Source organism: Burkholderia seminalis DSM 23518 (assembly GCF_902832885.1).
Taxonomy (GTDB): Bacteria; Pseudomonadota; Gammaproteobacteria; order Burkholderiales; family Burkholderiaceae; genus Burkholderia; species Burkholderia seminalis.
Genome location: NZ_CADFDK010000001.1, coordinates 795,453 through 908,875, shown reverse-complemented (window position 1 = coordinate 908,875; position 113,423 = coordinate 795,453). Strand labels below are relative to the sequence as shown.

103 protein-coding genes, 7 tRNA genes and 2 pseudogenes (2 of these 112 cut by a window edge) are annotated in these 113,423 nt (G+C 65.5%); 72 read left to right on the top strand and 40 right to left on the bottom strand.

All coding sequences use genetic code 11. From position 1 onward, the window contains the following. The 13 genes from HWX00_RS04285 to HWX00_RS04225 form a co-directional block, all read left to right on the top strand. A protein-coding gene (locus tag HWX00_RS04285) for a LysR family transcriptional regulator (RefSeq protein ID WP_175027015.1) crosses the window boundary here: on the top strand, positions 1-509 show its 3' portion. Its footprint begins 397 nt before the window's first position; the window shows 509 of its 906 coding nt (coding positions 398-906); the start codon falls outside the window, past its left edge; the stop codon is at positions 507-509. 124 nt (positions 510-633) lie between these two features. Continuing rightward, positions 634-1,530: an alpha/beta fold hydrolase gene (locus HWX00_RS04280; protein ID WP_034190162.1), complete on the top strand. Its 897-nt coding sequence runs from the start codon at positions 634-636 to the stop codon at positions 1,528-1,530. An 80-nt stretch (positions 1,531-1,610) separates the two neighbouring features. Next, positions 1,611-1,964, top strand: coding sequence for a RidA family protein (locus tag HWX00_RS04275; protein WP_034190161.1), 354 nt, complete (start codon positions 1,611-1,613; stop codon positions 1,962-1,964). Between the two features lie 44 nt (positions 1,965-2,008). Beyond that, positions 2,009-4,243, top strand: coding sequence for a RelA/SpoT family protein (locus HWX00_RS04270; RefSeq protein WP_034190160.1), 2,235 nt, complete (start codon positions 2,009-2,011; stop codon positions 4,241-4,243). A gap of 86 nt (positions 4,244-4,329) precedes the next feature. Beyond that, a tRNA-Val gene (locus tag HWX00_RS04265) sits at positions 4,330-4,406 on the top strand. A 272-nt stretch (positions 4,407-4,678) separates the two neighbouring features. Next, positions 4,679-6,586 (top strand): threonine--tRNA ligase, encoded by a 1,908-nt coding sequence (thrS, locus tag HWX00_RS04260; RefSeq protein ID WP_059557842.1) that lies wholly within the window; start codon positions 4,679-4,681, stop codon positions 6,584-6,586. 49 nt (positions 6,587-6,635) lie between these two features. Next, a complete protein-coding gene (gene infC / locus HWX00_RS04255) occupies positions 6,636-7,160 on the top strand; it encodes a translation initiation factor IF-3 (RefSeq protein WP_071734130.1) in 525 nt (174 codons plus the stop codon). 190 nt (positions 7,161-7,350) lie between these two features. Beyond that, positions 7,351-7,548, top strand: coding sequence for a 50S ribosomal protein L35 (rpmI, locus tag HWX00_RS04250; RefSeq protein WP_004191477.1), 198 nt, complete (start codon positions 7,351-7,353; stop codon positions 7,546-7,548). Positions 7,549-7,578: 30 nt separating this feature from the next. Further along, on the top strand, positions 7,579-7,938 hold the full coding sequence (gene rplT, locus HWX00_RS04245; RefSeq protein WP_004192938.1) for a 50S ribosomal protein L20: 360 nt from the start codon (positions 7,579-7,581) through the stop codon (positions 7,936-7,938). Positions 7,939-8,087: 149 nt separating this feature from the next. Further along, positions 8,088-9,101, top strand: coding sequence for a phenylalanine--tRNA ligase subunit alpha (pheS, locus tag HWX00_RS04240; RefSeq protein WP_034190158.1), 1,014 nt, complete (start codon positions 8,088-8,090; stop codon positions 9,099-9,101). 96 nt (positions 9,102-9,197) lie between these two features. Beyond that, complete coding sequence (pheT, locus tag HWX00_RS04235) at positions 9,198-11,627, top strand: phenylalanine--tRNA ligase subunit beta (protein ID WP_034190157.1); 2,430 nt, start codon at positions 9,198-9,200, stop codon at positions 11,625-11,627. A 72-nt stretch (positions 11,628-11,699) separates the two neighbouring features. Beyond that, positions 11,700-12,086: an integration host factor subunit alpha gene (locus HWX00_RS04230; protein ID WP_034190156.1), complete on the top strand. Its 387-nt coding sequence runs from the start codon at positions 11,700-11,702 to the stop codon at positions 12,084-12,086. Between the two features lie 60 nt (positions 12,087-12,146). Continuing rightward, a complete protein-coding gene (locus HWX00_RS04225) occupies positions 12,147-12,560 on the top strand; it encodes a MerR family transcriptional regulator (protein ID WP_049033775.1) in 414 nt (137 codons plus the stop codon). Between the two features lie 84 nt (positions 12,561-12,644). On the opposite strand, the gene HWX00_RS04220 is transcribed toward HWX00_RS04225, so the two are convergent. Continuing rightward, a complete protein-coding gene (locus HWX00_RS04220) occupies positions 12,645-14,855 on the bottom strand; it encodes a lipoprotein (protein WP_034190176.1) in 2,211 nt (736 codons plus the stop codon). A 676-nt stretch (positions 14,856-15,531) separates the two neighbouring features. Here HWX00_RS04220 and HWX00_RS04215 point away from each other — a divergent pair. The 3 genes from HWX00_RS04215 to bamC all read left to right on the top strand — a co-directional run bounded on the left by HWX00_RS04215 (position 15,532) and on the right by bamC (position 17,831). After that, complete coding sequence (locus HWX00_RS04215; RefSeq protein ID WP_175027003.1) at positions 15,532-16,245, top strand: class I SAM-dependent methyltransferase; 714 nt, start codon at positions 15,532-15,534, stop codon at positions 16,243-16,245. 159 nt (positions 16,246-16,404) lie between these two features. Further along, positions 16,405-16,481: transfer RNA gene (locus tag HWX00_RS04210), tRNA-Pro, on the top strand. A gap of 141 nt (positions 16,482-16,622) precedes the next feature. After that, a complete protein-coding gene (bamC, locus tag HWX00_RS04205; protein ID WP_034190153.1) occupies positions 16,623-17,831 on the top strand; it encodes an outer membrane protein assembly factor BamC in 1,209 nt (402 codons plus the stop codon). 148 nt (positions 17,832-17,979) lie between these two features. Here bamC and HWX00_RS04200 read toward each other — a convergent pair whose 3' ends face one another. After that, complete coding sequence (locus HWX00_RS04200) at positions 17,980-18,195, bottom strand: hypothetical protein (RefSeq protein WP_141727431.1); 216 nt, start codon at positions 18,193-18,195, stop codon at positions 17,980-17,982. 174 nt (positions 18,196-18,369) lie between these two features. Between HWX00_RS04200 and HWX00_RS04195 the strand changes: the two genes are divergently transcribed. Further along, positions 18,370-18,660 carry a putative quinol monooxygenase gene (locus HWX00_RS04195; protein ID WP_034190152.1) on the top strand — a complete coding sequence of 97 codons (291 nt, stop codon included), beginning with the start codon at positions 18,370-18,372 and terminating at the stop codon, positions 18,658-18,660. Positions 18,661-18,701: 41 nt separating this feature from the next. Here HWX00_RS04195 and HWX00_RS04190 read toward each other — a convergent pair whose 3' ends face one another. The 3 genes from HWX00_RS04190 to HWX00_RS04180 all read right to left on the bottom strand — a co-directional run bounded on the left by HWX00_RS04190 (position 18,702) and on the right by HWX00_RS04180 (position 20,313). Next, entirely contained in the window at positions 18,702-18,959 is a 258-nt protein-coding gene (locus HWX00_RS04190) for a hypothetical protein (protein ID WP_011884572.1), read from the bottom strand. Positions 18,960-19,095: 136 nt separating this feature from the next. Continuing rightward, entirely contained in the window at positions 19,096-19,374 is a 279-nt protein-coding gene (locus HWX00_RS04185; protein ID WP_011351789.1) for a hypothetical protein, read from the bottom strand. Between the two features lie 222 nt (positions 19,375-19,596). Then, positions 19,597-20,313 (bottom strand): YdcF family protein, encoded by a 717-nt coding sequence (locus HWX00_RS04180; RefSeq protein WP_034190151.1) that lies wholly within the window; start codon positions 20,311-20,313, stop codon positions 19,597-19,599. A gap of 157 nt (positions 20,314-20,470) precedes the next feature. Between HWX00_RS04180 and HWX00_RS04175 the strand changes: the two genes are divergently transcribed. Then, on the top strand, positions 20,471-20,788 hold the full coding sequence (locus tag HWX00_RS04175; protein ID WP_034190150.1) for a hypothetical protein: 318 nt from the start codon (positions 20,471-20,473) through the stop codon (positions 20,786-20,788). Between the two features lie 194 nt (positions 20,789-20,982). Here HWX00_RS04175 and HWX00_RS36700 read toward each other — a convergent pair whose 3' ends face one another. Together HWX00_RS36700 and HWX00_RS04165 are read right to left on the bottom strand one after the other, a co-directional pair. Further along, on the bottom strand, positions 20,983-21,234 hold the full coding sequence (locus tag HWX00_RS36700; protein WP_226194081.1) for a hypothetical protein: 252 nt from the start codon (positions 21,232-21,234) through the stop codon (positions 20,983-20,985). Positions 21,235-21,436: 202 nt separating this feature from the next. Next, positions 21,437-21,832 (bottom strand): annotated as a pseudogene (locus tag HWX00_RS04165) (transposase); the annotation flags it as partial. A 431-nt stretch (positions 21,833-22,263) separates the two neighbouring features. Between HWX00_RS04165 and HWX00_RS04160 the strand changes: the two are divergent. From HWX00_RS04160 to truB, 9 genes are all read left to right on the top strand, one after another. Then, positions 22,264-23,166: a LysR family transcriptional regulator gene (locus tag HWX00_RS04160; RefSeq protein WP_034190148.1), complete on the top strand. Its 903-nt coding sequence runs from the start codon at positions 22,264-22,266 to the stop codon at positions 23,164-23,166. A 75-nt stretch (positions 23,167-23,241) separates the two neighbouring features. Beyond that, complete coding sequence (locus tag HWX00_RS04155; protein ID WP_175027001.1) at positions 23,242-24,444, top strand: pyridoxal phosphate-dependent aminotransferase; 1,203 nt, start codon at positions 23,242-23,244, stop codon at positions 24,442-24,444. A 272-nt stretch (positions 24,445-24,716) separates the two neighbouring features. Next, on the top strand, positions 24,717-25,748 hold the full coding sequence (gene scpB, locus HWX00_RS04150) for an SMC-Scp complex subunit ScpB (RefSeq protein ID WP_124608016.1): 1,032 nt from the start codon (positions 24,717-24,719) through the stop codon (positions 25,746-25,748). Between the two features lie 60 nt (positions 25,749-25,808). Next, the gene (gene rluB, locus HWX00_RS04145; protein ID WP_034190145.1) at positions 25,809-27,560 is read left to right on the top strand and encodes a 23S rRNA pseudouridine(2605) synthase RluB; all 1,752 of its coding nucleotides are present in this window, start codon (positions 25,809-25,811) and stop codon (positions 27,558-27,560) included. A 456-nt stretch (positions 27,561-28,016) separates the two neighbouring features. Then, entirely contained in the window at positions 28,017-28,475 is a 459-nt protein-coding gene (rimP, locus tag HWX00_RS04140; protein ID WP_011351796.1) for a ribosome maturation factor RimP, read from the top strand. After that, complete coding sequence (nusA, locus tag HWX00_RS04135; RefSeq protein WP_034190144.1) at positions 28,475-29,950, top strand: transcription termination factor NusA; 1,476 nt, start codon at positions 28,475-28,477, stop codon at positions 29,948-29,950. Before rimP ends, nusA begins: the two co-directional genes overlap by 1 nt. 91 nt (positions 29,951-30,041) lie before the next feature. Further along, positions 30,042-32,981 carry a translation initiation factor IF-2 gene (gene infB, locus HWX00_RS04130; RefSeq protein ID WP_034190143.1) on the top strand — a complete coding sequence of 980 codons (2,940 nt, stop codon included), beginning with the start codon at positions 30,042-30,044 and terminating at the stop codon, positions 32,979-32,981. A 114-nt stretch (positions 32,982-33,095) separates the two neighbouring features. Beyond that, positions 33,096-33,494, top strand: coding sequence for a 30S ribosome-binding factor RbfA (gene rbfA, locus HWX00_RS04125; RefSeq protein WP_034190142.1), 399 nt, complete (start codon positions 33,096-33,098; stop codon positions 33,492-33,494). A gap of 13 nt (positions 33,495-33,507) precedes the next feature. After that, entirely contained in the window at positions 33,508-34,440 is a 933-nt protein-coding gene (gene truB / locus HWX00_RS04120) for a tRNA pseudouridine(55) synthase TruB (protein WP_049032357.1), read from the top strand. Between the two features lie 102 nt (positions 34,441-34,542). On the opposite strand, the gene HWX00_RS04115 is transcribed toward truB, so the two are convergent. The 4 genes from HWX00_RS04115 to HWX00_RS04100 all read right to left on the bottom strand — a co-directional run bounded on the left by HWX00_RS04115 (position 34,543) and on the right by HWX00_RS04100 (position 39,473). Beyond that, complete coding sequence (locus HWX00_RS04115) at positions 34,543-36,102, bottom strand: DHA2 family efflux MFS transporter permease subunit (RefSeq protein ID WP_034190140.1); 1,560 nt, start codon at positions 36,100-36,102, stop codon at positions 34,543-34,545. Between the two features lie 28 nt (positions 36,103-36,130). Beyond that, a complete protein-coding gene (locus HWX00_RS04110) occupies positions 36,131-37,345 on the bottom strand; it encodes an HlyD/EmrA/EmrK family protein (protein ID WP_059557830.1) in 1,215 nt (404 codons plus the stop codon). A gap of 52 nt (positions 37,346-37,397) precedes the next feature. Then, positions 37,398-38,894, bottom strand: coding sequence for an efflux transporter outer membrane subunit (locus tag HWX00_RS04105; RefSeq protein WP_175027000.1), 1,497 nt, complete (start codon positions 38,892-38,894; stop codon positions 37,398-37,400). Between the two features lie 87 nt (positions 38,895-38,981). Beyond that, on the bottom strand, positions 38,982-39,473 hold the full coding sequence (locus HWX00_RS04100; protein WP_034190137.1) for a MarR family winged helix-turn-helix transcriptional regulator: 492 nt from the start codon (positions 39,471-39,473) through the stop codon (positions 38,982-38,984). A 329-nt stretch (positions 39,474-39,802) separates the two neighbouring features. Here HWX00_RS04100 and typA point away from each other — a divergent pair, with 329 nt between their 5' ends. The 6 genes from typA (at position 39,803) to HWX00_RS04070 (ending at position 49,488) form a co-directional block, all read left to right on the top strand. Then, positions 39,803-41,629 carry a translational GTPase TypA gene (gene typA, locus HWX00_RS04095; protein ID WP_006490690.1) on the top strand — a complete coding sequence of 609 codons (1,827 nt, stop codon included), beginning with the start codon at positions 39,803-39,805 and terminating at the stop codon, positions 41,627-41,629. Positions 41,630-41,946: 317 nt separating this feature from the next. Beyond that, on the top strand, positions 41,947-44,811 hold the full coding sequence (locus HWX00_RS04090) for a 2-oxoglutarate dehydrogenase E1 component (RefSeq protein ID WP_034190136.1): 2,865 nt from the start codon (positions 41,947-41,949) through the stop codon (positions 44,809-44,811). Between the two features lie 135 nt (positions 44,812-44,946). After that, entirely contained in the window at positions 44,947-46,224 is a 1,278-nt protein-coding gene (gene odhB / locus HWX00_RS04085; protein WP_034190135.1) for a 2-oxoglutarate dehydrogenase complex dihydrolipoyllysine-residue succinyltransferase, read from the top strand. Positions 46,225-46,305: 81 nt separating this feature from the next. Next, entirely contained in the window at positions 46,306-47,736 is a 1,431-nt protein-coding gene (gene lpdA / locus HWX00_RS04080) for a dihydrolipoyl dehydrogenase (protein WP_124608014.1), read from the top strand. A gap of 98 nt (positions 47,737-47,834) precedes the next feature. After that, on the top strand, positions 47,835-48,932 hold the full coding sequence (zapE, locus tag HWX00_RS04075) for a cell division protein ZapE (RefSeq protein ID WP_034190133.1): 1,098 nt from the start codon (positions 47,835-47,837) through the stop codon (positions 48,930-48,932). Positions 48,933-49,077: 145 nt separating this feature from the next. Continuing rightward, positions 49,078-49,488 (top strand): transposase, encoded by a 411-nt coding sequence (locus HWX00_RS04070; protein ID WP_175026999.1) that lies wholly within the window; start codon positions 49,078-49,080, stop codon positions 49,486-49,488. Positions 49,489-49,591: 103 nt separating this feature from the next. On the opposite strand, the gene HWX00_RS04065 is transcribed toward HWX00_RS04070, so the two are convergent. From HWX00_RS04065 to HWX00_RS04050, 4 genes are all read right to left on the bottom strand, one after another. Beyond that, positions 49,592-50,053: a DUF2147 domain-containing protein gene (locus HWX00_RS04065; protein WP_034190131.1), complete on the bottom strand. Its 462-nt coding sequence runs from the start codon at positions 50,051-50,053 to the stop codon at positions 49,592-49,594. Positions 50,054-50,218: 165 nt separating this feature from the next. After that, on the bottom strand, positions 50,219-51,907 hold the full coding sequence (locus tag HWX00_RS04060) for a ShlB/FhaC/HecB family hemolysin secretion/activation protein (protein ID WP_175026998.1): 1,689 nt from the start codon (positions 51,905-51,907) through the stop codon (positions 50,219-50,221). 144 nt (positions 51,908-52,051) lie between these two features. Continuing rightward, positions 52,052-53,476 carry a collagen-like triple helix repeat-containing protein gene (locus HWX00_RS04055; protein WP_175026997.1) on the bottom strand — a complete coding sequence of 475 codons (1,425 nt, stop codon included), beginning with the start codon at positions 53,474-53,476 and terminating at the stop codon, positions 52,052-52,054. 40 nt (positions 53,477-53,516) lie between these two features. Then, positions 53,517-55,208 carry a collagen-like triple helix repeat-containing protein gene (locus HWX00_RS04050; RefSeq protein ID WP_175868089.1) on the bottom strand — a complete coding sequence of 564 codons (1,692 nt, stop codon included), beginning with the start codon at positions 55,206-55,208 and terminating at the stop codon, positions 53,517-53,519. Positions 55,209-55,885: 677 nt separating this feature from the next. On the opposite strand from HWX00_RS04050, the gene HWX00_RS04045 reads away from it, so the two are divergent. The 14 genes from HWX00_RS04045 (at position 55,886) to HWX00_RS03980 (ending at position 69,337) form a co-directional block, all read left to right on the top strand. Continuing rightward, on the top strand, positions 55,886-56,056 hold the full coding sequence (locus tag HWX00_RS04045; protein ID WP_049032155.1) for a Flp family type IVb pilin: 171 nt from the start codon (positions 55,886-55,888) through the stop codon (positions 56,054-56,056). 88 nt (positions 56,057-56,144) lie between these two features. Then, positions 56,145-56,639 carry an A24 family peptidase gene (locus HWX00_RS04040; protein ID WP_049032156.1) on the top strand — a complete coding sequence of 165 codons (495 nt, stop codon included), beginning with the start codon at positions 56,145-56,147 and terminating at the stop codon, positions 56,637-56,639. Next, positions 56,636-57,130: a TadE/TadG family type IV pilus assembly protein gene (locus HWX00_RS04035; RefSeq protein WP_049032157.1), complete on the top strand. Its 495-nt coding sequence runs from the start codon at positions 56,636-56,638 to the stop codon at positions 57,128-57,130. Before HWX00_RS04040 ends, HWX00_RS04035 begins: the two co-directional genes overlap by 4 nt. Before the next feature lie 90 nt (positions 57,131-57,220). Further along, positions 57,221-58,120, top strand: a complete 900-nt coding sequence (gene cpaB, locus HWX00_RS04030) for a Flp pilus assembly protein CpaB (RefSeq protein WP_049032158.1) — start codon at positions 57,221-57,223, stop codon at positions 58,118-58,120. A gap of 53 nt (positions 58,121-58,173) precedes the next feature. Beyond that, a complete protein-coding gene (locus HWX00_RS04025) occupies positions 58,174-59,505 on the top strand; it encodes a type II and III secretion system protein family protein (RefSeq protein WP_124669120.1) in 1,332 nt (443 codons plus the stop codon). A 75-nt stretch (positions 59,506-59,580) separates the two neighbouring features. Beyond that, positions 59,581-60,819 (top strand): fimbrial protein, encoded by a 1,239-nt coding sequence (locus HWX00_RS04020; RefSeq protein ID WP_175026995.1) that lies wholly within the window; start codon positions 59,581-59,583, stop codon positions 60,817-60,819. A 3-nt stretch (positions 60,820-60,822) separates the two neighbouring features. Beyond that, entirely contained in the window at positions 60,823-62,166 is a 1,344-nt protein-coding gene (locus HWX00_RS04015) for a TadA family conjugal transfer-associated ATPase (protein ID WP_049029455.1), read from the top strand. After that, positions 62,159-63,139: a type II secretion system F family protein gene (locus HWX00_RS04010; RefSeq protein WP_124669118.1), complete on the top strand. Its 981-nt coding sequence runs from the start codon at positions 62,159-62,161 to the stop codon at positions 63,137-63,139. The genes HWX00_RS04015 and HWX00_RS04010 overlap by 8 nt, the downstream gene beginning before the upstream one ends. 4 nt (positions 63,140-63,143) lie before the next feature. Beyond that, positions 63,144-64,142 carry a type II secretion system F family protein gene (locus tag HWX00_RS04005; protein WP_049032170.1) on the top strand — a complete coding sequence of 333 codons (999 nt, stop codon included), beginning with the start codon at positions 63,144-63,146 and terminating at the stop codon, positions 64,140-64,142. A 29-nt stretch (positions 64,143-64,171) separates the two neighbouring features. Next, entirely contained in the window at positions 64,172-64,999 is an 828-nt protein-coding gene (locus HWX00_RS04000; RefSeq protein ID WP_049032172.1) for a tetratricopeptide repeat protein, read from the top strand. A 23-nt stretch (positions 65,000-65,022) separates the two neighbouring features. Further along, positions 65,023-65,346 carry a DUF3613 domain-containing protein gene (locus HWX00_RS03995; RefSeq protein WP_049032173.1) on the top strand — a complete coding sequence of 108 codons (324 nt, stop codon included), beginning with the start codon at positions 65,023-65,025 and terminating at the stop codon, positions 65,344-65,346. 12 nt (positions 65,347-65,358) lie between these two features. Continuing rightward, the gene (locus HWX00_RS03990) at positions 65,359-67,170 is read left to right on the top strand and encodes a TadG family pilus assembly protein (RefSeq protein ID WP_175026994.1); all 1,812 of its coding nucleotides are present in this window, start codon (positions 65,359-65,361) and stop codon (positions 67,168-67,170) included. Between the two features lie 13 nt (positions 67,171-67,183). Further along, positions 67,184-68,575: a sigma 54-interacting transcriptional regulator gene (locus tag HWX00_RS03985; RefSeq protein ID WP_124669117.1), complete on the top strand. Its 1,392-nt coding sequence runs from the start codon at positions 67,184-67,186 to the stop codon at positions 68,573-68,575. Between the two features lie 54 nt (positions 68,576-68,629). Then, positions 68,630-69,337 (top strand): DUF2968 domain-containing protein, encoded by a 708-nt coding sequence (locus tag HWX00_RS03980; protein ID WP_034190116.1) that lies wholly within the window; start codon positions 68,630-68,632, stop codon positions 69,335-69,337. A gap of 77 nt (positions 69,338-69,414) precedes the next feature. Here HWX00_RS03980 and hfq read toward each other — a convergent pair whose 3' ends face one another. After that, positions 69,415-69,969, bottom strand: coding sequence for an RNA chaperone Hfq (hfq, locus tag HWX00_RS03975; RefSeq protein ID WP_034190115.1), 555 nt, complete (start codon positions 69,967-69,969; stop codon positions 69,415-69,417). 295 nt (positions 69,970-70,264) lie between these two features. On the opposite strand from hfq, the gene HWX00_RS03970 reads away from it, so the two are divergent. Next, a complete protein-coding gene (locus HWX00_RS03970; protein ID WP_059557871.1) occupies positions 70,265-70,540 on the top strand; it encodes a PXPV repeat protein in 276 nt (91 codons plus the stop codon). 27 nt (positions 70,541-70,567) lie between these two features. On the opposite strand, the gene HWX00_RS03965 is transcribed toward HWX00_RS03970, so the two are convergent. The 4 genes from HWX00_RS03965 to HWX00_RS03950 form a co-directional block, all read right to left on the bottom strand. Beyond that, positions 70,568-71,485, bottom strand: coding sequence for a DUF1571 domain-containing protein (locus HWX00_RS03965; protein WP_175026993.1), 918 nt, complete (start codon positions 71,483-71,485; stop codon positions 70,568-70,570). 29 nt (positions 71,486-71,514) lie between these two features. Further along, on the bottom strand, positions 71,515-73,269 hold the full coding sequence (locus HWX00_RS03960; RefSeq protein WP_124608008.1) for an AMP-binding protein: 1,755 nt from the start codon (positions 73,267-73,269) through the stop codon (positions 71,515-71,517). A 157-nt stretch (positions 73,270-73,426) separates the two neighbouring features. Then, positions 73,427-74,248, bottom strand: a complete 822-nt coding sequence (locus HWX00_RS03955; RefSeq protein ID WP_175026992.1) for a TetR/AcrR family transcriptional regulator — start codon at positions 74,246-74,248, stop codon at positions 73,427-73,429. 214 nt (positions 74,249-74,462) lie between these two features. After that, entirely contained in the window at positions 74,463-75,683 is a 1,221-nt protein-coding gene (locus tag HWX00_RS03950) for an MFS transporter (RefSeq protein ID WP_049031897.1), read from the bottom strand. Positions 75,684-75,965: 282 nt separating this feature from the next. On the opposite strand from HWX00_RS03950, the gene HWX00_RS03945 reads away from it, so the two are divergent. From HWX00_RS03945 to HWX00_RS03935, 3 genes are all read left to right on the top strand, one after another. Then, complete coding sequence (locus HWX00_RS03945; RefSeq protein ID WP_175026991.1) at positions 75,966-76,508, top strand: GNAT family N-acetyltransferase; 543 nt, start codon at positions 75,966-75,968, stop codon at positions 76,506-76,508. Positions 76,509-76,628: 120 nt separating this feature from the next. Next, entirely contained in the window at positions 76,629-77,255 is a 627-nt protein-coding gene (locus HWX00_RS03940; protein WP_034190110.1) for a ParB-like protein, read from the top strand. A 24-nt stretch (positions 77,256-77,279) separates the two neighbouring features. Then, the gene (locus HWX00_RS03935) at positions 77,280-79,010 is read left to right on the top strand and encodes a SulP family inorganic anion transporter (protein ID WP_175026990.1); all 1,731 of its coding nucleotides are present in this window, start codon (positions 77,280-77,282) and stop codon (positions 79,008-79,010) included. Between the two features lie 22 nt (positions 79,011-79,032). Here HWX00_RS03935 and HWX00_RS03930 read toward each other — a convergent pair whose 3' ends face one another. From HWX00_RS03930 to HWX00_RS03910, 5 genes and pseudogenes are all read right to left on the bottom strand, one after another. After that, complete coding sequence (locus HWX00_RS03930) at positions 79,033-79,968, bottom strand: carbohydrate kinase family protein (RefSeq protein WP_059557869.1); 936 nt, start codon at positions 79,966-79,968, stop codon at positions 79,033-79,035. Positions 79,969-80,098: 130 nt separating this feature from the next. Further along, positions 80,099-81,043 (bottom strand): ABC transporter substrate-binding protein, encoded by a 945-nt coding sequence (locus HWX00_RS03925; protein ID WP_034190108.1) that lies wholly within the window; start codon positions 81,041-81,043, stop codon positions 80,099-80,101. A gap of 83 nt (positions 81,044-81,126) precedes the next feature. Continuing rightward, on the bottom strand, positions 81,127-82,164 hold the full coding sequence (locus HWX00_RS03920; protein ID WP_034190107.1) for an ABC transporter permease subunit: 1,038 nt from the start codon (positions 82,162-82,164) through the stop codon (positions 81,127-81,129). A 40-nt stretch (positions 82,165-82,204) separates the two neighbouring features. Beyond that, positions 82,205-83,758, bottom strand: a complete 1,554-nt coding sequence (locus tag HWX00_RS03915) for a sugar ABC transporter ATP-binding protein (protein WP_034190106.1) — start codon at positions 83,756-83,758, stop codon at positions 82,205-82,207. Continuing rightward, positions 83,745-84,993 (bottom strand): annotated as a pseudogene (locus tag HWX00_RS03910) (ROK family protein). The gene HWX00_RS03915 and the pseudogene HWX00_RS03910 overlap by 14 nt, the downstream one beginning before the upstream one ends. Before the next feature lie 341 nt (positions 84,994-85,334). Here HWX00_RS03910 and HWX00_RS03905 point away from each other — a divergent pair. After that, the gene (locus HWX00_RS03905; protein WP_175026989.1) at positions 85,335-85,838 is read left to right on the top strand and encodes an Ohr family peroxiredoxin; all 504 of its coding nucleotides are present in this window, start codon (positions 85,335-85,337) and stop codon (positions 85,836-85,838) included. Between the two features lie 219 nt (positions 85,839-86,057). Here the strand turns inward: HWX00_RS03905 and HWX00_RS03900 are convergent. Next, positions 86,058-86,144: transfer RNA gene (locus HWX00_RS03900), tRNA-Leu, on the bottom strand. Between the two features lie 237 nt (positions 86,145-86,381). Here HWX00_RS03900 and HWX00_RS03895 point away from each other — a divergent pair. Further along, positions 86,382-86,945, top strand: a complete 564-nt coding sequence (locus tag HWX00_RS03895) for a flavodoxin family protein (protein ID WP_049033213.1) — start codon at positions 86,382-86,384, stop codon at positions 86,943-86,945. Positions 86,946-87,106: 161 nt separating this feature from the next. On the opposite strand, the gene HWX00_RS03890 is transcribed toward HWX00_RS03895, so the two are convergent. The 3 genes from HWX00_RS03890 to HWX00_RS03880 all read right to left on the bottom strand — a co-directional run bounded on the left by HWX00_RS03890 (position 87,107) and on the right by HWX00_RS03880 (position 88,874). Continuing rightward, positions 87,107-87,193, bottom strand: a tRNA-Leu gene (locus HWX00_RS03890). Positions 87,194-87,302: 109 nt separating this feature from the next. Then, positions 87,303-88,292: an aliphatic sulfonate ABC transporter substrate-binding protein gene (locus HWX00_RS03885; RefSeq protein WP_175026988.1), complete on the bottom strand. Its 990-nt coding sequence runs from the start codon at positions 88,290-88,292 to the stop codon at positions 87,303-87,305. 495 nt (positions 88,293-88,787) lie between these two features. Further along, a tRNA-Leu gene (locus HWX00_RS03880) sits at positions 88,788-88,874 on the bottom strand. Between the two features lie 250 nt (positions 88,875-89,124). On the opposite strand from HWX00_RS03880, the gene rnr reads away from it, so the two are divergent. The 6 genes from rnr (at position 89,125) to HWX00_RS03850 (ending at position 96,338) form a co-directional block, all read left to right on the top strand. Continuing rightward, positions 89,125-91,602, top strand: coding sequence for a ribonuclease R (gene rnr / locus HWX00_RS03875; RefSeq protein WP_175026987.1), 2,478 nt, complete (start codon positions 89,125-89,127; stop codon positions 91,600-91,602). Between the two features lie 148 nt (positions 91,603-91,750). Further along, positions 91,751-92,494 (top strand): 23S rRNA (guanosine(2251)-2'-O)-methyltransferase RlmB, encoded by a 744-nt coding sequence (gene rlmB / locus HWX00_RS03870; RefSeq protein WP_059557800.1) that lies wholly within the window; start codon positions 91,751-91,753, stop codon positions 92,492-92,494. A 99-nt stretch (positions 92,495-92,593) separates the two neighbouring features. Next, positions 92,594-93,466, top strand: coding sequence for an N-acetylmuramoyl-L-alanine amidase (locus HWX00_RS03865; protein WP_175026986.1), 873 nt, complete (start codon positions 92,594-92,596; stop codon positions 93,464-93,466). A 91-nt stretch (positions 93,467-93,557) separates the two neighbouring features. Continuing rightward, positions 93,558-94,253: a ribose-5-phosphate isomerase RpiA gene (gene rpiA, locus HWX00_RS03860; RefSeq protein ID WP_175026985.1), complete on the top strand. Its 696-nt coding sequence runs from the start codon at positions 93,558-93,560 to the stop codon at positions 94,251-94,253. Positions 94,254-94,533: 280 nt separating this feature from the next. Then, a complete protein-coding gene (locus HWX00_RS03855) occupies positions 94,534-95,250 on the top strand; it encodes a FadR/GntR family transcriptional regulator (protein WP_034186997.1) in 717 nt (238 codons plus the stop codon). A gap of 101 nt (positions 95,251-95,351) precedes the next feature. Further along, positions 95,352-96,338 (top strand): Gfo/Idh/MocA family protein, encoded by a 987-nt coding sequence (locus HWX00_RS03850; RefSeq protein ID WP_175026984.1) that lies wholly within the window; start codon positions 95,352-95,354, stop codon positions 96,336-96,338. Between the two features lie 55 nt (positions 96,339-96,393). Here HWX00_RS03850 and HWX00_RS03845 read toward each other — a convergent pair whose 3' ends face one another. The 7 genes from HWX00_RS03845 to HWX00_RS03815 form a co-directional block, all read right to left on the bottom strand. Continuing rightward, positions 96,394-97,086 (bottom strand): amino acid ABC transporter permease, encoded by a 693-nt coding sequence (locus tag HWX00_RS03845; protein ID WP_034186995.1) that lies wholly within the window; start codon positions 97,084-97,086, stop codon positions 96,394-96,396. A 122-nt stretch (positions 97,087-97,208) separates the two neighbouring features. Then, positions 97,209-98,003, bottom strand: coding sequence for a cystine ABC transporter substrate-binding protein (locus HWX00_RS03840; RefSeq protein WP_034186994.1), 795 nt, complete (start codon positions 98,001-98,003; stop codon positions 97,209-97,211). A gap of 100 nt (positions 98,004-98,103) precedes the next feature. Then, positions 98,104-99,141: a quinone-dependent dihydroorotate dehydrogenase gene (locus HWX00_RS03835; protein WP_059234588.1), complete on the bottom strand. Its 1,038-nt coding sequence runs from the start codon at positions 99,139-99,141 to the stop codon at positions 98,104-98,106. A gap of 98 nt (positions 99,142-99,239) precedes the next feature. Then, positions 99,240-100,070, bottom strand: coding sequence for an arginyltransferase (locus HWX00_RS03830; protein WP_034186992.1), 831 nt, complete (start codon positions 100,068-100,070; stop codon positions 99,240-99,242). A gap of 33 nt (positions 100,071-100,103) precedes the next feature. Beyond that, positions 100,104-100,868 carry a leucyl/phenylalanyl-tRNA--protein transferase gene (gene aat, locus HWX00_RS03825; protein WP_034186991.1) on the bottom strand — a complete coding sequence of 255 codons (765 nt, stop codon included), beginning with the start codon at positions 100,866-100,868 and terminating at the stop codon, positions 100,104-100,106. 11 nt (positions 100,869-100,879) lie between these two features. Further along, positions 100,880-101,425 carry an NUDIX hydrolase gene (locus tag HWX00_RS03820; RefSeq protein WP_021161562.1) on the bottom strand — a complete coding sequence of 182 codons (546 nt, stop codon included), beginning with the start codon at positions 101,423-101,425 and terminating at the stop codon, positions 100,880-100,882. A 186-nt stretch (positions 101,426-101,611) separates the two neighbouring features. Beyond that, positions 101,612-101,688: transfer RNA gene (locus HWX00_RS03815), tRNA-Met, on the bottom strand. Between the two features lie 197 nt (positions 101,689-101,885). Here HWX00_RS03815 and HWX00_RS03810 point away from each other — a divergent pair. The 3 genes from HWX00_RS03810 to HWX00_RS03800 are packed head-to-tail and all read left to right on the top strand — an operon-like array spanning position 101,886 to position 103,911. Next, a complete protein-coding gene (locus HWX00_RS03810) occupies positions 101,886-102,383 on the top strand; it encodes a heme-degrading domain-containing protein (protein WP_034186990.1) in 498 nt (165 codons plus the stop codon). A gap of 9 nt (positions 102,384-102,392) precedes the next feature. Then, a complete protein-coding gene (locus HWX00_RS03805; RefSeq protein ID WP_376698763.1) occupies positions 102,393-102,725 on the top strand; it encodes a DMT family transporter in 333 nt (110 codons plus the stop codon). 31 nt (positions 102,726-102,756) lie between these two features. Beyond that, positions 102,757-103,911, top strand: a complete 1,155-nt coding sequence (locus HWX00_RS03800; protein ID WP_175026983.1) for an enoyl-CoA hydratase/isomerase family protein — start codon at positions 102,757-102,759, stop codon at positions 103,909-103,911. A 108-nt stretch (positions 103,912-104,019) separates the two neighbouring features. Here the strand turns inward: HWX00_RS03800 and HWX00_RS03795 are convergent, their stop codons facing one another. Continuing rightward, positions 104,020-104,448, bottom strand: a complete 429-nt coding sequence (locus HWX00_RS03795; RefSeq protein WP_034186987.1) for a hypothetical protein — start codon at positions 104,446-104,448, stop codon at positions 104,020-104,022. 341 nt (positions 104,449-104,789) lie between these two features. On the opposite strand from HWX00_RS03795, the gene ssuD reads away from it, so the two are divergent. From ssuD to HWX00_RS03745, 10 genes are all read left to right on the top strand, one after another. Further along, positions 104,790-105,947 (top strand): FMNH2-dependent alkanesulfonate monooxygenase, encoded by a 1,158-nt coding sequence (gene ssuD, locus HWX00_RS03790; protein WP_034186986.1) that lies wholly within the window; start codon positions 104,790-104,792, stop codon positions 105,945-105,947. 17 nt (positions 105,948-105,964) lie between these two features. Further along, the gene (gene ssuC / locus HWX00_RS03785) at positions 105,965-106,777 is read left to right on the top strand and encodes an aliphatic sulfonate ABC transporter permease SsuC (protein WP_049036196.1); all 813 of its coding nucleotides are present in this window, start codon (positions 105,965-105,967) and stop codon (positions 106,775-106,777) included. Then, entirely contained in the window at positions 106,774-107,733 is a 960-nt protein-coding gene (locus tag HWX00_RS03780) for an ATP-binding cassette domain-containing protein (RefSeq protein WP_049036195.1), read from the top strand. Before ssuC ends, HWX00_RS03780 begins: the two co-directional genes overlap by 4 nt. A gap of 57 nt (positions 107,734-107,790) precedes the next feature. Next, positions 107,791-108,006, top strand: a complete 216-nt coding sequence (locus HWX00_RS03775) for a TOBE domain-containing protein (RefSeq protein WP_006476104.1) — start codon at positions 107,791-107,793, stop codon at positions 108,004-108,006. Positions 108,007-108,151: 145 nt separating this feature from the next. Further along, positions 108,152-108,349 (top strand): hypothetical protein, encoded by a 198-nt coding sequence (locus HWX00_RS03770; RefSeq protein ID WP_034187036.1) that lies wholly within the window; start codon positions 108,152-108,154, stop codon positions 108,347-108,349. A gap of 55 nt (positions 108,350-108,404) precedes the next feature. Next, positions 108,405-108,653 carry a hypothetical protein gene (locus HWX00_RS03765; RefSeq protein ID WP_034186983.1) on the top strand — a complete coding sequence of 83 codons (249 nt, stop codon included), beginning with the start codon at positions 108,405-108,407 and terminating at the stop codon, positions 108,651-108,653. A gap of 128 nt (positions 108,654-108,781) precedes the next feature. Then, a complete protein-coding gene (gene dusA, locus HWX00_RS03760; protein WP_244131154.1) occupies positions 108,782-109,768 on the top strand; it encodes a tRNA dihydrouridine(20/20a) synthase DusA in 987 nt (328 codons plus the stop codon). A gap of 54 nt (positions 109,769-109,822) precedes the next feature. Continuing rightward, a tRNA-His gene (locus tag HWX00_RS03755) sits at positions 109,823-109,898 on the top strand. Between the two features lie 146 nt (positions 109,899-110,044). After that, entirely contained in the window at positions 110,045-110,635 is a 591-nt protein-coding gene (locus HWX00_RS36615; RefSeq protein WP_208456734.1) for a phosphoribosyltransferase family protein, read from the top strand. After that, positions 110,632-111,576 carry a DNA-processing protein DprA gene (locus HWX00_RS03745; RefSeq protein ID WP_175026982.1) on the top strand — a complete coding sequence of 315 codons (945 nt, stop codon included), beginning with the start codon at positions 110,632-110,634 and terminating at the stop codon, positions 111,574-111,576. Before HWX00_RS36615 ends, HWX00_RS03745 begins: the two co-directional genes overlap by 4 nt. Positions 111,577-111,619: 43 nt before the next feature. Here the strand turns inward: HWX00_RS03745 and HWX00_RS03740 are convergent, their stop codons facing one another. The 3 genes in view from HWX00_RS03740 to HWX00_RS03730 are tightly spaced (at most 2 nt apart) and all read right to left on the bottom strand, a layout consistent with a single transcriptional unit that may run on beyond the window. Continuing rightward, positions 111,620-112,741, bottom strand: coding sequence for a site-specific integrase (locus HWX00_RS03740; protein ID WP_175026981.1), 1,122 nt, complete (start codon positions 112,739-112,741; stop codon positions 111,620-111,622). 2 nt (positions 112,742-112,743) lie between these two features. After that, positions 112,744-112,986 (bottom strand): DUF4224 domain-containing protein, encoded by a 243-nt coding sequence (locus tag HWX00_RS03735; RefSeq protein ID WP_175026980.1) that lies wholly within the window; start codon positions 112,984-112,986, stop codon positions 112,744-112,746. Further along, positions 112,983-113,423, bottom strand: partial view of a hypothetical protein gene (locus tag HWX00_RS03730; protein WP_175027014.1) — the 3' portion only. Its footprint extends 249 nt past the window's final position; 441 of the gene's 690 nt are visible here — the last part of the coding sequence; its start codon lies off the right edge, out of view; the stop codon is at positions 112,983-112,985. The genes HWX00_RS03735 and HWX00_RS03730 overlap by 4 nt, the downstream gene beginning before the upstream one ends.

The following is a 113,423-nucleotide window of genomic DNA, read 5'->3' as shown; positions in this document are numbered from 1 at the left end:
TCGTCGACCTGCTCGCCCATGACATCGACGTCGCCGTGCGGATCGGCAATCTCGCCGATTCGACGATGATCGCGCGCGAGCTGGCGCCGAATCATCGCGTGCTGTGCGCGTCGCCGGGCTATCTCGCGGCGCACGGGGCGCCGGCCCATCCGGCCGAGTTGCGCGAACATCGATGCATCGTGATGGGCGACCAGCCGCGTGCCGAATGGCGGTTCGACGGCGCCCAGGGCGGGGTCGCCGTCGAGGTGGCGGCCGCGCTGCTGACGAACGACGGCGGTGCGGCGCGTACGCTGGCGCTGGAAGGCGCGGGTATTGCGCTGAAGTCGATCTGGGACGTCGGCGCCGATCTCGATGCCGGCCGGCTCGTGCGCGTGCTGCCGGCTTTCGCGGCGTCCGCGGCGCCGCTGCATGCGGTCTATCCCGGCGGCCGCCACGTGCCGCTGCGCGTGCGCACCTTCGTCGAGTTCCTGCGCGAGCAGTTGCGCGCGGCGTGGCGTCGAGCCGGTTGAGCCTCCGTCCCGTGCGGTGCGCCGCGGGCGCGGCGCCCGTTGTTCGGAAGCGGTTTACAATCGTTCGCATCGGGCGTCGCAAGCGTTGCCCCGCGCGTCGCCCCCGTTCGACAGGATGCCAACGATGCCAACGACCCCAGCGAATCCTCCGGTTCCCCGCCAGCGGCGCGTGCAGTGTGCGAGTGCCGCCGGCCTTCACCACGTCGCCTATACCGAGTGGGGCGATCCCGCCAATCCGCGCGTGCTCGTCTGCGTGCACGGCCTGACGCGTTCCGGGCGCGATTTCGACCGGCTCGCCGCCGCGCTGTCCGATACGTATCGCGTCGTCTGCCCCGACATCGTCGGGCGCGGCCGGTCGGACCGTCTGGCCGACCCGCGGCTCTATGCGATTCCGCAGTACGTGGCCGACATGGTGACGCTGATCGCGCGGCTCGACGTCGAATCGGTCGACTGGTTCGGCACGTCGATGGGCGGCCTGATCGGCATGGCGCTTGCGGGGCTGCCCGGTTCGCCGTTGCGCCGGATGATCGTCAACGACGTCGGGCCGCGCATCGAGCCCGATTCGCTGACACGCATCGGCGAATACCTCGGCGTGCAGCCGCGCTTCGACACCGAGCAGGAGGGGATCGACTACCTGACGTCGCTGTCGCTGCCGTTCGGCGCGCTGAGTGCCGACGAGTGGCGCGAGATCAACGGGCCGCTGCTGCGCGAGCTGCCCGAGGGCGGCTGGACGATGCGCTACGATCCGCGCATCGCCGAGCCGTTCAAGGCGACGACGCCCGAACTGGCCGCGCTCGGCGAGGCCGCGCTGTGGCGTGCGATCGAGACGACGGACGCATCGCTGCTCGTCGTGCGCGGCGAGACCTCCGACCTGCTGTCGCGCGAGACGGTGGCCGACATGGTGCGTCGCGGCCGACATGTGACGCACGTCGAGATTCCGGGGGCGGGCCACGCGCCGGCGTTCGTCAGTGCCGACCAGATTGCACTTGCGCGGCGGTTTTTCGTCGAAGGCCGCGCATAAACGCGTCATAATATGCGGTTCGGCGGCACGTGGGCCGTGCCGCCGTCCGATTCTCCCTTCACTCACGACCGGAACATTCCATGGCAGTCATTCGTCACCACGTCGGGGCCCGTCTCTCCGAAACCGCGATTCACAACGGTACCGTGTATCTGGCCGGCCAGATCGCCGAAGACACCACGCAGGACATCAGGGGCCAGACGCGCGAAGTGCTCGGCCACATCGACCGCCTGCTCGCCGAAGCGAACAGCGACAAGGCGCATCTGCTGTCGGTGCAGATCTACATCTCGGATCTGGCGAACTTCGACGGCATGAATGCGGAGTGGGACGCGTGGGTCGCGCAGGGCAACACGCCGCCGCGCGCCACCGTCGAGGCGAAGCTCGCGGATCCCGCGCTGCTCGTCGAGATCGTGGTCGTTGCCGCGCAGCGGAGCTGAGCTGGGCCACACCCGACGATGACCGCATTCCGCCAGGCCGTGCAATGACCGAATCCGTTTCCGCTTCCCCTGTCGCGGCACCGTCGTTCGACGACGTGCTGGCGTTCGTGCGCGAGCGGGCCGGCGACGCGCGCCTGTCGTCGGGCGAACTGCTCGCCGATCACTCGGCCGGCACGGCGGCGATCATGCGCACGCTGAACGTCGATCCGTCCGCGATGCAGGCCGCCGCGCTGTTCGTGCTGACGCCGCACTTGAGCGACCCCGAGCGCGAGCTCACCGAGCGTTTCGGCGAAGAGGTGGCGCGGCTCGTGTCCGACGTGCGCAAGCTGTTGCGGCTCGGCACCGTGAGCCTGCGCGCCGCGCAGAACGCGAAGCCCGACACGGGGCGCGACGCGGCGGAAGAGCGGCGCACGCAGATCGAGGCGCTGCGCAAGATGCTGCTCGCGTTCGCGCAGGACATCCGCGTCGTGCTGATCCGGCTCGCGTCGCGGTTGCAGTCGCTGCGCTATTACGCGGCCGCGAAGATCGAGCCGCCGCCCGACGTCGCGCGCGAGACGCTCGAGATCTATGCGCCGCTCGCGAACCGCCTCGGTATCTGGCAACTGAAGTGGGAGCTCGAGGATCTCGCGTTCCGCTTCGAGGATCCCGTCACCTACAAGCGGATCGCGAAGCTGCTCGACGAGAAGCGCATCGAACGCGAGGCATACGTCACGCAGGCGATCGGGCGGCTGCAGCACGAGCTCGCGGAAGCGAACATCCAGGCCGACGTGAGCGGCCGGCCGAAACATATCTACAGCATCTGGCGCAAGATGCGCGGCAAGGAACTCGATTTCTCCGAGCTGTACGACGTGCGCGCGTTTCGCGTGATCGTGCCGGACATCAAGGATTGCTACGCGGTGCTCGGCATCGTGCATCACCTGTGGCAGCCGGTGCCGAAGGAATTCGACGACTACATCTCGCGACCGAAGCCGAACGGCTACAAGTCGCTGCATACGGTCGTGATCGGCGACGACGGCCGCGCGTTCGAAGTGCAGATCCGCACGCAGGAGATGCACCGCTTCGCCGAGTACGGCGTGGCCGCGCACTGGCGCTACAAGGAGGCCGGCGCGCGCGGTTACGGCGGCCAGTTCTCGGCGAGCGACAAGTACGACGAGAAGATCGCATGGCTGCGCCAGTTGCTGGCGTGGAAGGACGACGTCGAGGACGGCGCCGAGGTGTCGGGCGACCAGGCGTGGGCGCAATTGCGCGAGACGTCGCTCGATGACGACCACATCTACGTGCTGACGCCGCAGGCGCGCGTGATCGCGTTGCCGCAGGGGGCGACGCCGGTCGATTTCGCGTACCACCTGCACAGCGAACTCGGCCATCGCTGCCGCGGCGCGCGCGTGGACGGCGTGATGGTCCCGCTGAACACGTCGCTCGCGAACGGCCAGACGGTCGAGATCGTCGCGGTGAAGGAGGGCGGGCCGTCGCGCGACTGGCTGAACGCGCAGCTCGGCTACCTGAAGAGCCCGCGTGCGCGGCAGAAGGTGCGTGCGTGGTTCAACTCGATCGAGCAGGAGGAAAACGTCGCGCATGGCCGGGCGCTCGTCGAAAAGACGCTGCAGCGCGAAGGCAAGACCTCGGTCAACCTGGACAACCTCGCGGCGAAGCTCGGCTTCAAGTCGCCCGAGGAGCTGTTCTCGGTCGTCGGCAAGGAAGAATTCAGCCTGCGCAATGTCGAGCACGCGCTGTCCGATGCGCCGCCGCCGGAGCCGGCGCCCGAGGCGCCCGCCGATTTCGAGAAGCGCAGCAGCGGCGCGAGCGTCGCGCACGGCGCGTCGACCGGCGTGCTGGTGGTGGGCGTCGATGCGCTGCTGACCCAGCTCGCGCGTTGCTGCCGTCCCGCGCCGCCCGATCCGATCAGCGGGTTCGTCACGCGCGGCAAGGGCATGTCGATCCATCGCACCGACTGCCCGACGTTCCGCCGGATGGTCGAGCGCGCGCCGGAGCGCGTGCTGCAGACGACCTGGTCGGCTGACGTGCTCGGCGGGCGCGGCGCGTCCGTTTATCCGGTCGACCTGATGATCGAGGCGAGCGACCGGCAAGGGTTGCTGCGCGACATCTCCGAAGTGTTCGCGCGCGAGAAGATCAACGTGGTGGGCGTGAAGACGCAGAGTCGCCGCAATGCGGCATTCATGCAGTTCACGGTCGAGGTGTCGAACTCGGCGCAGGTGCAGCGCGCATGCACGCTGCTCGGCGAGGTGCAGGGCGTCGTGCGGGCGGGTCGCAAGGCGTGATGTGGGGTTGAAACACGGTTGTTTTGCTGCGACTGCATAAAACACTTGCCAAGCCGGTAGCCGCTCCATATAATCTTAGCTTCTCTAGGCTCGTAGCTCAGCTGGTTAGAGCACCACCTTGACATGGTGGGGGTCGTTGGTTCGAGTCCAATCGAGCCTACCAACGAATTGAGAATGCCTGGTCTCCGGGCGTTCGATGCAGTAAAGAACTCAACGCGAACAAGGCGAATACGGTTATGACACCGCGAACGTTGACCGAAACGACTTCGGAGCGACGCTAGTCGAGGAACGTTTTCGCCCTTTCAGTTTGAGTGAAGTATCGAATGCGGCCCCTCGAAAGCGGGGCCGCATTTTTTTTGTCGCGAAATTTTCACGCGTGATTTCTGATCTCGCGTTCCTGGTCTGCCGCCCACTGTCGGCATCACGGAGATTGCCATGGTTTCGATACGCTTGCCTGACGGCTCAGTTCGACAATACGAGCATCCGGTGACAGTTGCCGAGGTCGCGGCCTCGATCGGTCCCGGTCTTGCGAAGGCTGCGCTTGGCGGCAAGCTCGATGGCGAGCTCGTTGATACGTCCACGGTGATCGACCGCGACGCGTCGCTCGCGATCATCACGGACAAGGATGCCGACGGTCTCGACATCATCCGTCACTCGACCGCGCACTTGCTCGCGTATGCGGTGAAGGATCTGTATCCGGACGCGCAGGTGACGATCGGCCCGGTGATCGACAACGGCTTCTATTACGACTTCTCGTACAACCGGCCGTTCACGCCGGAAGATCTGGAAAAGATCGAAAAGCGCATGCAGGAGCTCGCGAAGAAGGACGAGCCGGTGACGCGCCGCGTCGTGTCGCGCGACGAGGCGGCCGGTTACTTCCGCAGCATCGGCGAGAAGTACAAGGCCGAGATCATCGAGTCGATTCCGCAAAGCGACGAAATCAAGCTGTACTCGCACGGCGGCTTCACCGATCTGTGCCGCGGCCCGCACGTGCCGTCCACCGGCAAGATGAAGGTCTTCAAGCTGATGAAGGTCGCGGGCGCGTACTGGCGCGGCGATTCGAAGAACGAGCAGCTGCAGCGCATCTACGGTACGGCCTGGACGAAGAAGGAAGATCAGGACCAGTACCTGCACATGCTCGAGGAAGCGGAAAAGCGCGATCACCGCAAGCTGGGCAAGCAGCTCGACCTGTTCCACATGCAGGAAGAGTCGCCGGGCATGGTGTTCTGGCATCCGAAGGGCTGGGCGCTGTGGCAGCAGGTCGAGCAGTACATGCGCCGCCGCGTGAACGACGCCGGCTATCTCGAGATCAAGACGCCGATGATCATGGACCGCTCGCTGTGGGAGGCGTCGGGCCACTGGCAGAACTACCGCGAGAACATGTTCACGACGGAGTCGGAGAAGCGCGACTACGCGATCAAGCCGATGAACTGCCCGGGCCACGTCCAGGTGTTCAAGCACGGCCTGCGCTCGTACCGCGACCTGCCGCTGCGTTACGCGGAATTCGGTTCGTGCCACCGCAACGAGGCATCGGGCGCGCTGCACGGCCTGATGCGCGTGCGCGGCTTCGTGCAGGACGATGCGCACATCTTCTGTACGGAAGACCAGTTCATTTCGGAATCGATCGCCTTCAACACGCTGGCCATGAGCGTGTACAAGGACTTCGGTTTCGAGCACATCGACATCAAGCTGTCGCTGCGTCCCGATCAGCGCGCGGGCACGGACGAGACGTGGGATCGCGCCGAGCAGGGCCTGCGCGACGCGCTGACGGCCTGCGGCCTCACGTGGGAAGAATTGCCGGGCGAAGGCGCGTTCTACGGCCCGAAGATCGAGTACCACATCAAGGACGCGCTCGGCCGCTCGTGGCAGTGCGGCACGCTGCAGCTCGACATGGTGCTGCCGGAGCGCCTCGGCGCCGAGTACGTGGCGGAAGACAACAGCCGCCGCCGGCCGGTGATGCTGCACCGCGCGATCGTCGGGTCGATGGAGCGTTTCCTGGGCATTTTGATCGAGCACCATGCTGGTGCAATGCCGGTTTGGCTCGCGCCGTTCCAGGCAATTGTGCTCAATATTGCCGAAAGTCAGGCCGAATATGCGCAGTCCCTGGCCCAAACGTTGCAAAAACAAGGGGTTAGAGTGGCGGCCGATTTGCGCAACGAGAAGATTAGCTATAAAATACGCGAGCACACGCTGGAAAAGGTGCCTTATCTCCTCGTCGTGGGCGATAAGGAGCGTGATGCGCAAACGGTAGCCGTGCGTGCCCGTGGCGGCGTCGATCTTGGCGTAATGCCGGTCGAAGCCTTCGTTGAGCGTCTGCAGGAAGACCTGCGCTCGTTCAAGTAACCGCCCTGGCAGCGCGGCTCGTTTTTTTAATTTTTAGAGGAAACGTAACATCGCTACTGATAAGTCGTCGCACCGCATCAACGGTGAAATCACTGCGCCGGAAGTGCGTCTGGTCGGGATCGAGAACGAACCGCTCGGTATCGTAAAACTCGCTGATGCTTTCCGTAAATCGGAAGAACTGGATGTTGACCTGGTGGAAATCGCGCCGCAAGCGGTTCCCCCGGTTTGCCGTCTGATGGATTACGGCAAGTTCAAGTACCAGGAATCGAAGAAGCAGCACGAGGCGAAGCTCAAGCAGAAGGTCATCCAGGTCAAGGAAGTCAAGTTCCGCCCGGGTACCGATGACGGTGACTACAACGTCAAGCTCCGCAATCTCGTGCGCTTCCTCGAAGAGGGCGACAAGACGAAGATCACGTTGCGTTTCCGCGGCCGTGAAATGGCTCACCAGGAAATCGGTATGCGGATGCTTGAGCGTCTGCGCACGGATCTCGAGGAAGTCGGTCAGGTCGAGCAGATGCCGAAGATGGAAGGGCGCCAGATGATCATGGTGCTCTCGCCGAAGAAAAAGAAGTAACGGGCCCGCGCGCGTTGCGCGCGAGTTCGGCAGTGGTTCGGCGCGTGGCCCGGTCAGGGCGGCGCGCCAACAATGACGGTGGCTGCGCAAGCGGTCCGCCGTACACAAGTGGACTGGGTTTCGAAGGGCGGGTCAAGGGCGCAAGCCAACCGCACACCCATCGCCATCTAATAAACTGGAGTTGTTCGTCATGCCTAAGATGAAGACCAAGAAGAGCGCTGCAAAGCGCTTCGTGGTGCGTCCGGGCGGTACCGTCAAGCGCGGTCAAGCCTTCAAGCGCCACATCCTGACCAAGAAAACCACGAAGAACAAGCGTCACCTGCGCGGCGCAACGGCAGTTCATGATTCCGATCTGAACTCCGTCCGCGCAATGCTGCCGTTCGCGTAACCCCTCAACTGATACTCTAAGGAGAGAAACATGCCTCGAGTCAAACGTGGGGTAACCGCACGGGCCCGCCACAAGAAGATCATCAACCTGGCCAAGGGTTATCGCGGCCGCCGCAATAACGTCTACCGCATCGCCAAGCAGGCGGTGATGCGCGCTGGTCAGTACGCGTACCGCGATCGCCGCAACAAGAAGCGTGTGTTCCGCGCACTGTGGATCACGCGTATCAACGCGGCAGTTCGTCAGCACGACATGACCTACAGCGTGTTCATCAACGGCCTGAAGAAGGCGTCGATCGAACTCGACCGTAAGGTGCTGGCTGACATGGCGGTGTTCGACAAGGCTGCTTTTGCTGCGATCGTCAAGCAGGTGAAAGCCGCCGTTGCAGCCTAATTGCGAAATTAGCACTGCGTGGTTAGTTGCAGCGATGTTCCGGTAGTTTCGGCCGCTGCAGCGAAAACGGGGCTCTTCCGAGCCCCTTTTTTGTTTGGTGGGGCAGTTTCGCTCGCCAAGACCGAATGACGTTGGAAATGATGGGATCTATGGATCTGGACCAGATTGTCGCCGACGCGCAGCAGTCCTTCGAACAGGCTGCCGACATCACCACGCTCGAAAACGAGAAAGCACGATTTCTCGGCAAGTCGGGTGCGCTGACCGAGTTGCTGAAGGGCCTCGGCAAGCTCGATCCCGAAGCACGCAAGACCGAAGGCGCACGCATCAACGTCGCGAAGCAGCAGGTTGAAGCCGCGCTGACCGCCCGTCGCCAGGCACTGGCCGACGCGCTGCTGAATCAGCGCCTCACTGCCGAAGCGATCGACGTGACGCTGCCCGGCCGCGGCGCCGGTGCCGGCAGCCTGCACCCCGTGATGCGCACGTGGGAGCGGGTCGAACGGATTTTCGGCTCGATCGGTTTCGATGTGGCCGACGGCCCCGAAATCGAGACCGACTGGTACAACTTCACGTCGCTGAACAGCCCGGAGAACCATCCGGCGCGTTCGATGCAGGACACCTTCTACGTCGAAGGCAAGGATGCCGACGGCCGCCAGTTGCTGCTGCGCACGCACACGAGCCCGATGCAGGTGCGTTATGCGCGCATGAACCGTCCGCCGATCAAGGTGATCGCGCCGGGCCGCACGTATCGCGTCGACAGCGATGCGACCCACTCGCCGATGTTCAATCAGGTCGAGGGGCTGTGGATCGACGAAAACATCAGCTTTGCCGACCTCAAGGGCGTCTATACCGACTTCCTGAAAAAATTCTTCGAGCGCGACGACATCCTCGTGCGCTTCCGTCCATCGTATTTCCCGTTCACGGAACCGTCGGCCGAGATCGACATGATGTTCGAGCAAGGCAAGAACGCCGGCAAGTGGCTCGAGATTTCCGGTTCGGGGCAAGTGCATCCGACCGTGATTCGCAACATGGGCCTCGATCCCGAGCGCTACATCGGCTTCGCGTTCGGCAGCGGCCTCGAGCGCCTGACGATGCTGCGCTACGGCGTCCAGGATCTGCGGCTGTTCTTCGAGAACGACCTGCGTTTCCTGCGCCAGTTCGCATAACGCCGCCCGCCGCGCCGACCTGTGCCCGCGCACGCCCCGACGGACGATCCGACGGGGCCCGGGCGTCGATCTAACCTGTTTCGAACGTAGACATCCATGCAATTCCCTGAATCCTGGTTGAGAACCTTTGTCGACCCGCAGCTGACGACCGACGAACTGTCGCACGCGCTGACGATGGCGGGGCTCGAAGTCGAATCGCTGAGCAAGGCTGCGCCGCCGACGTCGAAGATCGTCGTCGGCCGCGTGCTCGAAGTCGTCAAGCATCCGGATGCGGACAAGCTCAATGTCTGCCAGGTCGACGCCGGCACCGGCGCGACGCTGAACATCGTCTGCGGCGCGCCGAACGTCGCGCCCGGCATCAAGGTGCCGGTTGCATTGGTCGGCGCCGAACTGCCGCCGGCGGAAGAGGGCGGCAAGCCGTTCGCGATCAAGCTGTCGAAGCTGCGCGGCGTGGAGAGCCAGGGGATGCTGTGCTCGGCACGCGAGCTGAAGCTGTCCGAGGACCACAGCGGCCTGCTGGTCCTGCCGGAAGATACGCCGGTCGGCCAGGATATCCGCGAGACGCTCAATCTCGACGACACGATCTTCGAAATCAAGCTGACGCCGAACAAGGCCGACTGCCTGTCCGTGTTCGGTATCGCGCGCGAGACGGCCGCGATCACCGGCGCGCCGCTGACGCCGGTCGACATCCGTCCGGTGCGCGTCGAGCTCGACGAGACGCTGCCGGTGCGCATCGCCGCGCCCGATCTGTGCGGCCGCTTCTCGGGTCGCGTGATCCGCGGCGTGAACGCGCGCGCGAAGACGCCGCAATGGATGGTCGAGCGTCTCGAGCGCTCGGGCCAGCGCAGCGTGTCCGCGCTCGTCGACATCTCGAACTACGTGATGTTCGAACTCGGCCGCCCGTCGCACGTGTTCGATCTCGACAAGATCCACGGCGGCATCGAGGTGCGCTGGGGCAAGCGCGGCGAATCGCTGAAGCTGCTCAACGGCAATACCGTCGAACTCGACGAAACGGTCGGTGTGATTTCGGATGCCGCCCAGGTCGAAAGCCTGGCCGGCATCATGGGCGGCGACAGCACGGCCGTCACGCTCGACACGACCAACATCTATCTCGAAGCCGCGTTCTGGTGGCCGGACAGCATCCGCGGCCGTGCGCGCAAGTACAACTTCTCGACCGATGCGGCGCATCGCTTCGAGCGCGGCGTCGATTACGCGACGACCGTCGAGCACGTCGAGCGCATCACGCAGCTGATTCTCGAGATCTGCGGCGGCAAGGCGGGCCCGGTCGACGATCAGTCGGTGAACCTGCCGCAGCGCGCACCGGTGAAGATGCGCGTGTCGCGTGCGAACCGCATCATCGGCGTGAAGATCGGCGCCGACGAGATCGCCAGCATCTTCACGCGCCTCGGCCTGTCGTTCGAGCGTGAAGACGACGCGTTCCTCGTCACGCCGCCGTCGCACCGCTTCGACATCGAGATCGAGGAAGACCTGATCGAGGAAGTGGCGCGCATCTACGGTTTCGAAAAGATTCCGGCGCGCCCGCCGGTCGCGACGAGCGAAATGCGCGCGACCAACGAGACGCGGCGCTCGATCCACGACATCCGTCACGCGCTCGCTGCGCGCGACTACGCGGAAACCGTCAACTTCAGCTTCGTCGATGCGGAGTGGGAGCACGATTTCGCCGGCAACGACAACCCGATCAAGCTGCTGAACCCGATCGCGAGCCAGCTTTCGGTGATGCGCACGACGCTGTTCGGCAGCCTGGTCGCCGTGCTGCGCCACAACCTCAACCGTCGCGCCGATCGCGTGCGCGTGTTCGAGTCGGGCCGCGTGTTCCTCGCCGATCCGTCGGTGAAGGCCGGCGAACTGGCGGTCGAGGGCCATGCGCAGCCGAAGCGTGTCGGCGCGCTGGCATACGGTCCGGCTGTCGACGAGCAGTGGGGCGTCGCCACCCGCGCGGTCGATTTCTTCGACGTGAAGGGCGATCTCGAGGCGCTGCTGGCGCCGTCGGCCGGGCGCTTCGTGAAGGCCGAGCATCCGGCCCTCCACCCGGGCCGCAGCGCGCGCATCGAAGTCGATGGCCGTGCGGTCGGCTGGATCGGCGAGCTGCACCCGCGCCTGATGCAGAAGTACGAGTTGCCGCACGCGCCGGTGATGTTCGAGATCGACGCGGACGCGCTGATTGCGCGTGCGCTGCCGGCGCCGACCGAGGTGTCGAAATTCCCGCCGGTACGACGCGATATCGCCGTTGTCGTCGATCAGGCGGTCGAGGTTCAGGCACTTTTCGACGAAATGAAGAAGGCACTTGCCGAAGAGGCCTGCCGATTCGTTCAGAAGGTTGTACTCTTCGACGAATTTCGTGCAAAATCAAATACTTCCGGTGGCCTTGCCGCGCACGAGAAGAGCCTTGCCTTCCGCGTGACGCTGCAGGACGCGGCTGGCACGCTACAGGACGAGGTCGTCGACCAGGCGATCCAGACGCTGGTCGAGCGGATGGCTCGCGCCGGTGCGCGCCTGCGCGGCTAAGGAGAGGGCCCGCCCGTTCGCGGGCGGCTCTTTTCCATCGTAAGTTTTGATTCAACGCGCTGTATGGCAGATATGAACGACATGACCTCGAGTGAATTCGAAGCCCTCCTGACGGCGCAACGCAGCGCCATGAACCGCGACGCCTCGGCGCCGGCGTCCCCCGAGACGCCCACGCTGACGAAGGCGGAGCTGGCGGAGCTGCTGTTCGACAGCGTCGGGCTGAACAAGCGTGAAGCGAAGGACATGGTCGAGGCGTTTTTCGAGGTGATCCGCGACGCGCTCGAAAACGGCGAAAGCGTCAAGCTGTCGGGATTCGGCAATTTCCAGTTGCGCGACAAGCCGCAGCGTCCGGGCCGCAATCCGAAGACGGGCGAGGCGATTCCGATCGCGGCGCGCCGGGTGGTAACCTTCCACGCGAGCCAGAAGCTGAAGGCGCTGGTCGAAAACGGCGCGGAGTAAGCGCCGCACGCAGCAGTCTCCGCGCGGCCGCCGCGCACCCTTACCGACGGTTAACCGACGATGACCACCACGGTTGAGAAAGTCGTTTTGCCTCCGATTCCCGCGAAGCGCTACTTCACGATCGGTGAAGTCAGCGAACTGTGCGGGGTCAAGCCGCATGTGCTGCGTTATTGGGAACAGGAATTCACCCAGCTGCGGCCGGTGAAGCGGCGCGGCAATCGTCGGTATTACCAGCATCACGAAGTGCTGCTGATCCGGCGGATTCGCGAGTTGCTGTACGAGCAGGGATTCACGATCAACGGTGCGCGCAACCGGCTCGATTCGCCGGGTAGCCCGCGGGGCGCGGCGGAACCGGTCGAACCCGAGCTGCAGGCCGCCGATGCGCGCGCATCGGGCAAGCCGGGCGTAACGGTCGACGTCATCGCGCTGCGGCAGGCGCTGCTCGACGTGATCGACGGACTGAAGCACGACTGAGCGCGACGCGCGAACGAGATCGAGGGAAAAGCCCGGTTGGCGATACGCCAACCGGGCTTTTTTCATCGGTGCCGCATACGCGCATCAGCGCGACGCGAGCGGATTCTTCCGGCCCATGTCGACGACCAGCGTACCGTCCGGCAGCATCCGCACCGAGCCCTGCGCGACCTGGCTGCGATAACCGTACAGGTCGAAGCGCATCGGGCCGGCCTCGGCCGAATTGCGGATCAACGCGCGTACGTTCAGTTCGAGCACGTTGAACATCTTCATGTCGCCGCCTTCCATCCACATGTAGCTCGGCGCATCGATCTGCGGCCGCTTCGGCGCCGGAGCGCCGGCCGCGCGCCGGAACGTGAGCCGCAGCCCGTCGCGCTCGACCGTGGCTTGCCCGAGCTTGCCGTTCAGCACCGGCGGCGGGAACACGGTGTACTGGTCGAGCACGAGTGTGTCGCCGCGCAGCGCCGCGCCGCGCCGCTGCAGCGGCGTCAGCGACGCAAGCTCGATGCCGAGCGAGCGCAGGAGCTTCGCCTGCGGAATGCCGAGCACCGACACCTGCGTCGGCCTGAACGCGAGGTGCCGGTCGTCGAGCACCGTCAGCGAGCCTTTCATGTCGGTCGGCAGCCAGACGCCCGGCACGTGATTCCACAGCTTGATGCCGCCCTGGACACGCAGGTCCTGGCCGTCCGCGCTCAATTGCAGGTCGTTCAGCGAACGCGGCGAGTAGTCGAGCAGGTAGTTGTTGAACAGCGCCGACATCGCCTTCCACGACTCGACGACCGTGCCGCCGAGAATGCGGATGTCGTACTGGTTCGGATCGTCGAGATCGACGGGCTCGCCGGGGCGCTTCGATACGAGTTCGACGTCGAGATCCTCGACATGGAAGCCGATGTCGCCGGACAGATTGAAGTCGACGTTGCGCAGATGGATCGTCGGGTTGCGGTTCGACACGTGCCGTTCGTTGAATGGCGTGGTCGACGTGCGCCGCATCGCGACCTTCTGCATGCCCGGGCGCGCCGCGTCCGCGGCGAGCGCATAGGCTTCCCAGTGCTGGCGCACGTCGCGCAGCGCAGTCTGCTGCGCGGCAAGGAAACTGTCGTTCAGGCGCGCGGTCGCGTTGCCGAGCAGCGCGCCGCTGGCCGGGCCCGTGTACGAAGGCATCCGGATCGCCATCGCACCGCTTTCGTCGAAATTGAAATAGCCGGCCGACACCTGGTCGCGATAGTGATACAGGTCGAACACGAACGTCTGGTCGCGCTTCGACGGATCGACCGGGCCGATCAGGATGTCCGCGTTCATCGGCATCGAGCGCATGAACTTCACGTCGCCGCCGCGGATGTACATCGCCTGTTGCGGCGCATTCGCGGGCATTGCGAAGCCGGCATGCGTGCCGTCGTCGAGCGTCAGGTCGAGGCCGGCCGGCGTCACGCGCAGTGCGGTGAGGGTGATCTTCAGGCGCGGCGGCGGCATCAGCTTGTCGACCGCCATCACGAGATCGTCGCCGGCAAGCTGCGCGATCGGCGTCTGGACCTTCAGCAGGTCGGCCATTTTCACGTTGGCCGCGCGCATGACCGGTTGCGCGTTGATCCCCGACACGCGCACGCCGGTCGGGTGGAAGACGAGCTGGCTGCCGTCGCGGATCGCGAGCGTGCCGGTCAGCGAGAACGGCACCCAGCCGTCGCGCTGCATCTCGCCTTGCAGATGGATCACGCCGTCGCCGGCCGATACGGCCAGCTTGCGCAGCGGCGCGTTGCGGTAGCCGAAGATGTAGGTGTTGAAGAGGGCGGTCAGCTTGGCGTTGTCGAGCGTGACCGTGCCTTCGTGCACGTCGATCTCGAAGCTCGTCGGATCGTCGAACACGATCGGCGCGCCGGCCTGCGTCGGCACGAGCGTGGCTGACAACTGATGGATGAAGAAGCCGAGGTTGTTGACGATGCGGAAATCGACGTCGCGCAGGAACGTCATCGCGCCGTTCTGGCCCGAGTCGCGCAGCGTGAACGGGCGCGGCTGGGTGAGGCTGATCGATGCGAGCGACGGCACCGTGCGCGCGATCTGCTGCTCGTGCGCGAGGCGTTCGGCTTTGGTGCGTTCGATCTTCGTTGCCGCGATCGACGTGTTGCTGTCGCGCTGCGCAGCCGATTCCGCGCAGCCGGCGCACAGCAGGGCGAGCGCCAGCGCACCGCAGCCGAACACACGGGCGGGCGTGCGCGACGCCGGGCCGGCCGCGCGTGGCAGGCCGGAAAACCAGTCGAAAATTGCCAAAGGCGAGCGATGGCCGCGCCGGACCGGATTCCGCATCGTCTGTCTCCATGTCTTGTCGTGATCGACGGCGGCGCGCGCCACCGGACGGCGCGAGCGTCGATGCCGTGCAGTGTGTCATAGCGCGCTAGAGCGGCGTTACCAAACAACGGGCGCGCGGGCGCGGGGCGCCGGCGCGCTGCGGGACAATGGATTCGCGGTGGTCGGGCGGCCGGATCAAACGGTCGTTTGGTTTTTGCCGGGCGCCCGTCGGCGTCTTTTGCGCGACCGGGCAAATCCGTCGCGAGCCTTGGCTGGCGCGGGTTTGCCCGGATGGGCGACACGGCCGCCGGTCAGACCAGCCACTGCTGCCGGATCGTGCTCTGCGCGGCCGGGTCGAGTTGCAGGCCGTGCTCGATATACGACGCCATCGAGTCGTACGAAGCCGTGACCTGATCGAATGCCACCTCCTGTCTCGCGCAACGCGGCAAAGCCGGGCGGGCCGGATCGACCGGCGTGCAGTCGGACGGTTCGCCGGGCGCGTCGATCTCGCGCCGGCCAGCCGCACGGTGGCGATGGGCGACGCATCGGCCATCGTCCCTTTCGATGAGGGCCGCATGCGGGAAGGGGCGGCCCGGGCCGTGCATCAACGGATACGCTCGGTGTTGACGGCGGGGTAAGATCGGCATCAGTGGCGGGTTCGATCACAACACGTTGGTCATCACGGGGAAGCGCCATGGACCTGAAGGAAGTCGACGTACTGGGTGCGGGGGCAGGCGATCACTGGTACTACGCGTCGAAGGCGAGCGCGATCCGACGGTTCCTCGGCGGGGCGGGCGCGCACCGGATCCTCGACGTCGGGGCAGGGTCCGGCTTTTTCTCGAAGCACCTGCTGGAACGCACGCAGGCATCGGAAGCGTGGTGTGTCGATACGAGCTACGCCGACGATACCGACGAGGAGACGGCCGGCAAGCCCATCCACTTTCGGCGGTCCGTCGAACGGTTCGATGCCGATCTCGTATTGCTGATGGACGTGCTCGAGCACGTCGACGACGATGTCGGCCTGCTGACGCAGTACGTGAGGGGCGCGCCTTCCGGCAGCCGGTTCCTGATCACGGTGCCTGCGTTCCAGTTCCTCTGGAGCGGCCATGACGATTTTCTCGAGCACAAGCGCCGGTATGCGCTCGGCGGTCTCGAGGCCGTGGTGCGTCGCGCGGGGCTCGACGTCGAGCACGGCGCCTATTACTTCGGCCTCACGTTTCCGCTGGCGGCGGCGTTGCGGCTCGGCGAGCGGGTGCGTCGACAGCCGCGCGAGCCGGCATCGCAACTGCGCCGTCACCATCCGCTCGTCAACGGCCTGCTCAAGACGATCTGTCGTATCGAGTTGCCGATGTTCCGCTTCAACCGCGTCGCCGGATTGACGGTCATCTGTGTCGCGCGCAAGCGGTGAGTGCGATGCGAGGACCGCGTGGTCGGCGCGCGGCGCGTGCCGTTATGCGTGGGGGCGTGGCATCAGTGCCGTCAAGCTAGGAAATTTCACAAGAACATTCACAAAATGCATGCGACCCGATTCTAAATCGGAGAAGTGTCTGTTATACTTTTCTTCTTTCGGGGCGTAGCGCAGCCTGGTAGCGTACCTGCATGGGGTGCAGGTGGTCGGAGGTTCAAATCCTCTCGCCCCGACCAGACAAAGAACCCGCGTCAGTTCAGGCTGACGCGGGTTTTTTCTTGCCGGTCGCTTTTTTGCACATCGCGGCGCGGCCCCGGTAAAATGCAAGGTTGATCCACGGAAAGCGCCGTGATTTAGCGGAAGAGGATTCCCCGAACATGACTGATCTTCGTCTTACCATGCGGTTCGCTGCAGTGCTTGCCACCGGCGCGCTCGTTGCCGGTTGCGGTACGTCGTCGCCCACGAAAGTGGACTACAAGAGCGATTCGAAATCGAAGGAAGCGTCGCTCGCAGTGCCGCCCAACATGCTCGACGAGACGGCCGATCAGCGTTCGCTGCCGCCCCAGGGCGGCGCGACTTCCCTGTCTGCGCTTCAACAGGTCCAGCAGGCTGCGCCTGCGCTGGACACCGTCGCGCCGGCCGTGGCCGGCATGCATATCCAGCGCGACGGCACCGAGAGCTGGCTCGTGATCGACGGCAAGCAGCCGGCCGACATCTGGCCGCAGGTCCGCCGGTTCTGGCAGGAGCAGGGCTTCCTGCTCGTGGTCGACCAGCGCGACAAGGGCGTGATGGAAACCGACTGGAACGAAACCCATCCGCAGATCAACGACGGGCTGATCCGCAGCGTGATCTCGAAGGCGATGGGCAACTCGTACGTGACGGCCGAGCGCAACAAGTACCGCACGCGTCTCGACTCGGCGCCGAACGGCGGCACCTACGTGTTCATCAGCCAGAAGGGCATGCGTGAGGCGATCACCGGTGCGAACAACGATTCGAGCAAGTGGGAACCGAAGCCGAACGATCCGGCGCTCGAGACCGAATACCTGAAGCGGCTGATGGCCGTGCTCGCGCAGAATGCGCAGCGTGCGAAGAACGGCGAGCCGCCGATCGCGAACATCAAGGACAACACGGTACCGATCGAGAAGAAGGCCGACGCCGACGCATCATCGAAGGCCGCGGCAGCGATCGCCGCGCAGAACGTCTCGCGCACGTCGGCACAGGGCAATGACGCGGCCGATGCGGCCGTGCCGTCGGAAGTCACGCTCGGCGAACCGTACGACCGGTCGTGGCTGCACGTCGGCCTCGCGCTCGATCGCGCGAACTTCACGGTCGACGATCGCGATCGCACGAAGGGTCTGTATTTCGTGCGCTACGTCGATCCGAAGGATCTGACCTCGGCCGAGCAAGGCTTCTGGAGCCAGCTGTTCCACGGCAAGAAGGAAAAGCAGGCGAAGCAGTACCGCGTCAACGTGAAGGCGCTCACGGCCGACCAGACGCGCGTTGCAATCGTTGACGATACGGGCGCGATCGACACGTCGTCGCCGGCACGCCAGATCATGGGGCTGCTGGTGAATCAGCTTCGCTGATCCCGGCGCGTCCCTGCATCACTGAAAAGCCCGCCGTTCGGCGGGCTTTTTTTATAGCCGCTCGCGCTTGCGTATGCATGTGCGAGCGGTTCGGTCCCTCCCTCGTGACGTTACGTAACATCCGCGCGTTACGGCGGCAGAACACGTGTCACATTGTCGCCATCGTCAAAAAATGTTCTTTTAAATCAACGAAGTGATCGGTTTTCAATGGCTGGCATGCAACCTGCTTTATATGTTGGAATTGTTGAAACAGGGAGGATGACGTCAGATGCCGGGCGGGCGCCGCGAGCGCCGGATCAACGGTATCGGCGTCTTCGAATGTCGGCGCGGCATGCGCCGGTGCAACCGATGACGATCCGCGCACGCGTGCGGATCTCGATGGCCCCGTCGCCTATCCTCGTAGGGCGACGGTTTCGCCCGCGCTTCTCTGAAGCGCGGGCTATTTTTTTGGAGCCGTCGGGCCATGTCGCATCGGCGTGGCCGATGCGCGACGCGTGATTCGCGTATTCTCGGACTTTTATCGATGAAGGAGTCGGGAATGGCGGAAATTGCAGTCGTGGCGCTGATCGTGGCGAAGCCGGGTGCCGAGGAAAAACTGCGCACCGTGCTCGAAGGGATCGTCGAGCCGACCCGTAACGAAGCCGGTGCCTTGCAGTACGACCTGCACCGGGATCTGAAGGAACCCTTGCGATTCGTATTCGTCGAGCGTTGGGAGAGCGAGGCGGCGCTGGCTGCGCATGCGCGCTCCGCGCACATTCTCGCTTATCGCGAAGCGGCCGCGGACTGGATCGAAAGTTCCGAAATCCGCGTGCTGTCGAAGCTCGTCTGAGCCGGGCGGGGCGACCGGACGTGTCCGGTCGCGGCGGCGCGTCAGTGCGACGCGCTGGGGACGTCGAGGATCAGGATGATCGTCCAGTCGGCGTCGCCGTCATGGTGATACTGGCGCTCGGCCACGATGAACGGCTGCTGCTTGCCTTGCGGGCCGAGGAACAGCACGTCGCCCTCCATCGGCAGGCACTCGATCGGCGGCAACGCGAGGAACGCGTCGGCCGAGCCGCGGGGCATCAGTTGCTTGATCTGGCGAGTGGCGGCTTCGGTCCACTCGATGTCGAGTTGAATGTTGCTCATGCTGTCCTCCGCACCGGGGTGCGCACGGGTGGAAAATTTCGGTGCGCGACTTTAGCACAGCGCGCAGGCGCCGCAACCAAAAAAGCCGAACCCGGTTGCCCGGATTCGGCTTTTTACTTGTGCGATGCCGCCGAACTTACTGGCTGGCAGCGTCTGCAGCCTTGGCCGCCTTCTTGCCGGCCTTCTTCGCTGCGGCCTTGTGATGAGCAGCCTTCTTGCCGTGGTGATGCTCTTCCTGCATCGCCGGCTGAGCGGCTTCGGCCGCTTGCTGCTGTTGCAGCGCCTGTGCGCGTTGCTCGATCTCGGAGATCTTGGCCGGATCGGTAATCGTCTTGATTTCCGTGCTCTCTTGCGCATACGCTGCGCCAGTCAGCGCCGACATCGCTACCAGGATAGCCAGGGACGTCTTCTTCATTGCTTTACCTCCGCTAAGTGGTGATGAACCCGAGTGTTGCCGTTTTGTCTGGCGACTGCAATCGAGTGCGTGTCGAGTGTAACAAAAGTGACGGATCAATGTGCACCGGATCGCGGCGCGACGCAAGGCCCCGTTGAAGTCGCGCAACACTTCGTGTACTTCGTCATGCGCATGCCATTCTGGGCGGATTCACTCCGTCCGTGCCCGTTTCCCCGCAAACTTTCAAAACCAGCCGAGCCACCGGTACACGTGGAATTGCGCAATGCCGACCAGTTCGTGCAGCGCCTGCTCGGCATTGGCCAGGTTGCGCCAGCGCGGCAGCCAGCCTGTTTGCGCAAGCCGGCGGTTCGCATAGACGGGCTGCGGATCGATGCCGAACCGGCGGAAATCGAGCAATGCACGGCGCATCTGGTACGACGACGTGACGAGAATGCGTGCGTCGTCATACTGTGAGCGTAGTATAGATGCAGTGAATTTCGCGTTTTCGTAGGTCGTGCGGCTGTCCGGTTCGAGAACGAGGTCGGTGGGAGCAACGCCTTCCGCGACGAGCTGGCGCCCGTATACGGCTGCTTCGGCTTCGCCGTGATGCTGCGGGTCGCCGCCCGACATCACGACGGTGCAACGCTCGGCCTGCTGTCGACACGTGCGATAGAGCGCCGCAACCTTGTGGATGCGCGCGGCGCCGTCGGGCGGCGCGCGCAGCCCGTTGTCGGTGCGGCGCGTGCCGGAGCCGAGGAGAATCAGTGTGGTCCGCCCGTGCATGACCGGGTGCTCGACCGGTGTGACGCCGGCCTCGGTCCAGGCGATCAGCGGCGCGGCGAGCCAACCCGTTGCGAGCAGCCAGAACAGCGCAATCGCGGCGATCGAGATGATTCTCCGCCGCTTGCGGCAGAGCATGAAACCGATGAAGAGAAGTACAAATGAATCGAACAGAATCAATTTGATTGGGGTATGGTGTCTTTTTATGGACGGCTGACGATCCGGCCCTGAAGCGACGCCGAACGTCGGCCTCCAGAATCGGTGGCGGTGTCGGCGGGCGGAGACCCCGCCCGGCGCGCCGCTTCGCATTGTCGCTGCACTTTAAGAAAGAATCGAGATGGCCACGTATTCCAACGAAGCGGTGCTCGACGCATTGAGACGAGTGCAGTACCGCCAGGTACCGTGGGCACGCCGCCCGGGCGTGTTCGAGTATCTCCGTTCGCTCGGGCTGATGGACACGGTCAGGCAGAAGACCGTCGCGCCCGCGCCGGGCTTTCATGCCCCGGTCGACATCGCCGTACTGACCGAAACCGGTCGAGCCGAATTCTCGCGCCTCGAGCGCGACGAGAAATTACTTTCCTGGACCGATCGCCGCATGGACGACTACGCATTGAGCGAAGCGAGCGCCGTGGCGATTCTCGAAAGCCGCTTGTAGCGGCGGAGCCTCCCGGCGCGTGCGTCGCCGCGCGAGCGGTCATGTCAAAAAAAAGCCCGTATCGCGAGGATACGGGCGTACCGGATACTTTTGCTGTTGCCACGCTGTGCTCATGGCAACGATGTGACTCGTCGCTTGCGGCGCAGTTCCCGAAAGCGGGTACTTTCTTTGGCGAATGCCTGAAATCGGCAGGACTACGGATGACGCGGCACGTCGGACGGCTGCGAGCCGATGCGCGCCCGCGCGTTGCTGGCGATATCGCCGCGCAGGTCGCCGCGCGGCACGGTCTGCCGGCCGGGCGCGTTGGCGGACGGCGGTTGGCGCGGCGTATTCCGGTGATCCTGCTGGCGGTGAGGCGGCTTCGTGCGATCGTCGGCATGGGATGGAGCGGTCAGCGCCATGGACATGACAATGCCGCATGCAACGAGCAGTGACATTGGTCTCATGGCGGGGGCTCCCTTCAAGCCGTCGATGCGGCCTGTTGATATGTCGCTAAGGTAAGCGCGGGAGTGCAGGCTTGCTGTAAATATTGGTAAATAGTTGTATCGCGGCACGACAACGGTAATCGACGGCAAGGCAGGCGTCGCGAAAAGATCGCGCCGCAGAAAGAAACCGGGCGGCCGAAGCCGCCCGATCGAGCATGCGTTACGCCATCTTGACGGGCGCGCGCCAGGATTCCGGGTTGGTCCAGAAGGCGCCCCGCAGCCGGTCGCGGCTCGGCGGTGCAGGCGGCTTCGCGGCGCTCGCGCCGATGCGCCCGCGCAGCGAGATCTGCCGGCCGCTCGTGCCGAGTCGCTTCACGATTTCGGCGAGCGTACCGTCCGCCTGCCATTCGTCGAAGCGGCGACGGCAGGTCGGCGGCGACGGGTAGCGGCCCGGCAGCTTCGACCAGCCTTCACCCGTCGACAGCACCCACAGCACGGCGTTGACCACCGAGCGGGCTTCCACGCGGGGACGGCCGCGCCGTTCACTCCGTGCGGGTTCCGAGCAAAACAGACCCTCGACCAGCGCCCACTCGTTATCTCTCAAATCGTCGAACAGCATCATGTCCTCACCTCAGCGAAGCTAACTCCGGTGCGCTGCCCTGCGCCGCGCACTCTTCAAGCACTCGATCGTCGAGTGCCGGGTGGGGGCGTCCGGTTGGCCGGCAGCGGCGTTTCTACTCTTCCGTCCGACGAAACCTGCGCCCTGTGCGCAAGGTAATGCACGAAGCGTGCCATGTCAGAGGTGATTCCCTTGAGAGCCGCTTGGCAGCGAGCTAACGGCTAAGTCAGCTAGGGGCGTATAAGACGCCAAAATAACCCGCCAGCAAATCGGGACAATCACCAATCTTGTGCAGTTCGCCCGTACCACGTGCGTTTGCGAATGTATTGCACCGCAGCGAAACATGCGCGATGAGGGTCGGATTCGCCCATCGAGCCCGGATTCGTGCATTAAAATCGTGCATCGATATCGACGATTGATGAGGGCGGGAAATGAACGTCACGCTGCGCCAGCTTCGCGTATTCATCGAGGTCGCGCGGCTCAAGAGCTTCAGCCGTGCGGGCGACGAGATCGGGCTCACGCAATCCGCGGTCAGCCGCTGCGTGCGCGAGCTCGAGGCCGAACTCGGGCTGAAGCTGATCGACCGCACGACGCGCGACGTGCAATTGACCGATGTCGGTGCGAACCTGATCGCGAGCGTGTCGCGCCTGCTCGACGATCTCGACGACACGCTGCGCGAGATTCGCGAGATCGGCGAGCAGCGTCGCGGGCGCGTGATCGTCGCGGCGAGCCCGACGATCGCCTGCCGTCTGATGCCGCGGGTGGTCGCATCGTGCGAGCGCCAGTTCCCGTTCGTGACGCTGGGCCTGCGCGACGACGTGCAAAGCGACGTCCTGCGCAAGGTGAAGTCGAGCGAAGTCGACTTCGGCGTCGTGATCGGTCCGCTGACGGTCGCCGATCTCGTGTGCGAACCGTTGATGACCGATTCGTTCTGCCTCGTCGCGCGGGCCGATCATCCGCTCGCGGCACGGGCCGAGGTGCCGTGGACGGCGCTGGACGGCGAGCGCCTCGTGCTGCTCGACCATGCGTCGGGCAGCCGGCCGCTGATCGACGCCGCGCTGGCCGCCCATCACGTCAATGCGACGGTCATGCAGGAGCTCGGGCATTCGGCGACGGTGTTCGGGCTGGTCGAGGCGGGCGTCGGCGTGAGCGTGCAGCCGTGGCTGTCGCTGCCGCTGCCGGCCGGCTCCACACTGGTCGCGCGGCCGCTCACGCCGCGCACCGAGCGGACGGTCGAGCTGGTGCGCCGTCGCGACCGGTCGCTGTCGCCCGCGGCCCAGGCGATCTGGGAACTCGTGCGGCAGATGCCGGCGCGGGCAGAGGATCTCGACTGACGCGCGCCGACTTGCACCGGCCGGGTGTGCGGGCCGGTACACTACGCGGATCGTGTTCCTCGGCGGTGGTTCTCGATGGTGCATTCCGATGATTTCCTTGCGGTGACCGGCGAGCCGGCGGCACGCGCCGCGGTGCAGGCGCTGCGTCCGTCGCTGATCCGGGAAGTGGCGAACGCCGGCTTCGGCGTGCCGGACATGCTGCCGTTCTGGTTCGGCGAATCCGATCGCGTGACGCCGGATTTCATCCGCGACGCCGCGGCGGCCGCGTTGCGCGACGGCGCGACCTTCTACACGCACAACCTCGGTACCGCGCCGTTGCGCGCGGCGATCGCGGCCTACGTCGGCGCGCGCCACGGCGCGACGGCGGCCGACGCGGTGGCCGTGACGAGTTCCGGCGTGAGCGCGCTGATGCTGGCCGCGCAGATGCTGGTCGGTCCCGGGGACCGTGTCGTCGCGGTCACGCCGCTATGGCCGAACCTCGTCGAAATTCCGAAGATTCTCGGCGCGCAGGTCGAATGCGTGCCGCTCGGGTATGGCGACGCGGGCTGGCGGCTGGATGTCGGGCGGCTGCTGGCCGCGCTGACGCCCGAGACGCGAATGTTGCTGATCAATTCGCCGAACAACCCGACCGGCTGGACGATGTCGCGTGACGACCAGCAGGCCGTGCTCGCCCATTGTCGCCGGCACGGCATCTGGCTGGTCGCCGATGAAGTGTACGAACGGCTCGCGTTCGATGCGGGCGGCGCGCCGTCGTTTCTCGATATCGCCACGCGCGACGAACGGGTCGTCGTCGTGAATTCGTTCTCGAAGGCGTGGGCGATGACGGGCTGGCGGCTTGGATGGCTCGTCGCGCCGGCGTCGGTGATGGGCGACCTGTCGAAGCTCGTCGAATACAACACGTCGTGCGCGCCGGGCTTCGTCCAGGCCGCGGGCGAGGTTGCGCTGCGCGACGGCGAGCCGTTCGTGCGGTCGTTCGTCGCGTCACTGCGCGACGCGCGCGATCACCTGGTCGCCGCGCTGCGGACGTTGCCGGACGTCGAGGTGCCGCCGCCGCCGGGTGCGATGTACCTGTTCCTGCGGCTGCCCGGCGCGGCCGACAGTCTCGCGTTCTGCAAGACGCTGGTGCGCGAGGCGGGCATCGGCCTGGCGCCCGGGCGGGCGTTCGGCCCGGAGGGCGAGGGCTTCGTACGGTGGTGCTATGCATGCGATCCGGCCCGGCTCGACGCGGGCGTCGAGCGGCTGCGCCGGTTCCTCGCGCACGGTTCGGCGGCCCGCTGAAGCAGGGCCGGAGCGCGCGCGCCGTACTGGCGGCGGCCCGCTCGGCTCATCTTTACGCACCGGGCAATTTTGCGTAATATGGCGCTCAGTCACGCGGTTCCGTCGTTGAGCCGTGCTGTTCCGTCCGGTTTGGGCCTGGCCTGAAGTTGGTTCGCCGCCCCCGGTTCGTGCTCCCATCAATATGACCGATCAGAATCGGGCGAGCGCGTCTTCCGTTCCTTTCGTCTGTTTGTTGATCCGGTTCGTTTGACCACAGGGTCTGGCCTAGCTGCATGAATACCCAAGAGGCGAAGATCGTCCTCGAGACTGCTTTGATCTGCGCGCAGGAACCGCTGAAGCTCGGCGATTTGCGCAAGCTCTTTGCCGACGGCGTGTCGGCTGACACGGTCCGCACGTTGCTCGAAGATCTGAAACAGGATTGGTCCGGCCGCGGCGTCGAGCTGGTGGCGCTGGCGACCGGATGGCGCTTTCAGAGCAAGCCGGCGATGCGTCATTATCTGGATCGCCTGCATCCCGAGAAGCCGCCGAAGTATTCGCGCGCGGTGCTCGAAACGCTCGCGATCATCGCGTACCGGCAACCCGTCACGCGCGGCGACATCGAAGAGATTCGCGGCGTGACGGTCAACACGCAGGTGGTCAAGCAACTCGAGGATCGCGGCTGGATCGAGGTGATCGGCCATCGTGACGTGCCGGGGCGCCCGGCGCTGTACGCGACGACCAAGCAGTTTCTCGACGATCTCGGCCTGAAGGCGCTCGACGATCTGCCTGCGCTCGAAGAGCCGGCCGCGAACATCGAGGCCGCGCTGCTCGCGCAGCAGGCGATGGATTTCGACGGGGATGTGCCGGTCGCCGACGACGCGGCGGACGATCCGTCGCAGGCGCTGGCGGATGAAACATCGGTCGAATTGCCGGACGATGCCGCGACTGCGGCCGACGGTGCGTCGACGCAGGAAATTCCGGGTCGCGATACGCTCGAGGCTGATCGCGGGCACACGGAACAAACGGAACAGGTGGGCGCCCAAGCAGTGCCGACCGGTGTGCAGTCCGAGCCGCCGCGTGCGGATCGGGGTGAGGAAGATCGCAAGCCGGCCGCCGAAGCGGCTGCCGGAGACGGAGCGGAAGCGGCCGGCGTCACGCCCGGCGAGGCTGACCAGGCCAACGCGTCCCGTTCCCGTTCCGCGGACGACGAGATGCTGGACGACACGTCCGACAGTCTCGCGGATGCCGTACGAAGCGCCAGCGCGCCCATCGGCGCCGACGCGTTGCCGGACGACGAAGCAGAACCCGAACAGCGTCGCGCCTGATCGCGGCCAACATCTTGCCGCGCCCGCGCCGGGCGCGAGACCTGACATTTTGAGGTTGTTTTGACTGATATCCACGATATTGAATCGTCCGCGCCTGCCGTGCAGGCGGCGCGCGCCGACGATGCGCCGGAGCAGGATGCTTCGGCCGGTGGCGACGAGCGTCCCCGCCGCGGTTTGCGGCGCGGCCCGCGCAGCCTGATCGCGCGGCGTCGCGCGGCAGCCAAGTCGAAGGGCGCCGAAGGCGAGCAGCCGGGCGGCGAAGGCGCGGATGCGCAGCCGGCCGAGACGGCCGAAGCGCAGCCGGCGCGTGCGCCGCGCAACAAGGACGGTGCGGCCAAGGGTGGGCGCAAGCCGGCCGGCAAACGCGAAGGCGCGGCCAAGGCTGGCCAGGGCGGTCAGGGCCGGCGCGGTGCGCCGAAGGCTGAGGGCGGCCCGGTGAAGGCGGAGGGCGATGCGTCCCAGGACGAGCTGTTCGCCTACGTGACGTCGCCTGCATTCGACGCGGACAACTCCGCGGGCGGCAGCGGCGTGCGTGCGCCGATGCTGCGCCGCGGCCGCAACCAGCCGGCGAACAAGCGCGTGCTGTCGCCGGACGACGACGCGCCGAAGCTTCACAAGGTGCTGGCGGAGGCGGGCATGGGCTCGCGCCGCGAAATGGAAGAATTGATCGTCGCCGGCCGCGTGTCGGTGAACGGCGAGCCCGCGCACATCGGGCAGCGCATCATGCCGACCGACCAGGTGCGGATCAACGGCAAGCCGGTCAAGCGCAAGCTGCCGAACAAGCCGCCGCGCGTGCTGCTGTACCACAAGCCGACGGGCGAGATCGTCAGCCACGCGGATCCGGAAGGCCGTCCGTCGGTGTTCGATCGCCTGCCGCCGATGAAGACGGCGAAATGGCTTGCGGTGGGTCGCCTCGACTTCAATACCGAAGGTCTGCTGATGCTGACGACTTCGGGCGATCTCGCGAACCGCTTCATGCACCCGCGCTACAGCGTCGAGCGCGAGTATGCGGTGCGCGTCGTCGGCGAGCTGGCCGAAGGGATGCGGCAGAAGCTGCTGCACGGCGTCGAGCTCGATGACGGTCCGGCGAATTTCCTGCGTATCCGCGACGGCGGCGGCGAAGGGACGAACCACTGGTATCACGTCGCGCTGGCCGAAGGCCGCAACCGCGAAGTGCGCCGGATGTTCGAGGCCGTCGGCCTGATGGTGAGCCGCCTGATCCGTACGCGTCACGGCCCGATCCCGCTGCCGCGCGGCCTGAAGCGCGGTCGTTGGGAAGAGCTCGACGACGCGCAGGTGCGCAAGCTGATGGCGACGGTCGGCCTGAAGGCGCCGACCGAGGAGAAGGGCAAGCGCGGCGGGGCTGGCCAGGCCGAACGCCGTCAGCCCGATCCGATGGAGACGTCGATGGGTTTCATCAGCCGTGAGCCGGTGCTGACGACGCATGGGCAACTCGACCAGCCGCGCCGCGGTGGCGGCAGGCGCGGCGTGCCGGGGCTGCCCGGCCTGAGCGGCTACGGCAGTCTGCCGGTTTCGCCGTCGGGCTACGGTAACCGTACCGGCGGTGGCCGTGACGGCAACCGTGGTGGCATGGGCGGTCGCGACGGCAACCGAGCCGGCGGCCGCGATGTCGACGGCAATCGCGCGTCGTACGGCGCGGGCCCCAAGCGCGAAGGCGCGGGCGGCAAGCGCGGCGGCGGCAAGGGCGGCGGTAATCGCAATCCGAACGGCAATCGGGCGGATGGCGCCGGCAACGGCGGCGGTCAGCGCGGCGGCCAGCGTCCGCAGCGCAGCCGTACGCGCAGCCGCTGAACGCATGTCGGCGCGCGGCGGCGCACAGCCGCCGGCGTGCCGGCCCGATCGGCATTCCGCCGATTTTGCCGGCACCGCGCATTGCGCCGATCGCTTTCGACCATAGATATGTCGCGTGCCGCTGCCTCGCAGTCGGCAACCGGTCGCCGGTCTGACAGGATCGTGCCGGCGGATCGGGTAACCCGATTTCGCATTTTTGGTCCGTAAAAGCGCGCGACGCGCTGCTTTTACCGGCTGGCTTGGCGTTTGCGCCAAAAATCGCTATAATCGCGGAGTCGCTGGGCGTACGGATTCAATGTGCGGCTCAGGTGCGACCACCAGTAAGAAAGATGGGCGTTCCGCCCATTTTTTTTTGCTGAAACGGTTAGGCATCTCGGGTAGCGCTTCCTGCGCCGGCTAAGGCGCGCGCCCGCGGGTGAATCGCGAGCGGCGGGCGCGAACACCTGAGAGGACACTGTGCAACTGACGGAACTGATAGAAACCACGGTCACCGGGCTCGGCTACGAGCTGGTGGATCTCGAGCGCACCGGGCGCGGCATGCTTTGCATCTATATCGATCAGCCTGCCGGCATCTCGCTCGAAGATTGCGAAAAGGTCACGCGTCAGCTCCAGCACGTCTTGACGGTCGAAAACATCGATTACGAACGGCTCGAAGTCTCGTCCCCGGGGCTCGACCGCCCGTTGAAGAAGCTGGCCGACTTCGAGCGCTTCGCCGGCAGCGAAGTTTCCGTGACCTTGAAAAAGCCGCTGGACGGGCGCAAGACGTACCGGGGCATTCTGCACGCGCCGAATGGCGAAACGATCGGTTTGGAATTTGAGGGGAAGAAGGGCGAGGCAGCCATGCTGGATTTCACGCTGGCCGATATCGACAAAGCCCGCCTGATTCCGCAAGTTGACTTTAGGAGCCGCAAATAATGAGTCGCGAAGTGTTGATGCTGGTGGATGCGCTGGCGCGCGAGAAAAACGTCGACAAGGATGTGGTGCTGGGCGCCCTCGAGGCCGCGCTCGCTTCCGCTTCCAAGAAGCTGTTCGACGAAGGCGCCGAAATCCGCGTCCATATCGATCGCGAAAGCGGCGAGCACGAAACCTTCCGTCGCTGGCTCGTCGTGCCCGACGAGGCAGGCTTGCAGGAGCCGGATCGCGAGATCCTGCTGTTCGAGGCACGTGAGCAGAATCCCGACGTCGAAGTCGGCGAATATGTCGAGGAACCCGTTCCGTCGATCGAGTTCGGTCGTATCGGCGCGCAGGCCGCGAAGCAGGTGATCCTGCAGAAGGTGCGCGACGCGGAGCGCGAGCAGATCCTGAACGACTACCTCGAGCGGGGCGAAAAGATCATGACGGGTACGGTGAAGCGCCTCGACAAGGGCAACTTCATCGTCGAATCGGGCCGTGTCGAAGCGCTGCTGCGCCGCGATCAGCTGATCCCGAAGGAAAACCTGCGCGTGGGCGACCGCGTGCGCGCGTACATCGCGAAGGTCGACCGCACCGCGCGCGGCCCGCAGATCGAGCTGTCGCGTACGGCGCCCGAGTTCCTGATGAAGCTGTTCGAGATGGAAGTGCCGGAAATCGAGCAGGGCCTGCTCGAGATCAAGGCGGCTGCCCGCGACCCGGGCGTGCGCGCGAAGATCGGCGTGATCGCCTACGACAAGCGGATCGATCCGATCGGCACCTGCGTCGGCATCCGCGGCTCGCGCGTGCAGGCCGTGCGCAACGAGCTCGGTGGCGAAAACATCGACATCGTGCTATGGTCGGAGGATCCCGCCCAGTTCGTGATCGGCGCGCTCGCGCCGGCAGCTGTCCAGTCGATCGTCGTCGATGAAGAAAAGCATTCGATGGACGTCGTCGTCGACGAGAACGAACTGGCTGTCGCGATCGGCCGCAGCGGTCAGAACGTTCGCCTCGCCGGTGAACTGACCGGCTGGCAGATCAACATCATGACGCCGGACGAATCCGCCCTGAAGCAGGGTGAAGAGCGCGACCGGCTGCGTGCACTGTTCATGGCGCGTCTCGATGTCGACGAGGAAGTTGCCGACATCCTGATCGACGAAGGCTTCACGAGCCTCGAAGAGATCGCCTACGTGCCGCTCAACGAAATGCTCGAGATCGAAGCGTTCGACGAGGACACCGTGCACGAGCTGCGCAACCGCGCACGCGATGCGCTGCTGACGATGGCCATCGCGAACGAAGAAAAGGTCGAGAACGCAGCGCTGGATCTCAAGAGCCTCGACGGCATCACGCCGGAGTTGCTCGCGAAGCTGGCCGAACACGGTGTGCAGACGCGGGACGATCTCGCCGAGCTTGCAGTGGATGAACTGGTCGACCTGACCGGAATGGAAGAGGATGCCGCTAAGGCGTTGATCATGAAAGCACGTGAACATTGGTTCCAGTGAGAAATGACCATGGCGCACTGATTTGATGGCGGCCGTATGGCCTGACCCGATGCTAACCGCAAGGAATCGGTCCTTGCACTAAGAGGAATGAATGGCGAGTAACAACGTAGCCCAATTTGCCGCGGAACTGAAAATGCCTGCTGGTGTGCTGCTCGAACAGCTGCAGGCAGCGGGCGTCCAGAAAGCGAGTGAAGACGATGCGCTGTCCGAAGCGGACAAGGCGCGTCTGCTCGATCATTTGCGCAAGTCGCACGGCGCAACCGACGGCGACAAGCGCAAGATCACGCTGACCCGCAAGCATACGTCGGAGATCAAGCAATCTGACGCGACGGGCAAGGCTCGCACCATTCAGGTCGAGGTCCGCAAGAAGCGCACGTTCGTCAAGCGCGACGACGTGAACGAGGGTGCGGAACAGGGTCAGGCGCAGGTCGCCGAAGCGGACGACGATGCGGAACTGAAGCGTCGCGAGGAAGAAGCGCGCCGCGAGGCCGAGCTGCTCGAGAAGCAGGCGCAGGAACTGCGCGAGCGCCAGGAACGCCTGGAGCGTGAAGAGGCGGAACGCCGCGCCCGCGAGGAAGCGGCTGAAGCCGAGCGCCGTCGCGCCGAGGAAGAAGCTGCGGCGAAGCGTGCCGCGGCCGAAGCCGCTGCGGCGCAGCAGCAGGTGGCAGCGCAGCAGGCCGCCGCGGCCGAGCAGAAAACGGCCAGCGTGGAGTCCGCGCAATCCGAGCAGTCCGCGCAGGACGAAGCGCGCGCGGCCGCCGAACGTGCGGCCCAGCGCGAAGCGGCCAAGAAGGCCGAGGACGCAGCCCGCGAGGCGGCGGACAAGGCGCGCGCCGAGCAGGAAGAGATCAGCAAGCGTCGCGCGGCGGCAGAAGCCGAGGCACGCGCGATCCGCGAAATGATGAACACGCCGCGCAAGGCCGTGGTCAAGGCAGTCGAGCCGCCGAAGCCGGTCGAGCCGCCGAAGCCGGCCGAAGCGAAGGGCACGCTGCACAAGCCGGCGAAGCCGGAAGGTGCGCAGGCACGTCCGGCCGTGAAGAAGCCGGCCGGTGCCGCGGCCCCGGCCACGACGCAGGCGCCGGCAGGCGCGGGCGACCGCAACAAGAAGCCGGGCGCAGGCAAGGGCGGCTGGCAGGACGACGCGGCGAAGCGTCGCGGCATCAAGACGCGCGGCGATTCGAGCGGCGGCGTCGACCGCGGCTGGCGCGGCGGCCCGAAGGGGCGCGGCCGTCACCAGGACAGCGCATCGTCGTTCCAGGCGCCGACCGAACCGATCGTTCGCGAAGTGCACGTGCCGGAAACCGTGTCGGTTGCCGATCTCGCGCACAAGATGTCGATCAAGGCCTCCGAAGTCATCAAGGTGATGATGAAGATGGGCCAGATGGTCACGATCAACCAGGTGCTGGACCAGGAAACGGCGATGATCATCGTCGAGGAACTGGGCCACCGCGCGGTTGCCGCGAAGCTGGACGATCCGGAAGCGCTGCTGGTCGAAGGCGAAACCGGTACCGATGCGGAGCAACTGCCGCGTCCGCCGGTCGTCACGGTCATGGGTCACGTCGACCACGGCAAGACCTCGCTGCTCGACCACATTCGCCGCGCGAAGGTTGCCGCTGGCGAAGCGGGCGGCATTACGCAGCACATCGGCGCGTATCACGTCGATACGCCGCGCGGCGTCATCACGTTCCTCGATACGCCGGGTCACGAAGCGTTCACGGCAATGCGTGCACGCGGCGCGAAGGCGACCGACATCGTGGTGCTGGTGGTGGCGGCCGACGACGGCGTGATGCCGCAGACGAAGGAAGCAATCGCCCACGCGAAGGCGGGTGGCGTGCCGATCGTCGTCGCGATCAACAAGATCGACAAGCCGGAAGCGAACCCCGATCGCGTCAAGCAGGAACTGGTCGCGGAAGGCGTCGTGCCGGAAGAGTACGGTGGCGACTCGCCGTTCGTGCCGGTGTCGGCCAAGACGGGCGCGGGCATCGACGATCTGCTCGAGAACGTGCTGCTGCAGGCCGAAGTGCTGGAACTGAAGGCACCGGTCGAAGCACCGGCCAAGGGCATCGTGATCGAAGCGAAGCTCGACAAGGGTAAAGGCCCGGTCGCGACGATCCTCGTGCAGTCCGGTACGCTGAACCGCGGCGACATCGTGCTGGCCGGTACGGCTTACGGCCGGGTTCGCGCGATGCTCGACGAGAACGGCAAGCCGACGAAGGAAGCCGGTCCGTCGATCCCGGTCGAAATCCAGGGTCTGTCGGAAGTGCCGGGCGCGGGCGAGGAAGTGATCGTGCTGCCGGACGAGCGCAAGGCGCGTGAAATCGCGCTGTTCCGTCAGGGCAAGTTCCGCGACGTGAAGCTTGCGAAGCAGCAGGCCGCGAAGCTGGAAAGCATGCTCGAGCAGATGGGCGAAGGCGAAGTGCAGAACCTGCCGCTCATCATCAAGGCAGACGTGCAGGGTTCGCAGGAAGCGCTCGTGCAGTCGCTGCTCAAGCTGTCGACCGACGAAGTGCGCGTGCAGATCGTGCACAGCGCGGTGGGCGGCATCAGCGAAAACGACGTCAACCTCGCGACGGCATCGAAGGCGGTCATCATCGGCTTCAACACGCGTGCGGATGCACAAGCGCGCAAGCTGGCCGAGGCGAACGGCATCGACATCCGCTACTACAACATCATCTACGACGCAGTGGATGAGGTGAAGGCGGCGATGTCGGGCATGCTGGCACCGGAGAAGCGCGAAGTCATCACCGGCATGGTCGAGGTCCGTCAGGTCTTCAAGGTGCCGAAGGTCGGTACGGTTGCTGGCTGTATGGTCACGGACGGTATCGTCAAGCGCTCGTCGTCGGTACGCGTGCTGCGCAACAACGTCGTGATCTTCACGGGCGAACTCGAATCGCTGAAGCGCTTCAAGGACGACGTGAAGGAAGTGAAGCAGGGCTTCGAGTGCGGTATGTCGGTGAAGAACTTCAACGACGTCATCGAAGGCGACCAGTTCGAAGTCTTCGAAGTGACCGAAGTCGCGCGTACGCTGTAATCGTCGCGCATCGGCTCATGGGCGGGGCAGGCTTGGGCCTGTCCCGCCCATTTTCATGGTGGCGTGCCGACAAGGGCCGCCACTTCATCCTGAAAAACGGATCACGGATCGATCATGTCCAGGAAACGCACTTCCCCCAATCGCAACGTTCAGATCGCCGACCAGATTCAGCGCGATCTGTCCGAACTCATCATGCGCGAGGTCAAAGACCCGCGTATCGGCATCGTGACCATCCAGAGCGTGGAGCTCACGCCGGACTACGCGCACGCGAAGGTCTACTTCACCGCGCTCACCGGCGATCCGGAAAAGACGCAGGAGGCGCTGAATCACGCGTCGGGTCACCTGCACAACCTGCTGTTCAAGCGCCTGCACATTCATACGGTGCCGACGCTGCATTTCCATTACGACCAGACGATCGAGAAGGCCGTCGAAATGTCGCGCCTGATCAAGGAAGCGAACTCGACGCGCGCGAAGGACGACGACGAGGCCGACGCACCCGCGAAGGACGACTGAGTTCGACCGGCCTATGACGAATGCAGCACCCCAACGTCCGCGCGTGCCCCGGCGCGTGCTGGATGGCGTCCTCCTGCTCGACAAGCCGGTCGGCCTGTCGAGCAACGATGCGCTGATTCGCGCGAAGCGCCTGCTCCTCGCGAAGAAAGCCGGCCACACCGGCACGCTCGATCCGCTGGCTTCGGGCCTGCTGCCGCTGTGTTTCGGCGAGGCGACCAAGTTTTCGCAGGACTTGCTCGAGGCCGACAAGACCTACGAAGCGACGATGCGTCTTGGCCAGCGCACGGCTACCGGCGATGCGGAAGGCGACGTGATCGACACGCGGCCGGTCGAATGCGACCGGGCGGCGGTGGAAGCCGCGCTCGTGCGCTTCACCGGCGAGATCGTGCAGGTGCCGCCGATGTATTCGGCGCTCAAGCGCGACGGCAAGCCGCTGTACGAATACGCGCGTGCGGGCCAGACCGTCGAGCGGGAAGGCCGTAACGTGACGATTCATGCGCTCGAACTGCTCGCTTGCGAGCTGCCCGACGTGACGTTTCGCGTGACCTGCAGCAAGGGCACGTATGTGCGTACGCTCGCGGAAGACATCGGCGAGGCGCTCGGTTGCGGGGCGCATCTGACGATGCTGCGTCGTACGGGCGTCGGTGCGTTGACGCTCGAACATGCGGTGACGCTCGATGCGCTGTCAGATGCAGCCGAAGCGGCACGCGATGCCTGGCTCCAGCCGGTCGATGCGTTGCTGTCGACGTTTCCGGCGGTTCGTCTCGACGATGCGTCCGCGAAGCGGTTCCTGCACGGCCAGCGCCTGCCGTTGTCGGCGCTCGGGCCGATCGAGGCGGCCGACGGCGAGCGCGTGCGTGTATACGACGCCACGCGGCTGCTCGGCGTGGCGCGCAAGGCGAATGGTGTACTTGCACCGGAACGGCTCGTCGTGACGGCTGCATGACGCTACGGCGCGCGTGCGCCGCAGTCGGCGTCCGAACAAGAAAAAGCCCGGTCGAAACGACCGGGCTTTTTGTTTGGTGCGTCGGTATTCCCGCTTGGGCGTTCAGTGCGCCGCCGATGCGGCCGCCCCGGCATCGCCGCCGCCCGCGCGTTCGGGCTTCGTGATCCAGATCAGTCCGATCAGCAGCACGAAGATCGCGGCCGAAATGTAGAACAGATCATTCACGCCGAGCTGCGCAGCCTGCTGCGTGGCCATGTTGTTGATCAGGCCGTGTGCCTGCTCGGGCGTGAGCCCGAGATTGCCCATCTGAGTGACGGCCTGGTTGAACGTCGGGTTGTACGGATTCGCCTGCTCGACCAGTTGCGCGTGGTGGAAGTTGTTCCGATGATCCCACGCGGTCTGGAAGATCGACGTACCGATGCCGCCGCACATGATCCGCACGAAGTTCGACAGGCCGGACGCCGCGGGAATGCGGTGGCCCGGCAGGCCGGACAGCGTGATCGACACGAGCGGGATGAAGAAGCCGGCCATCGCGATCCCCTGCACGAGCGTCGGCAGCGTCAGCGACCACTCGTCGACGCCCGTCGTGTAACGCGAACGCATCCAGAAGCACAGCGCGAACGTGAGGAATGACGCAGTCGAGATGAAGCGCGGATCGGTGCGCGGCAGATACTTCCCGGTGAGTGGCGACAACAGGATGGCGAACAACCCGACCGGCGCCATCACGAGGCCGGCGTCGGTCGCGGTGTAGCCGATTTGCGTCTGCAGCCACAGCGGCAGCAGCACGAGATTGCCGAAGTACAGGCCGTACCCGATCGACAGCGCGACCGTGCCGCCGGTGAAGTTTCTTATGCGGAACAGCGACAGGTCGACGACCGGGTGCTCGGCGGTCAGCTCCCAGATCACGAAGAACGCGAAAGCAATGACAGCGGTCAGCGCGAGCACGACGATCGTCGTCGACGCGAACCAGTCCAGATCCTTGCCCTTGTCGAGCATGATCTGCAGCGAGCCGACCCACACGACCAGCAGCGCGAGGCCCACGCCGTCGATCGGCGCACGGCGCACGGCCGACTCCCGACTCCGGTAGATCACCCACGTCGCGGCGGCGGCGGCGATGCCAACCGGGATGTTGACGTAGAAGATCCACGGCCACGAATAGTTGTCCGAGATCCAGCCGCCGAGAATGGGGCCCGCGACGGGGGCGATCAGCGTCGTCATCGCCCATAGTGCGAGCGCCATTGGCGCCTTCGCGCGCGGATAGCTCGATAGCAGGAGCGCTTGCGACAGCGGAATCATCGGGCCCGCGACGGCACCCTGGAGCACGCGCGACGCGAGCAGGAATGGCAGGCTCGGCGCCAGCCCGCACATCCACGACGAGATGACGAACAGGATGATCGACACGAGGAACAGGCGGACTTGCCCGAAACGGTCGGTCAGCCAGCCGGTCAGCGGCACCGAGATTGCGTTCGCGACCGCGAACGACGTGATGACCCACGTGCCCTGGTCGGACGACACGCCGAGGTCGCCCGAGATGGTCGGGATCGCGACGTTCGCGATGGACGTGTCGAGCACGTTCATGAACACCGCGAGCGATACCGCGATCGTCCCGAGCAGGAGTTGTCCGCCTTGCAGGGGCGGATGGGAGACAGGAGCCTGTGCCATGTGGGTTGTCTTTCCGGAGTCGGAACGGTTACATCATTTTCGCGGCGCTGCCTGACTTCGCCGCGACGGGCGCCGACGCGCTGCCGCCTGCGTTCTCGGCGATGATGCGTGCGATTTCGGCATCGGCTTCGTCGCCGTACTTCGCGAACACGTTGGTCTCGTAGACGGTGTTCGGCGCGTTGACGAGCTGGTCGCCGCGTTCGTCCTTGATGTCCACGTCGACCTGCATCGACAGGCCGATGCGCAGCGGATGCTTGTCGAGATCCTTCGGGTCGAGTTCGATCCGCACCGGCAGGCGCTGGACGACCTTGATCCAGTTGCCGGTCGCGTTCTGCGCCGGCAGCAGCGAGAACGCCGAGCCCGTACCGGCCGAGAAGCCGACGACCTTGCCGTGGTAGGTGACCGACGAGCCGTAGATGTCGGCCGTCATCTCGACCGGCTGGCCGATCCGCATGTGCTTCAGCTGGACTTCCTTGAAGTTCGCGTCGACCCACACGGCGTTCAGCGGCACCACCGACATCAGCGGCGTGCCCGGCGACACGCGCTGGCCGACCTGCACCGAGCGCTTCGCGACGTAGCCGGTGACCGGCGCCGGCAGCACGTTACGCGCGTTCGCGAGGTAGGCGTCGCGAACCTTCGCGGCGGCGGCCATCACGTTCGGGTGCGAGGCGATCGTCGTGTTCGCGGTCAGCGCGCGATTCGATGCGAGCTGCTGCTGCGCGGCGTCGACCGACGCCTGCGCGGCCTTCACCGCGTCGCGTGCGTGCGAGATTTCTTCCTGCGACACGGCGCCCGTCTGTGCGACGGCCAGGCGGCGACGCAGGTCGTCCTGGGCCTTCGACAGGTCGGACTGGCGCAGCGCGACTTGCGCGCGGTACTGGTCGTCGTTGACGAACAGGCCGCGCACCTGGCGCACCGTCTGCGCAAGGTTTGCTTCCGCCTGCTGCAGCGCGACCTGCGAATCGGCCGGGTCGAGCACGACCAGCGGGTCGCCGGACTTGACCGTCTGCGTATCGTCCGCCTTCACGGCGATCACGGTGCCGGTGACCTGCGGCGTGATCTGCACGACGTTGCCGTTCACGTACGCATCGTCGGTGCCTTCATGGAAGCGGGCGACGAGGAAGTAGTACAGGCCGTATGCGATGGCCGCGATCACGATGACCGCGACGAGCAGCGTCATCATTCGTTTGCGCTTGCCGTTGTTCTGCGGCTGCGCGCTGGCGGCGTTTTGTTGGTCGCTCATGGCGATTTTCTCCGTCCGTTATTTCGAGTGTCTGCGTAGTGGTGGCGCCGGCTCAGTTGGCGGCCTGTTTGTTCGGCGTGGCGGCGTCGGGCGCGGCGAGCGGTGTGCCGGTTGCGTCGAACCCGCCGCCCAGTGCCTTGATCAGCGCGAGCTGCATGTCGCGGCGACGCATCTTCAGGTTGGTCACCGTCTGCTCCGATGCGAGGCGGTTGCTGTCCGCCGTCAGCACCTGCAGTTGCGGCGACAGGCCGGCCTTGTAGCGGATGACCGCGAGATCGTACGCGCGCGTCGATGCGTCGAGCGCGCGTTGGGCGTCGCCCATCTGGCGATCGACCGCGCGGATCGACGCGACCTGCGTCGCGACGTCGTTCAGCGCGCTGATCAACGTCTGGTTGTAGTTCGCGACCGACAGGTCGAAGTCGGCGTAGCGGCCCTTGAGCTGGGCGCGCAGCGCGCCGGCATCGAAGATCGGCAGGTGGATCGCCGGGCCGAACTGCGCCTGGCGGCTCGCGAAGTTCAGGAATTTGCCCCAGCCGAACGCATCGAAGCCGAAACCGGCCGCGAGGTTCACGTCGGGGTAGAACTCGGCTTTCGCTTCCTTCACGTCGTGCATCGCGGCTTCGACCTGCCAGCGCGCGGCGACGATGTCGGGGCGGCGCGACACGAGATCGGCCGGCAGGTTGCCGGGCAGCGTGACGTCGCCGGTCGGGTTCATCACCGGCGCGGCGATCTGCAGCCCGCGATCCGGACCCTTGCCGAGCAGCGCGGCGAGCTGGTAGCGCACCGTCGTGATCTGGCCGTCGAGGTCCGACAGCGAAGCCTGCGTGGTCGCGATGTTGCCGCGCGCCGTCTGGCGTTCGACGTTGGTGTCGAGGCCGGCCGAGACGCGGCCGTCGGTGATCTTGCCCACCGTCTCGCGGTTGGTGATCTCGCGCTGCGCGATGTCGCGCAGCGCATAGAGCTGCGCGAGCGAGTTGTAGGTGCGCGCGACCGACGACGCGAGCGTGATGCGCGCCTGCTGCATGTCGGCTTCGGCGGCCTTTTCCTGCGACACGGCCGTGTGCAGGCGTTCGCGGTTCTTGCCCCACAGGTCGAGTTCCCACGACGCGCTCGCGAGCGCATTGTTCTCGCTGTACCACTGGCCGCCGTACGGGGGCGGGAACAGCGCGTTCGACGAGTACAGCTCGCGCGTCCACGAATAGCTGGCTTCGGCCTTCGGCATCAGGTTCGATCGCGACGATTCGATGTACGACGATGCCTTCGCGATGCGCGCCTGCGCCTGGGCGATCGACGGATTGCCTTGCAGCGCTTCGTCGATCAGCTTCGGCAGTTGCGGATCGCCGAACTGGCTGGCCCAGTCGAGCGCCGGCCACTGGCCGCCCTGGGCCGGGAGGCTCTGCGCGGACTCGAATTGCGATGCGGGGGCGATCTGCTTGTCGCTCTTGACGCCGATGTAGTTTGCGCAGCCCGCCAGTGCGAATGCGGCGACCGCGGCGGCGACGGCGGCGCGGCACGACCCGCCGCGCACGGACAACGGGGAGGACTTCATCGCGCTGACCCCTGACTCGGAATGAATGATGGACACTGCAAGGATTTCCTTACAATAAACTGTCAAAAGTAATTGTTATGGCAACTATTACGTGATGCTGCCGCCGGCCGTCTCGCAATAGTTGCTGAGAATGCGGCGCAGCATGCTCTTCAGGAACCCGACTTCTTCCGGCGTAAATCCGTCCAGCACCTGATCGAGCACGCTGCGGAAAATGGGCGGCAGCTGTTCGGCGAGCGCGCGGCCTTCATCGGTCAGTTCGAGGCGGACGACGCGCCGGTCCTCGATGCTGCGCACGCGGGACAGCAGGCCGCGTTTCTCGACCCGGTCGAGCAGGCGCGTGACCGCGCTCGCATCGATCCCGTATTCGCGCGCGAGCTCGGCGGCCGTCGAGCACCTGCCGACCGCGATCATGAACAGCATGCTCGCCTGCGTGCCCGTGATGCCGAGCTCTTCCTGCGTGCGTTGCGTGACGAGGTTGGTCATCACCGACTTCACGCGCGACATCAGATAACCGACGCTGTCGTTCATCTGATACGAGGACAGCGACGAGACGGGTGGTTGGGTAGAGGAATCCGGCATAAAACCCTGAAGCTGCAATAGTTGACTAGGCAGCAGTATAGGCACAATTGCTTGCCGCGGCAAATGTTAATCGAACGGCAAAGCGCGCGCTGCGCGGTGCGAAAATCCCTCTCGGGGACAAGGTTTTGCGGTGTGTCGGGCCACGGCGCATTCGATCGCTTCGCCGGTTCACGGGCGGGGCTGGCGGGCCCGGTTTTGTCGCGTCGCGACGTGTCCGTCAGCTCTCGACATTCTCGCGTGCTATAATGTTAGGCTTTCCAAGCTGCAACAGCGCGCGCCCGTGAAAACGAGCGGGCGCGTTTGCGCGTTCAAACGATTTCCAGGTTTCTATGACCCGCGCCCTTCGCAATATCGCCATCATCGCTCACGTCGACCACGGCAAGACGACGCTCGTCGACCAACTGCTTCGCCAGTCCGGCACCTTCCGCGACAACCAGCAAGTCGCCGAGCGTGTGATGGACTCGAACGACATCGAAAAGGAGCGCGGGATCACGATTCTCGCGAAGAACTGCGCGGTCGAATACGAAGGCACGCACGTCAACATCGTCGACACCCCGGGCCACGCGGACTTCGGCGGTGAAGTCGAGCGCGTGCTGTCGATGGTCGACTCGGTGCTGCTGCTGGTCGACGCGGTCGAAGGCCCGATGCCGCAGACCCGCTTCGTCACGAAGAAGGCGCTGGCGCTCGGCCTGAAGCCGATCGTCGTCGTCAACAAGATCGACCGCCCGGGCGCGCGCATCGACTGGGTGATCAACCAGACCTTCGACCTGTTCGACAAGCTCGGCGCGACCGAGGAGCAGCTCGACTTCCCGATCGTCTACGCGTCGGGCCTGAACGGCTACGCGTCGCTCGACCCGGCCGCGCGCGAAGGCGACATGCGCCCGCTGTTCGAGGCGATCCTCGAGCACGTGCCGGTTCGCCCGGCCGATCCGGAAGCGCCGCTGCAGCTCCAGATCACGTCGCTCGACTATTCGACGTACGTCGGCCGGATCGGCGTCGGCCGCATCACGCGCGGCCGCATCAAGCCGGGTCAGCCGGTCGTGATGCGCTTCGGCCCGGAAGGCGACGTGCTGAACCGCAAGATCAACCAGGTGCTGTCGTTCAAGGGCCTTGAGCGCGTGCAGGTCGAATCGGCCGAAGCGGGCGACATCGTGCTGATCAACGGTATTGAAGACGTCGGCATCGGCGCGACGATCTGCGCGGTCGACACGCCGGAAGCGTTGCCGATGATCACCGTCGACGAACCGACGCTGACGATGAACTTCCTCGTCAACTCGTCGCCGCTCGCGGGCCGCGAAGGCAAGTTCGTGACGAGCCGCCAGATCCGCGACCGCCTGATGAAGGAGCTGAACCACAACGTCGCGTTGCGCGTGAAGGACACGGGCGACGAAACGGTGTTCGAAGTGTCGGGCCGCGGCGAGCTGCATCTGACCATTCTCGTCGAGAACATGCGCCGCGAAGGCTACGAGCTGGCCGTGTCGCGTCCGCGCGTCGTGATGCAGGAGATCGACGGCGTGCGTCACGAGCCGTACGAGCTGCTGACGGTCGACGTCGAGGACGAACACCAGGGCGGCGTGATGGAAGAACTCGGCCGCCGCAAGGGCGAAATGCTCGACATGGCGTCGGACGGCCGCGGCCGCACGCGTCTGGAATACAAGATCTCGGCACGTGGCCTGATCGGCTTCCAGAGCGAATTCCTGACGCTCACGCGCGGCACGGGCCTGATGAGCCACATCTTCGATTCGTACGCACCGGTCAAGGACGGCTCGGTCTTCGAGCGCCGCAACGGCGTGCTGATCTCGCAGGACGACGGCGCGGCCGTGGCCTACGCACTGTGGAAGCTGCAGGATCGCGGCCGCATGTTCGTGAAGCCGGGCGACGCGCTGTATGAGGGCATGATCATCGGCATCCACAGCCGCGACAACGACCTCGTCGTGAACCCGATCAAGGGCAAGCAGCTGACCAACGTGCGTGCGTCGGGTACCGACGAAGCCGTGCGTCTCGTGCCGCCGGTCCAGATGTCGCTCGAGTACGCGGTCGAATTCATCGACGACGACGAACTCGTGGAAGTGACGCCGCAGTCGATCCGCCTGCGCAAGCGCTTCCTGAAGGAGCACGAGCGTCGCCGCGCGAGCCGCGAAGGCGCGGTCGACTAAGCGTTCGACCGTTCGCTGCATCACGAAAAAGGCTGCCCGCGGGCAGCCTTTTTCGCATCTGCGCGACGCGCAACCGGATTACCTGCAAAACACTGTTCCCGCGGGTCGTGGCAATCCGGCAAAACCCCGTCGCGCGGTGCTTTCGGGCACATTTCGCCGTGAACTCCGGTATCGGTTCTGTGATATGCTGCGCGCACGCAAGTTTTAGGTCCTTCCAAGCAAGACTTGATTCGCAATCCGCTAAACGGTCAGGCCGTGTCGCGGAAGGTTGAGTAACCCGCTATTTCTCGAGAAGCTCGAAGAAAGGTGAGCGTAAAATGTCAGATGTAATGAAGCAGTTTCAGCTGAACTCCTATCTGTTCGGCGGCAATGCTTCGTACGTTGAAGAACTGTACGATGCATATCTCAACAATCCGGCGTCGGTGCCGGAGAACTGGCGAGAGTATTTCGACGCGCTGCAGAACGTGCCTGCAACGGACGGCTCGAATGCCAATGACGTCGCTCACTTCCCGATCGTCGAATCGTTCGCCGAGCGCGCGAAGGCCAATGCCTTCATCCCGCGCGAAAGCAGCACCAACCTGGCTGCCGCACGCAAGCAGGTTCACGTCCAGTCCCTCATCAGCGCGTATCGCTTCCTTGGCTCGCAATGGGCCAATCTGGATCCCCTGAAGCGCCGCGAACGTCCCGCCATTCCCGAGCTCGAACCCGCGTTCTACGACTTCTCCGAAGGCGATCTCGACCAGACGTACAGCGCAAGCAACCTGTATTTCGGTTTCGACCAGGCTTCGCTGCGCGATATCGTCAAGGGCCTGCGCGACACGTACTGCGGCACGATCGGCGCCGAATACATGTACATCAGCGATCCGGAACAGAAGCGCTGGTGGCAGGAGCGCCTGGAGTCGACCCGCGCGACGCCGAACTTCTCGATCGACGAGAAGAAGCACATCCTGAATCGCCTGACGGCCGCCGAAGGCCTCGAGCGATACCTGCACACCAAGTACGTCGGCCAGAAGCGCTTCTCGCTCGAAGGCGGCGAAAGCTTCATCGCGGCGATGGACGAAGTCGTCCAGCACGCGGGCAAGCGCGGCGTGCAGGAAATCATCATCGGCATGGCCCACCGCGGCCGTCTGAACGTGCTGGTCAACACGCTGGGCAAGATGCCGGCCGACCTGTTCGCCGAATTCGAAGGCAAGCACGTCGACGACCTGCCGGCCGGTGACGTGAAGTACCACAAGGGCTTCTCGTCGGACGTGTCGACGGAAGGCGGCCCGGTCCACCTGTCGCTCGCGTTCAACCCGTCGCACCTCGAAATCGTGAACCCGGTGGTCGAAGGTTCCGCGAAGGCGCGGATGGACCGCCGCGGCGACGAAGACGGCCTGCAGGTGCTGCCGGTGCAGATCCACGGCGACGCGGCCTTCGCGGGCCAGGGCGTCGTGATGGAAACGCTGAACCTCGCGCAGACGCGCGGCTACGGCACGCACGGCACGCTGCACATCGTCATCAACAACCAGATCGGCTTCACGACGTCCGACCCGCGCGATGCGCGCTCGACGCTGTACTGTACCGACGTCGTCAAGATGATCGAGGCGCCGGTGCTGCACGTGAACGGCGACGATCCGGAAGCCGTGATCCTCGCGACGCAGATCGCGATCGACTACCGGATGCAGTTCCACAAGGATGTCGTGATCGACATCGTCTGCTTCCGCAAGCTGGGTCACAACGAGCAGGACACGCCGGCGGTCACGCAGCCGCTGATGTACAAGAAGATCGCGCAGCACCCGGGCACCCGTGCGCTGTACGCCGAGAAGCTCGTGCAGCAGGGCGTGATCACCGCGGAAGACGCCGACAACTACGTGAAGGCGTACCGCAAGGCGATGGACGACGGTCACCACACGGTCGACCCGGTCCTGTCGAACTACAAGAGCAAGTACGCGGTCGACTGGGTGCCGTTCCTGAACCGCAAGTGGACCGATGCTGCCGATACGGCCGTGCCGCTCGCCGAACTGAAGCGCCTCGGCGAACGCATCACGACGGTCCCGGAAAACTTCAAGGTCCACCCGCTCGTCGAGCGCGTGATCAACGACCGCCGCAACATGGCGCGTGGCGACCAGCCGCTCGACTGGGGCATGGGCGAACACCTCGCATTCGCGTCGCTCGTCGCATCGGGCTACTCGGTGCGCCTGACGGGCCAGGACTCGGGCCGCGGCACGTTCACGCACCGTCACGCGGTGCTGCACGACCAGAATCGCGAGCGCTGGAACGACGGTACGTACGTGCCGCTGCAGAACATCGCCGAAGGTCAGGCGAAGTTCACGGTGATCGACTCGGTGCTGTCGGAAGAAGCGGTGCTGGGCTTCGAATACGGTTACTCGACCGCCGAGCCGAACACGCTCGTGCTGTGGGAAGCGCAGTTCGGCGACTTCGTCAACGGCGCGCAGGTCGTGATCGACCAGTTCATCTCGTCGGGCGAAGTGAAGTGGGGCCGCGTGTCGGGCCTCACGATGCTGCTGCCGCACGGCTATGAAGGGCAAGGTCCGGAACACTCGTCGACGCGTATCGAGCGTTTCCTGCAGCTGTGTGCCGATCACAACATGCAGGTCGTTCAGCCGACGACGCCGGCGCAGATTTTCCACCTGCTGCGCCGCCAAATGATCCGCCTGTTCCGCAAGCCGCTGATCGTCGCAACGCCGAAGTCGCTGCTGCGTCACAAGGAAGCCGTGTCGGACCTGTCGGAACTGGCGAAGGGTTCGTTCCAGCCGGTGCTGGGCGAAACCGACGGCGGCATCGACGCGAAGAAGGTCAAGCGCGTGCTGGTGTGCTCGGGCCGCGTGTATTACGACCTCGTCGCACATCGCCGCGAAGCGAAGGCGAACGACGTCGCGATCATCCGTATCGAGCAGCTGTATCCGTTCGCGCACAAGCAGTTCGAAGCCGAAATGAAGAAGTACGAGAACGCGACTGAAGTGGTCTGGGTGCAGGACGAGCCGCAGAACCAGGGCCCCTGGTTCTACGTCGAGCACCATCTGAAGGAAGGCATGAAGGAAGGGCAGAAGCTGGCATACAGCGGCCGTCCGGCTTCGGCCTCGCCGGCGGTTGGCTACTACGCGAAGCACTACGAGCAGCAGAAGGCCCTGATCGAAGGTGCTTTCGGCCGCCTGAAGAGCGCATCGATCGCGAAATAACCGACGGAAGCGAAACGGGAAGGCGCGCGGCGCTTTCCCGTCTCTTCCGGCCTGCCGGGCGCGTGGCGCGCCGCATCGGCCGAAGGAATCGCACGAACCTCGTCATACCCCAGATTAAGCATCCAGGAAAATCACATGGCTATCGTAGAAGTCAAAGTCCCCCAGCTTTCGGAGTCGGTTTCGGAAGCGACCATGCTGCAGTGGAAGAAGAAGCCGGGCGAAGCAGTCGCACAGGACGAAATCCTGATCGAACTCGAGACCGACAAGGTCGTGCTCGAAGTGCCGGCACCGGCAGCGGGCGTGCTCGCGCAAGTGCTGCAGAACGACGGTGACACGGTGGTTGCCGATCAAGTGATCGCGACGATCGACACCGAAGCGAAGGCAGGTGCCGCCGAAGCAGCGGCGGGCGCCGCCGAAGTCAAGCCGGCCGCCGCGCCTGCCGCGGCTGCACCGGCAGCCCAGCCGGCCGCCGCGACGGCATCGAGCTCGGCCGCCGCATCGCCGGCTGCATCGAAGCTGCTGGCCGAGAAGGGCCTGTCGGCGGGCGACGTCGCAGGTTCGGGCCGCGACGGCCGCGTCACGAAGGGCGACGCGCTGGCCGCAGGCAGCGCACCGAAGGCCGCTCCGGCCGCCGCACCGGCCAAGGCCGCTGCCGCGAAGCCGTCGCTGCCGGAAGTGAAAGTGCCGGCGTCGGCAACGACCTGGCTGAACGACCGTCCGGAGCAACGCGTGCCGATGTCGCGCCTGCGTGCGCGTATCGCCGAGCGTCTGCTCGAATCGCAGCAGACCAACGCGATCCTGACGACGTTCAACGAAGTCAACATGGCTCCGGTCATGGAGCTGCGCAACAAGTACAAGGACAAGTTCGAGAAGGAACATGGCGTGAAGCTCGGCTTCATGTCGTTCTTCGTGAAGGCGGCTGTTCACGCGCTGAAGAAGTTCCCGCTCGTGAACGCGTCGATCGACGGTAACGACATCGTCTACCACGGCTACTTCGACATCGGTATCGCCGTCGGCTCGCCGCGTGGCCTCGTGGTGCCGATCCTGCGCAACGCGGACCAGATGAGCCTCGCCGACATCGAAAAGAAGATCGCCGAATTCGGCCAGAAGGCGAAGGACGGCAAGCTGTCGATCGAGGAAATGACGGGCGGTACGTTCTCGATCTCGAACGGCGGCGTGTTCGGCTCGATGCTGTCGACGCCGATCATCAACCCGCCGCAGTCGGCCATCCTCGGCGTGCACGCGACGAAGGAGCGTCCGGTCGTCGAGAACGGCCAGATCGTGATCCGTCCGATCAACTACCTGGCGCTGTCGTACGACCACCGCATCATCGACGGTCGCGAAGCCGTGCTGTCGCTCGTCGCGATGAAGGATGCGCTGGAAGATCCGGCACGCCTGCTGCTCGACCTGTAAGCCGAGTCTCACTGCATCGACCCGCTCCGCGGGTTCGCGCACACGCGTGAACCCGCGGGCGTACAAGTAGAAAGGATTGTCATGTCCAAGGAATTTGACGTCGTCGTGATCGGCGCCGGCCCCGGCGGCTACATCGCCGCGATTCGCGCCGCGCAGCTCGGCAAGACCGTTGCCTGTATCGAGAAGTGGAAGAACCCGGCCGGCGCGCTGAAGCTCGGCGGCACCTGCCTGAACGTCGGCTGCATTCCGTCGAAGGCGCTGCTCGCCTCGTCGGAAGAGTTCGAGAACGCGTCGCATCACCTGGTCGACCACGGCATCACGGTCGACGGCGTGAAGATCGACGTCGCGAAGATGCTCGGCCGCAAGGATGCGATCGTCGAGAAAATGACGAGCGGGATCGAGTTCCTGTTCAAGAAGAACAAGATCACCTGGCTGAAGGGCCATGGCAAGTTCACCGGCAAGACCGACGCCGGCGTGCAGATCGAAGTGAGCGGCGAGGGTGAAACCGAAGTCGTCACCGCGAAGAACGTGATCATCGCGACGGGCTCGAAGGCGCGTCACCTGCCGGGCATCCCGGTCGACAACAAGATCGTGTCGGACAACGAAGGTGCGCTGACGTTCGACTCGGTGCCGAAGAAGCTCGCCGTGATCGGCGCAGGCGTGATCGGCCTCGAGCTCGGCTCGGTGTGGCGTCGCCTCGGTGCCGAAGTGACGGTGCTCGAAGCGCTGCCGGCATTCCTCGGCGCCGCCGACGAAGCGCTCGCGAAGGAAGCGGCCAAGCTGTTCAAGAAGCAAGGTCTCGACATCCATCTCGGCGTGAAGATCGGCGAAGTGAAGACGACCGCGAACGGCGTGTCGATCGCCTACACCGACAAGGACGGCAACGCGCAGACGCTCGACGCCGACCGCCTGATCGTGTCGGTCGGCCGTGTGCCGAACACCGACAACCTCGGCCTCGAGGCGATCGGCCTGAAGGCGAACGAGCGCGGCTTCATCGACGTGGACGACCACTGCCGTACGGCGGTGCCGAACGTGTACGCGATCGGCGACGTGGTGCGCGGCCCGATGCTCGCGCACAAGGCGGAAGACGAAGGCGTGCTGGTCGCGGAAGTGATCGACGGCCAGAAGCCGCACATCGACTACAACTGCATTCCGTGGGTGATCTACACGTACCCGGAAATCGCGTGGGTCGGCAAGACGGAGCAGCAGCTGAAGGCGGAAGGCCGCGAGATCAAGTCGGGCAAGTTCCCGTTCTCGATCAACGGCCGCGCACTCGGCATGAACGCGCCGGACGGTTTCGTGAAGATGATCGCGGATGCGAAGACCGACGAGCTGCTCGGCGTGCACGTGATCGGCGCGAACGCGTCGGACCTGATCGCGGAAGCGGTGGTGGCGATGGAATTCAAGGCGGCGTCGGAAGACATCGCCCGCATCTGCCATCCGCACCCGTCGATGTCGGAAGTGATGCGCGAAGCGGCGCTCGCCGTCGACAAGCGCTCGCTAAACAGCTGAGCATGGTGTAGCGCCTGTCGGCCATCGACCGGCGCAGCCGTCTCTTGACGAAGGCGGGCGGGGTTTCCCGCTCGCCTTCGTTCTTTCCGGTTTGCCCGATGAACGTCACCGAATACTACACGCGCGAACTGACCACGCGCGGCTATCAGTCCGATCCCGCCCAGCGCGCGGCCGTCGATCGCCTGCAGCGTTGCTTCGACGAGTGGGTCGAATACAAGGCGCGCCGCTCGAACGCGTTCAAGAAGCTGATCAATCACCCGGATCTCCCGCGCGGCGTCTACATGTGGGGCGGGGTGGGCCGCGGCAAGAGCTTCCTGATGGACAGCTTCTACGCCGTCGTGCCCGTGCAGCGCAAGACGCGCCTGCATTTCCACGAGTTCATGCGCGAAGTGCACCGCGAGCTCGAGGAACTGAAAGGGCAGGCCGATCCGCTCGACGAACTCGCGCGGCGCATCGCGAAGCGCTACCGGCTGATCTGCTTCGACGAATTCCACGTGTCGGACATCGCGGACGCGATGATCCTGTACCGTCTGCTCGACCGCCTGTTCAACAACGGCGTGCAGTTCGTGATGACGTCCAACTACGATCCCGACGACCTGTATCCGGACGGCCTGCATCGCGACCGCATGCTGCCGGCGATCGCGCTGATCAAGGACAAGCTCGACGTGCTGAACGTCGACGCGGGCGTCGACTACCGTCAGCGCACGCTCGCACAGGTGAAGATGTATCACACGCCGCTCGGTGCGGACGCCGATCGCGAACTGCGTCATGCGTTCGGCAAGCTCGCGGCGGTACCCGACGAAAGCCCGATCCTGCATATCGAGAAGCGCGAGCTGAAGGCGCTGCGCAAGGCGGACGGCGTCGTCTGGTTCGACTTCGCGACGCTGTGCGGCGGCCCGCGATCGCAGAACGACTATCTCGAGCTGGCGAGCCGCTTCCATGCGATCGTGTTGTCCGAGGTGCCGCAGATGTCGCCGCGGATGGCGTCCGAGGCGCGACGCTTCACGTGGCTCATCGACGTGCTGTACGACCACAAGGTCAAGCTGCTGATGTCGGCGGCGGTGCCGGCGGAGGCGTTGTACGTCGAAGGCCCGATGGCCAACGAATTCGCGCGCACGGTGTCGCGAATCGTCGAGATGCAGTCGAAGGAGTATCTCGAAACGCCGCGTCGCATCGTCGATACGTCGCTGACCTGATTGCGTCGTCCGGGTAATCGACGGGATTCAAACGTCAATTCCGGTCAAATTCGCGCAATCTCGGGGTATTTTCGGATTTGTCTTATATTCATCGTTGAGGTGAGCCGATATCGTTGTGTCATGGTTACCAAGGCTGGAGATGTCCATGACACCGTATCGCGATCTGACCGACCACGAGTGGCGCTGTGTTGCGCCGCTTCTGCCCGAAATGCAGCCGCGCACCGAGTTGCGCGGTCGTCCGTTAGCCAATACGCGCGCCGTCCTGAACGGCGTGCTTTGGGTGATCTACAGCGGCGCAACGTGGTCTGCCATACCGCGCCGTTACCCGTCGTATCAAACTTGCCATCGCCGCTTCAAGGTCTGGCACGAGACGGGCACGCTGTTGAACGTGATGCGTGAACTCTACGGCGATTCGGGCGTGAATCTGTGCAATGAATTGTCCGCACGGATGCGCAAGCACACGCAATCGAAGGCGGCGGAGGCGCGTAGCAATGCGGTACCCGCGTATCGCACACCGGGCTCCTACGCGCCCGACTCGCTGAAGCATGCGGCGTGATGCGGATCGGTTTCCGTCACGCCCGCACCCAAAGAAAATCGGCCTGACGACTTCGTCGCAGGCCGATTTTTCATTGCGCCGCGCGAGTCGGCAGCGTGCTGCGTTATTGCTGGCGAACCCAGGTCTGCGACCGGCCGAGCAGCGATACGCCGATGTAACCGCGCACCACGAGTTTCTGGCCGCCGTCTTCAAGCGTCATCTTGCACTTGTAGACCTTGCCGTTTTCCGGGTCGAGGATGTTGCCGCCGTCCCAGTGGTCGCCTTCCTTCTTCATCGCCTTGATGATCGTCATGCCCTTGATGAGCTGATCCTTGCGCTCGTCCGTGCAGGCGGTGCAGCGGCGATCGGGCGTATCGTTCGCGCCGAGGCCCTTGACGACCTTGCCCGTCAGCGCACCGTCGCCGTCTTCGGCGATCTGCACGAGTGCCTTCGGCTGATGGGTGTTGTCGTCGATCGTCTGCCACATGCCGATGGGGCTGTCGGCCTGTGCGAACGTGGGGGCTGCGCAGGCGAGCAGTGCACCGGCAACGGCGATTGCACGCAACGGGCGAGTCAGTTGAATCATTGTCATCCTCCTTGTTTTGCATGTCGTGTTCATTCGCCCGCACGACCGTCTGCATGGGGCGGGCATGTTGCGAGCTTCGCCAGAATACGTGAAACCGCGTGCCACGTTTGATAGAGGGGACTCTAATCGAAACAGCCCGCGTGAAGCGGGCTGTTTGGTGTCCGATCAGTTGAGCTGATACGAGAAGGCCGCGTTGATGCGCGGGCTGCGCGACGCGCTTTCGACGGGTGCGTCGCCGATCGGCTTCGCGATGTTCAGGTCGAGACTGTAGAAGCGGCTGTCCGTGAATCGCACGCCGATGCCGACCGACGACATGCGGTTTGGTGACGGCGTGCCCGAATGCAGGTATACGCGCGCCATGTCGTAGGCGACGTACGGCGTGATCGATTTCAGATACGTCCAGCCCGGCGTGAAGCCGCGATTGACCTCCAGCGACATCCCCCAGCCCGAGTCACCTGACGCTTCGCCAGGCTGATAACCGAGCGCGTAGCGCGTCGAGCCGAACGAGATCTGTTCGGACGTTGGCAGCGAGTCGGGACTGTATTGACCGGTCAGCGAAACCGATGTGCCGATTCGGAACGGCCATTCGTTGGTTTGCGTGAAAGTCGCCCCCGTGCGAACGAAGGTCAGCGAAATCGGGCTGTCCACCGAGGTCGTTGTCGTGCCGACGGTGATGTCCTGCGACTTCGACGCGCCGAGAATGTTGAAACCCTTCGCGACGTTGACGCTCAGCTTTTGGACCTGCTTCGGCTGGACGCTCGTGTAGTCGAGCTGCATCTGCAGCACGCGGACCTGCGAGCGCGTATCGAGGCTCGCACCGTTGATCTGGTTCTGGTAGCGATCCTCGTTGTGCGATGCGTAGCCCGACACGGTGCCGAGCAGGCTGCGCTGATTATTCAACAAGATCGGATAGGATGCCGAAAGACCAAGCTTCTCGTTCTTGACCGTACGCTGCACGTACGACGGCAACCCCGGATTGTCGGTCGGCTTGCCGCGATACGTACTTGCATCGAGGCGCGTGATCAGGCCGCTGCTGCCGACGGGCACCGCGCCGCTGAACGCGAAGTAGGTCTGCTTGTCGCGTCCCGGCGGCGCGAGCGCCGAGATGCTCAGCTGCTCGCCGAATCGCGTGAGGCCGTTTTCGGTCGCGGTGATCAGGCCCTGGACGCCCGGGTGGTTGAAGTCGATGCCGGTGCTGACGTTGAACGGCTTGCGGTCGACCGCGAGTTCGAGCGTCGTGGCGCCGTCGGTGGTTTGCGGCGGCGGGACGTTCGCCTTCACCGTGAGGCCGGGCAGCAGGCCGAACGTGTTGACGTAGCGCTCGAACGTCGCGCGGCGCAGCGGGCGATCGTCGGTGATGTGCGCGGCGATCGCGCGGATCTTCGGTTCCATCGCACCGGGCTTGCCGGTGACCTTGACGTCCGACACGTAGCCTTCGACTACCGTGATGCGCACGACGCCGTTCTCGAACGTCTGCGCGGGAACGAACGCGAACGACAGCGCGTAGCCGCGCTCCTGGTACAGCTTCGTCACGCCGTTCGCGGTTTCGATCAGGTCGCCGATCGTGATGTCCTTGCCGACGAGGGGCGTGAAGCGACGCGAGATTTCCTCGAACGGCACCGACTTCACGCCTTCGACCTGAAACGTCGACGGCGTCAGGTGGCGCGACAGTAGCTCCTGCAGTTGCGGCGCTTGCGGTGCGACCTGCACGGTAACGTTCGGGCCGGTCTTCGGTGCGTTGATCTGCGGAAGGGAGTCGAGCGGGTTACCGCCGACGCGCGATTGTGCATGTGCCGTGCTTGCCGCCGTGACGGCGAGCAGCATCATCATCCATCTGTCGAGTCTGGATTTCATTGTTCTTCCTCGTAGGCCTTGCTTTTCGTCTTCTTTGTAATGCCGGCGCGCGACACCAGGGTGTCGCGCGCCGCGTGCCGCCATGCCGGTTGTGTATGTACGACCGCGCCATTCGCTCCGGCTGCGATGGTGCGACCGTCGTCCTTACTTGCCAACGCTACCCAGCGTGCCAAGCAACCCCGTTACCGGTGCCAGCAGGCCCGTCGAACCGCTGCCCGACGATGCCGTACCCGTGACACTGCCGACCAGCGACGTGACCGGCGCGAGCGGGCTCGCACCACCCGATCCTGCTGCACCGCCCACTGCTCCGGTGACAGTATTCAGCAAACCGGTGACGGGCGCGAGAGGGTTTGCACTGCCTGCGCCGCCCGTTGCGCCACCGAGCGTGCCGGTGACCGTCGACACGAGATTCGTGACGGGGGAGAGCGGGCCGCCGCTGCCGCCTGCCGCGCCGCCCAGTGCGCCGGTGACCGTCGACACGAGGCCCGTGACAGGCGCGAGCGGGCCGCTGCCCGAGCCGCCGGTTGCGCCGCCGATTGCGCCCGTGAGCGAGCCCAGCGGCGTCGAGCCGAGACCGGACAGCAGGCCGCCGAGCGGGTTCGTCGAGCCGGAACCCGACGACGTGCCGTTCTGGACGGTCGCCGTCGAGCCGCCGACGAGGCTCGTGATCAGGCCGGGGATCGGTGCGGCGCCGTTCGGGCCGTTCGGGTTGACGAGGCCGCCCGTGTTGGTCACCGTGTTGCCGACCGCGGTCACGAGTTGACCGACGTCGCCGACGAGCGGCTGGCTCGACGTGCCGCCGACTTGCTTGCCCGCCGAGCTGATCGCGCCGCCGATCTGGCCGAGCAGGCCGGAGACGGGTTGGCCGAGGCCGGTCGTCGTGCCGACCTGTTGCGTGACCTGGCCGGCCGTGATCACGAGCGGCGTGATCGCCGAGCTGATCGGTTGCGTGACCTGCTGGACGGCGCCCGACGACAGCGTCGAGCCGATCGTCGTGCCGGCGGCCGTCAGGCCGTTGGCGACCGTGTCGAGCACGGTGCCGACCGGCGTCGTGACGGGGGCGAGCGGCGCGAGCGGACCCGTGCCGAGCGCCTTGACCGTCGAGCTCAGGCCGGACACCGTGTTGCTCGTCGCGCCGACGACATTGCCGAGGCCGGCAACCGTCGTGCCGACCGGATCCTTCGTCGAGCCGATCTGTCCCAGCCCGTTGCTCACGGCATCGGCGGCCGCACCGATGATCGTGCCGGTGCTGGACAGCGTGCTGCCGACACCCTTCGTCACGCCGTCGCCGAGGCCCGGCAGGCTGATGTTGCCGACCGTGCTGCCGAGGTCGCTGGCCGTCTGGCCGACCGTGCTGACGACACCCTTGGTGCCGGTGGACGAGCCACTGGTGCCGCTGGTGCCGGACGTGCCGCTCGTGCTCGGATTGTTGTTGTTATTGCTGCTGCTCGGCGGCGAGCTGACGCCGCCGCCGCCGCACGCGGCCAGCAGGCAGGCCGCGGCGAAGGCGGTGAGGGGCGCACGCCACTGGCGCAGGGCGGCCGTCGTGATGGAACGTTGCTGGGACATGATGGACTCCTCGCTGTCTTTTCGATGAATGGATGTCGGATTACTTGCCGTGCGTGCCGCCGAGCAGGCCGCCGATCAGCGACGTGACAGGCGCGAGCGGGTTCGACGACGAGCCCGAGTTCGTGACCGCACCCGTGCCGCCGCTCAGTGCCGGTACGCCGACCGAACTGGTGACCGTCGAGACGGCATTCGTCACCGGGGCGAGCGGGCTGCTGCCGCCTGCGCTGCCGGCCACGCCGCCAAGCGCACCCGTGACTGCACCGAGGAGACCCGTGACCGGGGCGAGCGGACCGCCGCTCGTTCCGCCCGTTGCACCGCCGAGCGCACCCGTGACCGTCGAGACGAGACCGGTAACCGGTGCGAGCGGGCCGCTGCCGCCGCCTGCTGCGCCGCCGAGTGCGCCGGTGACCGTGGAGACGAGGCCGGTAACCGGTGCGAGCGGGCCGCTGCCGCCACCCGTTGCACCGCCGAGTGCGCCGGTGACCGTGGAGACGAGGCCGGTAACCGGTGCGAGCGGGCCGCTGCCGCCACCCGTTGCACCGCCGAGTGCGCCGGTGACCGTGGAGACGAGGCCGGTGACCGGTGCGAGCGGGCCGCTGCCGCCACCCGTTGCGCCGCCGAGTGCGCCGGTAACCGTGGAGACGAGGCCCGTGAGCGGGGCGAGCGGGTTGGTCACGCCGCCGGTGCCGCCCGTGAGCAGGCCGCCGACGGCCTTCACGGTATTGCCCGTCGCCGAGACGGTGTTGCCGAGGCCTGTCGTGACCGGATTGCCGCCCGTCGACGCGAGCAGTGCGCCGGCCTGGTTCAGCCCGTTGCCGATCGTGCCGAGCAGCGTGTTGACCGGTGCGCCGAGGCCGGTGGCCGTGCCGATCGTCTGGGTCGTCTGGCCGACCATCGTCGTGATCGGCGTGATGGCCGAGCTGACCGTCTGCGTGACTTGCTGGATCGGGCCGGTCGACAGCGCATTGGTGAGGGTCGTGCCGCCGTTCGATACGGCGCCGCCGAGCGTCGACACGAGGCCGCCGACGGCACCCGTGACCGGTGCGAGTGGCGACAGCGGGCCGCTGCCGAGGCTCGTGACCAGTTTGCCGGTGTCCGTGACTGCGCCGCCCAGCTGGTTGACGACGCCTCCCGTGCTGGCGAGCGTGGTGCCGAGCGGATCCTTCGTTGCGCCGAGCTGGCCGAGACCGTTGCCGAGGCCGTTGCCGAGTGCGGTCACCGCGCCGCCGACGCTTTGCACGATGCCGCCTGCGGCTTGCGTGGTGGCCGGGTTGACGCCCGGCAGCGACTGGCTGCCGATGACCGAGCCGAGACCGGAGACGGTACTGCCGACACCCGTGACGATATTGCTGCTGCTTGCGAGGACCTGTCCCACCGCGTTCGACGACACACCCGACGTGCCCGACGTGCCCGACGTACCGCTCGTGCCCGAGGTTCCGCTGGTACCGGAGGTGCCGCTCGTGCCCGAGGTGCCGCTGGTGCCGGAGGTACCGCTCGTGCCCGAGGTTCCGCTGGTGCCGGAGGTACCGCTCGTGCCCGAGGTGCCGCTCGTGCCGGAGCTGCCGCCACCCGACGTCGAGATCGTGTCACCGCCGCCCGAGCTCGAGCCGCCGCCGAGCCCCTGGCTGATCGAACCGGAACCGCCGCACGCGGAGAGGGAAAGCATGGCTGCAACGGTGGCCGCGATCAGAGTCGTCCGGAACACGCCATGAGGGATAACCTTGATGTCCATTTCTTCCTCGCATTAAAAATGTGTTGTGAACTGCGTTGTGTTGAGTGGTGCGAGGACTACTCTGCAACTGTCGTGCCATTTCGATGCCCGGCAGGTCTACAACCGGTTTTAAACGACGCAATTCCTTGTCGGGAAAGGAAGTCGAGGAGATTGAAAGATTGTTGAATCTGTTTAAGTGCAGATGAATGAGAACGGTTTCGGCCGTTTCGTAACGTAACGTCACAACATTGGCGTTACGCGTGCGGCGTAACGTGGGTGGCGAGCGAGCTTGATGGACGAGGCAATTGTTTTACTGGTGGATTAGGCGTGCACATCTAACCTATCGTAAATCCTATGTGTAAGTCGTACCGAAACGCCGTACAAATACGCTGTGCTCCTGAAGATTTTTTCCGACAGAGTCGTTAAAAGAGGTTGGAACTTAAATAGGATCGGATATAGAATCCGGAGCAGATGTAAGCAAATGTACGGTTCGGTACACAACGTTCGAGGAGGGTCACTATCGCGAATGTTAACTTGCATCAAATTGTGAGCAATGCCCTTCGGGGCGACCTATAAAGAAAGCGCACCCGGTTGTCGTTGCAGCAGATGTGGCGAACGAGCGGGGCAAAGCGGCCAGATATGCGGGGACGTATACGTATAAAAGGCCAGAAAACGTAAATACAGGCACGAGGAATAAAATGAAAGCAATCATCAAGCGTTTCCTTTCGGAAGAAAACGGGGTTACCGCAGTCGAGTATGGACTCATTGCCGGACTTATCGCAGTCGCTCTCGTCAGTGCCATGTCCACGCTGACGGGTGGCATCTCGGGGGCGTTCAGCTACATCGCGAGCAAGTTGCCGGCGGCATAACGAACGAGCTTTCGCTCAATTCCCTGCTGATAGGGGCGCGGGTTGCTTCGGCAATCCGCGTAGGTAAGTTTTGCCGCTCGGGGCGTAAATGATCCTGCTAACTGGCGTCGGGGTTTTCCTCGCGTGGGCGGTACTCGTCGCGCTCGAGGATATTCGTCACAGGCGTATACCGAATTCACTGGTGATCGGTGGGTTCGTGGCTGCATTTGTGCTCTCCGGACACAACCCGTTCGGCATATCGGTAAATCAGGCGCTCGTCGGCGTACTGATTGGCCTCATCAGTCTTTTCCCATTTTTCGTGCTGCGCGTAATGGGTGCTGCGGATGTCAAGGTATTCGCGGTACTGGGCGCGTGGTGTGGTGCCCATGCGCTGTTGTGGCTTTGGATCGTGGCGAGCCTGCTCGCGTTTGCCCATGCCGGCACGCTGATCGTTGCCACCCGTACGCCGGTGTCTGCGCTGTGGCAGCGACGTGCTCCGACGATGGAGATTGCCGGTTTCCGCGCGTCGCCGTATGCCGCCTTTCTCGTGATTCCGGCGGCGTTGTGGTGCGTGTACCGGATCGCGACCGGGGGAATTCAATGACGTTCTCTCGTCTCGCGTCAGGAATCCGGCGTCGCGAGCGTGGCGCGACGGCTATTGAATTTGCGTTGATGCTGCCGGTGTTCTTTCTGATCCTGTACGCGATCATCACGTACGGAATGATCTTCGCCGCGCAGCAAAACCTGACGCTTGCGGCAACCGAGGGCGCTCGCGCCGCGCTGAATTATCAGCAGGTTGGGGCGGCTGCGTCGGTGCCGGCGGCGCAGCAAGCCGCGCTTGCGGCGCGGGCGCAGGCCGCCTGCACGGCCGCAACGAACCTCACTACGTGGCTGAAAGGGGCGACATGCACGCCGACGCAGCAAGGTAGCTGTTCATACGACACGACGATGCTGTGCGTGCAGATTACGCTGACCTATCCGTATTCGCAAAACCCGCTGGTCCCGCCGTTTCCGCTGCTCGGCTCGCTGTTGCCGGTGCCGTCGGCGCTCGTCGGAACCGCGATGGTGCAGATCAGCCCGGTCAACATCTTATAGATGGAAGCGATGGTGCCGGGTCGAGAACGCCTGGCCGGCAACGTCGCACGAAGAATTCAATCGTGAGTAGCGGGGAAGCATAACAACACCATGGCCAACAACCTGACGAAGATCATTGCGGGCTTGCTGATCGCGATCGCGGTCCTGCTCGGCGTCTATGCGTGGATGCTCGGCCGCAAGCCGGCCGACGTCGCGCCGGTTGCCGCGACGGTGGCGACGCAAAGCGTGCCCGTCGTTGTGGCGACCCGGCCATTGCAGGCCGGCCAGCCGATTCCGGCCGATGCGTTGAAGATTCAACAGTCGACGGCCGCGCCAAAGGGTGCGTTTGCCGATCCGCTGCAACTGGTTGGCCGCATTCCCGCTGCCGACATTCCCGCGCAGGCGGCCGTCGTTGCAAGCGCACTGTCCTCCGGCCTTGCCGAGCAGATCGCGCCGGGAGAACGCGCCGTCGCGATCAAGGTCGACGAGACCAACGCGGTTGGCAACCGGGTGCGGCCCGGCAACTATGTCGACGTGTTCCTGAACCTGAAACGCGATGGGACTGGCGTGGCGATTGGCGGGACGTCGACGGCCGAGATCGTGAATACCCAGGCTCGATTGCTGATGTCGAAGGTCCGCGTGCTGTCGTTTGGCGATGCCACAACCGAGCGGGACAGCTCAAACGGTTCCGTGGTCGGGATACGGACCGCGGTGCTGGCAGTGCCGACCGCGCAGGTGGATGCGCTGACGCTTGCCGAACAGAGCGGCCGGATCGTCCTCGCGCTTCGCAGCCCGCGCGACGACGATGTCGCGACGCAGACCGTCGCGGTCCGTGTGGGTGACGACAAGAGTCCGTCAGCGCTCGCCGCAGCCGGCGTGATGCTGGGTGAGTTGTCGAAGAGCGCGACGGCGCCGGCCCCGCGTGCGGTGGTGCGGGCAGCCACGCGGCATGCGGGCGGTGGCAGCATCGAAGTGATTCGGGGTGGGCGGGCCGAGACGGTCGCCTATTGAGCGGGACGAAGACGACAACCAGAGAAGGGGGGCGGATCGATGCCTCCAAAACAATGAAAAAGAAACTGATTGGATTGGCTATTGCATTGAGCGCGCTGGCAATGCCGCCGCTGTCGGACGCGGCCGACACGAGCGGGACGATCAGCCTTGCGGTCGGCGCACAACGGCAGCTTGCAATGGGGCACACGCTGCAGCGGGTTGCGATTGGTGATCCGTCGGTCGCCGATGTGCTTGTCGTGAAGGGTGGGCGCGGCGGCGTGTTGCTCGTCGCGAAGAATGCCGGGTCGACGAATGTGATGATCTGGGAGCGTGGCCGTGACGAACCGACCGTCTACAACGTGAATGTCACGAGTGGTGCCGCGCGTGCACTGCTTGACGGTGCATCGCCGAGCGTGAATACGTATGGCGGCACGACGGTGATCGGCGGCGCGTCCGGGACCCTCGACGGGCATCAGCGGGCGGTTCATGCAGCGAAGACAGTCAGCGGCAAGGACGGGACGACGCTTGATGCGTCGACGATTTCCGGCAAGAACGTCGTGCAGGTTGACGTGCGTGTCGTTGAATTCAGCCGTTCGGTGCTGAAGCAGGCGGGTCTCAACTTCTTCAAGCAGAGCAACGGTTTTTCGTTCGGTGCATTCGCGCCGACGGGGCTGACGTCGATTACCGGTACGCCGGGCGGCTCGCTTACATACAATACGAACGTGCCGATTTCTTCTGCGTTCAACCTCGTCGTCAACTCGGTGTCGCATGGGCTGTTCGCGGATCTGTCGATTCTTGAGGCGAACAATCTTGCCCGCGTGCTTGCCCAGCCTACGCTTGTCGCGTTGTCCGGCCAGAGTGCGAACTTCCTCGCGGGCGGAGAAATTCCGGTGCCGGTGCCGCAATCGCTCGGCACGATTTCCATCGAGTGGAAACCTTATGGTGTTGGGCTCACTGTCACGCCGACCGTGCTGAACCCGCGGCGGATCGCGCTGAAGGTCGCACCCGAGTCGAGCCAGCTCGACTTCGTGCATTCGATCACGATCAACGGAATCCAGGTGCCCGCGCTGACAACGCGACGTGCGGACACAACCGTCGAACTTGGCGATGGCGAAAGCTTCGTCATCGGCGGCCTGGTCGACCGGGAGACGACGTCCAACGTCAACAAGGTGCCGTTCCTGGGTGATCTGCCCATCATCGGCGCGTTTTTCAAGAATCTGAGTTACCAGCAGAACGACAAGGAACTCGTGATCATCGTTACGCCGCACCTCGTCGCACCGATTGCGCAAGGCGCATCGCTGCCGGCGACGCCGGGCGAACTGTCCGAGCAGCGCGATGCTCCCGTGTGGCGTTCTTATCTGGGCGGCATGGCGTCGCCAGACGCAGGACCGGGGTTCTCGAAATGAGCGCGCCGAGTCGTTACGGGGCAGCGCAGGCCGTCGCGCGCGACGCGATGCCTTGCTTCATTGGGAGTATCCAAGATGAATGCGAGAACCTATTCTTTGGCTGAGCCCGCCGTCACCGACCACTTCGTGTGCGCATCCTCGCTTGCGGAGCATGTGCATTGGCTGTCGCAGTCGCTGGTCTCGGCCGGCGCCGTCGAGGGCGCGCCGCTCGATGGTGCAGCATTGTCGCAGCGCATCGGCGTGTTGAATCCTGCGCTGGTGTTCATCGATTTTTCGGGTGATTGCGCGGCGGCGAGTACGGCTGTCGCCGCGGTACGCGTATCACATCCAGGGGTGCCGGTCGTCGCGCTGGGTTCGCTCGCGCAACCGGAGGGAGCACTCGCCGCGCTGCGCGCGGGCGTGCGCGATTTTGTCGATTTTTCCGCGCCGGCTGACGAGGCGCTGCGGATCACGCGAGTGTTGCTCGACAACGTCGGTGAGCCGGCGAATCGGCACGGGAAGGTCACCGCGTTGCTCGGCGCTCGCGCCGGGATGGGCGTGAGCACGCTGGCCGCGAACCTGTCGGTGTTGATGCAGCGGCGGCCTGCCGATCCCGCACTGACGGCGGCGCTCCTTGATCTCGGATTGCCGGCTGGCGACGGTGCATTGTTCCTGAATACGCGCTGCGAATTCCATTTCGTCGAAGCCGTACGCAACCTGCGTCGAATCGACCGCACGTTCGTGACGACTGCGCTCGCGCGCCATTCGAGTGGTGTTGCACTGACGACGCTCCCGCCGAACCTCGCCGATCTGCGCGAGGTTGCAACGGCGTCGTGCTCGGCATTGCTCAATCGGCTGCGGGCGTTCTTCGATCACCAGATTGTCGATCTCGGCGGGTTCCCGAATCGCGAATTCATCGCGCAGGTCGTGAATCTTGCGGACGAAGCATGGCTCGTGTGCGATCAGGGCGTGGCGTCGGTCGTTTCGGCGGTGGAGATGCTGGACGGGCTGCGCGACGCGGGGGCCGCGACCGAACGGATTCGGCTCGTCGTCAACCAGTTCGACGCAGATCTCGGGCTGATGCCTGCACAGATCGCCGAACGGCTGGAGTTGTCGCTGGTCGCGACGTTACCGTCACGGCGGGTGTCCATCGGGCATGCGGCGAACCAGGGCAAGCTGATTGCGGAAGTCACGGAACGCGATCCGTATGTACGTGCGCTCGGACCGTTGGTCGAGCGCCTCGCGGGTGCGCCGGCGCCGGGAGCGGCACAGCGTGCGGCTGGCGGTCTCTCGGCGCTCAGGCGAATCATTCAATCCTCAACGAAGCGGTCGTAAGTGATGGCACACGACATTCAATTTGCCGACGGCGCAGCGCCGTTCTCGCAAACGCAACAGTTCCACGACATCAAGAATGCCGCTCACGAACATCTGCTCACGCGGATTGAGGAACTGGGCGCCGAATTCGGCCGCTGGTCGCGACAGGCGATCAACCAGTTCGTCGATCTCGAGATCGACAGCTTCGTGCGGCTACGGCGGATCCCGCTCAACGAGAGTGAGGTGCGTGCCGTTGCCGAGGCGCTGACGAAGGAGCTCGCCGGTTTCGGGCCGATCGAAGACCTGCTGGCGGATCCGCACGTCGAAGACATCCTGATCAACGGCTACAACGACATCTACGTGTCACGGCACGGGATCCTGTCGAAGCTGCCGATCCGCTTTACCGACAACGCCCATCTGCTGAGGATCGTGCGACGGATTCTCGCTCCGGTTGGCCGGCGACTCGACGAATCGAATCCGATGGTCGATGCGCGGCTGCCCGACGGCGGCCGTGTCAACGTCGTGATCGAACCGCTGTCGATCGACGGTCCGGTCGTGTCGATCCGTAAGTTCCGCAAGGACCCGCTGAAGCCCGAGGATCTGCTTGGCAACGGCACCTACAACGAAGAAATTGGCCGGTTGCTCGAGGCCGCGGTCGAGGCGCGCTGCAACGTCCTCGTGTCGGGCGGCACCAGTTCGGGCAAGACGTCGCTGCTGAACGCGCTCGCGTTCCATATTCCCATGGCCGAACGCGTCGTGACGATCGAGGATACGGCCGAATTGTCGTTGAATCACCCGCACGTCGTGCGGCTCGAGAGCCGTCCAGGCGGGTTTGACGGCAGCGGCGTCGTGACGATTCGCGACCTGTTGCGAAACACGTTGCGGATGCGGCCGGACCGAATCATCGTCGGCGAAGTGCGCGGCGGCGAAGTGCTCGAAATGCTGCAGGCGATGAATACAGGTCACGACGGATCGATGGGCACCGTGCACGCGAGTTCGCCGCGTGAGTGCCTGTACCGGCTCGAGATGCTTGCCGGTTTCGCCGGTTTTCAGGGTACCGAAGCAAGTCTGCGCCGGCAGATTGCCAATGCGATCGATTTCATCGTACAGATTGGCCGGCTGTCCAACGGTCGTCGGCGCATCCTGTCGATCACCGAAGTCACCGGCATGTCGGACAACATCGTATCGACGCAGGAACTGTATCGCTACGAGGCGCGCGTTACGCCTGAGGGCGACGAGATCGATCATTGGGAGTCGCTCGGCATTCATCCGCATTCGCCGAAGCTTGCACGTTTCCGTAACACGCTGGTGTCGAGCGGCGGCGGGTTCGGCGGCAATTTCGGGCGTGGCGGAGGTTTCAATGTCTAGCGCCACCTTGCTCGCGCTGATGTTCGCGCTGATCTGTGCGGCGGCCGGGTTGCTGCTGTGGCGCGGAAGCCAGGTGCGGGAAGGGCGCGCGCATACGCAACGATTCTTCGACAGCCGGGTGGGCCAGGGCGCACGCACCGAACTGCCGGCCGGCGACGCACGCACCATGCGTACCGCGGCGGCCGGTATGGTGAACGCGCAGGCGTCGGAACAGGGTTTGGCGCGCTGGCGCTCGTTGGTGTTCGACGCGTGGACCGTGCTGTCCGACCGCGCAGGCCTCGATGAAGTGCGCGCCGGCCTTGTGCTGGGGCTCGCGATCATTGCGCTGCTCGCGCTATGGGCCGGCATGGCCGGCGGGATGCTCGCGGCCGCAGCTGCGCTTATTGCGGGCGGGGTGCTTGTCGTCCTGTGGATTACATCGCGTATCAGCCGGCGCCGCCTGAAGATCGTCCGCCAGTTGCCGTCGTTCCTCGACGGGATCGTTCGGCTCGTGACTCTCGGGAACAGCGTACCGGCGGCTTTCCAGTCAGCGCTTCAGACGGCCGAGATGCCGTTGCGCCGTTGCCTCGACGACGTGTCGCAGATGCTGCGCTCTGGCGTCGAGATCGATCGTGCGATGCTGCACATTGCACACACGTACCGGATTCGCGAATTCGAACTGGTCGGTGCTGTGCTGCGCCTGTCGGTTCGCTATGGCGGCCGGGCAGACGTGATGCTCGATCGGATGTCGACGTTCATGCGCGATCTCGAGCAGGCCGAACGCGAGCTGTCCGCGATGTCGGCCGAGACCAGGCTGTCTGCATGGGTGCTGGCGCTGTTGCCGATCGCAGTCGGTAGCTTCGTCATCTCCACGAGCCCGCGCTACTTCACGGCGATGTGGAATGACGACTCCGGGCGCCAACTGATTTATCTGGCGTTTGCGCTGCAGGCGATAGGTGGTTTCTGGCTGTATCGGCTTGCGCGGCTGAGGTGAATCGATGGATGCAAACCGTTTAGGCGCACTGGCGCTGGTGCTCGGATCGGTCGGCGTGTTGCTGCTTGCCGCGCTCGCGATCGTTCGCGTCGTACTCGTGCAGCGTGCCGAGCGTGCGCTGGTGAATGCGCTTGACCGACGGACTGCGGCAATCGAAGCGGCCGCAGCGCGAGCCGGTTCCGCCGAGCCTGCGCGCGATGCGGCAGCACCTGCTGCAGCGCGCGGGCGTTTCGCGGGGCTGCGCGAACGCTTCGAAGACGTCGGGATGCGGTGGCTCGAAACCGGCTTCAGCCGATATCTGATCGCCGACGAGGATCGCCAATTGCTGGATCAGTGCGGTTTTGTCGACGTTCGTGCGAGAGCGCTGTTTGTCAGTGCGCGCATCGTTGGCGCCATCCTGCTGCCGGCGCTCGCCATGTTGGTACTGGTCAGCCGCGGACATGAGGCGCGCTGGCCGCTCTGGATCTCCTTCGCGCTCGTGACCGGCTACATGTTGCCGAAAATTTACGTGCGTCGGCGTGCCACTGCACGCCGACAGAGCATTGCGGCTGAATTGCCGCTGCTTGTCGACATGCTGAGGCTGCTGCAGGGTGTCGGTCTGTCGCTCGACCAGAGCATTCAGGTTGTCACGCACGATTTTCAGACCATGCTGCCCGTATTGTCGTGGGAGCTCGGCGTTGCGCAACGGCAGTTCGCGGCCGGACGCACGCGCGAACAATCGCTGCAACGTCTCACGAACAGCTTCGACAACGAGGATCTGCGTGCGATCGTGCGATTGCTGATTCAGGTGGACAAGCACGGCGGCGCGGTGCAGGAGCCGCTGAAGCAGTTTGGCGACCGACTGCGCGAAGGGCGTCGTGCGACGCTGCGGGAGCAGATCGGCCGCCTGACGGTGAAGATGACTGGCGTCATGATTGTCACACTGTTGCCGGCGCTGTTGATCGTTACCGCGGGGCCCGGGATCATGACCGTGCTGTCCGCGCTTGCCGCGTTTCAGCACTGACGCGGCATGAGGGGAAGGAGCGACACAAGATGAATCGATTTGGTTGGATCCGCACGATCGCAGGGGCGACGGCGGTCGGGTTGCTCGCCGGCGGGTGCTCGTTGTTCAAGGAGTCCGGATACGGGATCGGTGCGCAGGCCGAGCGCGGCGCGCTGATGCAGGCGGCTGCCGACAAGAGTGCACCACCCGATACGCCAGGCATGTACCTGGGCTTGATCGAGCGGATGCAGGGGCAGGGATTGTATTTTGCGTCACTGGCCCACATCGATCAGTACGAGAAGCAATATGGTGCATCGCCGGACACGATCCTGCTGCGTGCCGACGCATTGCGCGCGACCGGTCAGTACGACGCCGGCGTGGCCGCCTATACGAAGTTGCTGACGTCACCGCTCGCCGCGCGCGGCTACCGCGGGCTGGGTCTGACCGCCGGCGCCCGTGGCGATTTTGCGCTTGCCGCGCAGCAACTCGAACAGGCGACGGTGCTTGCGCCGACCGATGCGGCGACGCTGTCCGACCTCGCATATTCGAAAATGCGCGAAGGCGACCTGGCAGGCGCACGCGTGCCGCTGCTGAAGGCAGCCGAACTCGAGCAGAAGAACCCGAAAATCCTCAGCAACTTTGTGCTTTATCTGCTCGCGAGCGGTCATGCGAAGGACGCGCGGCGGCTGATGGATCAGCAGAAGCTTTCGCCCGCGGTGCGCGGCCAGATTCGCGACGACGAGATGAAGGTCGAGGCCGCGATGCGCGCGAAACAACGCGCAGTCGCACACGTGCCAGGCAATGTGCCCGTGCCGTCGGTTGCGAGCAGCGACAACTTCGATCTTGCGGTGCCGCTGCTGCAGCGTTTCGCGCGATAACGACGATATTCACGGAGGCCATCATGTTTCACCTTTCCTCAATCCGCGTGCAAGCAGTGTGCATCGCGTTCGCGTGCACGCTTGGCGCGGGCATCGCGCATGCGCAAGGCGACACGCCGGCGTCCGAAATCGGTCATGCTACGAACGCTCTGCTCGACCTGCAGCGTTCGAATCGCGCGGCCGTCACGCCGCAACCGATCGACGGCGCGGCTGGGACGTATGCCTATCAGCGCTATATCGACTCGTTCAAGACGACGATTCCGCAGTGGTTCGGCACGATGTCGGCGTCGGGCGGCGGCAATAGCGGTGGCAGCGGTGGACTGTCCGGTGGCGACCTCGCGCGTTGACGGAGCAAAACGGTGAATACCCGGCACGGTGGCGGCGCTATCCGCCGCGCGGCACGTCAGCGCGGCGCGTTCTCGGTGATGGCGATCATCGCGACGCTGATCGCCATCACGACGCTCGGCGCCATTGGCGTCGGTAATCTCTTTTATCAGCGTCGGGACGTGCAGCGGATTGCCGACATGGCCGCGCTCGCGGCCGTGCAGCGGATGGATGACGCGTGTTCGCAGCCGACGGCCACCGCGACCAGCAATGCGCAGTCGAACGGGCTCAATGCATCGAACGGCGATACGATCAGTGTCGAATGTGGCCGCTGGGACACGGCGGTCAACCCGAAACCCAGCTACTACGCTTCCGCGACCCCAGGGACCACGCAGTTGAACGCGGCCAAGGTGATCGTCACGCGTCAGGTGCCGTTCTTCTTCGTTGGACCGCCGCAGCCCGTATCCGCTGTATCGACCGCGCGGTCGACGAACATCGATACCTTCTCGGTCGGCGCAACCCTTGCCGCGCTCGGTGGTGTCGGCTGCGCCGGCGGATCTGCCCCGGTGTCCGGCAATCCAGGGCTCGTCAACGGACTGATCGGCGGGCTGCTCGGCGCCGGCCTGAACCTCAACATCGGGTCGTATCAATCGCTCGCATGTACGAACGTGACGATCGGCGATCTCGTCGTGGCGGCTGGCGTCGGCACGGTCGATCAATTGCTTGCGCTCAAGCTCACGTTGCCGCAACTGGTCCAACTGATGGTGAACGCGGCCACGCAAACGACCGTCGCGAACGCAAGCCTGCAGGCGAGCCTCGCCACGCTGCAGGCGATCCTGAACGCCAACATTCCGGGGACGTCGATTGGCCTCGGCGGAGCGGGCGGATTGCTGAACGTCGCGCTCGCGGATACGCAGGCGGCACTCAATGCGCAGGTGGACCTGCTCGATCTGCTGCTCGTCAGTGCGGAAATCGCAGCAACGGGCAAGCCGGCGGTCACGGTCAATGTGCCGTCGCTGAATCTCGGCGGGCTGACGGGGACGCAACTGCAGGTGCAGATCATCAGCCCTCCATCGATCGGCATCGGCGAAGGCGGGATCGATCCATCGACGGGAACGTGGCGCACGAAGGCGTCGACCGCTGCGGTGGGTGTATATCTCAATGTCGATCTTGGCACGACGCAATTGCCACTGGTCGGCGCGTTGCTGAATTTGCTGAACGTGAATGTCGATGTGAACCTGCCGATTTATCTGCAAGTCGGTACCGGCACCGCAACGTTGAATTCGACGCAATGTGCGTCCACGCAGGCGGCGAGCACGGTCGTCATTACTGCTCAACCGGGCGTAGCCAATCTGTGCATTGGCCAGCCGCCGCTCGATTCGTCCGGCAAGATTAGCCTGTCGTCGGCTTACAGTTGTACGTCGCCCGGGCAGATCATCAATGCGAACGTGCTCGGACTTGCGCAGTTGACGGCGACGCTGTCCAACGTATCGGTTCAGGTGCAAGGCGCTGCCCAATCGCATACCTTCAATGGCGTGCCCGGGATCGATGCGGACTACTGGACGGTGAATTCGAATGCGCTGGGTTCGGCGCTCAGTTCGGCCTTGACGCAGCTCGCGGCCGCGAAGATCACGGTCAACCTCGGCTTGTTCGGTGCGAATATCCTGACGGTCCCTGGGAACTTCGTTTCCACGTTGCTCACCTTTTTGACCGGCCTGCTCGGCCCGCTCCTATCGAGTCTTGACGCAGTCCTCGTTCCGCTGCTGAATCTGCTTGGCGTCCAGGTCGGCGCGGCGACGGTCCATCAGATCTCGCTCAGTTGCGGGGTCGCCCAAACGGTTTACTGAAGAAGCAGATCAGATGAGAAATACGCCCGCAATCGAAGAGCTCGACCTGTACGTCTGGGAAGGCAAGGCGGACATAGTCGACCGCGTCGCCCGGTGCATGGCGAGCTTCGACGTCGAAGTGATCCGCGCCGACAACGCGGAGATCTCGCCCGAGCGCGCCGCATTGCGGCCGTCGCTCGCGATCATCAGCGTGACGATGATCGAAGGCGGCGCCGCGTTCCTGCGCGACTGGCAGGCCAACATCGGCATGCCGGTGGTCTGGGTCGGCGCGGCGCGCGACCACGACGCGTCGCAATATCCGCCCGATTATTCGCACATCCTGCCGCTCGACTTCACGTGCGCCGAGTTGCGCGGCATGATCGGCAAGCTCGTCACGCAGCTGCGTGCGCACTCGGCCGAAACGTCGCAGCCGTCCGAACTCGTCGCGCACTCCGAATCGATGCAGGCGCTGCTGCATGAAGTCGATACCTTCGCCGATTGCGACACCAACGTGCTGCTGCACGGCGAAACCGGCGTCGGCAAGGAACGCATCGCGCAACTGCTGCACGAAAAGCATTCGCGTTACCGGCACGGCGAATTCGTGCCGGTGAACTGCGGCGCGATTCCCGACGGCCTGTTCGAATCGCTGTTCTTCGGTCATGCGAAAGGATCGTTCACGGGCGCGGTTGTTGCGCATAAAGGCTATTTCGAGCAGGCGGCCGGCGGCACGCTGTTTCTCGACGAAGTCGGCGATCTGCCGCTGTACCAGCAGGTCAAGCTGCTGCGCGTGCTCGAGGATGGCGCGGTGCTGAGAGTGGGGGCGACTGCGCCGATCAAGGTCGATTTCCGGCTGGTCGCGGCGAGCAACAAGAAGTTGCCGCAGCTCGTGAAGGAAGGGCTGTTCCGTGCCGATCTCTACTACCGGCTCGCGGTGATCGAGCTGAGCATTCCGTCGCTGGAAGAGCGCGGCGCCGTCGACAAGATCGCGCTGTTCAAGTCGTTCGTCGCCCAGGTCGTCGGCGAGGAGCGGCTCGCGGAGCTGTCGGACCTGCCGTACTGGCTGACGGATTCGGTCGCGGACAGTTACTTCCCCGGCAACGTGCGCGAATTGCGCAACCTCGCCGAGCGCGTCGGCGTGACGGTGCGGCAGACGGGCGGGTGGGATGCCGCGCGGCTGCAGCGGCTGATCGCGCACGCGCGCAGTTCGGCCCAGCCGGTACCGGTGGAGAGCGCGGCCGAGGTGTTCGTCGATCGCAGCAAGTGGGACATGAACGAGCGCAACCGCGTCATTGCCGCGCTCGACGCAAACGGTTGGCGCCGTCAGGATACGGCGCAGCAACTCGGCATCAGCCGCAAGGTACTGTGGGAAAAAATGCGCAAATATCAGATCTTCGACGAAGAACCCGAGACACGCGAAAGCGAGTAATTAATGCGATAAAATCGCGCTGAATCACAACGACTCGGGCGGGAATAAAACTTCATGAGCCATATGACGGGGTTGGGGCGGGTGAGCGTGTTGCTCGCCCTGGTAGGAGGCATGCAGGGCGCTTTCGCGCAGGGGCTGGCCGGCAGCGATTCGCCGGCGGTACAGCAGGCGTCGGCGCCGGTAGCAGCGATTCCGGCGATCGATTCGCAGGCCCAGACGTCGCTGCAGCCGCAAGCGGGCGAGACGACGGGGCCGAGCACGGTCGACGATCTGCAGCGCCAGATCCAGGCGCACTCGCTGACGGAAATGCGCACGAGCTACAACGGCAGCTACGGCGCGAGCCTGCTGTTCAATGTGAAGGACGGTGCGTACTTCGTCGCGCTGTTCCAGCAGAAGGCGTTCTGGCGCGTGATCAAGACGTACGACGAAACGCGCGCGGAAGCGATCTATCGCGATTTCTCGCGCCAGGCGGAGCGGCTGGCCGTCAACGAACTGCGGGCGGCGAAGCTGGAATCGCAGAAGGCGCAATTGGACAAGCAGCTCGAGGTCACGCAGGATCGCGCACGACGCCTGCAGGCCGACATCTCGATCGCACGCCAGCAGCAGGCGGCGGTCGCGGATCGGCAGAAGAGCGTTCGCAGCGAGACGGCGGCATTGCAGGCGCAACAAGCCGAACTCCAGTCGCAACTGCGCGCGTTGCAGCAGCAGGTGCGCTCGTTGCAGCGTGAGGCCGACGCGGGCCTGCCGACGTCGGCACGCTGAACCCGGCGGCGGTGCGGCGACATGCCGCGCCGGCTGCACAAGCGAAAAGGGCAAGCCGGTTGGCTTGCCCTTTTGTTTTACTGGCCGTCCGGCACGATCCGCCGGCGGCGTGTGACGATCACCGGACCGTTGCCGCCGCGTGTATCCGGCGACGACGTGTTGCCGGAGGCATCGCCGCTGTCGCGCGGCGCGCCATAGCTCTCGCGCGGTTCACGGGGTTCGCGCGGGGCGCCGTAGCCTTCGCGCGGCTCACGCGAGCCATAACCTTCACGCGGTTCGCGGGAGCCGTAGCCGCCGCCGTCGCCACGCGATTCGCGCGGGCCGCCGTGCGAGCCGTACGGGCTGTGACCGCCGCCTTCACGACCGCCGGGGCGGCCGCCGGTGCGCGGCCCGCGGGGGCCGCCGCCGCCCGGGCGCGAGCCGCCCGTGTCGAGCTGGATGGTGGAAATCGCGCGCTTGTAGATGCCTTGCAGACCCACGGGGGTGCGCAGCATCACCAGGTACTGGTCGAACGACTCGATACACCCCGTCAGACGAATGCCGTTGACGAGATAGATTTCAACGCGCTTACGTTCCTTGCGCGCCGAATTGATGAAGTCGTTTTGCGGATGGGATTCTGCGGGATTGGCCATTGAGGTGCGGCAGGAGCCTGCGTCAGAGAATATGTTGTGCGTGTGTGTGGCGTGTTCGTCCACAAGGTGTTTGGCGGGATTCTACCCTGTTCAATAGGGAAGCGCGCAGTCGTGATTGTGTCGAACCGTAACCCACTATAGACGTTCCAGCGCATTTTCGCGATTCGGCCGAATGGCCGAAGCCGTTTCGTTACGTCGCGTTACGACTCTCGCAGCGCCGTATCACCTCGCCGCGTGCGGTGCGCTTACATTGGCCGCGCGAGCCGGGCAGGCCGGCGTACCAGGGGTGCAGAACATGAACACGAGGCAATGGGCGGGGTGGGTCGGGGGTGTGGCGTTGCTGGCCTCCGGCAGTGCAATGGCGCATGTCGACCTGTCGGTCGGCATCGGCGTGCCGGTCGCGCCGGTCTATGTCGAGCCGGCACCGGTCTATGTGGCGCCGCAGCCGGCCGTCGTCGCCTATCCGGGCTACGGATACGGCTACTACGGCGATGACGACGACGACCGCTACCGGAAGTGGCGCAAGCACTATGACAAGCATTGGCGCAAGCACCACGGCGACGACGATTGATCCCGACTTCAGCCGCGCCGGCGCGAATCAGAATGCGTAGTCGGGGTTTTTCGGGTCAAATGCGGTGTCGTCGAGCGTGGCCGGCGCGATTTTCTCGATGACGATCCGCTCGAAGATCCTGCCGTCGTTGTCATAGGACTCGACGGTCCGGAAATAGGGCGCGTGCAGGTCGAGCCCGAGGACTTCCTTTTTCGCATAGAACTGCGGCCGGCCGGTCGGCGTCTCGTAGGTGAGCGCGACCACGCGCACGCCGCCGATCGATTTTGCCTCGATCTGGGTCGGTCGCTGCACGCCGGCTTCCAGGTACTTCTTCCCTTCGGTCAGGTACAGGTTCGTGATGAACTCGGTGCCGAGATCCTTCACCTGGTGATTCGACTGGGCACGCGCCAGCGCGCCGTCGAGCGACGTCCACAGCGGAATCTTGCCGAGCAGGCCGCCCAGGTGGCCATACATCTCGTCCTTGCGCTGCGTCGTGTCGTAGATGGTTTCCTGTCCCGCGTGCGCGCCGCCCGGCAGCCATTTCGCATAGACGCGCAGCGGCTCGCGGGTGGTCTTCACCAGCATGCGGTCGGGCGTGTCGGACCACTTTCCGCTGATGCGCTCCTGGCGCACCATCGTGAACTGGTACGACGGATAGCCGTTCGGACCGTTACGGATATAGAGCGGCACGGCAAGCGGATCGAGCGCCTTGAAGAGCGCGGTGAGCGTCGCGTCGTCGAGCTGCGCGAGCGTGCCGCGCTGCGCGGCCGTGCGCAGCCAGCGTGCCTGTTGCGCGAGCGGCTCGCGCGCGACTTTCGCCAGGTCCGCCGGCAATGCGGCCTCCTGCGCCGCACTCGCGGCATCGGCCGTTTCCTGCGCATGCAGGCCCGCGTGCGCGAGCGACAGCAGGCAGGCGACAGCCGCGGCGGCGGCATGTCGTGCGCGGCGCTTCATTCCTTCGTTCATCGACAGTGCCTCCCGGAGCGATGGATCGTTCAGCCTTGCTTCGCGGCCTTGATTTTGGCGAGCTCCTCGTCGCGCAGCGCGCGGCGCAGGATCTTGCCGACGTTCGTCTGCGGAAGCGCGTCGCGGAACTCGACGAATTTCGGCATCTTGTAGCCGGTCAGGTTCTTGCGGCAGTGCGCGAGCACGTCGTCGACCGTCAGCGACGGGTCGCGGCGCACGACGAACACCTTGATCCGTTCGCCCTGGACTTCGTCCGGAATGCCGATCGCCGCCGCCTCGCTGATGCCCGGATGCATCACGAGCACTTCCTCGATCTCGTTCGGATACACGTTGAAACCCGACACGAGGATCATGTCCTTCTTGCGGTCGATCAGGCGGATGAAGCCGCGTTCGTCCATCACGCCGATGTCGCCGGTGCCGAGCCAGCCGTCGGCGTCGAGCACCTTGGCGGTCTCGTCGGGGCGCTGCCAGTAGCCGCGCATCACCTGCGGGCCGTGCACGCACAGTTCGCCCGGCTCGCCGACGGGCGCCCAGGTGCCGTCCTCGCGGCGAAAGCGCACGGAGGTGGATGGCGCGGGCAGCCCGATCGAGCCGCTGAACGCGGCCATGTCGTTCAGGTCCACGGGGTTCATCGTGACGATCGGCGAGCACTCGGTGAGCCCGTAGCCTTCGACGACCGGCCGGCCCGTCACCTGCTGGAAGCGCTCCGCGACCGCGCGTTGCATCGCCATCCCGCCGGCCATCGCAAGCTTGAGCTTCGAGAAGTCGCGCTTGCGGAATTCCTCGTTGTCGAGGAACGCGTTGTACAGCGTGTTGATGCCGGTGATCCCCGTGAACGTTTCGTTGCGGATGATCTTCATCACCATCTTCATGTCGCGCGGGTTCGCGATCAGGATGTTGCGTCCGCCCAGTCCCATGAAGATGAACGCGTTCACCGTCAGCGAATAGATGTGATACAGCGGCAGCGGCGTGAGCACGGTCTCGACGTCGCCCGACACCTGGTCGGCGATCCACGCCTTCGCCTGCAGCAGGTTCGCGATCAGGTTGCCGTGCGTGAGCATCGCGCCTTTCGCGACCCCGGTCGTGCCGCCCGTGTATTGCAGGAACGCGAGGTCGTCGCGCGTCGTCTGCACGGGCTGCGGCTTGCCGCGCGCGCCGAGCGCGAGGGCGGAGCGCAGCCGGATGGCCTGCGGCAGGTGGTAGGCCGGCACGAGCTTCTTCACGTGCTTCAGCACGAAATTGATCAGGCGTCCTTTCGCATTGAAACCGTCGGCGAGCAGGTCGCCGAGTGCTGTGACGACGATGTGCTTCACCTGCGTTTCAGGCAGCGCGTCCTGCAGCGTGCGTGCGAAGTTCTCGAATACGACGATCGTCTGTGCGCCGCTGTCCTTCAGCTGGTGCGCGAGTTCGCGCACGGTGTAGAGCGGATTGACGTTGACGACGATCGCACCGGCCTTCAGCGTGCCGAACAGCGCGACCGGGTACTGGAACGTATTCGGCAGCATGATCGCGACGCGATCGCCCGGCTTCACGCCGAGGCTTTGCAGGTACGACGCGAATGCGTCGACCTTCCGCGCGAGCGTGCGGTAAGTCATCGACGCGCCGGCGCTCACGTATGCGACGCGGTCGGCGAAGCGGGTCGTGCATTCGTCGAAGAACTGCACGAGCGACGCGTATTGCGTGACGTCGATGTCGTGCGGGACGCCGGGCGGATATGACGCGTACCAGATGCCGTCGGTGTTCGGCGGGATCTGGGCCGTCGTGGTTGCTGCGGAAGATGACATGACGTGTCTCCGGTCTTTGCTTTCGGCGAGGGCGGGCGCTTCGGCGCCTGCCCATGCCCCGTGCTTCGCGGTCGATCGGCGCGGGCGCCTCGACGCCCCGCCTGACCGCGCGTATCAATCAAATCGTGAACAGGAAGCCGCGCGTGGCCTCGCGCGCTCAGTTCGCGGAATGCAGCGTCGCCGTGCCGGCGCTCGTCGCGCCCGATTGCGGCAGCCCGAACGCTTCGCTCGCGCCCGCGTCGTCGAGTACCGCGGCGAAGATCGACAGCTGCGCGCTGTCGGGCATCGGCGCCTTCAGCGCGGCGACGATCAGCGACGACAGCCGCGCGATCATCTGTACGTCGTTCATCGTGCGGCCTTGCGAGAATTCGTCGATCAGGCTCTCCGTTTCGGCGCCGGCGAGCGCGCCGGACAACGCGCCGATCGCGAAATGCAGCCGCCAGCCGAGCTCGGTGCGCGGCAGGTGCGGCAGCGCGCGCTGGAATGCGTCGAAGAAGCGGCCCGCGACGCTCGCGTAGTGGGCGGTCAGGAAGTTGCGTACGAACGGCGACGGATCGGTATAGGCGCGCCCGATCAGCCGGAGGAACCCGGGCCCGCCGCGTTCCGGGTCGCGCGACGCCTTCAGCGCGGGGATGAACATCGCGCCGAGCACGTGCTCGCAGGTGATGTGCGTGCCGAGCTGCGCATCGAAGCGGTCGAGGATGCCGAGGCGTTCCTGGTTGAGCTGGTCGAGCCGGCGCGACAGCATCGCGTGGATCAGCGCCTCCTTGCTGCCGAAGTGGTAGTTGACCGCGGCGAGATTGACCGCCGCGCGCGACGTGATCTGCCGCATCGACATCGCCTCGAAGCCATGCTCGATGAACAGGTCCTCGGCCGCATCGAGGATGCGCGCCTTCGTCCCGCCGGTCTGCCGCGTGCCGGATGACCGTGCCCCGGACGGCCGTCCCGCGGATGGCCGCCCCTCCTGACTTACTGCCATGTTCCGCCTCCCATGCCGGTTTCCCAGCCGCGAACAGGTGATTTGATTATCTGATTCAAACAGTCGTTTTTATTAAGATAAAAAACGCGGGCACGGCGGGCAAGCGGGGAATCTGGACAAATTCCTCTAGTTCGATGTGCGAATGCGGAAAGTGCGACGCGCGGCCCCGGCCTGGCGGGGCGCGCGCGATGGTGCGATGCGCAAACGTGCGGATTCAGCCGACGGTGCTACGCGTATTGACCGATTGCGTCATGTCGATGCCGCGCCGTTCGCGGCTGAACAGGATCAGCACGGCGATCACGACCGCGACGGTGCCGGCCACGAGCGCAAGCGCGAGGCTGTAGTTGTTGCCGTGCGAAACGGCGAGCGACGCCTGCATCGTCGCGTTGCCGGACGCGAGCAGGTTGCCGAGCTGATAGACGACACCGGGAAAGGTTGCCCGGATTTCGTCGGGCGAGATCTCGTTCAGGTGAACCGGGATCACGCCCCACGCGCCCTGGACCGAGATCTGCATCAGGAACGCACCGGCGGCGAGGGCAACCGGCCCGCTCGAGAATGCCCACAGCGGCAGCACGGGCAGCGCGATCAGTGCGGCGATGAAGATCGCGCGGCGCCGGCCGATCCGCTCCGAGATCGTGCCGAACGACAGGCCGCCGACGATCGCGCCGAGGTTCAGCACGATCGTGATCCACGACACGGTATGCGGATCGAAGTGATGCTGTTCGCGCAGGAAGGTCGGGTAGAGATCCTGCGTGCCGTGCGAGAAGAAGTTGAACGCGGTCATCAGCACGATCGCGTAGACCGTGAGCTTCCAGTTCTGCTTCAGCGTGGCGCCGAGGCTCGGGCGCGGGCGCTTCTCCATCTGTTTCCATGCGGGCGATTCCGGCACGTGCGCCCGGACATACAGCACGAGCAGCGCGGGCAGCACCCCGATCATGAACATGCCGCGCCAGCCGATGTACTGGTAGAACAGGCCGAACACGACGGACGCGAGCAGGTAGCCGCTCGGATAGCCGGCCTGCAACAGCCCCGATACGAAGCCGCGCGCATGGGTCGGCACGGTCTCCATCGTCAGCGCGGAGCCGACACCCCATTCGCCGCCCATCGCGATGCCGAACAGCGCACGCAGCACGAGCAGCGCGGTGAGGCTCGGCGCGAAACCGGACGCGAGCTCGAGCAGCGAATAGCACGCGATGTTGACCATCAGCGTCGGGCGGCGGCCGAAGCGGTCGGCGAGCCGGCCGAAGATCAGCGCGCCGAGCGGGCGCATCGCAAGCGTCAGCGTGAGCGCGAACGCGACGGCGGGGATCGTCGACGCGAATTCCGCGGCGATGTCCTTCAGCACGAAAACCATCAGGAAAAAATCGAACGCATCGAGCGTCCAGCCCAGGTAGGCGGCGATCGTGACGTTGCGTTGTTCGCGGGTCCAGCTCATGTCCGGGGTCTCCTCGTTGGCTTGCGCGCTCGCGATATGCATGCGGATGCCGGCCCGGCATGCGCGCGGCGCGGGAGGCACTGATCGAGTGTAGGCCTCCGCGCCGCGCGATGTGGGGCGCGATAAGCCCGAATCGGGAATAATCCCTACGAAATGAACTGTTTCGGAAATGGCAACGAGGCGGCGCGAGCCAAGCGACAGGCGTCTGTATCATTCCGGAAGGCTTTTTGTATCAATTCTGTAATGCGCCCGATGCGCATCGTCACCGAATCAGGAGTCCGGATGAATCAATGTTCCGCCGCCGAATTGCCCGTGCTCGAAACCGACAGGCTGTGGCTGCGTCCGCGCGTGCTGGCCGACCTTGAGGCGTGCGTCGAGATGGATCGCGATCCGGAAGTCACGCGGCACATCGCGGGCCCGTGGCACGACTCCGACGCGCATCGCCGCTTCGTCACGCACCGGATCACGCGCGACTATCCGCCGGGCCTCGGCTACTGGTCGATCTTCGAGAAGGCCGCGCCCGACGCGTTCATCGGCTGGGTCCTGCTGATTCCCGACTACGCGGACGGCGCGCGCGACGTGGAGATCGGCTGGCGGCTCGTGCGTGCGGCCTGGGGGCGCGGCATCGCGAGCGAGGCTGCGCAAGCCCTCGTGCGTCACGCGTTCGACACCGTGCGCCTGCCGCGCGTGATCGCCGATATCGCGGAAGCCAACGGCGGCTCGCTGAACGTCGCGCGCAAGCTCGGGATGCAGCGCGTGAGCGTCGTGCACGACGGCATTCCTTACATTCGTCATCGTCTCGAACGCAACGACCTGCGCGCGTAGCGCGCAGGCGCGGACGGTTGTCAGGGATTGTCAATCGGAGGCGTATCGAGGTCATGACGGATTAACGGCCCATGCGATCCGGAGTATCGTTGCCGGAATTTCGCAACATGGGGTACGACCATGGCACTCGGCAACGACGTTCATCTCATTCCCGTCCGGCTCGACGCGCTGCGTCCGACGCAGATGACGGTCGGGTATCGCGAGGTCAAGGCGAAGCGCAAGCACTGGAAGGGGCTCGACAAGCGTGCGCGCAAGGCGGCGATCGAATCGCACTGGTTCCCGGCCGTCCTCGGCCCGGACGGGCTGCACTACATCACCGATCACCACCATCTCGGCCTCGCGCTGATCGAGGAGGGCGAGTCGCGCGTGAACGCGATGCTGCTGAAGGATCTGTCGTGGCTCGACGACACGATCTTCTGGCGGATGATGGAGCACAATCAGTGGGTGCATCCGTTCGGCGCGGACGGATCGCGGCGCGACTATGCGCATCTGCCGAAGGCGTTGACGGGGCTCGAGGACGATCCGTACCGCAGCCTCGCGGGCGAACTGCGCACGGCGGGCGGTTATGCGAAGGACGCGACGCCGTTCAGCGAATTCCTGTGGGCCGATTACCTGCGCCAGCACGTGTCGCTCGACCAGATCCGCAAGAATTTTTCGAAGGCGCTCGATATCGCGCTGCATCGCGCGCACGAGCAGGATGCGCGCTACCTGCCCGGCTGGTCGGGCGTCATCGCCGTCAAACCCTGACCGGCGCACGGCGCCGACCGACTCATGACGACCGCCCCGATCCGCCCCGATGCCGGCCCGCAGCATGCGGACCATTTCGCCGCGCTCGATACGGCTTCGCCGCCGCCCAGGCGGCGCATCGGCCTCGATGCGCTGGCCGGCCTGTCGATCGCGGGGCTGCTGATTCCCGAAGCGGTCGCGTATGCGGGGCTGGCCAACCTGCCGCCGCAGGCCGGCCTGATCGCGCTGTTGTCGGGGCTCGTCGTCTATGCGCTCACGGGCAGCAGCCGCTTTGCGATCGTGTCGTCGACGTCGTCGTCGGCCGCGGTGCTCGCGGCAACCGTGCTCGCCGAATCGGGCATGGCGCTGGCCGCGCAACTCGCGCTCGCGGCGGCGCTCGTCGCGATGACGGGCATGCTGTTCATCCTCGCGGGCGCCGCGCGGCTCGGCGGCATGTCGGATTTCGTCGCGCGGCCCGTGCTGCGCGGCTTCACGTTCGGCCTCGCGCTGACGATCGTCATCAAGCAGTTGCCGAAGATCCTCGCGATCTCCGTGCAGCACAGCGATGCGCCGCACGTCGCGCTCGACCTGATCGCCGGCGCGCCGCACGCGAACCTCGCGAGCATGGTGCTCGGCGCGACCGCGCTGGCGCTGCTGTTCGTGCTCGGGCGCGGCGCGCGCGTGCCCGCGACGCTCGTCGTGATCGTGCTGTCGATCGCGGCAGGTTACGCGATCGACTGGCAACGGTACGGCATCGCGATCGTCGGCCAGATCGACTTCCGGCACCTCGAATTCGGCTTGCCGCGTCTCGACCGCAACGCGTGGATGCAGACGGTCGAACTCGCGTTCGCGCTGATGCTGATCCTGTACGCGGAGTCGTACGGATCGATCCGCAATTTCGCGCTCAAGCATGGCGATACCGTGTCGCCGAACCGCGATCTCGTCGCGCTCGGCTGCGCGAATCTCGTGTCGGGCCTGCTGCACGGCATGCCGGTCGGCGCCGGTTATTCGGCGACGTCGGCGAACGAGGCGGCTGGCGCGCAGTCGCGCTTTGCCGGCCTGTGGGCGGCCGGCGTGGTCGCGCTGATCGTCTGGCTGCTGCTGCCGCAGCTTGCCCGCACGCCGGAGCCCGTGCTCGCGGCGATCGTGATCTTCGCGGTCAGCCACTCGCTGCATCCGTCCGTCTTCCGGCCGTATTGGGCGTGGCATCGCGACCGGCTCGTCGTGATCGCCGCGTTGCTCGCGGTGCTCGTGCTCGGCGTGCTGCACGGCTTGCTCGCGGCCATCGGCGTGAGCCTGCTGCTGACGCTGCGCAAGCTGTCCGAGCCGAACGTGAGCGTGCTCGGCCGGCTACGCGACAGCCACGATTTCGTCGATGTCGCGAGCCACGCCGATGCGAAACCGGTGCCGGGCGTGCTGATCGTGCGGCCCGAGGCGCAACTGTTCTTCGCGAACGCGGACCGGATGCTCAATCGCGTGCGTGCGCTGATGAAGGCCACGCCGGATACGCATACCGTGATGCTGAGCCTCGAGGAGACGCCGGACGTCGACGGTACGACGATCGAATCGCTGCGCACCTTTGCGGCCGAATGCGCGGCGCGCGGGTTGCGGCTCGCGATCGTGCGGCTCAAGGTGCATGCGCTGCATGCGTTGCGCCGCGCGGCGGACGATACGCTTCACGGCGACGCGATGTCGGAGCTGAGCGTCGACGAAAGCCTGCAGCTGTTGCAGGCCGGCATGCCGCCGGACGGCGGCGACGGCGCGACTGCCGCATGACCGCCGGCCGTGTCGGTGCCGTCTATCGCGAAAGCGCGACGTCCGTCGTGCGATCGATCATGTCGGCCACTTCCCCGGCCGTCGGCGCATAGGCGCCTGCGTGCGCACAGGCGACCGCCGCGCATGCGGCCGCGTAGCGCAGATGGTCGGCGGCCGTTGCATCGGGGCGCGCAAGCTGGCTCGCGAGCCAGCCGCCGATGCTCGCATCGCCGCAGCCGACCGTATCGGCGACTTCGGCCGGGAATGCGGGCTGGAACAGCACGGTGTCGCGATGCAGGAGCTGCATGCCCGATGCGCCGCGCGTGACGAGCAGTGTCGCGTCGGGCGACCATGCGCGCAGTTGCGCGAGCGCGGCGGCTTCGTCGAGTTCGGGAAACAGCCCGCGCAGATCCTCGTCGGAAACCTTGATCCAGTCCGCGAGCGCGGACAGCCGGCGCAGCGTGTCGCGATACGACGGCGCGGCCATCGGTGCGCGGAAGTTCGGGTCGAACGAGATCCGCTTGCCGGCCGCACGCGCGGCCTGTGCGACCTCGATCAGGCGCGACGCGAGCGGTTCGCGCACGACGCCGAGCGAGCCGACGTGCACGATCTCGGCCGCGTCGAAGGCGCCGGCGGGCAGGTCCGCCGGATCGAATGCGAGATCGGCGCTGTTCTCGCCGATGAAGAAATAGTGGGGCGGCTGCTTCGACACGACCATCGCGAGCAGCGGTGCGCGGTCGACCTGCCGGATGAAGCGCATGTCGAGTCCGGCGTCGGCGCTCTTGCGCATCAGCTCGTCGCCGAAGGTGTCGCGGCTGACCGTGCCGGCGAAGGCCGTCGGCACGCCGAGTCGCGCGCCGACGCGCGCGACGTTCCAGCATGAGCCGCCGGCGACGCTGTGCCAGTGCTGCGCGTCGTCGCGGATGAAATCGGTCAGCGCTTCGCCGAATACGATCAGGCGAGGGAACGTGGTCGTCATGTCGAAACCTTGTGCCGTGGCGTTGCGCACGGCCGTACGGCGGTTGATCCGAAAGGGCGGGCAGCGCGGGCCGCCGCGCATGGCGACCCGGCCCGGCACTGCCCGGTTGCGCGGGCGGACGGCGGCGCGCTCAGCGCGGCGCGCTCCAGCCCTTGTAGGTCTTCACGTTGTCGCGCGTGATGAGCGTCGGCTCGATCAGGATCATCGGATTGGCCGGCTTCTGGCCGTTCATGATCCCGTAGCCGACGTTGACGGCCTGCTGCGCCATCGCCCACGGGTCCTGGCTCGACGATGCCTGCACGAGCGTGTTGGACTTGAGCGCGACCTCGATGTCGGGTGCGCCGTCGACCGACGTGATCACGATGCCCGGACGGTTCAGCTGCTTCGCGGCGAGGTCGCTGCCGATCGCCTGCGGGTCGTTGATCGTGAACACCGCGTCGAGCTTCGGAAAGCGCGTCAGGTAGCCTTGCATCGCGTTCATCCCGCCTTCGCGCGAGCCCTTGCCGTCCTGGTCGCTCGACAGCAGCTTGATGCCGGCGTTTTTCGCGAGCACGGCCTTGCAGCCGTTGACGCGATCGATCACGGCCGACACCTGCGGGCCGTTCTCGATGATCACGTTCCCCTTGCCGTTGAGCTTCTTCGCGATGTAGTCGCAGGCGAGCTCGCCTGCCTTCACGTTGTTGGTCTGCACGGTCGCGTTCGCGCCGGCTGCCGCGACGTCGACCGCGATGACCGTGATGCCGGCCGCCTGCGCCTTCTTCACCGCCGGCTCGATGGCTTTCGGATCGGTTGCGTTGAGCAGGATCATGTCGACGTGCGCGGAGATGAAGTTGTCGATCTGCGTGAACTGCTTGTTCAGGTCGTAGTCGGCCGACACGGCCGTCACCTTTGCGTTCGGGTTGAGCTGCTTCGCGCGTGCTTCGGCGCCCTTGACGATGGTGACGAAGTACGGGTTGCCGAGCGATCCGACCGTGACGCCGATCGATTTGAGCGGCTTGTCGGCCGCGTGTGCGGCGGAAGCGCCGAAGGCAAGCGCGCAGGCGACGGCGGTCAGGGCGGCGGTGTGCTTGAACATGTCGTGGTGTCTCCGAGAGGTTTGTTGGCGAACGGGCGCAGGCGGACCGGCCTGCGCCGCGAGGTTGAATCGACGGGATGCTGTCAGGTGCGCGCCGAGTCGCGCTGGCGATAGCGGTCGAGCGCGACGGCGCCGATGATCACGAGCCCCTTGATGATGTACTGCCAGATGTCCGATACGCCGAGCAGCACGAGCCCGTTCGTCAGGACGGCGATGATCAGCGCGCCGATCAGCGTGCCGACGATCGAGCCGACGCCGCCGACGAAGCTCGTGCCGCCGAGGATCACCGCGGCGATCGCGTCGAGTTCGTAGGACTGGCCGAGCTGCAGGCCGTTGGCCGCATAGAGCCGCGCGGCCGACATCACCGCGCCGAGGCCGGCGAGCAGCCCCGACGCCGCATACACGAACATCTGGATCGCCCGCACGTTGATGCCCGACAGGCGCGCGGCTTCCGGGTTGCCGCCGACCGAATAGATCCGCATGCCGAGCACCGTGCGGCGCAGGATGAACCACGAGATCGCGATCACCGCGCACGCGATCACGACGAGCCACGGCACGCCGAGGATCGTGCCGTTGCCGATGAACGCGAACGGCAGCTGCGGGTTGAAGACGGTCGTGTCGTTGCCGATCAGGCGCGCGACGCCGCGCACGGCCGTCATCGCGCCGAGCGTGACGATGAACGGCGGCAGGCGCAGGAACGAGATCAGCCCGCCGTTGATCGCGCCGAACACGAGGCCGACGACGAGTGCGAAAGGCACGCCGAGCCAGCCCCAGCCGGGGATCGTCGACGCGAGCAGCGCGGCGACGGCCGCGGCGGCGAGCACCGAGCCGACCGACAGGTCGATGCCGCCCGTCAGGATCACGAAGGTCATGCCGGCCGCGAGCACGATGTTGATCGACGCCTGCTGCGTGACGATCGACAGGTTCTGCAGCGTGAAGAAGCCGTCGGTCAGGAAGCCGAAGCCGATGCACAGAACCAGCAGCACCGGCAGCATGCCGGCCGTGCGGATCAGCGATTGCATGCGGGCGCGTTGATCGGCGCCGCGCAGCAGCGGCGTACGGTTGGGCACCGGATGGGCCGTCGCGGAAGCGAGGTTCCGCTGCTTGGTCGGATTGATCATGTCGGTAACCTGAAGGTAAGAGTGAAATGAAAGGGCGGGCTCAGTGCGCGTCGGCGAGTTCGGCCTGCGAGCCGGTGGCGAGCGCGATGATCGCTTCCTGCGTGATGGGCGTATGCGTGTGGCCGCCGAGTTCGCCGGCGATCTCGCCCTCGCGCATCACGAGCACGCGGTCGGCGACGCCGATGATTTCCGGCAGCTCGCTCGAGATCACGATCACGCCCACGCCGGCGCGGGCCAGTTCGTTGATGATCCGGTAGATCTCGGATTTCGCGCCGATGTCGACGCCCCGTGTCGGTTCGTCGAGGATCAGCACGCGCGGCTTCGTCTCGAGCAGCCGCGACAGCAGCACCTTCTGCTGGTTGCCGCCCGACAGCGCGCCAACGTTGACGTTCGCGTGCGGGACACGGATCGACAACGACGCGATCGCGTCGCGTGCGCGTTCGGCGCCGCGTGCGAGGTCGAGCGCGCCGAGCCGTGCGTCGCGGTTGCACACCGAAATGTTGATGTTGTCGCGCACGCTCATGTCGAGGAACAGGCCCTGGCGCTTGCGGTCCTCGGTCAGGTAGACGAGGCCCGCGTCGATCGCGTCGCGCGGCGAGTGCGCGCCGAACGTGCGTTCGCCCAGCTTCACGTCGCCGCGCACGCGTGGTTCGGCGCCGAAGATCAGCCGCGCGAGCTCGGTGCGGCCCGCGCCGACGAGGCCCGCGATGCCGAGCACTTCGCCGGCGTGCAGGTCGAGGCTGCAGCCGCGCACGCGCGTGTCGTCGGCGATGTCGCGGACCGACAGCAGCAGGTGGCCGGGGTCGTACGGCGCATGTTCCTTCTTGTAGAAGCCGGAGATGTCGCGGCCGACCATCATCGCGACGAGCCGCTCGGCCGACAGCGATGCGCGTTCGAGCGTGCCGACGTATGCGCCGTCGCGCAGCACCGACACGCGATCGGACAGTTCGTAGATCTCCGCCATCCGGTGGCTGATGTAGATGATCGCGAGGCCTTCCTCGCGCAACTGGCGGATCAGGCTGAACAGGTGTTCCGTTTCGCGCGACGACAGCGGCGTCGTCGGCTCGTCCATCACGAGGATGCGGGCACGCGTATGCACCGCACGCGCGATTTCGACGAGCTGCTGTTCGGCGATCGACAGCGTGTCGACGAGCGTGTCGGGGCCGAACGGCGCACCCAGGCGCGCGAGCACGTCCTGGCAGCCGCGCGCCATCGCCGCGCGGTCGATCGTGCCCCAGCGCCGGTTGCCGCGCCGCAGTTCGCGGCCGATGTAGATGTTTTCCGCGACGGTCAGGTTCGGTGACAGGCACAGCTCCTGGTAGATCACCGCGACACCCGCATCGCGTGCGGCGAGCGGGCCGTCGATCTCGATGCGTTCGCCGTCGATCAGGATTTCGCCGCCGGCGTCGGCGCGGTATGCGCCGGACAGGATCTTCATCAGCGTCGATTTGCCCGCGCCGTTCTCGCCCATCAGCGAGTGGATCTCGCCGGGATAGACGGTCAGGCTGACCTTGTCGAGCGCGCGTACGGCCGGGAACGTCTTGCTGATCCCGCGCATCTCGAGCAACGGACGGGGCGACTCAGAACGCGACATGGTGGACCTCCTGCGAGTCGGTGCGGGCGCCCTTGAGGATGCCGGCCCGCGGGGAGAAGTTGAAGAACATCGGCAGCGTGGCGGCGCCGATCGCGCCGGCGTCCGCGCCGAACGTGCCGCGCACGAGCGTCGGCGTGCCGCGTGCTTCGGGGGCGGTCGCGACCAGCGCCGAGCGCAGGCGCGTCGTGACTGCGTCGAGCAGGCCCGCGTCGGTGTCGGCGTCGAGTACGACGACCGGCGCGTCGACCACGCACAGCACCGCGCGCAACGCCGGTGCGAGCGCGTCGACGCAGTCGTCGATCCACTCGTCGACGGCCGGCAGGCCGCGGGCGATGCACGCTTCGAGATCGGCGCGGTTCTCGACCGTCTCGCCGTGATGGCGCAGGTGACGCACGAGCGCGTGCAGCGACGCGCGCGCGAGCAGGATGTCCCACGCGCCGCGCGGCGGCGGTGCGGAGGCGAGCCGGCTCGGCAGTACCGGAATCACGGCGATGTCGCCTGCATTGCCGGTCACGCCGCGCAGACAGTCGCCGTCGATCGCGATGCCGCCGCCGATCGCCGGCCCGATGAACAGGTAGACGAAGTCGTCGCACTGCCGGCCGTAGCCGTAGAACAGCTCGGCGATCGCGGCCGCGTTGCCGTCGTTTTCGCCGAACACGGGCAGCGCCAGCATGCGGCCGAGGTCGGCCGCGAAATCGACGTCTTCCCACGCACGGAACGTGTCGGGCGCGAGGCCGAGCTCGCGCATCCACGCGCCGAGGTTGTAGGGTTGCGCGACGCCGACGCCGGTCAGGCGCGCGCGTTCATGGTCGGGGAGCAGGGCCTGCATCGCGTCGATGTCGCGACGCACGATCTCGAGCACGTCGGCGGGGGGGCGGCAGCAGCGTGTCGTGCGAGCGGCGGCCGAGCACGTCGCCGGCGAAGTTGACCAGCGCGGTCTCGATGCGCATCCGGTCCAGATGGACGCCGATGCCGAACGCGCCGCGCGGGTCGAGACGGATCAACGAGGCCGGCTGGCCGCGCTGGCCCTCGGTGCGGCCCGCGAATTCGATCAGCTTCGAGTCGGCGAGCGATTCGATGATGCTGCCGACCGCCGTGCCCGTCATGTTCGCGAGACGGGCGAGGTCGGCCTTCGACGCGCTGCCCACGCGGCGCAGCGTCTTCAGCAGCAGGCGCTCGTTGTAACGGCGCACGTTGGCCGAGTTGCTTCCCTGGCCGATGTGCGGGCTTCTCATGGCGTCTCCTTCCATGTTGCACCGTGTGGCGGTGCATTAAATAAATCACGTTGATTTATTTAACCGCGTGCGCGCCGACATGTCAGCCTAGGGAAATCCCGGTCGGGGCGTCGGCACGGGGAATCGGGGATGGATCGTGAATGCCGTCGAATCGGGAAATTTGGAATTCGTCTGATGGACCGGGATGCGGCTGCGCGTCACGATTGCTCGCGGGATGGCGGGTCGCCGCCATCCGCGCGAGGCGAAGCCCGACGGTGCCTGCTGGCACGGTCCGGTATCGTTCATTGGACATCCGGCACGGCGCGATCGGGAGGGCGCCGTGCCTTTTCCGGGAGAAACCCATGCAACCTGCGACGCGGCTTTCGGAGTCGCTGCTTGATCCTTATTCCGGCAGCGAGCCGCTGCCGCTTTACACGACGACGGTGGTCGTAACCGGCGGCGAGGCGGCGCACGGCCGATCGTCCGGGCACGCACGCGCGGCAACCGGCGAACTCGATCTGTCGTTGCGTTTGCCGGTAGAGTTGGGCGGTGTGGGTGGCGGGACGAATCCGGAGCAGTTGTTTGCCGCTGGGTGTGCCGCATGTTTTCACGGCGCGCTGACGCTGGTCGCGATGAAGCGCAGGGTTCGCTTGCCGGCGGACCTCGCCGTCTCGGCCCGCGTGACGTTTCAGCGCGATCCGTCGGACGGCTTGTTCGAACTGGAACTGGATGTCGAGGTCGGCATGCCGGGCGTCGATCCCGATGACGCGCGTGCGCTGGTCGCGGAAACCGAAGCGATATGTCCGTATGCGAAGATGGTGAGAGGCGGCATCCGGCACGCGGTGCGTGTGATCGGGGCGAGGTAAGTCGCGATTCCGGAGCTTGGAATGAAAAAAGGCCGGCTGGAAGCCGACCTTTTTATAAATCAAGTGGTGCCCAGGAGAGGACTCGGTCACACGGGCGCGACCCCGGCTGCGCTTGCAAGCGCAGCCCTTCGAGTCCTCGCGCAAAGCGCGCAGGCGCTTTGCTTCCTGGGCTGAAAATGAAAAAGGCCGGCTAGAAGCCGACCTTTTTTATAAATCAAGTGGTGCCCAGGAGAGGACTCGAACCTCCACGATGTTGCCACCGCTAGGACCTGAACCTAGTGCGTCTACCAATTCCGCCACCTGGGCACGTTTCGCTTTTTGTTGCGAAGCGAAGACCGCAATTATAGCGTGGCCGGAATCGTTGTCAACAGTTTCCTGCAAAGTATCTTCATTGGCACGATCCGGCAGCGCGTGACGATGGCTCGCACGTTGTTTCGTCCACGGAAGAGGGGGCAACCATACACATGAACCAAGAGGCCCGAGCCGGCATTTTATGTTACTGTCTCGGTAACGTTTTTTGTCCCTGCCAACAAGGAGTGCTTCATGTCTGAAATCGCAGTCGTTTTTCATAGCGGTTATGGCCACGCGGCCGTCATTGCGGACGCGGTCGCGCGCGGTGTCGAGAAAGTCGACGGTGCATCGGTCAAGCTGATTCCGGTCGATACGATCGATGAACACTGGGCGTATCTGGAGCGTGATGCCGATGCGATCATCTTCGGTTCGCCGACTTACATGGGCAGCGCATCCGCCCAGTTCAAGGGCTTCATGGATGCGTCGTCGAAGTATTGGGGAAAGTGGCGGGACAAGCTGGCGGCCGGGTTCACGGTGTCGGCTTCGCAAAGCGGCGACAAGCTGTCGACGTTGCAGCAGCTCGCCGTGTTTGCGGCCCAGCATCAGATGCTGTGGGTCAGCCTCGGCCTGATGCCCGGCAACAATAGCAGCACGGGGTCCGTCAACGATCTGAACCGGCTCGGCTCGTTTCTCGGCGCGATGGCGCAGGCGAATGCGGACCAGAGCGGCGACGCGATTCTCGAGAGTGACCGCAAGACGGCTGAAGTGCTGGGCGAGCGCGTTGCGATTGCGGCGAAGCGCTGGAGCGGTGCCTGATCTGCGTCGAACGCCTGAGATTGCCGCGGCCGGTGTGCGCGACGCCGGCTGCGCTTGCAAGCGCAGCTCTTCGAGTCCTCGCGCAAAGCGCGCAGGCGCTTTGCTTCCTGGGCTGAAAATGAAAAAGGCCGGCTAGAAGCCGACCTTTTTTATAAATCAAGTGGTGCCCAGGAGAGGACTCGAACCTCCACGATGTTGCCACCGCTAGGACCTGAACCTAGTGCGTCTACCAATTCCGCCACCTGGGCACGTTTCGCTTGCTGCAGTGCGAAGACCGCTATTCTAGCGTGTGGCCGGAGTCTGTCAACAGAATTTCATCCGAAGTGATAAAAATATTTGCGCTTGCGCGGCAGGGCTTCACGCGCCGACCGGCTCCGCACGCTTTGCCGCGAAATTCCAGCGCAACGCCTGTTCCGTATCGACGCGGGCGGGCAGCAGTCCCGCCGCGAGGAAGGTGTCGGCGATCTTCTGTTGTTCGCTGAAGTTTTGCGCGACCACGGTGCGGACGAGATAGCTGCGCCGCGCGTTTGCGCGCGCGATCGTTGCCGCGTCGAGCCCCCAGATCGGCGCGAGTGTGTTCGCGGCGTCCTGCGGGTGGTCACGCAGCCACGTGCCGGCCTGCGACAGTTGGTCGAACAGGACCTGGACGACGTCGGGTCGCGCGGTCGCGAAACTGCTCGAGGCGAGGTAGTAGCGCTGGTACGATGCGAGCCCCTCGCCGTCGGCGAGAATCCGCACGTCGGGATTCCGGTCGACCGATGCGACATAGGGATCCCACGTGATCCATGCATCCACGCTGCCGCGCTCGAACGCCGCGCGCCCATCCGCAGGCGTCAGGTAGTGGATCGCTGTATCGGCGGGCGCGAGCTTCGCGCGTGCGAGCGCCGCGAGCAGCAGGTAGTGGCTGCCGGCCGCCTTCGTGACCGCGATGCGTTTGCCCTTGAGATCGGCGAGCGTGTGCAGCGCGCTGTCCTGCTTCACGACGATCGCCTGCGCTTTCGGCGAAGGTGCTTCCTGCGCGACGTACACGAAACGCGCATGGGCTGCCTGCGCGAAGACCGGAACCGTGTCGGCCACGTCGGCGCTGAAATCGACGGCGCCGACGTTGAGCGCTTCGGTCAGCGGCAATCCGCTCGCGAATTCATGCCACGACACGCGCAGGCCGAGCGGTGTCAGCGCCTGCTCGAGCGTGCCGCGTGTCTTCAGTAACGTGATGAGCGTCGAAGATTTCTGGTAGCCGATGCGCAGCGTCGCGGGCGTGTTCTCGGCGCGGGCCCTGACGCCCGCGACAGTGAGGCCGGCGGCCAGCATCGCGCGCGCGAATGCGCGGCGGTTCATCGACGTCATGAATCGTGCTCCTCGTTGGATGCATTGAAAGCAAGGCGGCTAACGTAGCAACGGGGAGGGCGATTGATAAGCGATAAATTCTGCTATCGATCGGAATGGCCGACATAAGGGCCGACGGCAGTCGCCGCGATGCGGGTGCCGAAATGAAAAAAGGCCGGCAGAAGCCGACCTTTTCTATAAATCAAGTGGTGCCCAGGAGAGGACTCGGTTACACGGGCGCGACCCCGGCTGCGCTTGCAAGCGCAGCCCTTCGAGTCCTCGCGCAAAGCGCGCAGGCGCTTTGCTTCCTGGGCTGAAAATGAAAAAGGCCGGCAGAAGCCGACCTTTTTTATAAATCAAGTGGTGCCCAGGAGAGGACTCGGTCACACGGGCGCGACCCCGGCTGCGCTTGCAAGCGCAGCCCTTCGAGTCCTCGCGCAAAGCGCGCAGGCGCTTTGCTTCCTGGGCTGAAAATGAAAAAGGCCGGCTAGAAGCCGACCTTTTTTATAAATCAAGTGGTGCCCAGGAGAGGACTCGAACCTCCACGATGTTGCCACCGCTAGGACCTGAACCTAGTGCGTCTACCAATTCCGCCACCTGGGCACGTTTTGCAGTGAGCTGCTTGCTGCAAAGAAGCAAAATTATAGCGCCCCAATTATTCGTGTCAACACTTTTTTGCGATGCATCGCAAACCGGCTGCTGTCGCGCCCGCTCGCGGCATTCCCGTCATTTGGCGACTCAGGCGGGTGATAGAATGACCCGCCGCCGTCAATATAGAACTGTCTGACGGACACCTCTATGTTGATGCCGTGCACCATCAGTCAACGCAACGAGAACAATCATCGACAAACCCTTGAGCAAATATCCGTACCCCATTCCGAGCCGTGAAGAAATTCTCGGCGTGCTGCGTACGAGCGACGCGCCGCTGGCTGCCAACGACATCGCCGAGGCCCTGTCGATCAAGCGTCAGGAGCGCGAGGGGTTCTTCCGGCGTGTCGCCGCGATGGAGCGCGACGGCCAGATCCGCCTCGACAAGCGCGGCCATTACCAGTTGACCCATCCGTCGAACTTCGTCGCCGGGCGCGTGCAGGGGCATCGCGACGGCTACGGGTTCGTGATCCGCGACGACGGCCAGGACGATCTGTTCCTGCCGAACGGCGAAATGCAGAAGGTGATGCACAACGACCGCGTCCTCGCGCGGATCGTCGGCTACGATCGCCGCGGCCGCCCGGAAGGGCATGTCGTCGAAGTCACCGAACGCGCGAACAAGCGCGTGATCGGCCGCCTGCTCAACGAGAACGGTGCGCTGATCGTCGCGCCGGAAGACAAGCGCATCGGCCACGACATCCTGATCACGCAGAACGTGAAGAAGGCGAAGGTCGGGCAGGTCGTCGTCGTCGAGCTGACCGATTTCCCGAGCCGTCATTCGCAGCCGCTCGGCCGTGTCGTCGAAGTGCTCGGCGACATCGACGATCCGGGCATGGAAATCGAAATCGCGGTGCGCAAGTACGGCGTGCCGCACGAATTCAGCCAGCCGGCGCTCGACGAAGCCGCCGGGTTGCCGGACAAGGTCCGGCCGGGCGACCTGCGTTTCCGCGTCGATCTGCGCGACGTGCCGCTCGTGACGATCGACGGCGAGGACGCCCGCGACTTCGACGACGCCGTGTACTGCGAGCCGGTCAAGGTCGGCCGTGGCGACGGCTTCCGGCTGATCGTCGCGATCGCCGACGTGTCGCACTACGTCCAGCCGGGCACGGGCCTCGACGCCGATGCGCTCGAACGCAGCACCTCGGTCTATTTCCCGCGCCGCGTGATCCCGATGCTGCCGGAGAAGCTGTCGAACGGCCTGTGCTCGCTGAATCCGCACGTCGACCGCTGCGTGCTCGCGTGCGACATGGTGATCACCGCGCGCGGCGAGATCAAGGCCTACCAGTTCTATCCGGCCGTGATCCATTCGGCTGCACGCCTCACGTACACCGAGGTCGCGGCCGTGCTGTCGAACACGAAGGGGCCGGAGGCCGCGCGCCGCGCCGACCTGTTGCCGCACCTGCAGGATCTGTACGGCGTCTACAAGTCGCTGTTCGCCGCACGCCAGAAACGCGGTGCGATCGACTTCGATACGACCGAGACCTACATCGTCTGCAACTCGCAGGGCAAGATCGAGCAGATCGTGCCGCGCCAGCGCAACGACGCACACAAGCTGATCGAGGAATGCATGCTGGCCGCGAACGTCTGTGCGGCCGACTTCCTGAAGCGCAACAAGCATCCGGGCCTGTACCGCGTGCACGCGGGGCCGACGCCGGAGAAGCTCGAGAACCTGCGTGCCTTCCTGCGCGGCATGGGCCTGTCGCTCGGTGGCGGCGACAAGCCGCATGCGAGCGACTACGCGGCACTGATGGCGCAGATCCGCGACCGGCCCGATGCGCAGATGCTGCAGCCGATGCTGCTGCGCTCGATGCAACAGGCCGTCTACAGCCCGGACAACATCGGCCACTTCGGCCTCGCCTACGACGCGTACGCGCACTTCACGAGCCCGATCCGCCGTTATCCGGACTTGCTCACGCACCGTGCGATCTACGCGATCCTGTCGGGCAAGAAGTACGTGCCGAAGGCGCCGGACGGCTTCGAGCTGAACACCGCGCTGTCGCCGCGCGCGCGCGCCATGCAGCAGGCCGACGACGAATCGCGCGGCCGCTCGCGCTCGAACACGGCGATCTGGGAAGAACTCGGCCTGCACTGCTCGGCGAACGAACGTCGTGCGGACGAAGCGTCGCGCGACGTCGAGGCATGGCTCAAGTGCTACTTCATGCGCGACAAGCTCGGCGAGGAGTACGGCGGGATGGTGAACGGCGTCACGTCGTTCGGCATCTTCGTGCAGCTCGACACGCTGTTCATCGAAGGGCTCGTGCACGTCACGGAACTCGGCTCGGACTACTTCCAGTACGACGAGATCAAGAACGAACTGCGCGGCGAGCGGACGGGCATCCGCTATCGCCTGTCGGATCGCGTGCGCGTCCAGGTGAGCCGCGTCGATCTCGACGCGCGCAAGATCGACTTCCGCCTCGTGCGCGATACGCCGGTGAAGGCGCCGCGTCCGTCGCCCGCGCCGGCTGCCGCCGGTGCCGATCGCAACGGCAACGGTCCGCGCGTGCGCGTGCTGCCGCCGTCGGAAGAGTCGGCGCCGCGTCGCAAGCAGGCCGCGAGCGCGCCGAGCGTCGCGGTGAAGGACGCGCGTGCCGCGCGCGCCGCCGCGAAGAAGAAGGGCGGTGGCGGGAGCGGTGCGCCCGCGAAGCCGACCGCGAAGAAGACTCGCGCCCGCAAGAAGTATTGAGCGTTCGGGGCGTCGCAAGCGCACGCTCCGCAGTATCGAGAGACGCCGCGTCACCGGTCATCGGCCGGCAACGCGGCGCTTTCCTTTTCCATGGATCGCGGCTGCGCGTGTCGCGCGGCCGCACGTTTGATCGAAGGTTGTTCCAGTCATGTCACGTCTGAAGGTTCTTTACGGTTTTCATGCGGTGACCGCACGTTTGCGGCACGATGCATCGACGGTTGCGGAGGTGCTGTACGACCAGACGCGCCGCGACCGCCGCATGCAGGACTTCCTGCACGCCGCGAAGGAAGCGGGCGTGCGATTGATTGCAGCCGACGAAACGCGCCTGTGGGGCCTCGCGCACACCGAGCGCCACCAGGGCGTTGTCGCGCGGGTCGAGGACATGCCGCTTGCGCAGAACCTGTCGGAGCTGCTCGACGGCATCCAGGGTCCCGCGCTGCTGCTCGTGCTCGACGGCGTCACCGATCCGCACAACCTCGGCGCGTGCCTGCGTGTCGCCGATTCGGCCGGCGCGCATGCGGTGATCGCCCCGCGCGACCGCGCAGTCGGCCTGAACGCGACGGCGGCCAAGGTGGCGAGCGGCGCGGCCGACACGGTGCCGTACATCACGGTGACGAACCTCGCCCGCGCGCTGCGCGAGCTGAAGGAAGCCGGCGTGTGGGTCATCGGCACGTCGGACGAGGCGCCGGCGACGCTCTACGAGACCAAGCTCGACGGCCCCGTCGCGCTCGTGATGGGCGCCGAAGGCGAAGGCATGCGCCGGCTTACGCGCGACACCTGCGACGAAGTGATGAGCATCCCGATGGCCGGCAGCGTGGAAAGCCTGAACGTGTCGGTCGCGAGCGGCGTGTGCCTGTACGAGGCCGTGCGCCAGCGGCGCGCGAAGGGCTGACGCCCGCCCGTCCCGCGCGAGCCGCGCGGGGCTTCGAATGACCCGAACGACGCGTGCCGTGATGGGGTGCGGCACGCGGCTCTCCGGAACCCGCGACCGATGACCCTGCTCCGTGTTGGCGCCTCCTGCGCCGTGCTGTGCCTGCTGGCGGCCTGCACGTCGCCGTCGCTCGTCGAACGCGGGACCTACTACGCCGACACGAGCCTGCATGCGCGCGGCGCCGATTCGCGGGTTCGCTTTCTCGTGATGCACTACACCGAAAGCGACGAGGCGAAGTCGTTGCGCACGCTGACGGGCGATTCGGTCAGCGTGCATTACGTCGTCCCGCCGCAGCCGCGCATCGAGCGCGGGATGCCCGTCGTCTATCAGCTCGTGCCGGAAGCGCAGCGCGCCTGGCACGCGGGCGTGAGTGAATGGCAAGGCACGACCGAGCTGAACGCGGTGTCGATCGGCATCGAGAACGTGAACCGCGGCCCGCTCGATCCGCAGAATCGCACCTGGCAGCCGTATCCCCCCGAGCAGGTCGTCGCATTGATCGACCTGTCGAAGGACATCGTCGCGCGCTACGGCATCCCGCCGACACGCGTGGTCGGGCACAGCGACATCGCGCCGCAACGCAAGATCGATCCGGGGCCGCTGTTCCCGTGGCATGCGCTGGCGCAGGCCGGTGTCGGCGCGTGGCCGGACGGGGCGACCGTGGTCGCGCGGCTCGGCGGCCGCGACCCGCGCGCGCCGGTCGACGTGCGTGAACTGCAGCTCAAGCTCGCCCGCTACGGCTACGACGTGCCGACCGACGGAATGCTCGATGTGCGCACGCGGCGCGTGTTCGCCGCGTTCCAGATGCATTTCCGGCCGTCCGACTATGCAGGCAATCCGGACGCCGAAACCGACGCGATCGCACAGGCGTTGCTCGACAAGTACTTCCCCGGCACGCAGCCGGCGGATGACGCCCCCGCGTCCGGCGCACCGTGAACACGCGGCGCGTCGCACGCCGAAAAACACGGGCCGTCCCCCGACTCCGGTAAACTGGCGGTTTTTCGCAATCCCGCAGCATTACCACGCCATGACTCAAGACGAACTCAAACGCCTCGTCGGCCAGGCCGCCGCCGACTACGTGATCCAGAACGTGCCGCAAGGCGCCGTGATCGGCGTCGGCACCGGCTCGACCGCCAACTGCTTCATCGACGCGCTCGCCGTCGTCAAGTCGCGCTATCGCGGCGCCGTATCGAGCTCGGTCGCGACGACCGAGCGCCTGAAAGCGCACGGCATCAAGGTGTTCGACCTGAACGAGGTCGACTCGCTGCAGGTGTACGTCGACGGCGCCGACGAGATCGACGCGAGCGGCGCGATGATCAAGGGCGGTGGCGGCGCGCTGACGCGCGAGAAGATCGTCGCGTCGGTGGCCGACACGTTCGTCTGCATCGCGGACGGCAGCAAGCGCGTGCCGGTGCTCGGCGCGTTCCCGCTCCCGATCGAGGTCGTGCCGATGGCGCGCACGGCGATCGGCCGGCGCGTCGCCGCGCTCGGCGGCGTGCCCGTGCTGCGCGTGACGAAGGACGGCGCACCGTACATCACCGACAACGGCAACGAGATCATCGACGTGAAGGGGCTGCAGATCGCCGATCCGCGCGGTTTCGAAGCGCAGGTGAATGCATGGCCGGGCGTCGTGACGGTCGGCCTGTTCGCCGGGCGCGGCGCGAATCTGTGCTTGCTTGGCACGGAAAACGGCGTTGAAACGATCGTTTATCCGGCTGGCTGAACCTGAATGAGAAGCAGTCCGTAACGGCGTTGTCGATCATTAATGGACTGAAGGTTTAAATCTTGTGGAAATCGGGGCCCGGCAAGCGCAGCGCGCTTCCCGGGCTTTTTTTTTAGCCGTATAAATCACCTCGTCAAAAAAGAGGGATAACCCTGTCAGGTGTTTACCAGATAGCGGAATATCGTCGAACTCATCAACTTATAGATCATAAGAACAGTGGTAACCAGGGCCGGCGGAACTGCGGAGCAGGTGTTCGCAAATCGACGCACGGGGAGGTGTCATGGAGCAGGGCAAAGACCGGTCACTGGTCGCCAAAGTGATGGATGGGCTTGTCTCGGGTATCGTCGAGGACAAGTATGGCGGCATCTTGCCGCCGCAAGACGTGCTGTCGAAAGAGTTCGATGTGAGTCGTACGGTGATGCGGGAAGCATTGTCGATGTTGCTTGCGCGCGACATGCTCGACGTGCGCCCGAAAGTCGGCACGCGTGTGCGCCCGATGCGCGACTGGCGCATGATCGACGAAGACGTCGTGAGCTGGCGATTTCGGGCGAAACCCGACCCGCAATTCATGCGCGACGTCATCGAGTTTCGGATGCTGATCGAGCCACGTGCGACCGCGCAGGCGGCGGTGCGTGCGACGGCGACCGACATCGCGGGCATTCGCGAAGCGTTCGATGCGTTCAAGGTGCTGCAGCCGGGGGATTCCGGCTACGACACGGCGGACGAGTTGCTGCATACGCGGATCGTCCAGGCCAGCGGCAACCAGTTCTTCCAGCAGATGGCGGCGATCGTGCGCGGTGCGGTGCGCCTCGTGAACCCGCGCGTCGTGCAGAAGGAAGGGGCGCACGAGATCGCGGTGAAGGCGCATGCGCGCGTCGTCGATGCGATCGAGCGGCGCGACCCGCGCGAGGCCGAGGCGGCGTCGCTCGCGCTGATCGATTTCAGCGCCGACGAAATTTCGCGCGATTTCTCGGTCGACGTGCCCGTGCGCGCCTGACGTTGCGCGTGTCGCTCATCCGTGTGCCGCCGGGCCGTTTATCATGACGGCCGGCCGGCAGCGTGCCGGCTACCGTCATACGACCGACACGGAAGATCAGGATGAACGACAACGACCATCGCCCGGTGCGCTTCGGCATCGTCGGCGCGGGCAGCATTGCGCGCCGCTTCGCGCAAAGCCTCGCGCACGTGCCGGGTGCCACGCTCGCCGGTGCCTGGGCTCGCCGCGCCGACGCCGCGGCCGCCTTTTGCGGGACTTGCGGCGGTACGCCTGCCGCGAGCCTCGACGCGCTCCTCGCGAGCGATATCGACGCGGTCTACATCGCGACGCTCCATGACAGTCATGCGCAGTACGCGCTGGCCGCGCTGGCCGCCGGCAAGGCCGTGCTGTGCGAAAAGCCCGCGACGCTGAACGCGGCGCAGCTCGACACCGTGCTGCAGGCGGCAAGCGAGGCCGGGCGGCTGTTCATGGAAGCGATGAAGCCGCCGTTCTTTCCGCTGTACCGTCAATTGCGTGCGCATCTGCGCAACGACCCGATCGGCGAGATCCGGCTCGTCCGGGCAGGATGCGCATCGTCGTCGGTGCCGGACGACCACTCCGTCTACCGCCTCGATCGCGCGGGCGGTGCGCTGCTCGATATCGGGATCTACGAGGCGTTTCTCGCGGTCGACTGGCTCGGGGCGGCGCTCGACGTGCAGACGCTCGGCCGCGTCGGCGCGACGGGCGTCGACCTGTTCGCGAGCCTGAACAGCGTGCATGCGAACGGCGGGATCGCCCAGCTCTTTTGCGGACTCGACGTGATGGGGCGCGGCGACGCGCTGATCGCCGCGGCCGGCGGCCACGTGACGATTCACGAGAAGTGGTGGAACCCGGCGCGCGCGACGATTTGCTATGCGGACGGGCGTACCGTCGAACTCGACGCGCCGGCCGAGGGCGGCGGGTTGAACTACGAGACCGCGCATTTCTGCGACCTGCTGCGCGCGGGCGAAACGGAAAGCCCGATCATGACGCACGACCATTCGCGGCGGATGATCGCGATGACCGATGCGGCGCGCGCCGCGCTCGGCGTGCGCTATTCGGGCGAGTAAGCGGGAAGGAGAGGGGGCGGGGCGCGCATGCGCACCCCGGCGGGAGCGCGTGCGCTCAGTGCCGCGACGGCAGCGACAGGCGCTTTTCGTACCAGCGCTGCACCCATTCGAGGATCTGGCACAGGATCCAGTACACGGCCGCGGCGGCGAGGTAGAGCGGCAGCGGCTGATAGGTCGCCGCGATCACTTCCTGCGCGCTGCGCAGCAGTTCGGTCACGGTGATCACGGAGACGAGCGACGTGTCCTTGATCAGGCTGATCAGGCTGTTCGACAGGCTTGGCACCGCGATGCGCAGCGCCTGCGGGCCGATCACGTAGCGCAGCGTCTGCCCCCACGACAGCCCGAGGCTGTACGCGGCGAGCCATTGGCCGCGCGCGATCCCGTTGATGGCGCCGCGCATGCTTTCGGACATGTAAGCCGCGACGTTCGCGGACAGCGCAATGACGCCGGCCGGCGTCGGGTCGAGCGAGATGCCGAGGCTCGGCAGCCCGTAGTAGATGACGAAGATCTGCACGAGCAGCGGCGTGCCGCGCATCAGGCTCACATACCCGCGCGCGAGCCACGCGAGCGCGTTGACCCAGACGCGTTCGAAGCCGTCGAGCGCTTCGCTTTGCCGGATGCCCATCATCGCGAGCACGACGGCGCCAAGCAGGCCGAACACCATCGACAGCACGGCGAACTTGACGGTCAGGACGGCGCCCTGGGCGAGCACCGGCAGCGATTGGACGAGCAGGGACGTTGTCGACATGGAGTACGAATCGAATGCGTGCGCGAAAGCGCAATCATAAACCGGACGCATAAAACAAAGGGCGGCATCGTGACGGATGCCGCCCTTTCCGGCCCGCCGTCAGGCGGGACATGCAGGCGTGCTTACTTGATCGGTTTGGTCACGTCGATGCCGAACCACTTGTCCGAGATCTTCGTGAACGTGCCGTCGGCCTCGAGTTGCGTCATCGCGTCGTCGATCGCCTTCTGGAACTTCGGGTTGCCCTTCTTGAACGGGATGCCCGACGGGTTCGCCGAGCCGACGTTCGCGCCCGGGCGCAGCGGCAGCTGCGCGTTCTTCGTCAGGTACGCGAGCATCAGGCGGTCGTTGAGCGCCGCGTCGAGGCGGCCGGCGGCGAGGTCGCGCAGGTACTCGGGCGCGCCCGGGTACGTCTTCACGTCGATGCCGGGCACCGACTTCGCCATGTCCATGTAGTTGGTGCCGAGCGCGACGCCGAGCTTCTTGCCCTTCAGGTCGTCCAGCGACTTGAACTCGCGCGTGTCGTCCTTGCGCTGGATCAGCTGCGCGGACGAGAACGTGTACGCCGGCGAGAAGTCGAGCGTTTCCTTGCGCTTGTCGGTGATGCCGACCTGGTTGGCGATCACGTCGAACTTGCCGGCCTGCAGGCCCGCGATGATGCCGCTCCATTCGGTCGTCACGAATTCGGCCTTCACGCCGAGCTTCGCGGCGACGGCCTTCGCGATGTCGACGTCGAAGCCGACGAGTTCGCCTTGCGGGTTCTTCGAGTTGAACGGGGGGAACGTGCCTTCGAGGCCGACGCGCAGCGTGCCGCGCTGTTTGACCTGGTCGAGGAGGTCGGCCGCGTGCGCGGTCGCGGCGGCGAACGACGTGCCGACCAGGCCGGCAACCAGCAGCTTCTTCAGCAGCGAAAATTTCATCGTGTGTGTCCTTGCCCTGTCCGGGTCAATGATTCTGATAGTGAGGCCGATGATAGCAAAAACGCTATCGATCATTAAATATAGTTTGTTTATGTCTATATTACGCGGTGCGCTCGCGGGCGATCGCCTTCACGCATTCCGACACGAGCGCCGGGCCGCGATAGATGAAGCCCGTGTAAAGCTGGACGAGCGCCGCGCCGGCCGCGAGCTTCGCGCGGGCGTCCTCGCCCGAGAAAATGCCGCCGACGCCGATGATCGGCACGTCGTTGCCGACTTCCGCGTGCAGCTTGCGGATCACTTCGTTCGACGCGTCGAACACGGGGCGGCCCGACAGGCCGCCGGCTTCGTCCGCATGCGGCAGGCCCTGGACGGCCGCGCGCGACAGCGTCGTGTTGGTGGCGATGACCGCTTCGATCTTGTGGCGCAGCAGCGTGTCGCCGATTTCCTTGACCTGTTCGTCGTCGAGATCGGGGGCGATCTTCAGCGCGAGCGGCACGAGCTTGCCGTGCAGGTCGGCGAGGCGCTGCTGCTTGTCCTTCAGCGCGGCGAGCAGTGCGTCGAGTTCGCCGGCGCCCTGCAGCTGGCGCAGGTTCTTCGTGTTCGGCGACGAAATGTTGATCGTCACGTAGCTCGCGAACGGGTATACGCGCTCGAGGCAGTACAGGTAGTCCTCGGCGGCGCGCTCGATCGGCGTGTCGGCGTTCTTGCCGATGTTCAGGCCGAGAATGCCGCGATAGCGGGCGGCCTGGACGTTCTTCACGAACTGGTCGACGCCATGGTTGTTGAAGCCCATCCGGTTGATCAGCGCTTCGGCTTGCGGCAGGCGGAACATCCGTGGGCGCGGGTTGCCCGGCTGCGCGCGCGGCGTGACCGTGCCGACCTCGATGAAGCCGAAGCCGAGCGCCGCGAGGCCGTCGATGGCCGCGCCGTCCTTGTCGAGGCCGGCCGCGAGGCCGACCGGGTTGCGGAACGTGAGCCCCATCACGGTGCGCGGTGCGTCGGGCACGCGGGCCGACAGCGCGCAGGCGAGGCCCGTGCGGCCGGCCGCGCCGAGCGCGCGCAGCGTGAGGTGGTGAGCATCTTCCGCATCCATTTTGAACAGGGATGCGCGGGCCAGCGGATAGAGGGAACTGAACACGGGAATGGGGCGGGCAGCCGGAATGAATGACAACCCGCTATTTTACCGGGAGTTGCGCGGCAGGGGCGTGCTTCGCTTCGTAGCCCCCGCCGCGTGCGTCAACCCGAGCCGGAATGCCCGCCCGGCAACGGCGCGCGGGCCAGCGCCGCGTCGACGGGCGGCAGGTCGATCCGTTCCGGATCGAGCGTCTTCCAGCGGCCGTCGATCAGCCCCTCGAGCGGGTGGAAGTTCGCCTTGTACGCCATCTTCGGGCTCTCGCGGATCCAGTAGCCGAGGTACACGTACGGCAGGTCGAGGCTCTTCGCCTGCTCGATCTGCCACAGGATGTTGTAGGTGCCGTAGCTCGTATGCCGGTCGTCGGGCTCGAAGAATGTGTAAACCGACGACAGCCCGTCGCCGAGGATGTCGATCATGCTGACCATGCGCAGCTTGCCGGGTTCGCCGCCCGGCGCGTCGAGGTCGCGGAATTCGACGAGGCGCGAGTTGATCCGGCTCTGCAGCAGGAACTGCTCGTACTGGTCGCGGCTGTCGCGATCCATGCCGCCGCCCGCGTGGCGCGCGGACTGGTAGCGCATGTAGAGCGCGTAGTGCTCTTCGTCGTAGTGCAGCGGCGAAACCGTCGCGATCAGCGCGCGGTGGCGCTTCCACATCCTGCGCTGCGTGCGCGACGGCGCGAACGCGCCCACGGGGACGCGCACCGGCACGCATGCGCGGCAGCCGTCGCAGTACGGGCGATACGTGAACACGCCCGAGCGGCGGAAGCCGGCCTTCACGAGTTCGGTGTAGATGTCGGAATTGATCAGGTGGCTCGGCGTCGCGACTTGCGAGCGCGCGATGCGACCGTCCAGATAGCTGCACGGATAGGGCGCCGTTGCATAGAATTGCAGCGCCGAAAGCGGTGAAAGCGGCAGCTCAGTCGGGTGAGTCATGGGCAGCTCTCGATGCAGGGAAGGAGTGCCGCGCTAGCGCTCGATCCCGGAGGGCGCCGCCTTCTCGGCGGAGCCCGTCAGCGCGGCGAGCACGCGCTTGTCGAACTGCCACGGAATCGGCGGTTCGGCCACCGCGCTGCGCACGTGAGCGACAAACGCCTTGCGTGCGATCTCGCGGCCGCCGAGCGACGCTAGATGCGACGTATTCTGCTGGCAGTCTATCATCTCCAGCCCCTGCTCGCGAAGGTGCGCGATGAGCGCGGCCAGCGCGATTTTCGACGCGTCGGTCACGTCCGCATACATCGACTCGCCGAAAAACATCCGCCCGAACGACACGCCGTACAGGCCGCCGACGCGGCGTCCGTCGTGCCACGTCTCGATGCTGTGCGCGTTGCCGGAGCGGTAGAGCGACGTATACGCGTCGATGATCTCGGCCGTGATCCACGTGCCGCGTTGCCCGCGCCGCGGCGCCTGCGCACAGGCGCGCATCACGCCCGGAAAGTCGTGGTCGACCCGCACTTCCCATTCGGGATCGCGCAGCACGCGCTTCAGCGTCTTGCGCAGCGACGGCGACACCTTGAATTCGGCCGGCACGAGGATCATGCGCGGATCGGGGCTCCACCACAGCACGGGCTGGCCGTCCGAGTACCACGGGAAAATGCCGCGCAGGTACGCCTCGATGAGGCGCGACGGCAGCAGGTCTGCGCTCGCGGCCAGCAGCCCGGGCGCGCCGGTCGCGGGGCCGAGCGCGCGCTCGATGGGCGGAAACGGATCGTCCGGGCCGAGCCAGGGGACCATGGGGCGCGGGCTCAGCCGTTGCGCAGCGAGCGGAAGATGTCGCCGGTGTGCACGCCGTAATCACCGGCGGCGCGATCGGCGAAGAAGAAACGCAGGGTCTGGCTGACGGTCGGGAACGCGATCTCGTCCCACGGAATGTCGGCTTCGTCGAACAGCTTCACTTCGAGGCTTTCCTCGCCGGCTTCGAACCCCGGATCGGTGAGCCGCGCGAGGTAGAACAGGTGGACCTGGTGCACGTGCGGCACATTGAGCAGCGTGAACAGGTTCTGCACCTCGACGCGTGCGCCGGCTTCCTCGAGCGTTTCGCGCGCGGCGGCTTCGGCCGTCGTTTCGCCCATTTCCATGAAGCCTGCCGGCAGCGTCCAGAATCCGTAGCGCGGTTCGATCGCGCGGCGACACAGCAGGATCTGGTCGCCCCAGACCGGGACCGTGCCGACGACGTTGCGCGGATTCTGGTAGTGGATCGTGCCGCAGTGATCGCAGACGAAGCGCTCGCGGTTGTCGCCCGGAGGAATGCGCGCGATGACTTCGTGACCGCAGACGGAGCAGAATTTCATGTCGAGTGGAAGGGACGAGGTGATGCGAGTGTATCACCGGGGCACGCCATTCCAGAACGCCTGCGCATGCGGGCGGCATGTCGCGCGAAGCGGAGGTGCGCGTGCGCGAAAAGGGTGCCGTGCCCGGGCGCGGAAAAACAAAAAGCCCGGCACGAGGCCGGGCTTTTTGCGGAATGCTGGACGGGTTGGTTGCGGGGGTAGGATTTGAACCTACGACCTTCGGGTTATGAGCCCGACGAGCTGCCAGACTGCTCCACCCCGCGTCCGTCGAAGAAATGAATTATAAGGAGTTACCCCAGGGCATGCAAGCACTTTCTGACAATCGCGTGTCGCGTCTCGTAGGGACGGTACGTGGAGCGCGTGCGCTAGAATCGAGCGGTTTGTGTCGTCATCCCGGCAGCAGGGCCGTGCGCGATCGCGTCGGCGCCGTTGCGGCTCCCTTTACTGTATCGACGGATTCATGGACATCGCTCACGATCTGCAATCGATCGGCGCGCAGGAACAGGCGCTCGTGTTTCCCCATTTCGATCCCGCGCGCGCATGGGCGCTCGGCAACCGGATGCATGCGCTCGCGACGACGCGCGGCCATGCGATCGCGATCGACATCGTCACGTTCGGCCAGCCGCTGTTCTACGCGGCGCTCGCCGGCGCGACGCCCGACAACGCCGACTGGGTGCGCCGCAAGCGCAACGTCGTCGCGCATTTCCGCCGCAGCTCGTACGCGATCGGCCTGCGCATGCAGCAGGCCGGCGCCACGCTCGCGGACAAGCACGGGCTGCCGATCGCCGAATATGCGCCGCACGGCGGCTCGTTCCCGCTGACCGTCGCCGGCGCCGGCGTGATCGGCTCGATCACCGCGTCGGGGCTGCCGCAGCGCGCGGATCACGAGTTCGTCGTCGAGGCGCTGTGCGCGGAGCTCGGCCACGACTACGCCGTGCTGGCCCTCGCCAGGAGCTGAGCGATGCAACTGCCCGGTTATGCATGGCTCGCGATCGCGATCGTCGCGGAAGTGGTCGGCACGTCCGCGTTGCGCGCGGCGGACGGCTTCACGCGCTTCTGGCCGTCGGCGCTCGTCGTCGCCGGTTACGGCATCGCGTTCTACTGTCTGTCGCTCACGTTGCGCACGATGCCCGTCGGCATCATCTATGCAGTCTGGTCGGGCGCCGGCATCGTGCTGATCACGCTCGTCGCGATGCTGCTCTATCGTCAGGTGCCTGACCTGCCGGCGGTGATCGGCCTCGGGCTGATCATCTCGGGCGTCGTGGTACTGAACCTGTTCTCGAAGATGCAGGCGCACTGACCGTGCGACTGCCGTTTGCCGGATGACTTCCATGACCGATTCCACTTCCGCCGTTGCTACCGCCGAATCCGTCCGGCCCGACGTCCACGCGTATGTCGCGAACCGCATCGGCTTTCTCGAGCTGAACCGGCCGAAGGCGCTGAATGCGCTGTCGGTCGGCATGATCCGGCTGATGCAGCAGGCACTCGACGCGTGGCGCAACGATCCCGAAGTCGTCGCCGTCGTCGTGCACAGCCCGCACCCGCGCGCGTTCTGCGCGGGCGGCGACGTGCGTTTCTTCCACGACGCATGGCAGCGCGGCGACCGCGACGCGGTCGACACGTTCTTCATCGAGGAATACACGCTGAACCATGCGATCTTCACGTATCCGAAGCCGTACATCGCGTTGATGCATGGTGTCGTGATGGGCGGCGGCATGGGTATTTCGCAGGCCGCGCGGCATACGGGCGGCCTGCGCGTCGTGACCGACTCGACCAAGATGGCGATGCCGGAAACGCGCATCGGCCTGTTCCCGGACGTCGGGATGAGCTGGTTTCTCGCGCGCACGCCCGGCGCGATCGGCCGTTATCTCGCCGTGACCGGTGCGGCGCTCGGCGCGGCCGACGCGCTGTACGCGCAACTCGCCGACGTCTATCTGCCCGATGCCGCGCTGCCGGCACTGCTCGATACGCTGCGCAGCGCGCCGATCGACAGCGGTGCGCGGGCGGTGGCTTGCGTCGCCGAGGCGGCTGCCGCGCACAAGGTCGTGCCGACGCCCGACACGTCGGCGCTGGCCGATGCGCGCGCCGGGATCGACCGGCATTTCGCGCAGCCCGACGTCAACGCGATCCTCGCATCGCTCGACGCCGAGCAGGATTGCGCGGCTGTCGACGGTTGGGTCGAAAAGGCGACCCATGCGATGCGCGAACAGCTGTCTCCGCTGTCGATGGCCGTGTCGCTCGAGGTCGTCGAACGCGCACGCGGCGCGACGATGGCCGATTGCCTGCGGCGCGATCTCGATCTCACGCGCTCGACGTTCGCGCGCGGCGACGTGATCGAGGGCGTGCGCGCGCTGATCGTCGACAAGGATCACCGGCCGGCCTGGCGCTTCAAGTCGGCCGCCGATGTCGATCGCGCCGACGTGCTCGCGATGTTCGACAGCCCGTGGGCGCCGGACACGCATCCGCTGCGGAATCTGCAGGACTGACGTCGGTCGGGCCGGCCGGCACGCTAGACAGAAACGAAAAGGCCGCCTGCGGATGCAGGCGGCCTTTTTTGCGGAGGGCGATCGAAGGGCATCGCGCCCGAGCGTGCGTTATTCGTCGCCCGCGTCGTCGGACATGAACGCGCGCATGAACACGAGCGCGCCGAAGCCCCACACCGCGTTCGCCGCGAAGCCGGCCGCGAGCACGGGCATCATGTTGCCCGACGGCCAGATGCCGCGCAGCGGATCGATCGCGAACACGCGGGCGGCCGTCAGCACGATGCCGCCGAATATGAGCGCACCGATCCACGATGCCTCGCGTTCCGGCGATACGCGCAGCAGCCACGCCATCGGAATGGCGCAGCATGCGCTGATCAGCGCATTCGCGACAAATTCAGGAATGCCGAGCGGCGCGAACGGCTGCGTCGAGAAGCCGGTTGCGGCGATCAGGTCGGCGGTGTGAAGGAGCGCGAGCGTCGCCTCGCGGAAGAACAGGGCGGCCAGGAAGCCGGACAGGAATGGCAGGATGACTTTCTGCATCGATGAGTGCACCGCAGGCGCGCACGGCCGGGGCCGGGCGCGCGGAGTTATTCGGATAGGTGCGCCATTATAGGGCCCGTCCGCGGCGATATTCGCTCCAGCGTCGTGCTAATCACGAAAGCGGAAAACCTAAGCTCAAAAAAATCGTTCCAAAGCCCTGCACCGATCCCTAGACTGATTTCCCAGAAACAGCCGTGCAATCGCGTCCTCGCCCGCCGCGCGGCCTGACCGGCGAGCTATCCCGAATCGAACGCACACCATGCATGCGCCGCGCATCCGCGACGCGAGCAGGGCGATGTCTTTTCCAAATTTCGGCAGTGACAGTCAAGCAGGAGCAGCAGATGAATGTGTTCTGGTTTATCCCCACGCATGGCGACAGCCGCTATCTCGGCACGGCCGAAGGTGCGCGCGCCGCGGATTACGATTACTTCAAGCAGGTCGCCGTCGCGGCCGATACGCTCGGCTACGAAGGCGTGCTGCTGCCGACCGGCCGTTCCTGCGAGGATGCGTGGGTCGTCGCGTCGAGCCTCATCCCGGCGACGCAGCGCCTGAAATTCCTGGTCGCCGTGCGTCCCGGCATCGCGTCGCCGGGCCTGGCGGCACGGATGGCCGCGACGTTCGACCGCCTGTCCGGCGGCCGCCTGCTGATCAACGTCGTGACGGGTGGCGACGCGGCCGAACTCGAAGGCGACGGCCTGTTTGCCGATCACGACACGCGCTACGAGATCACCGACGATTTCCTGAACATCTGGCGCGGGCTGCTGGCCGCGTCGCACGACAACGGCGGCTTCGACTACATCGGCAAGCACCTGCAGTCGAAGGGCGGCAAGGCGCTTTATCCGCCCGTGCAGCGTCCGCATCCGCCGCTGTGGTTCGGCGGTTCGTCGCCGGCCGCCCACGCGATTGCGGCCGATCACATCGATACCTACCTGACCTGGGGCGAGCCGCCCGAGGCCGTCGCGAAGAAGATCGCCGACATCCGGGCCCGCGCGGAGGCGCGCGGTCGCAAGATCAAGTTCGGCATCCGCTTGCACGTGATCGTGCGTGAAACCGAGGACGAAGCGTGGCGTGACGCCGAGCGCCTGATCAGCCGTCTGGACGACGACACGATCGCGCGTGCGCAGCAGGCGTTCGCGAACATGGATTCGGAAGGCCAGCGCCGGATGGCCGCGCTGCACGGCGGCAAGCGCGGCGGCCGCGACGCGCTCGAGGTGTACCCGAACCTGTGGGCCGGCGTCGGCCTGGTGCGCGGCGGCGCGGGCACGGCGCTCGTCGGCAATCCCGAGCAGGTCGCGGAACGCATGCGCGAATACGCGGATCTCGGCATCGAGACGTTCATCCTGTCCGGTTATCCGCACCTCGAGGAGTCGTATCGCTTCGCCGAGCTCGTGTTCCCGCTGATCAAGGGCAAGGGCGCGGAGAAGGCGACCGGCCCGCTGTCGGGGCCGTTCGGCGAAATCGTCGGCAACAACTATCTGCCGAAAGCCGCGCAGAGCTGAGCGACAGGAGGCCTGCGATGACAACGAAAACGTCGACGACGGGCGCCGTCGTGGCGGCCCGTGCCTGGCGCGGCGTCGCGCCGTGGCTCGTGCCGCTCGCGTTGCTGGTGGCGTGGGAGGTCGGTGCGCGCACCGGCTGGCTGTCGACCCGCGTGCTGCCCGAACCGGTGGCGGTCGTCCGCGCGGCCTGGTCGCTCGTGACGTCGGGTGAAATGTGGGCGAACGTGAAGGTCAGCACGTGGCGCGCGCTGTTCGGCTTTGCGATCGGCGGCGGCGTCGGCCTTGCGCTGGGGCTCGCGACCGGCCTGTCGAAGGCGGCCGAGGTCGCGCTCGATTCGACGATCCAGATGATCCGCAACATTCCGGCGCTCGCGATGATTCCGCTCGTGATCCTGTGGTTCGGCATCGACGAGAAGGCGAAGCTGTTCCTGGTCGCGCTCGGCGTGTTCTTCCCGGTCTACATCAACACGTATCACGGGATCCGTTCGGTCGACGCGAACCTGATCGAGATGGCGAAGAGTTACGGCGTGCGCGGCTTCGCGCTGTACCGCGACGTGATCCTGCCCGGTGCGCTGCCTTCGATCCTCGTCGGCGTGCGTTTCGCGCTCGGGCTGATGTGGGTGATGCTGATCGTCGCGGAAACGATCTCCGCGCAGTCGGGCATCGGCTACATGACGATGAACGCGCGTGAATTCCTGCAAACCGACGTGGTGGTGGTCGGCATCCTGTTGTACGCGGTGCTCGGCAAGCTGGCCGACGTGCTGGCGAAATGGCTCGAGCGCGTGACGCTGCGCTGGCATCCCGCTTATCAATCAGGAGCAAAGGCATGAATGCGACCACTTCGGCGGCCGCCTACGGCCCGCTCGCCGGCGCGGATCTCGAGGTCGAACTGGCACAGGCACGCGTCGCGGACGGCGATGCGCGCGACGCGGCGATTCTCGAGCGCGACGGCGGCGCATCGGTCGTGCCGCTCGCGCGACGACGCGCGGACAGCCCGGCACCCGACGACGCGGTGACGCTGTCGGGCGTCAGCAAGCGCTTCGGCGCACGCACGGTGCTCGACAACGTCGAGCTCGGTATCGCACGCGGCAGCTTCGTCGCGATCGTCGGCCGCAGCGGCTGCGGGAAATCGACGCTGCTGCGTCTCGTCGCGGGGCTCGAGCAGCCGAGCAGCGGCGCGCTCGTGACGCGCGGCGAGGGCGGCGGCGTGCTCGACACGCGGATCATGTACCAGGATGCGCGTCTGCTGCCGTGGAAGACCGTGCTGCAGAACGTGATGCTGGGCCTCGGGCGCGGCGCGCGCGATCAGGCGCGCGCGGTGCTCGATGAAGTCGGCCTGCTGGAGCGGGCCAACGACTGGCCCGCGCAATTGTCGGGCGGTCAGCGCCAGCGCGTTGCACTGGCCCGCGCGCTCGTGCACCGGCCTCAACTGCTGTTGCTCGACGAGCCGCTCGGCGCGCTCGACGCGCTGACCCGCATCGAGATGCATGCGCTGATCGAGCGGTTGTGGCGCGAGCATCGGTTCACCGCGCTGCTCGTCACGCACGACGTGCAGGAGGCCGTCGCGCTCGGCGACCGCATCCTGCTGATCGAGCAGGGGCGTGTGGCGCTCGATCAGCCCGTGCCGCTCGACCGGCCGCGCGCCCGTGCCTCGGCCGCATTCGCGGCGCTGGAGGATCGCGTGCTGAAGCGCGTGCTTGCCGGCGGGCCCGGCGCGGCCGATCAGGACGCGGAGCATGAGGCAGACAAGGTTCGACCGGTCGGGCAGATCCGCTGGGCCGTTTAATTCCGGGCGGCTCCGGCCGCCCGTCTTGAGACTTTTTTCTTCGGAGCGATCATCCCGATGAGCATCACTGCAATCAACGTACGTAACCAGTTCAAGGGCAAGGTGAAGGAGATCATTCGCGGGTCCGTGGTCTCCGAAGTCGACGTCGAGACGCCGTTCGGCATCGTCACGTCGGTGATCACGACCCGTTCGGTCGACGAACTCGAACTGAAGGTCGGCGCGGAAGTCGTCGCGCTCGTGAAGTCCACCGAAGTCTCGATCGCGCGTCTCTGACCGCGCGTGTCCTGCTCCGATGCGGCGCCGGCGGGCAGTGTGCCCCCCCCCGCGCCGCATCGGCGTTCCCGCTGCGCGCATGCCTCGGTATTCGGCGTCCGGACGAAGTGCTAGGATGGAGCGACACGACGCCGGAGGCCAACGCATGACCCCCATTCTTTCCCCTGAAGCCATCGAGGCGCTGAAGTGGATCGACCAGTTCGGCGAAAGCCGGCCGGTTCCCGCTGCGTTCGACGACGTTGTCTATGCGTTGCTGAACGAGGGGCTGATCTATCAGGCGACGGCCGACCGGGTCGACCTGACGACCGACGGCAAATCCTTTTTGTCCAACGAATACGATTGAGCGCCCGGCGCCGGCTGCCCGGGCGGCCTGGTGCCGCGTCGCCATGGAGCGTGCGATGGAACCGAAAGGCAGCGACCTCGGCGATTTCAGCGAGCCGTACCGCGGTTTCGAGATCGAGGTGAAGACCGAACAGGTCTGGGACGGCGAGCATGCGCACTACCGCGTGCTGCAAGGCGATGCCGTGCGGATCGACTGGCGGCTCGTCAAGGTCGACGGGATGCTGCTGACCGAGCGACGCGTGATCGAGCGCGTGCTCGACGAGGCGCGCCGGGCCGTCGATGCGGAGCTGGGCGAGGGCGGCTAGCGGAGCGCCGGCAGGAGTGGCCCGGGTTGCGGTAAAATAACCGGTTGTTCCCGTGCCGGCTGGCCTGTTGCCCGAATTCCATGTCCGTTTCGTCCTCGCTTCCTCCCCGCCGCGTTTCCGTCGCGCCCATGCTCGACTGGACCGACCGTCATTGCCGGTCGTTCCACCGTACGCTGACGCGCAACACGTGGCTGTATACGGAGATGATCACGACGGGCGCGCTGCTGTTCGGCGACGCGCAGCGGCATCTTGCGTTCACGCCGAGCGAATCGCCGATCGCGCTGCAACTGGGCGGCAGCGAGCGTGACGATCTCGCGCGCGCCGCGAAGCTCGGCGAGCAGTGGGGCTACGACGAAATCAACCTGAATTGCGGATGTCCGTCCGAGCGTGTGCAGCGCGGCGCGTTCGGCGCGTGCCTGATGAACGAGCCGCAGCTCGTTGCCGACGGCGTGAAGGCGATGCGCGATGCGGTGTCGGTGCCGGTCACGGTCAAGCACCGGATCGGTGTCGACGCGGTCGAAGATTACGCGTTCGTGCGGGACTTCGTCGGCACGGTGGCCGAGGCCGGTTGCGAAACGTTCGTCGTGCATGCGCGCAACGCGATCCTGAAGGGTTTGTCGCCGAAGGAGAATCGCGAGATCCCGCCGCTCAAGTACGACTATGCGTATCAGTTGAAGCGTGATTTTCCGTCGCTGGAGATCGTCATCAACGGCGGCATCACGACGCTCGACGAGGTTGCGCAGCACCTCGAACATGTCGACGGCGTGATGCTGGGTCGCGAGGCGTATCACAATCCGTTTGTGCTGGCCGAAGTCGATACGCGCTTCTACGGGTCGACCGCAGCGGTGCCGACGCGCGAGGAAGCCGAGGCGCAACTGATCGAGTATTGCGCGGCCGAACTGAAGCGTGGGACCTATCTCGGCGCGATCGTTCGGCACGCGCTCGGACTGTATCGCGGCATGCCGGGCGCGCGTGGCTGGCGCCGCGTGCTGTCCGACAACAAGAAGCTCGCGCGCGGCGATCTGGCCGTGTTTGACGAGGCGCGCGCGCATCTGAACGAAGCCGAAGAATTTTTTGAAAAAAAGGCTTTGCAAGATTCAAAAGTCTTCGTATAATCTTGTTCTTCGCTGCTGAAACAAAACAGCGAAGCGAAGTAAGCAGTATCAGTGGTGGCTGTAGCTCAGTTGGTAGAGTCCAGGATTGTGATTCCTGTCGTCGTGGGTTCGAGTCCCATCAGCCACCCCAACAAATTCAAGCACTTGCAGCAGAATCAAGCTGACGTGTTACAGGTTTTGGAAGATGAGATTCCAAAATTTGGAAGATGAAGACAAAATAGAAGCCCGCCATGCGCGGGCTTTTTGTCGTCAAGCAAAAACCAGAAGAAGAATCGGGTGGGGGCCAACATGGGGTATGTGCCGCAGGTACAGCAGATCGCAAATCTTGTCGAGTATCACAATTACTGGATTGACGATGGACAGGGCAATCGAGTCGTCAACCCTGCGTTCGATAGCAATTGCAGGATGCTGTTGGACTTGAAGAGGGATACGGAGCGAGGCCACAACGCCGCTGTCACGCATTTCAGTCGTGAAGTAGAGGCGTTCCTTGCTGCGCATGGCGTGCCGCCACCAAACCTGCAGGTCCTCATCGCGATCGTCCCCTCCAGCAAACAGGGGACGTGGGGGGCGGGCCTCGAAAAGATCGCGTCGAATCTAATCCGGCGAAATGCGAATTTCATCGATGCAACGCGTGTGCTCGAGCGCACTACAACCATCCAGAAGCTCGCAGCTGGAGGCAATCGGAACCAGGCAGTGCACCAAGCGTCTATTCGAATTGGAAACGGAGGTGCGAAGATCGCGCAGAAGACGATTCTTCTCCTGGACGACATCACTACTACAGGTAACTCACTTATCGCTTGCGCCGACCTTCTCTGCCGAGCAGGTGCGGCAACAGTGATGCCACTCGCACTTGGGCGGACAACATGACGAATTCTGATCTGTCAATTTGCGTTGTCGCACAGATCCTTCTTCGTGCCTGCCGCATAAGCCCGGGCGCGGCATCGGCATTGCTTCTGAAGGCGCCAGTTGACCAAATGGTCGACGAGCTCGACCTGATCGAATGGTGCGAGAGTCAGGGCATGCCGCGCGACAAGGTGGGTGACGAGGCGGCATTGGCATTCTCCAAAAAATCCATCAGCGAGACAGTAGAGGCTGGGATCGACGTAATTCCTGTTACGTCCGATCACTATCCTGTTCACCTTAAGCTGATCGAAGATGCACCACCTGTAATCTATTCAAAAGGGAATAGAGAGCTGCTTTCTGCCAAGCCTGGTGTTTCTGTAGTGGGTACACGTAAGGCATCCCCAAATGGACTGCGGATAGCGGAGCGCATAGCCGGCTATTTCGCCGAGCGGCAGTGGACGATCGTAAGTGGCCTTGCACTGGGAATCGATGCGGCTGCGCACCGGGGCGCCCTTGGAGTATCGGGTGCGACAGTCGCGGTGCTTGCACACGGACTTCACCATGCGACACCGAAAGCCAATGCTCATCTGGCAAACGATATTTTGGCGAATGGTGGTGCATGGGTTTCCGAACATCCAATCAACGTCCCGGCGCTCCCAGAACAGTTCGTGCAACGCAATCGAATTCAGATCGGGCTATCCGCTGGATCAATTATCGTCGAAGGCGAGGAGCGAAGCGGTACCATGACTCAGGCCGAGTTTTGCCTTCGCAATCGCAGGCAACTCTTTGCTGTTCTTCCTGAGAAGGCTGACGAGTTGAAGCTAGTATCGAAGGGGCCGCTCATACTAATCAACCGTCGAGGCGCCACACCACTGCGATCGCGTGACGACTACGAGTCGGCTGCTCACCTGATGGAGGTGAAGCGTGCGATGCTGGCTAGTCTGCCTCTAACAAGCTCAAGTTGAGCAATACGGGGCAATCGGACTGGATAGGTCGGTAATGCGGCATTTAGCGTGTCGCACGCACCTTGCGTTGTCTGCGGCGATCGTACGTCTTCCGGACCATGCGCTCGTCCGCATGGCCGGTGGCATCGATAATTCGATCGTCGCCTTCCTCCTGGCGGTCGGTTACGGCGGCCGGCCGCATGTCGCGCAGTGCGAAACGCTCGAACGGCACGCCACGCGCTTGCGCTTCCTTCTCGCAGTAGCCCATCAGCCGCGACCAGTTCGTGTTCCATCCGCTACGCGTATACACCTGGCCGGCGGTATTTCCGAACACGTGCACGCTAGACGTGCGCTGCAGCGCGAGCGCCTCGTCGATTACGGCCTTCAGCTCGGGCGACCACAGCACGAGCTTCACACGCTGCTGCTCGCCGGCCTTCCGTTTCCCGATCGGCACCTCGACGCCATCCGGCTTGATGCTCTGTCGGTGTAGCTCCCGCATCTCGGTCGGTCGGCTGACGGTCAGGTACGCGGCCTGCACGCAGAGCGCGAGGATCAGGTACGCGGAACTGGGATGCTGGTCGCCGACGCTTCGCCGTGACCGCGCGACCTCGACCGCGAGATCGATTTCATCCTGCGTCACGTACCGCTGGCGCGGCCGCGTCGGGTTGTACTCGATGCCGCGGCATGGGTTCGTTTCGAGCTCGCCGCGCCGCCGGCCGTATTCGAGGACGGCGGACAGCAGGGCGATTTCCTTGTTCGCCTTCGCTGGCGCGCCGAGCTGCGCGCGCTTGTCCAGGTAGCCATACACGTGCTTGGGTTTGATGGCGGCCGGCGCCATCTTCCCGAATACCTTGACCAGGCGCTTCGACTCGACGCGGTTCTCGTCGAGCGTGGACTGGGCCTTGCGCCGCTCGTCGGTGTGCGGCAGGCCGTCCTGCCACTCGAAGTACCGCGCGACGAGTGCCTCGACCGTTCCCGGCTCGATCGCGTTCCCGTTCAGCGCCTCCGCGCGCTCGATCGCCTGCTTGCGGATCTCGGCGAGAGCTTCCTTGTTGTGGGCCGGGGCCGACAGGCGGAATGCCCATCTGCCATTTGGCAGCTTGTAGCCGAAGCTGACCTTGTGTTTCCCGTAATGGGCGTAGAGCCGGAAGGGTAACCCGTCCGGCCGTTTCCGTCGTCCGATCATGATCACAGTGCAGCAAAATTCGGTTCTTGTTCTGCGGTGCCGCGCGTGCGCCGGGCATGCGCGGTCTGCGGCGCGGTGCCGTTCATGCGTGCGTCATAGTATTCGCGCGCGACGAGCGGAACGCCGGCGATGTTGACGGCGTACGGCCAATGGTTGCGCTCGAGCCAGCGTTTCATGCACGCGTGACTGCGCGGCTTGCAGCCGACCAGCTCGGCCAGTTCAGGCGTGGTGAGGTAGATGCTCATGGTTCGATCCTTCGAAATGCCACGACCCAGACCCACGGGTTCGTATCCCAGCCATACCCGCGCGCGGCGTTCAGGCCGTCCCAGAGCTGGCGGAACTGAGCGACAGTGCCATCGACCGGGTCGACGCGCCGGGCGGCGCGCCGCGGATCAGGGATCCCTTCGGCGATCGCCTCGTCCCATTCGATGCTCTGCAGGCGCTCGGCGCGCACGCCGGTGATCTCGAGCGTGATGCGCGACGCCCAGCGCGGCATGTGGATGGACGGCGTCCAGCCGCGCGATTCCTTGGCGTCGAGCGCCTGGAACGTGTTGAGGTCGATGTCGACTTCGGCGCGGCCGTCGTCGGCCCGGTACGCGATGCCGGCATAGCGGCGTGTCGGTAGGCTGCCTTCGAACGTCTCGGTGCCGATGCGGCGCACCTCATGCGTTTCGCGCACCCA

Excerpts from the sequence above, each read along its gene's own strand:
- dusA (WP_244131154.1), top strand. The coding sequence starts at position 108,782 with ATGCTCGACTGGACCGACCGTCATTGCCGGTCGTTCCACCGTACGCTG.
- HWX00_RS04225 (WP_049033775.1), top strand. The coding sequence starts at position 12,147 with ATGACCACCACGGTTGAGAAAGTCGTTTTGCCTCCGATTCCCGCGAAG.
- typA (WP_006490690.1), top strand. The coding sequence starts at position 39,803 with ATGACCCGCGCCCTTCGCAATATCGCCATCATCGCTCACGTCGACCAC.
- HWX00_RS04000 (WP_049032172.1), top strand. The coding sequence starts at position 64,172 with ATGAATCGATTTGGTTGGATCCGCACGATCGCAGGGGCGACGGCGGTC.
- HWX00_RS04195 (WP_034190152.1), top strand. The coding sequence starts at position 18,370 with ATGGCGGAAATTGCAGTCGTGGCGCTGATCGTGGCGAAGCCGGGTGCC.
- HWX00_RS04060 (WP_175026998.1), bottom strand. The coding sequence starts at position 51,907 with ATGAAATCCAGACTCGACAGATGGATGATGATGCTGCTCGCCGTCACG.
- scpB (WP_124608016.1), top strand. The coding sequence starts at position 24,717 with ATGAATACCCAAGAGGCGAAGATCGTCCTCGAGACTGCTTTGATCTGC.
- HWX00_RS03995 (WP_049032173.1), top strand. The coding sequence starts at position 65,023 with ATGTTTCACCTTTCCTCAATCCGCGTGCAAGCAGTGTGCATCGCGTTC.
- HWX00_RS03955 (WP_175026992.1), bottom strand. The coding sequence starts at position 74,248 with ATGGCAGTAAGTCAGGAGGGGCGGCCATCCGCGGGACGGCCGTCCGGG.
- infB (WP_034190143.1), top strand. The coding sequence starts at position 30,042 with ATGGCGAGTAACAACGTAGCCCAATTTGCCGCGGAACTGAAAATGCCT.
- HWX00_RS04090 (WP_034190136.1), top strand. The coding sequence starts at position 41,947 with ATGTCAGATGTAATGAAGCAGTTTCAGCTGAACTCCTATCTGTTCGGC.
- HWX00_RS04190 (WP_011884572.1), bottom strand. The coding sequence starts at position 18,959 with ATGAGCAACATTCAACTCGACATCGAGTGGACCGAAGCCGCCACTCGC.
- HWX00_RS03930 (WP_059557869.1), bottom strand. The coding sequence starts at position 79,968 with ATGACGACCACGTTCCCTCGCCTGATCGTATTCGGCGAAGCGCTGACC.
- bamC (WP_034190153.1), top strand. The coding sequence starts at position 16,623 with ATGACTGATCTTCGTCTTACCATGCGGTTCGCTGCAGTGCTTGCCACC.
- HWX00_RS03960 (WP_124608008.1), bottom strand. The coding sequence starts at position 73,269 with ATGTCATCTTCCGCAGCAACCACGACGGCCCAGATCCCGCCGAACACC.
- HWX00_RS03920 (WP_034190107.1), bottom strand. The coding sequence starts at position 82,164 with ATGATCAATCCGACCAAGCAGCGGAACCTCGCTTCCGCGACGGCCCAT.
- HWX00_RS03820 (WP_021161562.1), bottom strand. The coding sequence starts at position 101,425 with ATGAAATTCTGCTCCGTCTGCGGTCACGAAGTCATCGCGCGCATTCCT.
- pheT (WP_034190157.1), top strand. The coding sequence starts at position 9,198 with ATGCAATTCCCTGAATCCTGGTTGAGAACCTTTGTCGACCCGCAGCTG.
- HWX00_RS03865 (WP_175026986.1), top strand. The coding sequence starts at position 92,594 with ATGACCCTGCTCCGTGTTGGCGCCTCCTGCGCCGTGCTGTGCCTGCTG.
- HWX00_RS04280 (WP_034190162.1), top strand. The coding sequence starts at position 634 with ATGCCAACGACCCCAGCGAATCCTCCGGTTCCCCGCCAGCGGCGCGTG.
- HWX00_RS03740 (WP_175026981.1), bottom strand. The coding sequence starts at position 112,741 with ATGATCGGACGACGGAAACGGCCGGACGGGTTACCCTTCCGGCTCTAC.
- HWX00_RS03970 (WP_059557871.1), top strand. The coding sequence starts at position 70,265 with ATGAACACGAGGCAATGGGCGGGGTGGGTCGGGGGTGTGGCGTTGCTG.
- HWX00_RS04175 (WP_034190150.1), top strand. The coding sequence starts at position 20,471 with ATGGCCACGTATTCCAACGAAGCGGTGCTCGACGCATTGAGACGAGTG.
- HWX00_RS04185 (WP_011351789.1), bottom strand. The coding sequence starts at position 19,374 with ATGAAGAAGACGTCCCTGGCTATCCTGGTAGCGATGTCGGCGCTGACT.
- HWX00_RS04110 (WP_059557830.1), bottom strand. The coding sequence starts at position 37,345 with ATGAGCGACCAACAAAACGCCGCCAGCGCGCAGCCGCAGAACAACGGC.
- HWX00_RS03780 (WP_049036195.1), top strand. The coding sequence starts at position 106,774 with ATGAATGCGACCACTTCGGCGGCCGCCTACGGCCCGCTCGCCGGCGCG.
- pheS (WP_034190158.1), top strand. The coding sequence starts at position 8,088 with ATGGATCTGGACCAGATTGTCGCCGACGCGCAGCAGTCCTTCGAACAG.
- HWX00_RS04105 (WP_175027000.1), bottom strand. The coding sequence starts at position 38,894 with ATGAAGTCCTCCCCGTTGTCCGTGCGCGGCGGGTCGTGCCGCGCCGCC.
- HWX00_RS04055 (WP_175026997.1), bottom strand. The coding sequence starts at position 53,476 with ATGTCCCAGCAACGTTCCATCACGACGGCCGCCCTGCGCCAGTGGCGT.
- HWX00_RS03830 (WP_034186992.1), bottom strand. The coding sequence starts at position 100,070 with ATGACTCACCCGACTGAGCTGCCGCTTTCACCGCTTTCGGCGCTGCAA.
- HWX00_RS04040 (WP_049032156.1), top strand. The coding sequence starts at position 56,145 with ATGATCCTGCTAACTGGCGTCGGGGTTTTCCTCGCGTGGGCGGTACTC.
- HWX00_RS04230 (WP_034190156.1), top strand. The coding sequence starts at position 11,700 with ATGAACGACATGACCTCGAGTGAATTCGAAGCCCTCCTGACGGCGCAA.
- HWX00_RS03735 (WP_175026980.1), bottom strand. The coding sequence starts at position 112,986 with ATGAGCATCTACCTCACCACGCCTGAACTGGCCGAGCTGGTCGGCTGC.
- nusA (WP_034190144.1), top strand. The coding sequence starts at position 28,475 with ATGAGTCGCGAAGTGTTGATGCTGGTGGATGCGCTGGCGCGCGAGAAA.
- HWX00_RS04160 (WP_034190148.1), top strand. The coding sequence starts at position 22,264 with ATGAACGTCACGCTGCGCCAGCTTCGCGTATTCATCGAGGTCGCGCGG.
- HWX00_RS03745 (WP_175026982.1), top strand. The coding sequence starts at position 110,632 with ATGACGAATTCTGATCTGTCAATTTGCGTTGTCGCACAGATCCTTCTT.
- HWX00_RS03770 (WP_034187036.1), top strand. The coding sequence starts at position 108,152 with ATGACCCCCATTCTTTCCCCTGAAGCCATCGAGGCGCTGAAGTGGATC.
- HWX00_RS04050 (WP_175868089.1), bottom strand. The coding sequence starts at position 55,208 with ATGGACATCAAGGTTATCCCTCATGGCGTGTTCCGGACGACTCTGATC.
- HWX00_RS04015 (WP_049029455.1), top strand. The coding sequence starts at position 60,823 with ATGGCACACGACATTCAATTTGCCGACGGCGCAGCGCCGTTCTCGCAA.
- rplT (WP_004192938.1), top strand. The coding sequence starts at position 7,579 with ATGCCTCGAGTCAAACGTGGGGTAACCGCACGGGCCCGCCACAAGAAG.
- HWX00_RS03935 (WP_175026990.1), top strand. The coding sequence starts at position 77,280 with ATGACGACCGCCCCGATCCGCCCCGATGCCGGCCCGCAGCATGCGGAC.
- rpiA (WP_175026985.1), top strand. The coding sequence starts at position 93,558 with ATGACTCAAGACGAACTCAAACGCCTCGTCGGCCAGGCCGCCGCCGAC.
- HWX00_RS03850 (WP_175026984.1), top strand. The coding sequence starts at position 95,352 with ATGAACGACAACGACCATCGCCCGGTGCGCTTCGGCATCGTCGGCGCG.
- aat (WP_034186991.1), bottom strand. The coding sequence starts at position 100,868 with ATGGTCCCCTGGCTCGGCCCGGACGATCCGTTTCCGCCCATCGAGCGC.
- HWX00_RS03965 (WP_175026993.1), bottom strand. The coding sequence starts at position 71,485 with ATGAACGAAGGAATGAAGCGCCGCGCACGACATGCCGCCGCCGCGGCT.
- HWX00_RS03885 (WP_175026988.1), bottom strand. The coding sequence starts at position 88,292 with ATGACGTCGATGAACCGCCGCGCATTCGCGCGCGCGATGCTGGCCGCC.
- HWX00_RS03845 (WP_034186995.1), bottom strand. The coding sequence starts at position 97,086 with ATGTCGACAACGTCCCTGCTCGTCCAATCGCTGCCGGTGCTCGCCCAG.
- HWX00_RS03765 (WP_034186983.1), top strand. The coding sequence starts at position 108,405 with ATGGAACCGAAAGGCAGCGACCTCGGCGATTTCAGCGAGCCGTACCGC.
- truB (WP_049032357.1), top strand. The coding sequence starts at position 33,508 with ATGACGAATGCAGCACCCCAACGTCCGCGCGTGCCCCGGCGCGTGCTG.
- HWX00_RS04010 (WP_124669118.1), top strand. The coding sequence starts at position 62,159 with ATGTCTAGCGCCACCTTGCTCGCGCTGATGTTCGCGCTGATCTGTGCG.
- HWX00_RS04270 (WP_034190160.1), top strand. The coding sequence starts at position 2,009 with ATGACCGAATCCGTTTCCGCTTCCCCTGTCGCGGCACCGTCGTTCGAC.
- HWX00_RS04035 (WP_049032157.1), top strand. The coding sequence starts at position 56,636 with ATGACGTTCTCTCGTCTCGCGTCAGGAATCCGGCGTCGCGAGCGTGGC.
- HWX00_RS04065 (WP_034190131.1), bottom strand. The coding sequence starts at position 50,053 with ATGATTCAACTGACTCGCCCGTTGCGTGCAATCGCCGTTGCCGGTGCA.
- HWX00_RS04155 (WP_175027001.1), top strand. The coding sequence starts at position 23,242 with ATGGTGCATTCCGATGATTTCCTTGCGGTGACCGGCGAGCCGGCGGCA.
- zapE (WP_034190133.1), top strand. The coding sequence starts at position 47,835 with ATGAACGTCACCGAATACTACACGCGCGAACTGACCACGCGCGGCTAT.
- HWX00_RS03795 (WP_034186987.1), bottom strand. The coding sequence starts at position 104,448 with ATGCAGAAAGTCATCCTGCCATTCCTGTCCGGCTTCCTGGCCGCCCTG.
- ssuC (WP_049036196.1), top strand. The coding sequence starts at position 105,965 with ATGACAACGAAAACGTCGACGACGGGCGCCGTCGTGGCGGCCCGTGCC.
- HWX00_RS04020 (WP_175026995.1), top strand. The coding sequence starts at position 59,581 with ATGAATGCGAGAACCTATTCTTTGGCTGAGCCCGCCGTCACCGACCAC.
- thrS (WP_059557842.1), top strand. The coding sequence starts at position 4,679 with ATGGTTTCGATACGCTTGCCTGACGGCTCAGTTCGACAATACGAGCAT.
- odhB (WP_034190135.1), top strand. The coding sequence starts at position 44,947 with ATGGCTATCGTAGAAGTCAAAGTCCCCCAGCTTTCGGAGTCGGTTTCG.
- HWX00_RS03940 (WP_034190110.1), top strand. The coding sequence starts at position 76,629 with ATGGCACTCGGCAACGACGTTCATCTCATTCCCGTCCGGCTCGACGCG.
- HWX00_RS04070 (WP_175026999.1), top strand. The coding sequence starts at position 49,078 with ATGACACCGTATCGCGATCTGACCGACCACGAGTGGCGCTGTGTTGCG.
- rpmI (WP_004191477.1), top strand. The coding sequence starts at position 7,351 with ATGCCTAAGATGAAGACCAAGAAGAGCGCTGCAAAGCGCTTCGTGGTG.
- rbfA (WP_034190142.1), top strand. The coding sequence starts at position 33,096 with ATGTCCAGGAAACGCACTTCCCCCAATCGCAACGTTCAGATCGCCGAC.
- HWX00_RS04045 (WP_049032155.1), top strand. The coding sequence starts at position 55,886 with ATGAAAGCAATCATCAAGCGTTTCCTTTCGGAAGAAAACGGGGTTACC.
- HWX00_RS04275 (WP_034190161.1), top strand. The coding sequence starts at position 1,611 with ATGGCAGTCATTCGTCACCACGTCGGGGCCCGTCTCTCCGAAACCGCG.
- HWX00_RS04220 (WP_034190176.1), bottom strand. The coding sequence starts at position 14,855 with ATGCGGAATCCGGTCCGGCGCGGCCATCGCTCGCCTTTGGCAATTTTC.
- lpdA (WP_124608014.1), top strand. The coding sequence starts at position 46,306 with ATGTCCAAGGAATTTGACGTCGTCGTGATCGGCGCCGGCCCCGGCGGC.
- HWX00_RS03925 (WP_034190108.1), bottom strand. The coding sequence starts at position 81,043 with ATGTTCAAGCACACCGCCGCCCTGACCGCCGTCGCCTGCGCGCTTGCC.
- rlmB (WP_059557800.1), top strand. The coding sequence starts at position 91,751 with ATGTCACGTCTGAAGGTTCTTTACGGTTTTCATGCGGTGACCGCACGT.
- HWX00_RS03980 (WP_034190116.1), top strand. The coding sequence starts at position 68,630 with ATGAGCCATATGACGGGGTTGGGGCGGGTGAGCGTGTTGCTCGCCCTG.
- HWX00_RS03915 (WP_034190106.1), bottom strand. The coding sequence starts at position 83,758 with ATGTCGCGTTCTGAGTCGCCCCGTCCGTTGCTCGAGATGCGCGGGATC.
- hfq (WP_034190115.1), bottom strand. The coding sequence starts at position 69,969 with ATGGCCAATCCCGCAGAATCCCATCCGCAAAACGACTTCATCAATTCG.
- HWX00_RS03895 (WP_049033213.1), top strand. The coding sequence starts at position 86,382 with ATGTCTGAAATCGCAGTCGTTTTTCATAGCGGTTATGGCCACGCGGCC.
- HWX00_RS36700 (WP_226194081.1), bottom strand. The coding sequence starts at position 21,234 with ATGAGACCAATGTCACTGCTCGTTGCATGCGGCATTGTCATGTCCATG.
- HWX00_RS03800 (WP_175026983.1), top strand. The coding sequence starts at position 102,757 with ATGACCGATTCCACTTCCGCCGTTGCTACCGCCGAATCCGTCCGGCCC.
- HWX00_RS04100 (WP_034190137.1), bottom strand. The coding sequence starts at position 39,473 with ATGCCGGATTCCTCTACCCAACCACCCGTCTCGTCGCTGTCCTCGTAT.
- HWX00_RS03945 (WP_175026991.1), top strand. The coding sequence starts at position 75,966 with ATGAATCAATGTTCCGCCGCCGAATTGCCCGTGCTCGAAACCGACAGG.
- HWX00_RS04005 (WP_049032170.1), top strand. The coding sequence starts at position 63,144 with ATGGATGCAAACCGTTTAGGCGCACTGGCGCTGGTGCTCGGATCGGTC.
- HWX00_RS03950 (WP_049031897.1), bottom strand. The coding sequence starts at position 75,683 with ATGAGCTGGACCCGCGAACAACGCAACGTCACGATCGCCGCCTACCTG.
- HWX00_RS03855 (WP_034186997.1), top strand. The coding sequence starts at position 94,534 with ATGGAGCAGGGCAAAGACCGGTCACTGGTCGCCAAAGTGATGGATGGG.
- cpaB (WP_049032158.1), top strand. The coding sequence starts at position 57,221 with ATGGCCAACAACCTGACGAAGATCATTGCGGGCTTGCTGATCGCGATC.
- HWX00_RS03810 (WP_034186990.1), top strand. The coding sequence starts at position 101,886 with ATGGACATCGCTCACGATCTGCAATCGATCGGCGCGCAGGAACAGGCG.
- HWX00_RS03775 (WP_006476104.1), top strand. The coding sequence starts at position 107,791 with ATGAGCATCACTGCAATCAACGTACGTAACCAGTTCAAGGGCAAGGTG.
- HWX00_RS03840 (WP_034186994.1), bottom strand. The coding sequence starts at position 98,003 with ATGAAATTTTCGCTGCTGAAGAAGCTGCTGGTTGCCGGCCTGGTCGGC.
- HWX00_RS04025 (WP_124669120.1), top strand. The coding sequence starts at position 58,174 with ATGAAAAAGAAACTGATTGGATTGGCTATTGCATTGAGCGCGCTGGCA.
- ssuD (WP_034186986.1), top strand. The coding sequence starts at position 104,790 with ATGAATGTGTTCTGGTTTATCCCCACGCATGGCGACAGCCGCTATCTC.
- HWX00_RS04115 (WP_034190140.1), bottom strand. The coding sequence starts at position 36,102 with ATGGCACAGGCTCCTGTCTCCCATCCGCCCCTGCAAGGCGGACAACTC.
- HWX00_RS03905 (WP_175026989.1), top strand. The coding sequence starts at position 85,335 with ATGCAACCTGCGACGCGGCTTTCGGAGTCGCTGCTTGATCCTTATTCC.
- HWX00_RS04215 (WP_175027003.1), top strand. The coding sequence starts at position 15,532 with ATGGACCTGAAGGAAGTCGACGTACTGGGTGCGGGGGCAGGCGATCAC.
- HWX00_RS03985 (WP_124669117.1), top strand. The coding sequence starts at position 67,184 with ATGAGAAATACGCCCGCAATCGAAGAGCTCGACCTGTACGTCTGGGAA.